This is a genomic window from Arcicella lustrica (genome assembly GCF_034930985.1).
Classification (GTDB): domain Bacteria; phylum Bacteroidota; class Bacteroidia; order Cytophagales; family Spirosomataceae; genus Arcicella; species Arcicella lustrica.
Genome location: NZ_JAYGIM010000003.1, coordinates 230,685 through 346,027 on the forward strand (window position 1 = coordinate 230,685; position 115,343 = coordinate 346,027).

Genomic DNA, 115,343 nt, shown 5'->3' on the forward strand with positions numbered 1-115,343 from the left:
TTCAGCAATTTCAAAAGCCAAATCACGGCTTTCAATGGCACAACTTCCTGCCATCAAGAAGAAATTATTCGTTTCGGTATGTTTTAATTTTGGGATGTTCATTCTTGAGATGTTTTATATATAATTTACTTCTGGACTCAATTTAATACCAAATTTATCCAGTACTGATTGCTGTACTTTTTCGGCTAGTTTCTTGATTTCGTTGCCATTTCCTCCACCGTAATTCACTAAAACTAAAGCCTGACGAGCGTGAACGCCAATTTGTCCATCTCTAAAACCTTTCCAACCTGCTTGCTCTATTAACCAACCTGCTGGCACTTTTACAGTATTTTCATTGATTGGGTAACTTGGTAACGTTGGATATTCTATCAAAATTTGCTTGTATTGTTCAATCGGAATTTCAGGATTTTTGAAAAAACTGCCAGAATTTCCAATTTCGGCTGGGTCTGGTAATTTACTCCTACGAATTGAAATAACTGCATCGCTTACGGCTTTGATTGAAAGATCTGTTACATTCATTTCCGCCAATGTTTTTTGAATATCACCATAAGCAGTTTTGAAAGTCGCTACTTTATTCAAATGAAAAGTAACCGAAGTAATCACATATTTTCCTTTCAAAGCATGTTTAAAAACGCTTTCACGGTAACCAAACTGACAAGCTGTTAAACTAAAAGTTTCTATTTCAAGCGTTTCCAGATTAAGGGCTTGTAATTCCTGAAAAACATCTTTGATTTCTACGCCATAAGCACCAATATTTTGCATGGGTGCAGCACCAACTGTACCCGGAATGAGTGAAAGATTTTCAATACCCGCATAATGATTCTCTACACAAAACATCACAAATTGATGCCAAATTTCACCCGCTCCCGCTTTAATATGAACAGTATTTTCGTCTTCAAAAACTTTTTCAACTCCTTTTAAAGCAATTTTTATGACTAATCCTTCGTAATTCTTGGTAAGTAGTAAATTACTTCCGCCTCCTAAAAACAATTTATCAAGGTTCTTGAAATCAGGATTTTGGAGAATATCTTTCAGTTCTTCAACAGTATTTACTTCAACAAAATATTGTGCAGAAGCTTCCAGACCAAAAGTATTGAAGGGTTTTAAAGAAATATTTTGTTGAATATTCATGGGGTTTTTAGAAATCAAAAATCAGAATTAAGGATGCTCAATAGCGGAAACAAAGTTACAATGAAAAAGGATATTTCAAGTTTTTGTCAAAAATTGTATCTTTGATGAATACTTCTTTTCAAGCCACCAAAAGTCTATCTGAAAAACTCAATTTTATATGCAACGCTTTCTTTTTATTTGTCTATCCATATTTTTAGTAATTCTAAGTGCTTGTTCCCCCAAGGTTGTTTCTAGCAAAGGTTCTTCTACTTCTGCCAGTACAAAATCATCTCATAAAAAAACAGATAAAATTTATGAAGAAGATTTATCGCAATATTTGCCCAAGTACAAACAACTAAACGAGGCAAGTGATACGCTGAATTATTCGAAAAAAAATACAAAAAAGGCTTATTTAACCGAAGAGCCTATGCACATCAACAAAAAACTGGATGCTATTTTAGATACGATTTCGCTTAAAAATAAAAGTATTCGCTACGCAAATGGTTTCAGAATCCAGATTTATGTAGGAAATGACAGAAAAGCCGCTGATGATGCCAAGATTTATACTTACCAAACTTATCCAGAAATTTACCCTTATCTTAGCTATCAACAACCAATTTATAAAGTAAAAATTGGTGATTTCCTAAACAGAATGGATGCTGAAAGATACTTTGTTACGATTAAAGAAAATTTCCCTTCGGCAATGATACTGCCCGACAGAGTAGAAATAAAAAGAGGAATACTAGTTAAATAAAGTAAGAACTTGGGTTTTAGCTTTTTGGTTTAGTATTTTTGTATTGAATAAAATCACATTTAATTTTTAATTGCCCCCAAAATTAAAATCCCTCTTGGGCAGGGGTTGGACTACATGAAAAAAGCTCTTATTACAGGTATCACCGGGCAAGACGGTGCATATTTAGCAGAATTACTCCTCTCTAAAGGCTATGAAGTACATGGTATCAAGCGAAGAAGTTCATTAATTAATACACAAAGGATTGATCATCTTTATGAAGATTTACATGAAGATGGTGTGAAATTTATACTCCATTATGGTGATTTGAGTGATTCAACCAATATTATCAGAATTATTCAAGAAGTTCAACCAGATGAGATTTATAATCTTGGGGCGATGTCACACGTGAAGGTTTCTTTTGATGAACCCGAATATACTGCTCAAGTTGATGGTATCGGTACATTGAGAATTCTTGAGGCGGTTCGTTTATTAGGTTTGAATAAAAAAACTAAAATATATCAAGCTTCTACTTCTGAACTGTATGGTTTGGTTCAAGAAGTTCCACAATCGGAAACTACTCCATTTTATCCACGTTCTCCTTACGCAGTTGCCAAATTATACGCTTACTGGATTACTGTAAACTATCGTGAAGCATACAATATGTTTGCCGTAAACGGTATTCTATTTAATCATGAATCGCCTTTACGTGGAGAAACTTTTGTGACCCGTAAAATTACTCGTGCTGTTTCTCAAATCGCTTTGGGGCAACAAGAACAATTATACTTAGGGAATTTGGATGCACAACGTGACTGGGGACACGCCAAAGATTACGTAGAAGCCATGTGGTTAATTTTACAACAAGAAGTACCTGAAGATTTTGTTATTGCTACTGGAGTAACCACTCGTGTTCGTGAATTTGTAAGAATGGCATTTGCTTATTTGGGCATAGAAATTGGATTTGAAGGAGAAGGAGTCAATGAAATTGGTAAAGTAGTAGCTTGCCACAATCCTGAATATCAAGTAGAAATTGGGAAAGTGGTAGTTTCTGTAGATGAAAGATATTTCCGTCCAACAGAGGTAGAATTACTCATTGGAGATCCAGCAAAATGCCAAGCAAAATTGGGTTGGTCGCCAAAATATGATTTAAAAGGACTGGTTGATGATATGATGCAGTCGGATATTGCTTTGTTTAAAAATAAGCAATAAGACGAAATTCTATCTAAACAGTACAAAACCTCCATTTTCCTGATAAATGTTAATTATATTTGAAGGAATTGAATGTTATAAAGTATTATTATCCTATATATTTTCAATCAAAAAAGAATACTTATCCAAATAACAATTATTTAACCATGGAAAAAATCAAAGTCGGCGTAGTCGGAACTGGGTTTATCGGGCCTGCTCATATTGAGGCATTAAGAAGACTTCCAAATGTAGAAGTAACAGCACTTTGTGAAGTAAATATTGAATTAGCGACTGCCAAGGCTGCACAATTAGGTATCGAGCGTCCATGTACGTTTGAACAATTATTGGCAATGGAAGATATTGCTTGTGTGCATATTTGTACTCCCAACTTTTTACATTATTCACAATCAAAAGCAGCTTTATTGGCTGGTAAACACGTTGTTTGTGAAAAACCATTGGCTAAAGATTTACACGAAGCTGAAGAATTAGTAGCCTTAGCTGCTGAAACTGGTTTGGTAAATGCCGTTCACTTCAATTTACGTTATTATCCTTTGGTTCGCCAAATGAAAACAATGCGTGAAAAAGGTGATTTAGGTGAAGTGTATTCAGTAATTGGTTCTTATTTACAAGACTGGTTATTCTATGAAACTGATTATAACTGGCGTTTAGAACCAGATAAATCTGGAGATTCTCGTGCAATTGCTGATATTGGTTCACACTTGATGGACATTATCGAGTATATCACTGGCTTAAAAACGGTTGAAGTAATGGCCGATTTCAATACGATTCACAAAACTCGTAAAAAGCCTTTGAAACCAGTAGAAACATATTCTGGCAAAATGCTTCAACCAGAAGACTATGCAGATGTAACAATTACAACGGAAGACCATGCTAACGTTTTATTACGTTTCGATAATGGAAATCGTGGTTCGGTAACAGTTTCTCAAGTTTCGGCTGGACGTAAAAATCAATTGAAATTAGAGATTTCTGGTGGAAAGAAAACATTTGCTTTCAACTCAGAAGCACCAAACGAAATCTGGATTGGTAATCGTGATGGCTACAACCAATCTTTAATGCGTGACCCTTCTTTAGCATATCCAGAAGCAAGTGCATTGATGACTTTCCCAGGTGGACACAACGAAGGTTTCCCAGATACTTCTAAGCAATTATTCAAAGAAGTATATGCAGCCGTTGCTGCTGGTAAACAACCAGAAAAACCAAATTATCCTACTTTTGCTGATGGATATAGAGAATTATTAATCTGCGAAAGAATTCTCGACAGCCACAGAAGCCAAAGCTGGGTGAAGGTTTAGATGTTTAGTAAATGAATGATTGGTGATTTAGTGATTAACTGAATCACCAATCTTATTTTACACCTTCAAGAAATGGACACAAATAATTATCTTCCTAAAGATGAATTTGCTGAACTCATCTTTGGACGCATAAAAGCATTTGGTTTACGCATTAATGAAGGAAATGAAATTTTAAAAATTCTATCAAAATCCAGAAAAACAACAGGAGAATTATTGAAAAAAAAGGGTATTGACTCTTAACTCACTCATTCACAACTCACAATTTTTCATGAAAACAATCAAAGGTCCTGCTATATTTTTAGCACAATTTTTAGATAACGTTGCTCCTTTCAATACCCTTGATTCAATTACTTCTTGGGTAGCTGACTTAGGATATAAAGGAGTACAAATTCCTACTTGGGATGCTCGTGCAATTGATTTACAATTAGCAGCCGAATCAAAAACTTATTGCGACGAATTGAAAGGTAAATTGGCGGATAAAGGTATCCAAATCACTGAACTTTCAACGCACTTGCAAGGACAGTTGGTAGCAGTAAACCCTGCTTACGACGTGATGTTCGACGGCTTTGCACCAGATTCAGTAAAAGGAAATCCAAAAGCTCGTACAGAATGGGCTGTGCAACAATTGAAGTATGCAGCAAAAGCTTCTCAGAACTTAGGGTTAAAAGCTCATGCTACTTTCTCTGGTGCTTTGATGTGGCATACAGTTTATCCTTGGCCTCAACGCCCTGCGGGTTTGGTAGAGCAAGGTTTTACAGAATTGGCTAATCGTTGGTTGCCTATTTTGGATGCTTTTGAAGATTCAGGAGTTGACCTTTGCTACGAAATTCACCCAGGAGAAGATTTACACGATGGCGTTACTTTTGAAATGTTCCTTGAAAAAGTAGGTAATCACAAACGTGCCAACTTACTTTATGACCCATCTCACTTTGTGTTACAATGTTTGGATTACTTACAATACATTGATTTCTATCACGAAAGAATCAAGATGTTCCACGTAAAGGATGCAGAGTTTAATCCAACTGGAAAACAAGGCGTTTATGGCGGTTATCAGTCATGGGTAAATCGTGCTGGTCGTTTCCGTTCTTTAGGCGATGGACAAGTTGACTTTGGTTCTATTTTCTCGAAATTAACACAATACGGCTACGATGGTTGGGCGGTGTTAGAATGGGAATGTGCTATCAAAGATCCTGTTCAAGGCGCAACAGAAGGCGCTCCATTTATTGACTCAAACATCATCCAAGCGACATCTAAAGTATTTGATGACTTCGCTGGCGGTGGTGCTGATATAGAATTGAATAAGAAGATTTTGGGAATTTAAGAGGCTATCAGTAGTCGGATTTCAGATATCAGCTTTCTGTTTACAAAACCCTTGCAAGCCTGCAAGGGTTTTTATTTTTAAAATTTAGGGTATTTAATTTTTGATTTATCAAAATAATAGTATTTTTATTGTCAATATCATACCATATCAGTAATTATATTAAAAAATTCTATGTAAAGTAAGTTTTGAAAGCTGATGACCGAAACCTGATAGCCATACAACTATGCGCCTTTTCCAATCCGAATCTGAAATAGAATCCTTAATAGAAAAATTCAATACTTGTAATTTGCCTGCTGAAGATTGGACGCATGAAGCACATTTAGCGATGGGCGTTTGGTATTTGCGTCAGTATAATCTTACGCAGTCGATGCACTTGGTACGACAAAGAATTATTTTATTCAATAGTTCTGTTGGAGGACCAATCAATTTTGAAAGAGGTTATCACGAAACCCTTACATGGTTTTGGTTGAAAACCGTTGAGGCTTTTTTAGACAGATTTGGGAGAGAAAAAACATTACTGGAAGCGTGCAATGCTTTTTTAAGTAGCGAATACGCTTTGCGAGATAGAGCCTTATTATTTTACGAAAAAGAAGAAGTCATGTCGCTGGAAGCACGGGCATTTTTGGTATTGCCTACCAATACTTCCCGCCCTTTTTAAGTATCAACTTTACTCCTCGAATAGTAATTTGTATATGAGCCATGATTACTCCGAAAAAGCCAAAATGCTTTTTCAATACTTCGTAGCGATCAAGTAAGGAGCGTTTTAGTTGTTTATTTGAAATACCACCAACCAAGTATTTTGCCACTACTGTATCTAAAAACTGTACTTTTTTCGCTCTTTTTAAGCATTCAATTTCCCAATCAATATCAGCACTAAGGTTATTTTCAAGATAAAAAGGAGCGATAGATTTACGAGCGATAAAGGCTTGATGACAAACCAACATCCCTAAATTCATATCTTGCCATTTAAGGTTTTTGGGCAAACGATGCGGTGTAATTTCTGAACGTAAGCCTTGAATTGTACTGTTTTCTTCTACAAAATAAGTATCTCCATAAAACACATCAGCTTGGGTTTCTGCTAAAGCTTTCATGAAAGTTGCCACTACTTCACTATCATTAATTTCATCGCCAGCGTTCATAAACCAGACAAAATCACCCGAAGCCAAGCGTAAGCCTTTGTTCATGGCATCGTACAAACCTTTGTCGGATTCAGACACCAAAAGGTTTACTCTTTCGCCATAAGTTTTCGCAATTTCCAAGGTTGAATCTTTCGATTTTCCATCAATAATAATGTACTCAAAATCTTGGTTTGATTGAGCCAAAATACTCTCGATGGTTCTTTTTAGGAATTTTTCAGCATTATAAGTAATGGTAATGATACTTAATTTCATAATAATGATTCATATAAAGCTTGGTACTGTTTTGCTACTACTTCTTCGGCATAATTTTCAATCACTTTTTGTCTGGAATTTCGACAAAGTACTTCATAATCAGCTTCAAACAAAGTCCAATAAATACCTTTTGCCAACTCTTCAGCAGATTTAAAAGTAGCTAAATATCCATTTTTTTGATGTTCAATCATTTCAGGAATGCCACCTGTTTCAAAACCAACAACTGGTGTTGCGCAAGCCAAAGATTCCATAATGGTATTCGGCAAATTATCTTCCAAAGAAGAAACTACAAAAACAGAAGCGGAGGAATACGCCAAAGCGATTTCAGATAAATCTGAAAGTTTGCCTAAAACATTTACTTTAAAAGGAAGATTTTCAAAATCATTGGCATTCGCTTGTCCGAAAATAATTAGCTCAACCTCTTTATTATCAACCGAATACTCCTTTTTTAAAATCTCTAAAGCTTTTTTAAAATAGATAAATCCTTTCCGAACATCGCTAATCTTAGCAGCCGCAAAAAGTATATAACGTTTGTTGGTATCTAATTGAAAGTGCTGTTGAGCAATTGATTTTTCGGTCGGTTTGAACAATGAAGTATCAATTGGATTTGGAATCGAAACAATTTTATTGCCTTCTAATAAAGTACTCGCCTTCGCTTTTTCTGCTAACCAATTGCTACAAGCAACGATGGTAATGTTGGCATTTTGAAAAATTTCTTGTTTAGCTTTCCAGACTTGATTTGACAAATCTGTCGGAGAAGGATTTTTAAGAAATTCTGTACAATTTCCACAGTTTTGTTGATAATGAGTACAGTCTCTTGAATAATGACAACCACCCGTAAAAACCCACATATCGTGCAAAGTCCAAACAATTGGCTTTTGGGTTTCAATAAGTTTTTTAAGAGAATCAAGTGAAAGAAAACCGAAATTTATCCAATGTAAATGAATAATATCAGTCTTTTTAATCAATGAATGTTGACTAATATCAATACCTATTTTTGCTTGTGAAAAGATAAATCTTACTGCCTTGGATTTTTCATAAAAAGCAAATTGATAACGATCGAAAGCGAATCTGGCAAGAGCTACTTTTTTCAAGAACCAATTGGGAGCAATTGTTTCGACATTGGGAGCTTTCCCCTTTTGATCTTGCACAAGCATTTTTGATTCTAAACCATTGTCATTTAAGGCTTTATTGAGCCTAGAAGCAGCGATAGACGCTCCGCCATAAGTATCAAATGTGCTTAAAATCGTAATTTTCATATTATGGACGATAGCCAAAAATGTTTAATTGCAAATCCATCAAATCATTACCTTTATAGCGATGATTAACGAGCGGTTTTGTGCGGTCTTGTGCAGAATTAATGAAGTAACGGAAACCGTTTTTAGCCAAAATATTCAGAATTTCACCTAATTCCTGTGCTTGTTCTGGAAAAGCGTGATATTCGATAAAGATGTTTTTTACTTGCTTTAATGAGTCGGCACAGTCTTTCAACACTGCCGTTTCAGCTCCTTCGATATCCATTTTTAGCATATCTACCGAAGGCGTTTTGTCAAGTACATCTTTTAAACGAAAAGAAGCAACTTTTACTTTATCGCCTTCGCCATAAATTGATGCTCCGTCAGAGCCTTCAGAGGCAAATTCAATGCCTTCGTCATCAATCCAAACGGCTTTGTTGATTACTTCTACGTCCGAAAATCCATTTTTACTGAGATTTGATTGGAGTATTGTTGCAATTTTAGCATCTGCTTCAAAAGCTGTGATTTGGGAATTTGGATATTCTCTTTTGAAAAATGCACAACTTGAACCAATATTTGCTCCGCAATCTAAAATCACAGGCTTTGCCGAATTGGTATTGAATTTATAAAACTGTTCAACGAAAATTTCTTGAAACTGAAAAAGAAAAGACATACAATCAGGTACTTGGAATGTCATTCCTTGAAATGTTACTTCACGAGCTTCGTAGCGTTTTACATCTCCGTACTTTCTGAAAAGCTTTAGTAACTCACGACTTTCAGGAGTTCTGAAAGCATGATATGGTCCTTTTAATATGTATTTTAAAACAAACATTTTAAGATGGTCATCAGCTGTCAGCTTACGGCTTTCAGCTTTTTTTGATATTTTACCTATACTTTTTTACCCGCTGATTTTCAGAGATTTAAAACCGCAGATTTACGCAGATTCGTCAAAACGATTTAAACCTGATTGCTGACAGCCGATGACCGACAGCTTTCAAAAGCTCTTTGATAATTTTTAATTACCACATGAATATTTACTTCATCACGGATGATTTGTCCAGAATTTAGTCCCATTTGGCGAGTTTTTACTGGGTCAGACAAAAGTACGGCTAATTTTTTAAATAAGTCATCAGCATTACCATCCTCAAAAATAAAGCCGTTGTAGCCATCTCTTACCAATTTTTTCTCTGTTCCATCTGCTACTGCACAAACAATGGGTTTATCAAAACACATCGCATCATTGATTGACAAACCGCCCATTCCTGCCAAAACATACACTAGCGAAGCATTGAAGTATTGTCCGAGTTCGGTCATTTTATAAACTCCGCCCGTAAAAATTACTTGTTTTTCAATGCCCAAAGCGATAGCTTGTTCTTTGAGGTTTTGCTCTTCTGGACCAGTTCCAACAATTACTAATTCCGCCGTTGGAAATTGCACCAAAAGTTTACTAAAAACATCAATCAGCATATCTACTCTTTTCCATTTCACCAATCTGCCAACGTGTAAAAGTCGCAATGGATTTTCTGGCAAAACCGTATTAACTCCTTCGATTTTGGCTTTATCTGCCAAAATCAAATCAGTGTCTGGCGAGTTGTAAATGATAAAAATCTTCTCTTTGGGTACGCCATAACTACCAAATACTTCGTAAGCTTCTTCGGTATAGTCCACGTGGGCATCTACCAAATTGAAAGCTCTTTTATAAGTATATTTCAGTAAAGTATATTTCAATTTAAAAGCCAAACTATCGGGTTTTAAATTGGTTTGCATCGTTTCTGAAGCAACACCGCCGTTGGCATAATAATCAAGTGCCTCTTTGAATTTTGGAATATTGAATGGAATTTCCTTGAGTATCAATTTAATTCCCATGCTTCTTATTTTCCAAAGCAAGAATGGATTATACACAAAAGCCAAGATATAAGGCCAAATCGTAACAATTACGTCTGGACGTTCAGCTTCGATGGTTTCAATAAAGTTTTTGAAGAAAGGCTTCCCCCAAAGCGTTTTGTATTCTTCTAAGAAATGTACTTTGAATTCTATACCATCTAAAGTTTGATGTACGCCAGAACCAACCGTTTTTCCACCACTTTTAGGAGCAATCACAACGATTTCTTGTCCTTCAATACGATTCAACCGATTGAGAACCAAGTTATAATAATGTGGCAAGCCACCAAAAGTAAATAATATTTTCATAGTTTTGATTCGTATGTAGTGATTAGGTCTTTTATTTAAACGGTTTAATTATTCTAATAACTACCTTCTCGTTATTTTACTAAACAAAGACTCTACTGTTCTACTTAAATCTTCTGAAATTCTAAAAAACAAGACTCCTCCGCCAAAGAGTATCGTAATGCAAATGGATTTAATGGCGATATTCACAAAACTCATCCAAATGTTACCTTCAAAACTTGGAATAAAAAGTGTGATTCCATAAGTGAAAAAGCCTAATAAAAGCGTTTTTACAGTGGCTAAATTGAATGGTTGAAGATTAAGTTTATACTTGATAAAAAAGAATTTTACCAAATTATACACTACAACCGAAACCAACATTGCCAAAGCCGCACCATTGTAGCCATAAATTGGAATAAAAATTAAATTCACCAACAAGAGTACCACAAAACGGATGATGTAAAATCCAAAATCATATTTATAATAAGGCGAATTCTTTAGGATTTCAGAATTTAAACCTGTAGCCATGTCGAAAACGCTGTAAAGACCAACCATCAAAACCACAAATTTCCCTTGACTATACACAGCCGCATTTGGAATAATTTGAAAAACAGCATCAATATTTGTCCAAATTCCTAAAAACAGAAAACCACCGACAATCAATAAATTCAGGGCTGATTTTTGGTAAATTTCTTCGATGTGTTCAAGATTATTGTTCTTCCACGATTCTGCTAAAAGTGGCTCAGTGATTGAAGCAATGGCATTTCGAGGAATGGCAATCACCATCCCGATACTTGAAGCAATGAAGAAAATAGCCGTACTGTCTAAACCTCCTTTGTAGGCAGGAAGCATCAATTTTTCAATATTCGGCAAAAGCGTAGCCGTTGCTCCACCAAGAATAGTCCAAAATCCGTACATATACATTTCTTTGAAAATCGGTTGTTTCAAGAAACTAAAATCAAAACGAAGGTAAAGCTTGCCTAAGATTTTGATGTAGATTAACAAGAAACAGATATTCAAGAAATAAACCAGAATAATGCCATTGAGCAATTGGTCGAAAGTAATGAACTTAAAGCCAAACAATAACGCTAAAATGGAATTAGATGATTTTAGAAAAATTTCCCTGAGAATTGTTGGTACAACAATCCGAAGATGAACTTTGCTATAAGTTTCTAAAGTAGTAGCATAAAGTAGGAAAAAAGTAATTAAAGGCAAGTACCAATAATATTGAATCAGTAATGGAGAATTATCCATATAAACCGACTGAAAAACACCTTTTAAACCTACGTAAGCAAGTAAAAACAGCAAAAAACCGACGAATGGAGCTAACAATAAATAGCCGAAAAAACCATTGTGGTGGCGTTCAGGATCAGCAAATCGACTAAAAAATCTTACACCAACATGAGGCGTTCCTAAATTTGAAAATGCTGCAAATACTTGAGGAAAACTAATTAAAGCCGTATATAAACCTAATTGCTGAGGTGAAAGAAATTTACTATAAAGAAACAAAACATTGACCGTTCCGATGATTACTCCGACGTAGGTAACAATGGAACTTTTGATGCTTTGACGTATGACGATGCCCATTAAATAAAGATTAAACAACAAAATTACTTAGAGAAACCTCGTTTATATTTTTGTCTTGATAAATAGAGTTGAATCAATCTACCCATCATTCTGAATCCGATGAATAGTATTTGCCAGCTTCTTTTCCAAGATTGCTGAGCAATTTGCTCAATAATATGAGTTAACCAAAGTGCTTGAAATTTCACAAAAGCTTTTCCTAAACCCCAACGAACATTCTTGAGCAAAGCCAAGTATTGTCCGTAGAATTGCATTTTTTCTGAATAGGAAAGACTGGCTTTATTGATACTTTTCGGGCGATTTTCTCGTGCATGAACAATACTTGCGTTCGGAACGAAACCGATTTTGAAACGATGAAAAAGTGTACGATTCACAAGGTCAACGTCTTCGCCATACATAAAAAAAGCTGGGTCGAAGTAACCGATTTTATGAAATGCTTTCAAATTCAGCAACCAAGCGGCAGCATTCACAAAAGGCAACTCGTAAATTTCTTTCTTACTTTCAAAAAAAGTATCCGATGCCCATTGCCAGTTTTTTGAAGTTGACAAGTAAATGCCGAAACCTTCGTCTAAAGCGGTTTGTGCAGAATTAAAATGCACAGGACTAATTATTCCAAAATCTTGATTGCGTTCTGCTACTTCCACCAAACGTTCTACACAATCATTTTCAATCAGCCAAGCATCTTGATTTAATAGAAAAACATACTCCGCATTCCGTTCAATTGCATATTCAATGCCCAAATTGTTAGCTCTTCCAAAACCGATGTTTTCGTTTAGCTCAATGTGTTTTACTGCTGGAAATTGCTCTTTAATCAATTCTATCCCTATTTTTTCAGGCGAATGATTATCAACAACAATAATTTGGTCTTTGAAAAAACTGTTTTCAAAACTTTTCAAACAGCGTTCAATCCATTCCAAACCATTATAATACACAATGATTACCCAAGTATTTTTATGAACGATACTTTCCATCTTCATAAAATTACACTTTCAGCAAGCCCAAACCTCTAGCAATTTCTGGGCGACAAATCAAATAGTTTGATTCGTCTGTAGCAATAATATCTTTTTGTAAAGTTGTTGTACCATCTTCGTCAATACTGTAAAAAAGATAGTTACAACCTTTCAGAATTTCTTGTACTTGTTTGCCTAATTCATCCGTAAAAATTTCGATTAATAAAGTTGGCTGGAATTTCTGCAAATACTCTCCCATTCCACGCAAAGCTTCTGGTTCGTGCATTTCCACATCCACTTTCATTAAATCAATGTTCGTAATGTTATTGGCTTCTATATAATCTTTTAGCGTAGTTGCTGGTACTTTTGTTTCAAAACGAGTGTCTTTATGAGAAACGTGGCGAACATCCGAAAACTCTTTGTTCAAAGTAGCACTATAGTTATTGGCTTCTGGAATATCATACAAAGTAAGTTCGCCCGTGAAATCCGAAACCGCCATCCATTCTGCTCTTACCTCATAATTGTTCAATTTACAGTTTGCAGCATACTTATCGTGTGTTCTTTTTACAGGTTCAAAACCATAAACGGCTGCGGAAGGATTTACACTTTTGGTCAGCAAAGAGTACATTCCTGTATTTGCACCCACATCAAAAACTACTTTTGATGATTTAGAAAGTTGCGTCCATAATCTTAAAGAGTAACCTTCACGGCCAACGCCTAAACCAACCCAGAAAAGACCGTCTTCAATAATAAAACCGTGTGTATTGTAATGATTGATGTAGAAAGATTTATCACCTTCAACTTTTACTTTAAATTTTCCATCAAAAAAAAGATGACGATAAACAGATTTTGAAGGAACATAGACGCTTCTGATGAGCTCAAATAACTGTCTTTTAAAAGGGATATTCTGATAAATTGTTTTCAGTACACTATTTTTGTTAATTTGTGTCATCTTTTACTAATGGTTATTTTGAAGTATTTGCAAAGTTACAGATTTTAAGATAGCTCAAAAAATTTGATTTTGCTTGTGCCTAAATATTGTCTTATTTTGCAAAGCTAACGAATGAAAAATTTGAAGTTTAAATTCCCTTTGTTCAGGACGAGTATCTCGTCGCAATCACCATCTTTCATTATTTTTTTACTATTTATTACATTCGTTTTTGCTACTTATTACTGCTTAATCACTCTTTGGAATTATACTCAGATTTCAGATTTTAAAAACTATTATGAAGAAAGTATTTTGTTTTTAGAAACTGGAAAAATGTCTCCACAATTTCTTTTCTTTCAAGCGCCTGGACATCCATTTTTAATCAGTAAAATTTTTAACATCTTTGATTCTATTAATCCAGCAATCATACAATTCCTTAATATTTGTCAATATCTCACAGCAATTATTCTAACGCATTTTAGTTTCAAAACGCAATTTTCTTGGATAAAATATGTAGGAACGTTTAGCCTTTCCATCTGTGTGTCCTATTTAAGCTTAATGGGTTTTCTGGCGGCTGAGTTTAATTTTCTGTTCTTTTTTGTAATCGGTAATTTTCTATTAATCAGGTATTTGCAAAATGAAAATACTTTTGGTATTTTACCAAGAACTTTACTGATTTTAGCCATTGCATTTACTTTTGGCTTGGCACAGTTTGTTCGTCCTTTGAGTTTCTATTATTTATTATTTTTTGGTTTTGGTCTTTTTTACCTGAAAGTAATTAGTAAAAAAACATTAATTCATAGCAGTAAAGCAACACTTATGCAGTATGGACTTGTCTTTAGTTTATTCTTGTTTGTTGCCATGAATTTATACAGAAACATTTCTGGAAAATGGGCTTATCAGCCTCCACAAAACGGAATATGGAGTATTTATGTAGGATTCAATGCTAAAGCGAAAGGAAGTTATAATGCCGAAGACATTACACAATTTAAAAAAATTGCCGAACCACTTCATTGGAATGGGGAAGCTTTGCGAGCAATATTAAAACCAATAACGATTGAAAGAGTAAAAGCTAATTGGCAAGCAAACATTCGTCAATCGCTACAGCGAGCTATTCGTTTGTTAGTGCCTTATTTTACTTCCTATTGGTTTTTTGCAAAAGGAATTCCACCAAGTAAAAACCCAATTTGGATTTTATGGATGAAAGCAGTTTTCCTTTTATCCACTTTTACAGTTTTAATAAGTTATCTAAGTAATGGTATTTATCTTTTTAAGTTATTCCGAAAAAAGCATTTGAATACCATTGAAACCTTTGCCTTTTGTTCCTTAATCAGTACTTTTTTATATATTTTAATTCATGTATTTTGTTTAGAAATCCAGCCGAGATATGCTGCTCATTTGGTGTTTATTAATCTTTGGATTTTGCCTTTAAGCCTAGAAAATTTCATACAACCAAACCCGAAATTTCAATGAATCGTCTTAGCTCGTTCTTATTTTTTTTGGCATTGTGCCTTTACAATACTTCAGTGAATTTTGCCCAAGTACGCCGTTCATTAGGCCCGCCAGTCAATCACCCAACATTTAATGAATACGCTCCTTCTATCAGCGCCAACAACAAAACGATGATTTTTGAAACCGATCGTGCCGGCGAAGGAAAATGGGAATTGTATTACACCACAAAAAATGAAAAAAACAGATGGACTCCTCCAAAACCCATCGTGAATATCAATAAAATCGGGAAAGACAATGATTTAATCGGTGGACCATCTATTAGCTACGACGGAAAAACCCTTTTCTTTTTTGCTTCTTTTGAAGGTGGACAAGGCGATATGGATATTTATCACTCTACTTGGAACGGCACAGATTGGTCAGAACCAAAAACGTTTGGTAATAATATCAATACCAAAGCTTACGAAGGCTTCCCTTCGGTTTCTGCTGATGGGAAATCTATGTATTTTATCCGTGATAATTTCTCTAAAAGGAAAGATAAAGCTTTATGTTACACCATTTGGGTTTCTAAAAAACAAGATGATGAAACTTGGGGAGTTGCCGAAAAACTACCAGCACCCATCAATATGGATTGCGAGAAAGCACCTCGAATCATGGCTGATAACCGTACTTTGATTTTTAGTTCTGTCAGAAAAGATGGCGTAGGTGGTTTTGATTTGTATCAATCTTTTCAAGAAGATGATGGCTCTTGGAGTACTCCTATTAATTTAGAATACATCAATACTGAAGAAGATGACCAATTTGCTTCTGTGTCGGCCGCAGGAGATTTAATGTATTATCACACTGCAGGCGATATTTATACCGTAACGATTCCTGATAAATACCGAAAATATAAATTAGTAACCGTTGACGGAAAAGTAATTGATGCCATTACAAAACAACCAATTGCTACGAAGTTGACTTCAAAAAGTACTAATCCAAAAGAAAGAGCGATTAATACAGTTGTAGATGCCAACGGTTTGTTTTCAATGATTTATAGAGTTGGAAGTAAGTATGATGTAACGACTTCGCCATTGGCGGATTATTTGCCCTATCGTGGTAAAATGGACATGAGTACAGCCAAAGAAACCGATAATATCGAGAAAAACATTGAGCTGATTCCAAAGAAATTAGTTTTCCAATTTCAGTTGCTTGATAAAGATACCAAAGCAATTTTGAAAGACCCAAAAGTAAAAGTAATGGATGCTGAAACAAAACAATTGTTAGAAGTAAAAGTGGATAAAGACATTGCCAATGTTACGCTTGAAATTGGCAAACTTTACAAATTTGCAGCCAATACTTTGGGTTATTCATTTTTCTCACGCTCATTCAAGCCCGATACTGTTGATGCTTTTAAAGATAGATTGAAAAAAATACCTTTAGCAGTGTTAAAAAAAGATGTAGTGGTACAATTACAAGATATTACTTTTGAAACTGGCAAAGCTGAATTAAAGCCTGAATCAGGAGAAGAATTAGATCGTTTGGTGGCTTTGTTGGATGGTAATAAAACCATTAAAGTAGAAATATCAGCTCATACGGATGATGTTGGAAATGATGATGCCAACTTGAAACTTTCAGAAAAAAGAGCAAAAGCGGTGGTAGATTACTTAACGACCAAAGGCATCAAAGCCGACAGGATGATTGCAAAAGGCTATGGCGAAACGCAACCACTTGTCCCTAATGATACTGATGAAAATAAAGCAAAAAATCGTAGAGTGCAGTTTAAAATCAATTAGGTTAAAAACAGAAAAGACTTCGCTGCAAACGAAGTCTTTTCTGTTTTTAAAACTCTACAAATTATTTCTTTCCCCCAAAATGATAACCAACACCTAGCCAAGCTCTGAAAACACCACTTGTCCCATCATAATTTACATAAGGACTGAGTTCAAAATTGACACTCACTTTGGGTGCTTTCTCAAACGGATAAGCACGCATCCCAACACTTCCGAAATAACCTTTTACGACGTCTTGATTATCAACAATAGAAGCTACAATTCCAAAGTTTACTCCACCGCCCGCATAAATAAAGGCATTTTTAGTGTAACCAAGGTTAACCATCAATGCGGGTTCTGTATTCAATGAAGAAGTAAAAGAATTCATCTGAAAACGAAAATCCATCCAAACTACTTTGGTTGGATTGGTAGCAATCGACAATTGACTATTGAAAGGGTAATAACTAATGGCTTGAGCTTTAGCAGCGTAATTAATAAACTGAAAAGTAAGGATTAATAAAAATAGCTTAAGTAGTTTCATGAATTTGATTGTTAGGTTTTATAGCTTGTGGCTTATTATTTTGTTATAATATTTTATTTTTTTTACTTCTGAGAACAACACATCTTAAACGATACCATTTCATTACCTCACAGATTTTAATCTGTAATATCAGCGGGGATAGTCTTCTCAACTAATCTAATTTTTGTAGTTTGAAGCTCCGCATTCCAAACTCAAAACTCTACACTCCTCAGTATCCTAATTCATTCAAAGCCGCTTTTGCTTTGTTGTCGATAGAATTTTTGTACTCGTGTTTTTTGTAAGAAATAGCTTTTTCAAAATAGCTTTTTGCTTTTAGTTTTTCGCCTTTTGCTTGGTAAATATAGCCCAATTGTAAAGCCGAACTGGCACCAAAAGAAACAATTTGCTGTGCTGATAAAACAATTGCACGTTCATAAAAAGGAATTGCTTGTAGAATATTGTTTGACAGTTGAAAAATTCTTCCTTTTCGGTAGTTAAATTCCATTCGGTCTTGAATTTGTTCAAAATTACTTTCGGAGTACTTCTCCAAAATCATCAAAGCTTTGTCATAAAAACCGCCATCACATGCCAAACGAGCTTTCATCAGTACTTTCTGACTAATCGGTTTTTTAGGATTTAATGCTAAAAAGTTTTCTGCAAATTTGGTCGCAGCTTTGTCGGCTTCAACAATATTTTCGCCTACTAATTTTACTTTTTCTAAAAATACTCTTCCTTTAGCATCTTCATTATTCAACCAATAACTTAAAAAGATTTTGTAATAAGTATCTTTCACAAAGTTAAAACCTTTATAATGAGCTAAAAAACTTTGAAAACCTTTTGATGCCAATTGATATTGCCCTTTCTGCAATAAAATATCTGCTTTAAGATATTCAAGGAATGGGAAAGACAAGTACTCATTACTTTCTGGTCTATTTTCAAGAATGTTAAAAGCGATTTCACTTTTTCCTTCTTTCATAAAAGTAGTTACGCCAAAAAACTGAAAGAGTAAATTATCTTGATGTTGGCTAATAAATTGCTGAAACTCATTTAATTTTTTAGGATTGAATTTCAGGATATAAGCGTGAACGACATAATCTAAAAATTGTGCTTCTTCTTTAAAAACACTGTCTTTATGAATCACATTTTGTAATTCACTCAATCCGAGTTTAATATTTCCTTTTAGCCCAATCAGTTTAATTACCCATTGGTAGTTTTCGGGAGTAGAGCCAATTAAGATATGCAATAAACCGAGAGATTTTTGATTGGGTAAAAAATTAGGAAATTCTTTGGCATTGGCATCCAGTAATTTGTAGGCTTTAATAATTTCCCAACTTCCTTTGGTTTCATGTCCGAATTTTAGTTTTACAAAAGCTGAATGCAAATGAAGTTCTGCCAATAAAAAACGAAAGTAAGGCGATTTTTTGTCAAGATTTTCAATCAAATCAATCCGTTCATCTTGATGATTGATAAATTTTTCATAGAGAAATTTATCTTCCGTAATCATCAATTCTATTAAATCGGCATAACTGTTTAGATAAATATTTACGCCATTTACTGATTTATCATGTGCTAAAATACTTCTTCCATTGGCAATTTTCATTTTCAATATTTCAGAATAGGCTTTTTGCATGGCGCTATTCATTTCGAAATCTGAAGCTTTTCCCGAAGTAGTTATCAACAAAAAAGTCATCCAAAAAGTAAGATGAATTTTCTTTGAAGAGTATTTTCTCAACCAAAGCTGAATCTTATCAATATGGTTTGGAGGAATTTGTGTCATTGAATGCGTTGATTATTGTATAAACGGAATTTATGCAATAATATTTAAGGCAAATTGTTGGCAATCAGACTAAATCATCCTGATTAACCAACATGAAAAAAGCCCATAACGTTGAGGTTACGGGCTTTTTGTCTTGCAAACCAAAAGGGCTTATTTCTTAGAGATGAAAACGATGTCTTCAACGTCTGCCAAAATACGTCCACAGTGTTCGCAAACAATAATTCTTTTCTTGTCTTTGATGTCAGCCTGACGCTGTGGTGGAACTGCACTAAAACAACCTCCACAAGCACCACGTTTTACTAAAACAACTGCTAAACCATTTGGATAATTTCCACGCAATTTATCGTAAGGGCGTAATAAACGTTCTTCAACAAATTTCACAGCCTTGTCACGGTTGTTCATTAATTTTTGTTCGTCTTCTTCGCTTTCAGCAATCAAAACATTTAATTCTTTCTTTTTTGCATCAAGGTCTTTTTTACGAGTATTCAAACGAGTTTCTGTTTCAGAAACATCGTCTTTTTTATTCAAAATCTTGAATTCAAATTCACGAGTACGTTTGTCAGCCAATTCCATTTCAAGTTGTTGCAATTCAATTTCTTTCGAGATTGCATCATACTCACGGTTATTGCGCACATTCATTTGTTGGTCTTTGTACTTATTTACCAACTTTTCAGCTTCTTTTTTAGCATTACGGTTTTTTGTAATGTCTTCTTCCAAAATAGCGATTTCTTTGTTGAATTTGCTAATACGGGTTTCGATACCAGCAACTTCATCTTCCAAATCACGTACTTCTTCGGGTAAATCGCCTCGCATCTTTTTGATGCCATCCAAGGCTGAATCTATGTTTTGAAGCTTCAAAAGAGCTTCTAATTTCTGAGCAATGGTTGTTTCGGTTGCTACTGCTGCCATTGGTTTTATTCGGTTTTATCTGTGTAACCGCTATCGGTATTAAGTTATTAGTTGAGATGGACTAATTATCCTGCATTTTCAAGGAAAGATAATTAATCAATTTGAACCAATCACGAATCACTGATAACAAAATCAAAAATACTGTACAGGGTTTGTATTGACCTGACTTTTGAGAACCGCAAAATTACTAAATTTTTCAGACAAATACCTAACAATTAACTCCTTTGTATAAACTTCTGACTCATAATGTCCTATATCACAGATAATAATTTGATTTTCGGCATCAAAAAACTCGTGATACTTGTAATCTGCGGTAATAAAAACCTCTGCTCCTTGATTAATTGCGTCTTTCAATAAGAATCCGCCAGCTCCTCCACAAAGAGCAACTTTCTTAATTTCTTTGCCTAACAATGGCGTGTGACGAATCACTTTTAATGCCATTTTACTTTTCAGCATTGTTAAGAAGTCAATTTCAGATAAAGATTCTGCTAATGTTGCCACTACACCAGAACCAACTTCTTGATTTTCGTTTTCAAGGACACTGACATAATAGGCTACTTCTTCATAAGGATGAGCAGATTTTAGTGCTTTGATAATTTTAAATTCTTGATGAGCATCAAAAATTACTTCTATCCTATTTTCTATTACTTCTTCGGCTTCGTTCAAAGTACCAATTACTGGATTCGCATTACCCGAAGGCGTAAATCTTCCCGTGCCTTCTACCGAAAAACTGCAATTTTTATACTCACCGATTTGTCCAGCACCAGCTTCATGAAGTGCTTCTAGCAATTTTGAAGCATTTTCAGTTGGCACAAAAGTGACTAATTTCTTTAAGATTTGCTTTTTAGGTGAAAGGATTCTTACATTTTCCAAGCCTAATTTTTCAGCAATCATAAAATTTACACCACCTTTTACGCTGTCCAAATTTGTATGTGTAGCATAAATAGCAATATCATTTTTGATGGCGAGCATTACCGCACGTTCTACATAATTTTTTCCATTGAAGCGTTTTAAACCTTTGAAAACAATTGGATGATGTGCCACAATCAAATTACAATCTCTTTTTATGGCTTCATGAATAATTTCTTCGGTACAATCAAGCGTAACAAGTACACCAGAAACTGTAGTTTGTGGAGAACCAACAATTAATCCTGCATTATCATAACTTTCTTGATAAGCCAGTGGGGCGAGTTGCTCTAAATAATTGGTAATATCTTTGATGCTTGGCATGAGTACGAACGATTGAAAATTGGATACAGCCCCAAAAATAGAAAAGGAGCAACAATATATTGCCCCTTTTTACGATTTGGTTTAGAAATTAAATTTAATCTCGTTCAATTACGCTGCCTCCAGAAGTACTTCTTTCAAGTGTAGGATTTCCTCGGTAGCGCACATTGCTTTCCCCAGAAGCAGATACTCTTAGGAATCTTATCGTATTTACTCTTACTCTGCTCGCTCCTGAAACATCTAAATTTTGTTCGTCTGTAATAAAATTGAAATTATTTACTTGAGATGCGCCAGAAACTGTACCGATAATTTTTTCTCCGTCGCCATACATTGATAATTGCGAAGCCCCTGAAACATCAAAAAACAGATTCTGAGCATCTAATTCTGTTTTTAATTGCGAAGATCCCGACAAATAAATGTTCAAATTTTTTGAAGAAAAACCTTCGATGTATGAATTATTTGCCCCAGAAAAATCAACCATTCTTAAACTTGGCATTGTAATATTTATCACAGCGTTATATCTACGATTTCTGTAATTTACATATTCGGCAAACAAAGTACCGTTACGAACATATACATTTAATTCATCAAGGTCGGTTTCATCGCCGATGACTTCAATGCGATAAGAATTTCCTTGAATTACATTTACGTGAAAGCCATTTCCCATTTTTATTTGGTCGAAGTTTTTCAAATAATAATAATCATGCTGTTCGTAATAAGCAGGAAGAGGGTCTTCTATATGAACAAAACAAGAAGAAAGTGCCGAAAGCATAAATAATGAAATAGCGATTATTAAAGATTTTTGCGAGGTTTTCATATAAATTGAAAGTTTAAGTTTTATGTTTGTGAAGTATAGACAATGAGATATTCTTTAACCCCCATAATCACTTTTGGATATTAAGACTTTAAATGAATGACATCTAAAAATCTATATATCATTGCGGGATGTAACGGAGCAGGAAAAACAACTGCATCATTTTATATTTTACCTAATGTTCTTGATTGTAAAGAATTTATTAACGCTGATGAAATAGCCAAAGGATTATCTCCATTTCAACCAGAAAAAGTAAGCCTTGAAGCTGGGAAAATAATGCTAAATAGAATTGATGAATTGTTAGCAAAGGATGTTGATTTCGCACTAGAAACTACACTTTCATCAAAGGCTTATGCTAAAACAATTAAAAAGGCACAAGAGAAAGGATACTTTGTTACACTGCTATTTTTTTGGTTGGAAAGCCCAGAACTTGCTAAACAAAGAGTGAAAATTAGAGTAAGTGAAGGAGGACATAATATTCCAGAAGATGTTATTGAAAGACGCTATGAACGTGGTCTTAAAAATCTTTTTGAAATTTACTTGCCTTTGTGCGACAATACAATGCTTTTTGATAACTCAGATAGAATGCCTATTTTAGTTATGAAAAAAGTAAAAGATGAAGAAGCTGAAATAATAGACTTTCAAAAATTTAAAAGTATTCAAAATGGAAAAGAATGAAATTTTAGCGTTACAAGATAAAATCGTTGAGGGTTTGAAAATCTCATCGAAAAAAATGATTGAAAATAAAAAAAAGAACAACGGCAAATTGGTTATTTTCAACAATAACCAAATCAAAACCATTAATGCGAAGAAAATTTAAACACCAATTTTAAATTCACAACTCATCATTCACAATTCAGAACTATTACTTATATACTCCTATGAAAGTACGTCCAAGTGTAGCCATTATAGAAAATGAAAAGGTATTATTAATGCGTTATCGTTACGGCGATACCGATGTTTTTAATCTGCCCGGTGGAAATGTAGATGCTGGCGAAACGCTTACAGATACGCTTATCAGAGAATTACAAGAAGAATTAGGCATACAAATTGCCATTGGAGAAATGCTGGTGGCTGGCGAAGTAATTTTGCCACAACAAAAAACAGATGTATTACACTGTGTTTTTAAAGCTAGCATTATTGAGGGAACTCCGATACTGAATGCCAAAGAAACCTCTGCTTTAGAAGTTCTTTGGCAACCAATTACTTCATTAAATCAATTGGCGATGTACCCGAATGTAGGAGATGATTTACAAGTAATTTTAGTAGAAAATAAAGGTTTTGAATATCTGGGAAGACTAGACCAAGTTTGGTATTGATACTTCGGATAAATCAAGATTACATACAAGTTAATCTTCCTCCATCCACAGGTAAATTCACGCCATTGATATAAGCAGCGGCGGGACTGCACAAAAAGGCTACCGCTGCTCCAAATTCTTCTGCTTCGCCGAATCTTCCTGCTGGAATATCCGATTGAAATACTTTTTCCATCTCTTCTTTTTCCAAACCAGCCGCATTGGCTCTGGCATTTACGACAAAGTCTAATCTTGCAGTTTTGGTATAACCCGGCAAGACATTATTCACCGTAATACTGAATTGTCCTAATTCATTTGCCAAAGTTTTTGACCAAGAAGCCACCGCTCCACGAGTAGTGTTTGATACACCCAAGCCATTGATGGGTTGTTTTACCGAAGTAGAAATCACATTGATGATTCTGCCAAAGCCTGCTGATTTCATGCTAGGCACACAAGCTTGCACCAAAATATGATTACAGATTAAATGATTAGAAAAAGCTTGTGTAAATTCTTCAATCTTAGCCTCTAAAATCGCTCCTCCTGCTGGTCCGCCCGTATTATTGACTAAAATATGAACATTTGGATTTGCCGCAAGATGTTTTTCAATCCCAGCTTTTACTTCTTCTGGTTTAGAAAAATCAGCGACAAAATAAGTATGTTGCTGTCCTTTTGAACTATCCAAGCTTTTAAGAGTTTCTTTGAGTGTGCTTTCATTGCGAGCGACCAAGGTTACGTTTGCTCCAAGTAAAGCTAACTCAATAGCCGAAGCTCGCCCAAGCCCTTGCGTACTGCCACATACGATGGCGTTCTTATCAGTTAAATCTAAATTCATGTTTTAAGGAAATTAAATATATTACACTACTTTTACTTTAGCTCATGGATATGATTATCTCATAAACCTCAAACTTTAATCTCATAAACTTTAAACGAGTATTCACCAACAAAGATATGCCAGATTTATCATTTAGAAGTACCGAAAAAGAACTGATTGACGACTTAGATTTAGATAACGATGCCCTCCGTCAGAATTTGGAAGAATTGGCAATCATCAATCAATACTTGGGCGGAAACCAAGTAACGATTAGCGGATTGGAAACTGTTCTAAAGGCTTCAAAGCCAACACAAAGTACTTATAAAATAGCAGATTTAGGCTGTGGCGGAGGTGATATGCTGATGGTAATTGCTAAATGGGCAAGAAAAAAGCAATTAAAAACAACACTGATTGGCTTTGATGCCAACGATTTCATGATTGAATTTGCCCAAAAAAGAACCGCTCAATTCCCAGAAATAACGTATTTACATCAAAATATTTTTGCGAGAGAATTTCAAGAACATTCTTTTGATATTGTTACGATGACGCTCTTTTGCCATCATTTTGATGACGAAAGTTTAGTAAAATTACTCCAACAACTCAAACAGCAAAGTCGTGTGGCGATTGTGATTAACGACATTCACCGACATTGGTTTGCCTATCATTCCATCGCTTGGATTACCAAATTATTCTTAAAATCGTACTTAGTAAAAAACGACGCCAAGCTTTCAGTATGGCGAGCCTTCCGAAAATCAGATTTAGAAAACATCATTCAGCAAGCAGGTTTCACTCGTTTTTCTATCAAATGGAAATGGGCTTTTCGTTGGGAAGTGGTTTTGTTTTGTGAGGGATAATTACAAGGGAGTGTCCACTCATAGCATGACTGACTGAATGATTTGATGCTCAGAATAATGTAATTAGTCATGCCATGAGTATTATGAATAAGCCAATTTTATTACATTTGTTTTACTCTTTATCATGAAAGAGTATTTTAACAATCCCAAAAAAACTATGAAATTACTCATTATTCTTGCTACAATTTTTACTATTTCTGCGAGTTGTTTTAATTCAAATGTTCCAAATTCGGATGCAAAGCCTGTGAGTCATGATGCTTGGACGACTTTGCTTAAAAAGTATGTAAATACCAACGGCATGGTGAATTATAAGGCTTTTCAAAAAGATTCTGTTGCTCTGAATAAGTATTTGGAAATGCTATCAAAAAACACACCCAACGAAAAAACGTGGACGAAAGATGAGCAATTGGCTTATTGGATTAATGCCTACAATGCTTTTACGGTACAACTGATTCTAAGAAATTATCCTCTGAAAAGTATCAAGGACATTGTTAAAGTAAACATTACTTATATCAATTCTCCTTGGGATATAAAATTCATCAATTTGATGGGGAAGAAATTTGATTTGAATGATATTGAAAATGGTATTATCCGTAAAAAATTTGATGAACCACGCATTCATTTTGCTTTAGTTTGTGCAGCGATTTCTTGTCCAAAACTAAGAAATGAAGCCTTTACCGCCACCGCACTCGACGAACAATTAACCGACCAAGCCATAGATTTCTTGAATGACAACAAGAAAAATGTAGTCTCGGCCAAAGGAGCAAATCTGTCAAGTATTTTTGATTGGTACAAAGGCGATTTCACCAAGAAAATGTCCTTACAAGCTTTTGTTAATCAATACGCCAAAGTAAAAATGCCCGCAGATGGCAAAATTCAATTTGTTAATTATAACTGGGGATTGAATGGGCTTTGATTGAGGGAAAAACTAGTCGTAGAAAGGATTTCCCCTACGGACTAAATTGTAAAGAGTGTCACGCTTGCTGTTTGATTCAGGAATATTAAAGCTTTTCAATCTTCTCATTAGGCAATTTCGAGCGTAACGCTCTTCTCTGTTTTAGGTCTTAGGAGAGCCTAAGACCAGTAGGAGTCTTAACAAAAACTACTTACTAAAACAAAAATCTACAATCCTCTGATACTCCTGCTCAACCCTACCTTTGTCATCATAAATAAAATATTCCTTTTCTGAACTATTTAAAATCTCACCAATTTTAACACATTGTTCTTCAGGTAATTTACTTAGACTTTCTATAAAAAAATTATAAGGGCTTTCTTTGTAATGATATAGAAGTAAATTCACAATTGAACAGTACCATTCATTAGCATGTGGAATAAATATATCAATATTATTTACTAATGTTTCTAGAAATAATTTTTCTTTAATATTAAATGGCTCTTCTTGTAAGCCGAAAAAAATCCACTCATAATAATTAAATATAAAAGAATCGCCTAATACACTGTCATCAAAACCATAAAGATAGACTTCTAATGGATATATTTTTCTTTCAACATGGATTTGGTCATTAATTTCTAAATACAAATCATAATCTGATTCTTCCTCTAACTTTCTTGCTACAATAAGTTCTTCAATAATTTTTCTTTCCATTTCTGTTTAAATCAAATAAGGGTTTGAATTTATTTTGCATTACTTTTTTAAATTTGGAACTGGTCTTAGGTTTTTCCTACATCCTAAATTGAAAAGAGCGTCTAACTCGTCCTATGTTTCAGGAATCACAAACTATGCCTTCGATGACACAAAATATCTCTCAGGAATCACAAAATAAGTCTTCGATGACACAAAATATCTCTCAGGAATCACAAAATAGGTCTTCGATGACATAAAACATCTCTCAGGAATCACAAAATAGGTCTTCGATGACATAAAACATCTCACAGGAATCACAAAATAGGTCTTCGATGACATAAAATATCTCTCAGGAATCACAAAATAGGTCTTCGATGACATAAAACATCTATCGGGAATCACAAAATAGGTCTTCGATGACACAAAATATCTCTCGGGAATCACATTACATCTCTTCGATGACACAAAATATCTCTCAGGAATCACAAAATAGGTCTTCAATGACATAAAACATCTCTCGGGAATCATCAAATAGGTCACCAAACGAGTCTGTTCACGAGTCTATTCACCGAACTGTGTCAGTTTAAATTTAAGTAGATTTTTTATTTTTATCAGACACAATTTATTATAAAGACTGCTTACAATTTTAATTTTGAGTTTTATTAATCCAAATACAACACTTGGTATTCAATTTTGTTTAAATATTCATTCTTGAAGGATAATATTATTTGACCAGACCCTTCAATATCAGAAATTATTACTAAATCTGATAATGTTGAGACTTTTAATTTTTGTGCTATAATTGATTTTAAGTTGCCTACAGATATTTTTTCACCAATTAAAAAATTAGGAGATTTAATCAAAGCATATAATAATATTTTATTCCCTGATGCACTTAAGTATTTAACTTTATCGATGTTATTTGAAAATGTCCATTCATAATTCTTGATTTTTATATCATAAATGTTGTTTTTAAACCTCCTTTTTTTTGAGAAAGAAGATTTCATCAAGTACTCAAATGAAAGGTTTTCTTTTAATAAATTTATTAAAAGAAAATCATTCTCAATTTTTGTAGTATCAATACTACTTTTATAGTAATGATGGAGGTCTTGAGACTGAAAAGAAAAGGAAGTGTTTTTTATTGTTAAAAATAAAAATAGTAGGATAAAGAGCTTTTTTTTCATTAAATCAAATATTTGTTATTTAATAGCATTTTCAATTCACCAAAGCATAACTCTAATTGACAGTAGGTTTTCTCTACTTACTAAAACCTTTCTCTTTCCCCCCTCTTCAAAAACTTTCAGCCCAATTATTAGTTGATACAATTTAGCTATTAATATACAATTCCCTGATACTGTTTTCGAGTTTTGCTCAATCATTCTCAAAACTATTGCCGATTTTCGCAATTTTAAATTTCATGAAAATACTCCTTTGGTTTCGCAACGATTTACGTGTTCACGACCATGAAGCTTTGTTCAAGGCATCACAAAAAACGGCTCAAGTATTTCCGCTTTATGTTCTTGACCCAAGAATGTTCCAAGAAATGCCAATGGGCTTTCCAAAAACTGGCAATTTGCGTACTCAATTCCTTGTTGAATCACTTGAAAATCTTCGTAAAAACCTCCAAAGTATTGGCTCAAACTTAATTATCAGGATTGGGCATCCCGAAGAAATCATTCCACAATTAGCGAAAGAGTTGTTGATTGATGAAGTATTTGTTTCGGAAGAAGTAACTTCAGAAGAAACGGATACAGATACTTCGGTAGAAGTTACTTTGAAAAAAGAAGGCATCAAAATGAAGTTTTTCTGGCAAGCTACGCTCTATCATTTGGATGTTTTGCCCATGGAGATTGAAAATTTGCCTAATATTTTCACCCAGTTTAGAAACCAAGTAGAAAAAGCGACCAAAGTAAGAAGTACTTTCCCGATTCCTAAAAATCTTAATTTCTCTAACACGATTAACATTGGTGAATTACCAAAGCTTGATTTTCTCAAAACAAATCAACAATTGTACAAAGGTGGCGAAGACGAAGCCCTAAAAAGATTGGAGGAATATTTTTGGCAAAAAGACTTGCTAAAAGTATATAAAGAAACTCGCAATGGAATGTTGGGTTTGGATTACTCTTCTAAATTCTCGCTTTGGCTGGCAAATGGCTGTATTTCGCCAAAATATATTTACGAACAAGTAAAAAAATATGAAGCCGAACGCACACAAAATGATTCTACTTATTGGTTGATTTTTGAATTACTTTGGCGAGATTATTTCCGTTTTGTGGCTTTGAAGTATGGCAACAAAATCTTTTTTGAAAAGGGTATTCAAGGCAAAGAGGTTGTTTGGAAACAGCATACAAGTATTTTTGAAAAATGGCGATTGGGCGAAACGGGCGTTCCTTTGATTGATGCCAATATGAAAGAATTGTTGGCAACGGGTTTTATGTCGAACCGTGGACGACAAAATGTAGCGAGTTTTTTGGTAAAAGATTTACAAATAGATTGGCGTTGGGGAGCGGCTTGGTTTGAAAGCCAACTGATAGATTACGACGTTTGCTCTAACTGGGGAAATTGGCTTTACGTGGCTGGCATTGGCAATGACCCACGTGAAAACCGTTATTTTAATATTCTGAAACAAGCCCATAACTACGACCCCAAAGGCGAGTATGTAAAATTTTGGTTGCCAGTCTTAGCCGATGTTCCTGCCGAAAAAGTACATGCAGTGGCATTATTGACCGCCGAAGAACAAAGGAAATACCAAGTAACGATTGGAGTAGATTACCCAAAAGCGATAGTTGATGTAAGGAAATGGAATATCAAAAAATAAATGAAAAGGGTTTTTGACCGTTCAAAATCAAAAAACAAATATTCAGCATAGAAGTAATGCAGGCGCTGAAAAAATATCTACATTTGAAACAGTTTTACAGAGTGGTATAATTATTTTACCTTTGTAATACATCACATATTCACATTAAATAATTAAAACTATGTCAAAAGGACTTCTTATTGGATTAGGTGTTGCCGCATTATTGTTATTCTGGGGTATTGGTGTCAGAAACGGCATGGCGACAGAAAATCAGGAGGTTGAAGCATCTTGGGCGAAAGTACAAACTGCTTATCAACGTCGTGCAGATTTGATTCCAACTTTGGTAAATACAGTAAAAGGAGTAGCAAACTTTGAAAAACAAACACTTACCGATGTTATCAACGCTCGTTCAGGTGCTACACAAATTAAATTAGACGCAAAGGATTTAACCCCTGAAAATATGAAGAAATATCAAGAGGCTCAAAGCCAATTGTCAGGTTCGTTATCTCGTTTAATGGTCGTAGCAGAGAAATATCCTGAATTGAAAGCCACTGAAAATTTCTCTGAACTACAGTCACAATTAGAAGGTACAGAGAATCGTATCAAAGAAGAACGTGACCGTTTCAATGATACTGTAAAAGGTTATAACAACAAAATTGTTACTTTCCCGAACAGCTTAATTGCAAGTTTTTCAGGATTCACAACCAAAGGCTATTTTGAAGCTGACGCTGGTGCATCAAAAGCTCCAACTGTTGATTTTGGAAAATAGTTTTTCGATGAAATAGCACAAGGCGAAAAGCAGAAAACAAGATAAATTTTCGCTTTTCGCCTTTTTTATTGAGTGAATTAGTGATTGAGTGAGTTAGTGATTTTTTTGAGTTGTGAGTTATCAATTAGTGAATTGTGAATTAGTGAAAATATGTTTTATAATAATCACTAATTCAGTGACCCACTCAATCACTCATTAAAAAAATCACTAACTCACAATTCACTCAATCACTCAATAAAAAAATCACTAATTCACAACTCACTAATTCACTAAATAGACATGCCTCAGAACTTTTTTAATGAAGTACAGAAAGCACAGATTGTCAAGGCAATTCAGGCAGCAGAATTGAATAGTTCTGGAGAAATCCGATTGCATATCGAGAAGAATTGTCCCAAGCCAAACGTGTTAGATAGAGCCAAAGAAGTATTTAAAGAAATTGGAATGACCAACACTGCACAACAAAATGGTGTACTTTTTTACTTGGCAGTTGAAGACCGAAAATTTGCAGTAATTGGCGATAAAGGAATTGACAAAGTAGTGCCTGATGACTTCTGGGAATCGACCAAAGAATTATTGAAAAGTCATTTTTCTCAAGGACTTTTTACCGAGGGATTCATCAAAGCAATTCATTTAGCTGGCGAACAGCTAAAACATTACTTCCCTTATCAAAAAGACGATACAAACGAATTGCCAGACGAAATTTCGTTTGGCTAAATAAGCCCAAACCTTTTCTGTGAAGGAAGGGATTTCTTTATGAAGATGTTTAAGAAATTTTCAATTTATATACTTTGGACGCTCTTTAGTTTTTCACTATTGTCGGTTCATTCGCTTGTAATTGCACAAAATATTCCAGCCAAACCTAGTCCACAAAGATTAGTGAACGATTACGTGAATATTTTGACCAGTCCAGAACGAGAATCATTAGAACAAAAACTCAGAGGTTATGCCGATTCGACCTCAACACAATTAACCATTGTAATTGTAAAAAACACAGGAGAATCTGACCCTTATGATTTTGCCATGAAAATTGCGAAAGATTGGGGCGTTGGTCAGAAAGACAAAAACAATGGTTTGGTACTTCTATGGGCAACAGAAACTCGTAAAATCAGAATCGTAACAGGGCGTGGCATGGAAGCAACCATTACGGATGCCATTGCTAAAAGAATCATCAATCGAACACTTTCACCCAATTTCAAAGCAGGTTTATGGTACCAAGGTTTGGATGAAGCCACAACAGAAATGATGAGAAGAGCTTCTGGTGAATTTAAAGCAGATGAGAAAGATGATGGTGGAGGTTTTGGTTTCTTGTTCATTGTATTTATCATCGTAATTATCGTTTTAATCATTGCTTCACGCAACAGACGTGGTGGCGGTGGCGGCGGTTTTAACAGTGGCGGTTGGGGCGGACCAATCATTTTCACTGGTGGAGGTTTTGGTGGTGGACACTCTGGCGGAGAAAGTAGTGGTGGTGGAGGTTTCGACTTCGGCGGTTTTGGTGGTGGTGACTTCGGCGGCGGTGGAGCTGGCGGAGATTACTAAGCATAATAAACAATATAATAAGGCTTCGTTTCGGCGAAGCCTTTTCTATTTCAGCCCTTGCTACAAGATTTATAATAATGTTTCGTAATTTTGATTGATATTAAAATAAACATAGAAAAATTCGTGATTGATATTATTGCACAAGAACTCAACGAAGCACAATTAGTACTTCAAAACTTTATTGCTAATCCAAAAAATCTTGCTGATATTCAAGCTGCTGCCCAAATAATGGCGGATGCCATTCGTTCTGGAAACAAAATAATTTCTTGCGGAAATGGTGGCTCACATTGTGATGCCATGCACTTTGCAGAAGAGTTATCTGGTCGCTATCGTGACGACCGTCATTCTTTAGCTGCTATTGCGATTTCAGATGTTTCTCATATTTCTTGTGTAAGTAACGATTATGGTTTTGACCATATTTTTTCTCGTTTTGTAGAAGGTTTAGGAAATAAAGGGGATGTTTTGTTGGGTATTTCTACAAGTGGGAATTCTGCCAATATTATCAAGGCGGTTGAAGCGGCTAAAGTCAAAGGCATGAAAATTGTATTACTTACTGGGAAAGACGGTGGGAAATTAGATGGACAAGCTGATGTAGAAATCAGAGTTCCACATTTCGGCTATGCCGACCGTATTCAAGAAGTACATATTAAAGTAATTCATATTTTGATTTTATTGATTGAAAAGTTGGTGATTTAATGATAAGACTTGAGGACTGTAAGACTTTAAGATTTAAGGACTAAACCTAAGGACAAATGATTAAAAGGACTAAGGATTTGTCTGTGGATTTGGAAACTTAATATTAAAGTCTTCAAATCTATAATCTAATGTTTCTAGTCCCTAAGTCCTCTAGTCTTTAAGTCTTCAAGTCATTCCTAAAGTCTTTTAGTCTTAAAATCCTAAAGTCTCCCCAAACCATGAAAAAAGCCTTAATCATTCTAGTTTCGATTATTACTTTATTTGCTGTCGTGCTTTTTGCAGTGCCTTTCTTTTTTAAGGATACAATTCAAGCAAAAGTCAACGAAGAAATTCAGAAAAAAGTAAAGGCAAAAGTTTATTATAATGATTTTGATTTATCTTTTTTCAAGCATTTTCCTTCATTAACCATTTCTTTAACAGACTTTGGTGTGGTTGGATATTCCCCATTTGCAAGTGATACGTTGATACAAGCGAAGGAATTTTCTTTAGCAGCCGATTTAAAATCAATTATTTCTGGCGATAAAGTTGCCATTAACTCAATCGCAATTGACAGCCCTAAAATCTTGGTTAAAGTATTGCCTGATGGCTCTGCCAATTATGATATTTATAGAACAGATTCGCTACAAGTTCAGCAAGAAGAGACAAAAACCAAAAGTAATTTTAATGTCGGAATTGAATCATGGAAGTTGACCAACGGACAAATTACTTATGATGATAGACTGAAGAACACTTTTGTATTACTTCAAAACATTACACATGAAGGTTCTGGAAATATTGGTGCTGAAATCTATGATTTGACGACCAATACTCAGGTTGAAAAAGCATCTATCAGTTACGGAGGAACAGAATATTTGCACGACAAAACATTGTCGGCTGATATGAAAATCAATATTGACCAAGCAAAAAGCAAGTATTCTTTTACTAAAAATTCATGGAAAATCAATGATTTCACCTTGAATTTTGATGGCTCAGTAGCCATGCCCGATACTTCAAATATTGTTTTAGACATTACCTATTCTTCGCCAGAAAACACTTTCAAAAACTTACTTTCATTAGTCCCAAATATCTACACAGATAAATTCAAAGATGTTGATGCTGATGGAAATGTACAATTTAATGGTTTTGTAAAAGGAACGATGAATCCTACTTCATTTCCTACTTATGCCTTCAATTTATTGGTAGAAAATGCCATGTTCCAATATCCCAATTTACCAACGGCAGTTACTGGAATTAACCTTGATTTTAAAGCAAGTAATAGCACAAACGACCTGAATAATTCGGTATTGAACATCAAGAAATTCAATATGAATTTGGGCAAAAACCCTATCAATGCACGTGCTTTGATAGAAGGTTTGGGAAAATCAAAAGTAGATGCGGATGTGGTTGCGAAAATTGATTTACAACAAATTGGGCAAATTTTCCCGATGAAAGGCTTAGAAATGCGTGGACTTTACAGCATGGATTTAAAAGCAAAAGGTACTTATGATTCACTGACAAAAGCATTTCCACAAGTAAATGCAGTAATGAGTTTAGCGAACGGATACATTAAGTCGGACCAATTTCCACAACCCATTCAAGACCTTAATGTTAAAGCCAATTTAGTGAATACCAACGCTGCTTTAGCTTCTACTCGTTTGGCCATTACGGAGATGAGAATGGTTTTAGATGGCGAACCTTTTACGGCTAATGGAGTAATTGAAAACTTTGAAAATTACAATTGGGATATTAAAGCAAAGGGAAAAATAGATTTAACCAAAATGACCAAAATCTATCCTTTGACTGACATGACTTTGAAAGGAAAAATTGATGCAGATATAGAAACCAAAGGAAAAATGTCGGACGTGAAAGCAAAACGTTATGCTAGTTTGCCTACTTCTGGAAAAGCAACCATGCAAAATTTTGAATTTGTATCAAAGGAATACCCACAAGGAGTAAAAGTTACTTCTGCGGACATGACTTTCACACCAACAGCCATCAAAGTAACAAATGCAAAGGGTTTCTTAGGAACAAGTGATTTTGTGGCAGATGGAACATTTACCAATTACATGGATTATGCCTTGAACAACGGAACTGTAAAAGGTAAAATGAACGTAAAATCGAATAAATTCAATGTGAATGAATGGATGACGGATAGTCCAAAAACTACTACTGCTGGAGGAACTACACAGCCGTTACAAGTAGTTGAAATTCCTAAAAATATTGAGTTGGTGATGGATTCGGATATTGGAGAAGCACTGTATAGTCAGATGAAAATGCAAAATATCAAAGGTGCTTTAGTCGTAGGAAATGGCGCAGTAAAAATGCAAAACGTGGCTTTTCAATCTTTGGGAGGGAAATTCACGACGAGCGGAACTTACAATACTTCCAATTTAGCACATCCTTTATTTGACTTCGCCTTGAATCTTGAAAACATTGAAATTGCTCAGGCTTATCAACATCTAAATATCGTAAAATCCTTGATGCCAGTAGCGCAATATTTAATTGGCAATGTAACTTCTAAATTACAAATCGGTGGAGAATTAGGACAAGATATGATGCCAAAAATCAATTCTTTGACTGGCGATGGCTTGATGAAAATTTTACAAGCTACTATTTCAGAAAGTAATCCTTTGGTTCAGAAATTGGTAGAAACTACGAAAATTGCTAAATTAAAAGATACCAAATTGAGTAATTTATTAATGCAATTTGAAATAAAAGATGGAACATTTGGCGTAAAACCATTTGATATTAAATTTGAAGATTATAAAATCACCGCCAGCGGTCGCCATGGTTTAACGGGTTCAATGGATTATAATTTACTTTTAGATGTACCTTCTGGCAAAATTGGCGAAGCTTTTGGCAATGTATTTCAAAAATGGACAGGTAAAAATCTTCAAGGAACAGATAGAGTAAAATTTGATTTACAGTTAGGTGGAACACTCAAAAACCCAGCTTTTGGTTTTAAAGGAAGTAGTACTGCCAATTCTTTAAAAGATGTTGCCAAAGCTACTTTGCAAGCACAAATTGATGAAGGCAAAAACAAAGTATTAGACCAACTTAATATCAAAAAAGATGCCTTGCCTGCGCAAATTTTAGACAAAGATGCAATGGAAGCAAAGGCAAAAGCTACAGCGGATAGTATCAAGAAAGCAGCGGCAGACAAAGCAAAAAAACTATTAGAAAGTCAGAAGAAAAGCGTTATCAATGGACTTTTCAATAAATTTGGAAAACCTGCTAAAAAAGATACAGTTTAGTTTAAGTGGTTGGTGATTAAAATTTTCAGGAAGCATTGCATATAATTTAAAGACAATTCTAATCACTAAGAACTAAAAAAATCACTAAGTAAAATGGTTACTTTCACAGCGATACTTCAAAAGTTTGATAAGAAAGGAGAAAAAACTGGTTGGACTTATTTTGAAGTACCAGCGGATATTGCACAGCAAATCAAAGCGGATACTCGTGTAAGTTTTAGAGTAAAAGGTCAAATAGATGAATTTTCGATAAAATTAGTCGCTCTTATTCCAATGGGTGAGGGCGATTTTATTTTGCCCATTAATGCACAAATAAGGAAAGGGATTCGAAAAACTGAAGGTGCAAGCGTACAAGTAAGTTTGGAAGAAGATAAAAGTGAGTTAACCATTTCTCCTGAACTATTAATATGCCTAGAAGATGATGTCGTTGCCTCAAAAGCTTTTCATGCAATGCCCAAAAGTCACCAATTTTATTACAGTAAATGGATTGAATCAGCAAAAACTATTGAAACTAAAACCAAACGCATCGCTATGACTGTCCAAAGCCTAGCAATGGGTATGGATTACGGGCAAATGTTGAGGTATTTTAGAGATTTAGGAAAGTAAAGTTTTGATAGATATTCCAACAAAAAACCCACAAGAACTTGAATCCTTGTGGGTTTAATATTTTATCATGACTAATATTAACTACACATCAATTTTAGCATATTTGGCATTTTTCTCAATAAATTCTCTACGTGGTGGTACTTCATCACCCATCAACATTGAGAACAAATGGTCAGCTTCAACAGCAGATTCAATGGTTACTTGTTTCAAAGTACGAGTCTCTGGATTCATCGTAGTTTCCCACAATTGTTCAGCGTTCATCTCTCCAAGACCTTTGTAACGTTGTACGCCAACAGAGTCCTCTTTACCATTACCAGCAATACGTTTGATAGCTTGCTCACGTTGGGTTTCAGTCCAACAATATTCCATTTGTTGTCCTTTTTTCACTTGGTACAATGGCGGTTGAGCAATGTAGATATATCCTTTATCCAATAAATCTTTCATATAACGGAAGAAGAAAGTCAAAATCAACGTTCTAATGTGAGAACCATCGACATCGGCATCCGTCATGATGATTACTTTATGGTAGCGTAGTTTTTCAGTATTCAAGGCTCTTTCATCGCCATCTCTACCAAAACTTACTCCTAAAGCAGTAATCATATTCTTGATTTCTTCACTTTCGTAAATCTTATATTCTTGCGCTTTTTCAACGTTCAAGATTTTACCTCTTAATGGCAAAATTGCTTGGAATGCACGGTTACGACCTTGTTTGGCTGTTCCACCTGCCGAGTCCCCTTCTACTAAGTACAATTCGCAAACGTGTGGATCATTATCAGAACAGTCAGCTAGTTTTCCCGGTAAAGAGTTTCCACCTAAAACGGTTTTACGCTGAACCATTTCTCGAGCTTTACGAGCAGCATGACGAGCCTGAGCCGCCAATACAACTTTCGCAACAATCTGACGAGCTTCTTTTGGATGTTCTTCCAACCAAGATTCTAGCATATCAGACATCGCTGCAGAAACCGCACCTGAAACTTCACCGTTACCTAATTTAGTTTTGGTTTGTCCTTCAAATTGTGGTTCTGCTACTTTTACAGAGATTACCGCCGTTAAACCTTCACGGAAGTCATCTCCAACAATATCAATTTTTAATTTATCTAAAGCACCTGATTTATCCGCATAGTTTTTCAAAGTACGAGTCAAAGCACCACGGAAACCTGCTACGTGTGTACCGCCTTCAATAGTATTGATGTTGTTTACATACGACACTACATTTTCTGTGTATGAAGTATTGTACATCATCGCTACTTGTACTGGAACACCGTTTTTATCACCTTCCATGTAGATTGGTGCTTCAATGATTTTATCACGACTAGCATCCAAATACAATACAAATTCACTTAAACCACCTTCTGAGTAGAATAAATCAGTTTTAGGTTCGCCATTTTCATCTAAATCACGAAGGTCGGTCAAACTAATTTTGATACCAGCATTCAAGAATGAAAGTTCACGTAAACGACCTGCAACGGTTTCGTACTTATATTCTGTTACTGTAAAAATTGTTTCATCCGGCTTGAAAGTAACGGTTGTTCCGTGATTTTCAGTTGTTCCAATTTCTCTTACAGCATATTGTGGAATACCTATTTTATATTCTTGTTCAAATACTTTTCCTTCACGGTAAACAGTAACTTTCAAATCTGTAGAAAGCGCATTCACACAAGAAACCCCCACACCGTGCAAACCACCAGATACTTTATAAGTGTCTTTATCGAATTTACCACCAGCGTGTAGTACAGTCATTACAACTTCTAAAGCCGATTTTTTCTCTTTTGTGTGCATTCCCGTTGGAATACCACGACCGTTATCTTCAACAGTAATTGAATTATTGGTATTGATGGTTACTTTAATCGTATCACAATGACCCGCAAGCGCCTCATCAATTGAGTTATCAACAACTTCCCAAATTAAGTGATGAAGCCCTTTAAAGCCCGTATCACCAATATACATGGATGGACGTTTTCTTACTGCCTCTAGGCCCTCAAGGACCTGTATGTTATCGGCATCATAATTTGCTCTACTGTTTTCTTCTGGTTCTTGAAATTCTGACATATTTTATTTGATTTTGGAAGGTTGACCTTAGAGGTCGTTCATATTTTCTATATAAACGACAAAATCACCTCTTCCATTTTCATTTATATTTTTTGAAGATTTTTGTAACGTGGTCTTTTAATTACGCAATTTGCTTTATTTCCAATTAAAAAGTAAAAATACAAAAAACCTATCAAATCATCTAACGTTTGTGGTTTTTTGCGTAGAATTCGGGCTAAAAATGGGGCTTTTTTCTAGAATTGATGAAATGAAAATTTAGCTTGCATTTTACTCGTTAAAATAAGGCAAAAAACCTCGCTCAAATCATGAGCGAGGTTCTATAAAAATCATTTTAAATTCCTGATTTTTAGTGCTTAAAGTGTCTTACACCAGTCATTACCATTGCTAAATCATTAGCATCGCAATAAGCTACAGAATCTTTGTCTTTAATTGAACCTCCTGGCTGAACTACCGCAGTAATTCCAGCTTTGTGTGCAATCTCAACACAGTCAGGGAATGGGAAGAAAGCATCAGAAGCCATTACTGAACCTTGTAAATCAAAACCAAATTCAGCTGCTTTGTCAATCGCTTGTTTCAAAGCATCTACTCTTGAAGTTTGACCAACACCAGAAGCTAAAAGTTGACCTTCTTTTGCTAAAATGATAGTATTTGATTTTGTATGTTTACAGATTTTCAACGCAAATTCTAAAGCACGTAATTCTGAATCAGTGGGTGCTTTTGTCGTTACAGTTTTGAAATCAGCAACAGTTTCAGTAGCTAAATCTTTATCTTGTTCCAATACACCATTCAACAATGTTTTGAACATCATTTTTGAATTTTGCACAGGTTTACGTTTCAATAAAATACGGTTTTTCTTCGATTTTAATACTTCTAAAGCTTCTTCAGTAAAATCTGGAGCAATTAAAATTTCGAAGAATAAAGTATTCATTTCTTCTGCCGCAGCTTTATCAACTGTCCCATTAGTTGCTAAAACGCCACCAAAAGCAGAAATAGTATCACAAGCAAAAGCATTCAAATACGCTTGGTGAACAGTTTCAGCAGAAGCTACACCGCAAGCATTCGTATGTTTAATGATAACAAAAGAAGTTTCTTTGAATTCATCCAACAAAGTAATACAAGCATCAACGTCCACAAGGTTGTTGTACGACAACTCTTTTCCGTGCAATTTATCAAACAAAGCCGCTAAATCACCGTAAAAAGTAGCAGATTGATGTGGGTTTTCGCCATAACGAAGGGTACTTTGTGGCAACGATTTAAAATCGTAAATATCAGTTTTATTGCCATTAAAATATGCATGAATAGCAGTATCGTAATGAGAAGAAGTACCAAAAGCCAACATCGCAAAACGCTTACGGTCTGATAAATCAGTTCCGCAGTTTTTAGCTTGTAAAATAGAAAGTACTTCAGCATATTGTGTACGTGACGAAACTATCAATACGTCGTTGAAGTTTTTCGCTGCACCACGAATTAAAGAAATACCACCGATGTCAATTTTCTCAATAATATCATCTTCAGATGCTCCACTCGCAACAGTTTCCTCGAAAGGATATAAATCAACAATCACTAAATCAATTGAAGGAATTTCATATTGAGCAGCCGTAGCTACATCGCCTTCATGATCACGACGATAAAGAATACCACCGAAAACTTTTGGATGAAGTGTTTTTACTCTTCCTCCGAAAATAGAAGGATAACTTGTTAGGTCTTCAACTGCCGTAACAGGAATACCTAATTCTTCAATAAAAGTTTGCGTACCACCCGTCGAGTATAATTTTACTCCATTTTGATGAAGTAATTCGACAATCGGAGCAAGTCCGTCTTTGTAATAAACCGAAATAAGAGCTGATTGTATTTTTTTGGAAGACATGATTTTGGGATTCTGAGCAACAAGTAATTTACCTATAACTCAAAGATTGTTCAAACGAAGATGCAAAATTAATAGATTTTGTATTTTTCATAGTATTTTCAACGAAAATTATCCGAATACAGTGATTATTTTTAGATTAATTTCTTTCAAAAAGCACAAAAGCCAGTGAAAATCATTTTCACTGGCTTTTGAAGTAATCAATAAAACTATTTTTTATAGATATACAGGCAAATCAATGCTGAAATCAATCGTACAAATTGACGTTAAATCTACGATTTCAGTCAATTTTTCACGAGAAATTTGTTCTACTACTCCTACTTTTTTACCAGTATAATGTAAAGTGATTTTTTCGGCTTTAATTCTGGTTTCTGCAATTAAAGGATGAATTGAACCATCCAATACTTTAGCAATATCTTCGGCAAATTCCTTGAACATCAAATTGGTTGGCAATAAGTACAATTCTTCATTCAAATGACTTTCACCTGTTACAAAAACTGGAACTGGATAAAATTCTGTAGAAGCCGCTAACGTTGAATATACTTTTCTAGCTTTTACAAAACTTTCTTCTTGGGCTTCTGGTGAAAATCCTCCGAAAATAATTGCTACTTTTTGTCTATCATCAATGTCTTCAATTCTTTTGGCAATTGCCCCATCAAGTTTCGTTAATAATTGCTGAAACTTGAAAGTACTTTTGCCAGTACGCATTCTTTCACGAATCGACTGACGAATAAAGTACGTTATAGAATCCGTCACATTCAAACCAATTTCTGCCATTTGTTTAAAAATGATAGAAGTTGGCGACATTCCCGGAATGGTGTTTGGGTCGTGCAAAAGTACTTTACCTTCTGGCGTAACAAAACCGTCGATACGAGTACAAACGCCAAATTTCAAGGAATCGAAAGCTTTTTTCACATCCGCTTGTACTTGTTGATTGTTTTCTAAAGAGGTAGTAATCGGGATTTTCTTACGAGTAGCCGACGATTGATATTTTGCTTTAAAATCAAATACTTCAACATTTGCCACGATTTCGGTCGGAGGCAAAGCCACAGATTCGCAATCTGGATTTTGAATCACACCGCAACTAAATTCTTGTCCTTTTACAAAACCTTCAATCAAAACAGTATCTTCCGAATTCATTGAAATCAAGGCTACGTTTTCTTGAGATTGCTCGAAATGAGTTGAAATTTTTGTTAACAATTCAGCAGGATGATACACTACTTCACCATTCATCGAAACTGGCAAACCAATTCCTTCATCCAAATTTGCCATTCTTTGTACAAATTCCTGATGCTCAACGCTATTCCATTCTTCTAAAGATACTTCTCTGATAAACAAACATTGTTTTACTGCTTTCACGAAATCTTCGACCTCATCTTTTTTCACAAAAGCCACGCCAATTGATGAACCTTGATGCGGAGCTTTTACCACGAAAGGCAAACCTACTTGGACTTTTATTTCTTCAAAAAGTTCGGTAGCATCTTTACTTTCAAAATATTCACGGCTAATACTGGTTGTTTTTTTATCCAAACCAACAGCCAAACGTATTAAATCATTTTGAGCAATTTTATCAATTCCGATAGATGAACCCATTAAGCTTGGTCCAGAATATGGTACTCCATACCATTCTAACAAACCTTGAATACTTCCGTCTTCACAAGCTGGGCCGTGCATGGCGATAAATACAAAATCAAATTTCTTTGAAAATTGCTCTGGAGAAATGTGTTCGCCAACTTCTGCAATAATTTTATTTAATTCCTCTTCAGACAATTCCCCTAAAGATTCAACATAAATACTGTAATCACCTTGATAAGATTTCGGAGGATAAAAATCACGAATCGAAGCAGAATATACTAATTCAGGTTTTAAAACAATAAAATTCCCAAGACCATCCACAAAAACAGGAATTGGTTCAAAAAGAGTTTTATCAATATTTTCCATTGCGGTTTTACCTCCAGCAAAACTGATTTCACGCTCACGAGCAGGCCCGCCAAAGAAGATGCCTATTTTCATAAAAGGAATTGATTTTTCGATGTTGAATGGATGAAAGAAAAATGGGTAACAGTTTGTTAAGCGTAATTGGCAAATAGTGATTAGTACAGAATCCTAATTATCAGTCATTTATAATAAATAAAAATGTCTCTATTAAAAAGACTGTAAGCCGAAAGCCGACGACCGAATTCCGAAAGCCTCTCCCACTAGCAAAGTTAAGAAAAAACCCTTGTAGAATTGTGCTACAAGGGTTTTTGATTTATGACTAATTCATACAGAATTACATATTTACTGCTTCTACTTTAATAATTTCTGGTACTTCACGAAGAATGGTTTCTTCAATACCTCCACGGAAAGTCATTGCAGACATCGAACATGCACTACAAGCACCAACCAATTCGAGGCGAAGGATGTTACCATCTACAATCTCAAGTACTCTTACATTTCCTCCGTCGGCTACTAAGTAAGGACGAATTTTATCTAAGGCTTTTTCTATTTTTTCCTGTAAAGGATATTCAACGGTTGTTTCCATAAAATGCATCACGCAGAAAAAGAACTCTTTATTGCGTTTTAATGGTAATATTTCTCTCAAATATACTAGAAAAAACTACACTTTTACTTGTACAGGCTTGGTCTTTTCTTTTGTTGCATTTCTAATAGCAACTTGTTGAGCTAACAATTCAGCCGATTTTTTGAAAGCAGTAGCAATAATACTATCGCTCATTACGGCAGGTTTTCCATCGTCACCAGCTTCTCTGATACTTTGTACTAAAGGAATTTCACCTAATAAATCTGTTTCGTATTTTGTTGCTAAATTCTTTCCGCCGTCTTTTCCAAAAATATAATACTTGTTGTCAGGTAATTCTTCTGGCGTAAAATATGCCATGTTTTCAATAACGCCTAAAACTGGCACATTGATTTGTGGCTGACGGAAAAACATTAATCCTTTGGTAGCATCTGCCAAAGCTACTTTTTGTGGAGTCGTTACAATTACTGCACCTGTAACTGGTACTAATTGCACCAAAGAAAGGTGAATATCAGAAGTACCTGGAGGTAAGTCAATCAATAAATAATCTAATTCTCCCCAATGAGTATCACTAAAAAACTGACGTAAAGCTTGCGTCGCCATTGGACCTCTCCATGGTACTGGATTGTCTTGTGGAGCAAGAAAACCCATTGAAATCATTTTGATGCCGTATTGCATGATAGGTTGAATCATGTTTTTACCATCAATTTGGCTTACTAAAGGTTGCATATCCTCAGCACCAAACATTACTGGAATAGAAGGTCCAGAAATATCCGCATCAATAATACCAACTTTAGCGCCAGAAAGCTTCAGTGCCATCGCTAAATTGGCGGTTACAGTAGATTTCCCTACTCCACCTTTTCCTGAAGCAATCGCAATAATATTTTTTACATTAGGCAAAAGCGTTGTTCCCATTCTTGACGAAGTAACATCTGCCGTCATATCAATTACAACACTTAGGTTTTCGTCAACATGAGTATGAATCGCTTCTTCGCATTCTTTACGAATTCTTTCTTTTAATGGACAAGCCGGAGTAGTAAGTACTACCGTAAAACGAACTTCACCTACGCCTAATTCAATGTCTTTAATCATATTGAGCGTCACCAAATCTTTCTTCAAATCTGGTTCTTGTACTGTTGACAAGGCTCTGATGATGTCTTCTTTTTTTATTTTTAAATCGCCCATTTTTATGTTTTAAAGGTTGTGCTTTTTCAAAAAATCGAATAATTTCTACTTGAAAAAACCTTTATTAATCATACAAAACACTTCTAATAAAATTGAACGACAAAGATAGCGCAGAAGTTTCGATTTGGAAGTCGAGAAATTAAAAAAGGTGATTTTAAGATATTTCATGGTGGCATATTCAAGTCAATTCACTATTCAAAATAGCGCTAAAGAATTAGCATTTGTTAATCAAAAGCATGTATTTAAAGCGTATTTATACACAATCATTCAAGTAGCAAATCAGCCAAAATAGCAGTTTAAGCCTTACAAAGTGATGTTTTAAACCAACAATCAAGCGATTCAGCTCAAAACCCACTTATCAACAGGCCTTACTTGGTAAATTTGAAAAGGAAAGGATAAGTAAGAAATGAGAAAAACGAGTAACCATATATTTTTTTGGATAGCCTATACTTTGTACTTTTTTTTATCCGGATTCATCACTACTCCTGAAAAGTTTACTCAAATCCATCACATTTTTCAAAATGTGATTATTTCTGTATTAGAAATTATCGCATGTTTCTACCTACTCTTACATCGAATTTTCCCTGAAACACTACCCACCAAAAAATACCAATTATTATTCTTTTCATTAATTACCTTGGCGGTGGTTTGTTCCGTTGGTAATGCCTTGATTATTTATCTTTACAGGGCTATTATTAACGAAACATTCAATTTTTATAGATCCTGTACAGTTGGTTTAAACAATCTATATCTATCAATACATTTTGCTTTGGCATATTGGTTTGCTACCAATTTTATCCAAAATGTAAGAGAACAAAGTAAGGCTGAATTACAAAAAAACATGTTAGAAAAATCAATTTTAGAAGCAGAATTATCCTCGCTCAAAAATCAGATTAATCCACATTTTTTTTATAATTCTTTGAATTTCCTATATGCTCAAGCATTGCCAATGTCAAAAAAATTATCAGATTCTGTGATGTTACTGGCAGAAATGATGCGCTATACCATCAAAGAAAATGATAATGAAGGCAAAGTTTCTTTGATGAAAGAAATACAATACATTAAAAACTATGTAGCAATCCAGCAAATTCAGTTTGATGGAAAATTAAATATTGAACTGGAAATCATTGGAAACATTAATTACAGACGCATTCATCCATTAACAATAAGTCCACTCATCGAAAATACTTTTAAAAATGGCGTTTTAAATGATGTTCAATTCCCTGTAAGTATTTGGATTGAAACACAAGCAGACAATTTATTCTTAACTATTACCTATAAAAGAAAAATAGGCATCTGTGAAAAAAATATTTTTGATGATTTGATGGATGTCCGTAGGCGATTGTACATCGGATATTTTAATAAGCATTTTATCAAATTCGAACACTTTGATTGTAGCCAAAAAATCTTCCTGAAATTAAGCTTATGAATTCTATCAACATCAAATACCATTATTATTATTGGATACTGGATTTTTCATTTCATGCTTTTATACATTATTCAAATTTCGACACCAAAATCAATTTTATCAGCATAGGTATTATTTTCTACAACATTCTCTTGAAAATGTTGGTATTCTATTTATCCTTAAAGGTAATTTTCCCTTTACTACTTGATAGAAAAAAACCTATTATGCTGAGTCTAGTAACGATTTTAGTCATTTTTCTGATCGCAAATCTGGGCGTTCTGATTGATAGAACCTTGATGCCCAAAACAGCAGAAAACATTAATAATACGCCTTTTTGGAGTATTAATGTAATGCTAAGATTTTGGTATTTACTGATGATGATTCCGACGGCTTTTGTGTATTGGTATGCTGAAAAAATTCTGAATCAAGAAAAAAGACAGCAGGAAATAGCATGGCAAACAAATGAGCTTGAAAAAGTAATTGTAAGGTCTGAACTTTCAAGTATCAAAAATCAGATTAATCCCGACTTTTTATTTAAAACCTTACATTTTTTCAATGTGCAAGCTAAAGTATATTCTACCAATTTATCAAGAGCCATCACGCTCCTTTCGGACATCATGAGTTATGCTTTGCATGATAATTATCAAGTAGAAAAAGTGCCTTTGGCTTCTGAATTAAAGCATATTCAAAACTATATAGAAATTCAACAATTGCGTTTTGACAATCGTTTACAAATTATTCTGAGCGTTTTCGGTGATTTATCTGAGAAGCAAATCATGCCTTTAATCCTGATTACTTTCGTAGAAAATGCCTTTAAACATGGAGAATTGAACAATTGTGATAGACCCCTCAGAATTATGGTTGAAGTTCAAGAAAATGAATTACGATTTATGACTCATAATTATAAACGACAAGGACCAAGGGAAATTTCTGGAAAGATTGGATTAGAAAACACTAAAAAACGTCTATTGCTAGGTTATGCTGGCTCACATTGTTTAGAGATTACCGACGAAGCTGGTTTTTATGAAGTAAACCTTTCTTTGAAAGTTTAATAGCCTTATCAGATAGTCGGAAATAAAAAAGGCTACATCTTTTCGACGAGCCTTCTATTACCTTAATTAGATGAAAACTAGTTGAAAATAATAGGTGCTCTATCTACTGAGAATGACTTTTATGTATAAAACTTTAGTCCTCAAAATTTGCCGTAAAGAATTGTTAACAAAAATTATTTACACCAAACCCTTATAAAAAATGACGAACTAGAGCTTTTCAAGGGTAAACACATTTATCGGCATTTCGTAGTGTTTACTTGTCAATTTCAAACATTATAATCTAACATACAATCTGTAATTTTGTAAAATAAACGTTAAGAAATTGCTTTGAAATATTTGTAAAATAGTACCTAAAAACTGCTATTTAAATGGTTTGCTGAAAAATATTATCCAAAAAATCAGCATCAAAAAACCTTTTGCAATAAATAAAAAAACAGAATTCATCCTTTGAAAAGAAAGCTTGAATTTTTACACCCGAAATACCACTATGAGTATAAATTGTTTAATCATTGACGACGAGCAAGCTGCGATTGATATTCTAAGGAGTTATATCAAAAGCATTCCCTCATTAAATCTTGTGGCAACCAGTATTGACCCACTAGAAGCACTGGATATTGTAAATACTCAGAAGATTGATTTAGTTTTTATTGATATTCAAATGCCAGAACTTTCGGGTATCAGCTTTATAAAGCTTGTAAAAGGAAGATGCAAGTTTATTCTCACGACTGCTTACAAGCAATACGCCATTGAGGGTTTTGATAACAATGCCATTGATTATTTGATAAAACCTATAGCTTTCGAGCGCTTTTTACAAGCCTTACAAAAAGTACAAATTCCACATTCTGCTAGTAATATTATTCAAGAAAGTAATACTGGCAACCAAGTAAATACTGATAATTTTATCTTCGTAAAAACCGATAACCGCATCCAAAGAATTAATCTTTCAGAAATCCTCTTTATTGAAGGTTTGGGAAATTATGTAACGATTCATACCGAAAAAGGAAAATTTGTAACCCTCTTGAATGTAAAAGATTTAGAAGAATCTTTGCCTTCGGAAGGTTTTGCCAGAGTACATCGTTCTTATATAATTTCTTTAAGCAAGATAGAATTCATTGAAGGAAATCAGGTTTATTTAGACAAAGACCTGAATATTCCATTGGGCGATACCTATAAAAATCAACTTTGGGCGATTCTCGACGGCAAAACAATTACGGGAAAAAAGCCACCTTTCTGAGATGAAACAAGAAAAGAGTCAGTATTAAAATACAAGTTGTAATAATCTTTTCCGACCTTTGTGAAAATTTTTTCAACGACTATAATCATTTTATGAGACCAGACCAACGACCATTTATCGTAGGCATCACCGGAGGCAGTGCTTCGGGCAAAACATTATTTCTCAATCAATTACTTCGTTCTTTTTCAAAAGATGAAATTTGTTTGATTTCACAAGATAATTATTACAAAAATCGACACGAGCAAGTTATCGACAAACATGGTTATATTAATTTTGATGAACCTGAATCGTTAGATTTGCATCAATACGCTATTGATATTGAAACGATTCGTTCAGGACAAGCTTTCCAACGAAAAGAATATACTTTTAATAATCCTGATATTATTCCAGAAATAATTACTTTTCAGCCTAAGCCTATCATTGTTGTAGAAGGATTATTCGTTTTTTACTTTAAAGAAATTGCTGATTTATTAGATTTGAAAATCTTTGTGGATGCTAAAAGTAAAATCAGACTCGACAGACGTATCAGAAGAGATGCACAAGAAAGAGGTTATGGCGAAAAAGAAGAAGTAATGTATCGTTGGGATAACCACGTTGAACCTGCTTTCAAAAAATATGTAAAACCTTATCGTAAAACGTCGGACATTGTGATTCCAAACAATATTCACTTCGAAAAAGGACTTGAAATTTTGGTAGGATATTTAAGAAGTAAAATATAGAATTTCCTTAAGAGGTTAAAATGGCTAATGACGTAAAAAATCATTAGCCATTTTTTTGTATCTGGTGAATGTGATATTTTCTGATTCACGAGACACATTTTAGGTCTTCGATGACTGATTTTGTGACTCTCGAGACACATTTTAAGTCTTCGATGACTGGTTTTGTGACTCTTGAGACATGTTTTAGGTCTTCGATGACTGATTTTGTGACTCTCGAGACATGTTTTAAGTCTTCGATGACTGGTTTTGTGACTCTTGAGACATGTTTTAAGTCTTCAATGACTGGTTTTGTGACTCTTGAATCATTAAATAAGGAGGTTCTTTACCATTTTAGGTCGTAAGGAAGAGTCTATTAGCAGTTGGGCAAACATCCCTGAATTTTAGTCCACAATTTCAGTTTTTATCCTTAATTTAGTTTTAGGTTCAAGTTACTTTCATCAAATAAGTAATTGCGAACGGTGAAACTCATTATAACTTTTCAAAACTATCCAGAATCACTCATTATGAAGTACTTATCTCTCTCACTCTTTGGAGCTATTTTGATGCTATCGTCCATCAAGACATTTGCCCAACTTCCTGTAAAGCCTCTTGCTCCGCAAGAACAACTCCTTAAAAGTGACAACCCAACGCTTGAACGCAACAAAAAACTCGTGTACGATATGTGGCGAGAATTCTTGGAAGGTGGACACCTTGAAGTAGCAGAAAAATACTTTGATGAAAATTATATGCAACACAACCCAAATGCTGCTATTGGCAGAAAAGCTGTTGTAGATTTCTTTGCAAAATTCACGAAACCACAGCCTATTGCAAACAATATCAAATCGTCGGTGGTAGCAATTATCGCCGAAGGAGACCTTGTAATGCTAAGTTTTGTAAGAGAAATGCCAGACCCTGTAGATAAATCTAAAAAATATACGACTACTTGGTTTGATTTATTTAGAATTGAAAATGGCAAAATTGCAGAACATTGGGATTGTGCAGAAAAAATGAAACCAAACTAAGCTTGTCGAAATTGCTAATGATGCTATGAGATATTTCAACCTATCTTTAATCATTAGGACTGGGCTTAAGTCCAACCCTAATGATTAAGAGAGAGTTTTCTGATAATACTAAACCAAAGGAAACTCTCCAGCCTGATGCCTTTTCGCCATTTCTACATAATGTAAGGCACTCAACGTAAGTTTTTCAGCTTGTTCTGGTGAAATTTGTCGGATGATTTTAGCAGGAACACCCACCACCAAAGAATAATCTGGAATTTGCATTCCTTCTGGCACTAAAGCATTTGCGCCAATGATACAATACTTCCCAATTTGGGCTTTATTCAAAACAGTCGCCCGCATACCAATCAGTGAAGAATCCCCAATTGTAGCACCGTGAACAATTGCCCCATGCCCTACCGTTACATCGTTTCCAATAATCGTTGGGTCACTAGGGTCAGCATGCAAAACAGCAGTATCTTGGATGTTACTACGGTCGCCAATGCTAATTTTCTCTACATCAGCTCTGATAACAGCTCCGTACCATACAGACACATCTTTGCCAAAGCTTACCTGTCCCATTACCGAAGCATTTGGGGCTATAAATGGTTTATTTTCCATGAAAAATTCAATTAATATCGTTGAAACAAAGTTACACAAATGGGATACAATGAGTACAAGTATATGGAAAATCTCTTCAATAAAGGATAATAGTATAGTTTTTGAGTGCTATATTTAAGCTCGTTTTTAAAAAATATTATCCAAATAAAAATGTCCCATTTACAAATTATGAAGAAAGCTTGGCTTGTTTCTGCATTGTGTTTACCAATGCTTGCAAATGCCCAGCAAAGTGTTTCCTTAGACGATATGTCTTTTTGGAAAACATCTGACAAAACAAACTGGCAAATCGCTAGTGACGTAACAGCAGACATCACTAAACCTGAAACAATGGCTTTGGCAACAGGAAAAGGTGTCCTTGCCAATTTACCAAACCCTCAAAATCGTGCTAATTTACAGTCAGTTGCAGAATTTGCAGATGTAGATGTCTCTTTCGATTTTATGATGGCAGTACATTCTAATTCAGGTTTTTACTTGATGGGAAGATACGAAGTTCAGTTATTGGATAGCTGGGGCGTAAAAAATCCTGCAACGGGCGACTGCGGCGGTATTTACAAACGTCGTCGTTATGAAAATGGAAAAGAAATTCTTTTTGAAGGACATGCTCCAAGATTAAATGCTTGCCTTGCTCCTGGTCTTTGGCAACACATGGATATTTCATTCCAAGCGCCACGTTTCGATGCTTCTGGCAAAAAAATCGCTAATGCTAAAGTACTTTCTATTAAATTGAATGGATATACCATTCAAGAAAATGTTGAATTGACAGGTCCAACGGGCGGTCCAATTTCTGAAACAGAAGCACCAACTGGTCCATTCATGATTCAGGGTGACCACGGCGCAGTGGCTTTCCGCAATTTTAAGCTTTCAAATTTAGGGGGGAAACCTGCTGAACTATCAGACATTTCTTACAAAGTGTTTTATGGTAATTTCAGAGAGCCTAAAGATTTCTTGAGCAAAAAACCCGATGCTACAGGTAAATTAGATAAACTTACTTGGGAGGTTGGTACTAAAACTAACGATTTCGCTCAAATCTTCAATGCTACCTTAAAAGTACCTGAAGCAGGTAAACATACTTTTACTTTCCAAGCGGGCGGTAAATATTATGTGAACGTAAATGGTAAAGAATTACTTGCAGACGAGTGGACAACTTCACGTGACAAACGTACTGCATCAATGGATTTGCCAGCAGGAAATGTTCCGGTTGAAATCACGATTTATAAAACTGATGGTTGGGTTTCTCCAATTCTTGGTATGGAAGTTCAAGGCCCTAATTTCAGAGCCGTTCCTTTCCATTCTTTAGGTTCAGTATTAGCGGGTACTCCTTCAGACCCTATTTTATTGGATGCACCAGAATCTACTTTACTTCGTTCGTTCTCGGATATTTACAAAGATGGTAAAAAGCAAAAACGCATCGTTCATGCTATCAATGTGGGTAATCCTGCCAAATTACATTATACTTATGATTTAGATAATGGTTCAATCGCTCAGATTTGGAAAGGAGAATTCTTGAATACTTCACCAATGTGGGATGACCGTGGCGATGGTTCTTCTCGTCCAAGAGGTCCAATTTTGAATCTTGGTGATGTTCCTTTGATTGTTTCAGGAGAAACTAAAACTTCATTGACCGATGCAGTAGCAAGCAATGCTAACTTCCGTACTTTAGGTTACGATGTTGATGCTGACAATTTACCAACTTTCCGTTATCAGATGTATGGTACAGAAGTAGAAGACCAAGTGAGAGTTATCGACGGAAAATACCTTTCTCGTACTTTAACGCTTAAAAATCCAGAAGCAAATACAGCTTTACTTTGTCGTTTGGCAGTTGGAAAAAGCATTACAAAATTGACTGACGATTTGTATGAAGTAGATGGAAAAAGCTATTTCATCAAAGTATCAAGTGCTGCTACAATTGAAAAATCTGGAGACAACACCATCTTACTTGTTCCAGTAAAAGACAAAGTACAATATTCTGTAATGTGGTAAAAATCCCTCAAAAGAATGAGGTTTTAAATCTGAAAAATCAAATGAATATCAAAAATATAAGCCAGTCATTTAGCCATTCAATTACCAAAATCGGTTTGGCATTGGCAATGACTACTGGAGCTTTCGCACAGGATGCTCCTACCGAAAACGATTATTATAAAATTGCCAAACTTCCAATTCCAGAAGGAATCGTTTTAGAAGTTGGTGGTTTAGTTACTTTGCCAAATGGTGATTTAGCAGCTTCTACTCGTCGTGGAGATGTTTATATCATCGAAAACCCAAATTCTAGCACACCTGTATTTCGCAAATTTGCGAGCGGTTTGCACGAAATTTTAGGACTTGCTTACAAAAACGGTAATCTATATTGTGCACAAAGAGGTGAATTAACCAAATTGGTTGATAAAAATGGCGACGGCAAAGCTGACCGCTACGAAACAGTTTATTCTTGGCCAATTTCTGGACATTACCATGAGTACTCTTTTGGTCCTAAAATCGGCCCAGATGGTTCATTTTATGTAACAGGAAACGTAGGTTTTGGAAATTCTGATTGGTGGGCTGGAAAATCATTTGTGCCGTGGAGAGGTTGGACAATGAAAATTACCGAAGATGGTAAAATGACTCCATTCGCTGCGGGGATGCGTTCTCCTTGCGGAATCGGTATGATTGACGGAGAATTCTTCTACGGAGATAACCAAGGTGACTGGATGGGTTCTGGTTTTATTTCACAAGTAGAAAAAGGAGATTTCATGGGTCATCCAGCTTCTTTGGCTTGGGCTGACCGTCCAGATTCTCCTGTGAAAATGCGTGCTGATATGATTTATTCAAAGGTTGATCCAAGAGACAATCCAAGAGTAAAACCTGAATACGTAAAAAATGAGCCAATGACTACGATTTACGAAATGGGCAAAACTACGTATCCAAACATGGGTATTAAATCACCCGCTGTATGGTTGCCTCACGGAGTATTGGGCGTTTCTACTTCAGAAATCATTCAAGATGAAACACAAGGTGGTTTTGGTCCTTTTGCAGGTCAAATTTTCGTTGGAGACGAAGGGATGTCTAAAATTGCTAGAGTATTCTTAGAAAAAGTAAATGGTAAATTCCAAGGTGCTTCTTTTGATTTTAGAAGCGGCTTCCGTTCAGGCGTATTAAGAATGGCTTGGGGAACAGACAAAGCAATGTTTGTAGGTGGAACAAACCGTGGTTGGGGTTCTACAGGGAAAGAAGCTTTCGGTTTAGAAAGACTAGTATTTTCTGGAAAAATGCCTTTCGAAATGAAAGCCGTTAGAGCAATGCCTGATGGTTTTGAAATTGAATTTACCTTGCCAGTTGATAAAAAGACGGCTGAAGATGTAAACAATTATGATGTTTCTAGCTACACATACAAGTATCATCCAGTATATGGTAGCCCAATTGTAGATAGAAAAGATAATGCTGTAAGAGGTGCAAAAGCTAGTGAAGACGGTTTAAAAGTTCGTATCGTTGTTGATAATTTGCGTGAAGGTTATATTCATGACATTAAACCAGAAGGCGTACTTTCGGCAAATTCTCGTTTGAATGTATTGCACGGTTCGGCATATTATACTTTAAATAGTATTCCACAAGGAGCTAAAGCAAATATCACTTTAGTAACACCAAAAACTCGTGCACAACGTGAACGCATTGATGCTGGTGCAAAAGTAAATACGCCAGACAACCAAATGAAAGAAGCGATGCCAACAGCTGCTGGTGAAAAAGCAAAAGCTAAAATGACATCAAGTGTAATTTCAGATGCTGAGGCGATGAAATTATTAAGCAAAAGTACTTGTTTGGCTTGTCATAAAGTAAACGAACGTGCAGTTGGACCTTCGTATCAAGAAATTGCTAAACGCAAATATACAGTGGCTCAAATTGAAGCCTTGATTTATGAGCCAAAGCCTTCTAACTGGCCAGAATTCGCTACTCCGATGCCACCGATGGCACATTTACCAAAAGGTGATGTGAAGAAAATCGCAACTTGGATTAGTTCTTTGAGTAAGAAATAAGCTTTAGATTAAACGTAAAAAGGCGATTCTGTTAAACGGAATCGCCTTTTTTTATCATGATTTTTTATCAATCTTCTGGTTTACTCGGAAAAAGATATTTAGTAACTGCTAAGAAAAATGCTGTAACATTGATAGTTGTCGAACCAATTAATCCTAAAATGATGGAATCAGATAGCAGTAAAAGTTTCAAGCCTACAAAAACAATAATAGCAACAATTGAGATTAGCCAACCTACTACCATAAAAAATATCCACTTAGCAAACTTCTTTCTCTCAGAAATATCCTGTTGTTTTCCTTGAATTTGCGTGGCTTTAGCTAAATCATCTAAATTAGATAAAGTGTATTGATCAGGTTTAGTTTCAACTCGTCCAAAAGCTAATTTCGCTTTTTCTTCAAGCTGTTGCAAAGGTGTCATGTGCGTCAACTTTTATATCAAAGGTTTCTTTAAAATAATCTGCAATTAGGTCATTCTCAATTTTGGCATTACTGAAATTTTCTATGCCTTCGTTTTTAAATACTTTAAACCAAGGTGAATTTTCAATATGTGTCCAATTTGATAATTGTACAGCATCTACATCTTTAGTAATATTCCATGTTAAATCAATCGCTTGTTCGGCTGAATCACAAAGTACATCTAATTTTAACACAATTGCTTGATTAGATAAAGCGCCAATTAAAGTTGGTTCTACAATCGGTTGATTACCCCAGTTTTTATAATAATTATAAACTTGAGGAATAACTGGCCCGTATTTCCAAGCTTCAATATTTTCATTGATTAATGGCTTTCCAGAATATACTAAATGCAAACCATGCGCTATATAAAGCATTTTTTGTAACTTCATTTGCGTTACAGGTTTGCCATTATCAATAGCCCTATTCACAAATTTGCTTGCTATCACTAATGCTGAATACATAGTTTTACGATTTTTATAACATTTAACGTAAATTTAGTTTTTTTAGTTTTATCCACAAGATACAGAGGAAAATAGTCACTTATATAAAACAAAAAATCTTCACCGCATTTCCCTTATCAACAATTCTTTGAAGAACAAAACCACAGTTTTCCACAAAAGCTATCAATTCATTTTCTAAGTAAAGTGGTTTTAAACATCCTTCATGAATTTCGCCTTCGTATTGAGCTAATTGTTCTTCGATAAAAAGCATCCCTCCTTTTTTCAGTATTGATTTACAATCATCCAAGATTTCTTTGGGAAATAAGAACTCATGAAAACTATTAATAATCAATACTTTATCAAAAGTACTTTCAGGTAGATTGATTTGTGTTTCAGAACCAATAACAGGAATAAATTTCCCTTGAATTGATTTGTTTAAGAATTTTTCATAAAATAAAATACCTTCCTTAATTTCTTCATCATTACATAATTTTTCATCAATATCTTGTAAATAAAAAGTCAATCCATCCACTTGTGAAGCAAAGTAAATTTCCCAAACTCCTCCAGATGCACCGATGGATGCAATGGTTTCATTACTCTTAAAATCGTATGTTTTGAATGATTTTTCCATAAAAAAAACCCTTTCAAAAGAAAGGGCTATGTTGTTTTATTAAGTTTTTATCTGATTATTTAACATCGAAACTACCTGAACCTATCTTATATCCTTCGCAAAATATCTCTACTGTATAATGACCAATTCTATATTTTGTCGCTCCGCCTCTTGCATAAATCATTTCAACAGCTTGTCCATTATTTTGATACAGAATATCTTTTTTAACAGTATAAGTAGTTTCTTTTCCTGCTAATTCAAAATTTCCAGAGCCTGCATTTGTATCGAACATTACTGCACCGTCTGGGTCTAATACTCTTACAAAAACCGATTTTACATTTTGTTTAGCAATCAAATTTGGCTGTAATTGAAAAGCAATTTTAATCCTCTCAATTTTTGATACTCTATAAACGCCATTACTTCGTTCTTTATTTCTCCTTGAAATAGCATTTACTTTCACTAATTGTGCTTGTAAAGAAGATGCTAAATTTACTGTTGCTGTGAGTGCCTGATTTCTTTTTGCATAAACTTCAAGAGAATCACTCAATCCTTGTTTTACCATTTTAAGCAGAATGTTCTCACTGCTTAACGACACATTTTCAGAGACAAGACTTTTGTTCTTTTCAAGTAATTTTGTGTTCTCTTTCTTGAATTTGGCAATTTCTGTATCTTTTTTAACTAAAATACTTACATATTCTTTGATTCTCTCCTCATACTGAGCCACTGAAAATGTATTAGCCCTTCTCAAAAGCATTCTATCGTTTTCCAATTGCTTTTTTGTAGCTTCCAAATCCTCAACTTTTCCTCCTAATGACTTTATTTGAGCAATTTTAGCATCTAATTGAATCCCTATTGAGTCTAAACGAATACTTGTTGAAGATAAAGCTTGAACTTTTTGACGAATTACATCTTCTTGAGATTTCTTAAAACTGTTGGCATCAAATAACAAATAAGCAAGAATTGCAACTATAATAGCTAAAAAACCAGTTAATACTTTCCAAAAACCACTGCTTTGCGATGTCTCTTCCATAAATAAGTTAAATTTTGGCAAGCACTAGTCAATGGCTAACCTAATAATTTCATTGAGTTTCCGAATTTAGTAATTCCGACTGGATTAGAGAAATTTTTAGCTGTAAAGTTCAATTCGAAAAAGCCCTAAATTTCAACCATTTAAGGATTTTATCATTAAAAATACACTCAAATCTCTCTTATTATTTCGAGTTTTTTATCCTGATTTACCGAATAAAAAATTAATTTATTTTAATAGATTCTCTCTTTTATGGTGAAGTAAAAGAGAAGCAAAAGGCTTTTCAAAACATTCCCAACTGCTCGTTACTTCCTAATTTTTCTGTATAATAATCATTCACATCTTTGTAGTTGTCTGGAAGATTTTTCCGAGTACTTGAGATATTGAAATGAGTGAATATTTTTTCTAATTCTTCCGCTGCTTTGTGTCCAGCCTTATCGTTATCTAAATAAAAAATTACATTTACTCTTTTAAAGAGTTTTGCCCATTCTTTTTTAAAAATATTGGCCGTTCCTAAACTTACGGCTGTTTTCCCTTCTTGTGCCAAACGCATACAATCAAAAGCTCCTTCCGTTACGTAAACGGTTTCGTCTGTTTTGGTTTTCTTCAAAGCATCAACGTTAAAAAGTGTCAGCGGTTGATTATTCAAAAAGCAATAACGATTTGTACCTTCGCTGGGTTTTCCAATGACACGCCCTTGTAAATACACAATTCTACCTTCTCGATAATACGGAATAATTAATGAATGTGAATAAAAAATAAGGTTATTACGCTGATTGTATAAGCCAGATTCCTGTAAATCTAAAGTAGAAAAATGTTGTTTTAAATACCATGTTACTTCAGTATAATCTTTTATGACAAACAGGTTAAACGCTTTAATAGTTTTATCTGTAAAACCCCGTTGCTTTAAATAAGCAAGCGCAGATTGTGATAATTCGTTGGATTGTTGTTGCAAACAAAAATTCCGAAAGGCTTCATAAATCTGCGAGTGAATTTCTTCAGTAGGTTTTTCTTTCTCTTGTACTCGTCTGATGGCGGCAACATCAAATAAATTACTTGTTGGTAGTTTTTTCTTAGCAAATTTTTTAGATTGTTGAAAACCTGGAATATATTCTACTGCCATTTCTTGAATGGTAGATTTTATATCCATTTTTTTAATTTCTGAATACAAACTGATAGCATTACCCGTTTTAGCACAGCCAAAGCAATAAAAGCTATTGGTATGTGGATAAAGTACAAGCGAAGGAGTATCGTCTTCATGAAATGGACAAATCATTCGTTGTCGTTTCACATCCAATCCCAAATCTTCTGCCACTTGAAGAATAGATACTTGGTTGAGTTCGTCTAAAATATTCATATCATAATGATTTAAATTTATCCGATATATCCTTAAAACTAACTGAACTTAAACACAAAAACCCGCAAGAATGATTGATTCTAACGGGTTTTATTAGATGATTTTCAATGAAACTTAGTTATTAAATTTCATTTTCAATTCATTAAGTCTTGCTTTTACAGAAGTATCAATCTGACGATCGTTAACTTGAAGGATATATCCACCGATTAAATCAGCATCAATTTTCTCAATTACTTCTACAGTTTTACCTGTATTTCCTGCAACAATTTGCTGAAATTCAGCTTTTTGTGAGGCAGTCAAAGGAGTAGCTGTAGTAACATAAGCTTTTTGAATACCTTTATGCAATTCGTATTGCACTAAATAGTCTTCAGCAATAAGTGGCAATACAGCTTCACGGTTTTTTTGAGTAATAATTTCAAAAATAGCCATCGTTGAATCATCTACTTTACCTTTGAAGATTTGTCTAAGAATCGTCAATTTATGGTAATGAGAAACGATAGGGTTTTTCAACAGTAAATAAAACTGATGATTTTCGTCGCAAACTTGGTTGAAGAGTTTCATATCTTCATATACCTGAGCTTCAACGCCTTTTTCTATTGCCAAACCAAGTAAAGATTTGGCATATCTGAACGCAACGGTTTGCTGGGACATTTCGATTTTGGATTTTTGATGTTGAATTTAGATACCGAAGTATCGTCATTCTTTATTCAAATCTTAATATCAATAATGATATTAGTTTAATTTAGCATCAGCCAATAAGCTTGTTACTAACGCTTCTTGCGCAGCACGGTCAGCTAATTGATTACGTAATACTTTCTCTGCAATTTCTAAAGATAAAGAAGCAGCTTCTTTTCTTAATGAAGCAACAGCAGCTACTTTTTCTTGGTTGAATGCAGCACGAGCTTTTTCAATTTCTTCAGCACCAGCTTTTTGAGCTTCTGCTTTCGCTTGAGCAATCATTGCTTCGCTAGCTTCTTTTGCTTCTTTTAACACTCTGTCACGTTCAGCACGTGCCTCAGCGATTAATTTCTCGTTACCAGCTTTCAATTCTGCCATTTCTTGGCGAGTTTTTGCTGCTAAAGAAAGAGCATCTTCAATTGATTGTTCTCTTTCTTGTAAAGATGCCATGATTGGTTTCCAAGCAAATTTTGATAACAAGAAAAACAAAAGACCAAAAATTACTAATTGCCAAACTATTAGACCAAGACCAGGGGTAATTAAATCCATCGTTGTCTGTGATTTTGTATGTGAAAATTTCTATGAATGCTTTCTGAAAATGTAGGCTTAAATACTGTTGTAAGTGATTTAGCTACATTTGAGTTTTTTGAGATGAAAATCAGCAAAAGCCTAATGCTTGATTTGCTGATTTTCAAATTTTGCTTTGATTCAGTTTTGACAACCGAGAAACTAGCTTTTTCGGAGATAAAATCGAATCAGTTGGTTTTGAATTACTTCAACGTTACCAACAAACAGATTACCGCTGCGAAAAGAGCTACGGCTTCAACGAATGCTGCAACGATCAACATAGCACCTTGGATTTTTCCAGAAGCTTCAGGTTGACGAGCGATAGCTTCCATTGCAGAACCACCGATACGACCAATACCTAAACCAGCACCGATAGCTGCAACACCAGCACCTAAACCAGCAAGACCTAAACCTAAAGAAACTTCTCCTAAGATTGACAAAAGTGACATAATTGTAATTGTTTATTTGTTAAATTAATTTGAAAAACGTTTGAAAAAATATTAATGATGATGCTCTTCAACGGCTGAACCAATATAAGTTGATGTCAACATTGTGAAGATATATGCTTGCAATAAAGCTACCAATAATTCGATAAGGTTCATGAAAATTGAGAAACCAACGATGATTGGACTAATTGCGATACTTTCAAAGATAAAGATTAATGAAATTAAGCTCAATAAGATGATGTGTCCTGCACTAATGTTAGCAAAAAGACGAACCATTAATGAGAAAGGTTTCATAAATAAACCGATAACCTCTACTGGTGTTAATAAAATTAATAACCATTTCGGTACGCCCGGCATTGCAAAGATGTGTCCCCAATAAGTGCTTTTACCGTTAAGGTTAGTTACAAAGAAAGCAATTACGGCTAATACTAATGTTACTGCGATGTTACCTGTTAAGTTAGCCCCACCCGGTAATAAGCCTAAAAGGTTATTAATCCAGATAAAGAAAAACAATGTTAACAAATAAGGAGTGAAACGTCTGTAATGTTTTTCCCCAATGTTATTTTTTGCAATTTCATCACGAACAAAAATAATGATTGGTTCTAATAAAGACTGTAATCCTTTTGGAGCTTTTCCTTCACGTTCTTTATAACCTTTTGCTACAGATAAGAAAATGGTTAATAAAAGAACTGCACTAAGTAATAATGAAGCTACGTTTTTTGTGATTGAAAAATCATAAACCGCAGAACCATCTTCAGCAACAATATGGTGATGTTCTAATTTTAAACCTTCATAAGAAGCTGGCTCATGGTGTTCGTTTTTGAACTTACTTGAAGAGAATACTTTTAATCCATCTTTAGTATAAACGATACAAGGCAAAGAAATTGAAACATGTGAATGTCCAATCGTAGCAAAGTGCCATTCATGCTCATCACCGATGTGTTCAAGGATAAGTTTACCCGGCTCAAATTTTGCTTCGCCATGAGTTTCTTCATGCTTGCCTTCTACGGCTTCTGTGCTAGTTTCGATTGCTGGCGTAGCTGTTGTATCAGAACCATGCTCGTGCTGAGCAAAAGTTACCGAAGAGAACAAAAATAAAAAAGCTAAAATATTTGAAAAATACACTTTCTTCATCACGGCTTCTTGGAAGTATATGGTTGTTTTTTGAATATGCTTGTAATAAAAACTTTATCGTTTCGAGTGATAATCAACGCTTTACAAATAAAAGCATTGAAAACTCCTCTAAAAGTGTCGCAAGTTACGATACAATCCGTAAATTTCAAACCCTGTGTAACATAAATAGAGTACAAAAAAATTGGTAATAAAGATATAGATGTCTTTTGTACCCATGTAAGCAATTACTCCTACGAAAATCAGACTAAGAATTAATCGGGTTACAATCCCTCCTAAATAGAACTGAACAAAGTTTTCACGATTGTTAGCAAAACCTAATTGGGCAAGTAAATGATTAAGGTAAGAAACCGCAAAAAAGAAAGCCAAAATAATCCATTTATACTCATGGAGATATTGGGAAAGTCCTATTTGAGGGGAAAAATAAAATATCAAACCCAAGCCAATTGTCAGGATAATAATTCTGAGCATAATCAATAATTTTTGCAAAGGTAGGGAAAGACTAACTTTCAGAAAAGGAGAATCATAAAAAAAGCTAATCAACAAATACGTTGACTAGCTTTTTCTATCCAAAAAGTGAAAAATATATTACTTTACTTGGTAAGTATGTTTAGCAATTCCGATTCCTCCATTATATGCAGTACCTTCTGCTACAATATTGATATTAGCTTTTGCATCTGTATTCCAATAAGTTACTGTTGCTTTCCCTGTAGAATCCGTTTGTACATTAGGTGCCCAATGAAGCGTAGAACGAAAATCTGGACGAACATGTTCGGGTTTATCTACATCGTATTTAGGTGCATAAAACTCTCTTGGAACATTGTAACCCAAACGTTTTTGTATCGATACGCCCATCGCTGGGTCTTTTGAGTAATCATAGTTTGGTCCGCCTCTTTTAGTAAGTACTGAAATTACGCCATTCGATGCTCTTGAGCCAAAAATAGTAGCATCAGCACCTTTCAGTACATCTATTTGTTCTACATCACAAGGATTAATTCCTGTTAAAATATCTATAGAAGCAGGCATTCCGTCTAAAACAACTAATGGATCACTACTTAAACTAATAGAACTTATTCCTCTGATTACTACTTTATACCCACCGCTTCCATCAGACGACACTTGTACTCCAGGCACTCTACCTTGCAACATTTGTAAAACATTGGTAGCTCCAGCACATAATCTATCATCAACTTTTAAAGTGTTACTAGCCCGACCATAAATTTTACGAGAATCCTGTGTTTCTTTTTTAGCTTTTACCACTACTTCATCAAGCATCTGAACTTTATTGAGCTTTAATTTCTTTTCAAGTTCAACAGCATCTTTGGCTTTTTTCAGGAAATCAGCTAACTCTCTAGCATCAAACTCCATTGGATTAAAAGGTGTTTTAACGATTTGTACTTTAGGCGCATTTTTCTGAGCATCAATAGATACTTGCAGATTTTTACTTCCCTTTTCTTTCATTCCTTGAATAAAAACTTCAGTACTATCGTTAAAATCTATTCCATAAAAGCCATAATTTCCTAAAGAATCAGCATTACTCATCAGAATTTGTGGTGAACCTTTTTCACTTTTAAGCATTAAAGTAAGGCTTACATTATTGGCTGGTTTGCCATTCGGACGTAAAGCTTTTCCTGTAACATTTAAGCCAGTTTCTAAAATATGTTGAAAATTTGGTTTTCTATCTTCGATAATGTCTTTCCAAACAAATCTTCTCCAGCCTTGTGTCAACATCAAAATATCTAAATGGCGTGTTGCATTTTCATTATTTGATTCAAAATAGTAAGCTGGTTGTTCAATTGTGCCTCTAATACTTGAATAATATTCATTAGATTTTTTCTCAGCAATGTCTGAACTCAAGAGTAAATAAGTCAATAAATTTTCTTGAAAAGCATTAGGAATTACTTGATTACCATCGGTAACAGCTACCGAAAAATCTCCTTTAACAGGTTTCCCTTCCTTATCGGTCGCTTCTATATTGAGCGTTACTTTTTCTCTACTTTTATAGATTGCTTTGTCCGAACTGATTTTCAGATTTATCTGCTTATTTTTATTCACAAAAGCGATGCGTTCGCATACAGGTTCGCCTTTTGAATCGAACAGTGTAATTTGTACAATTCCATCGTCTGGAATTCTATCTTTGGGAATTGTGATTCCGAATGATTTCAGTTTTTCAGAACCTTTTGCTACAAAACAAATTTGTCCTTTTTGCTGAGCAACAATCACTACTTCCTTAGCTTTTTCAGCTGAAATTGGCGAACTATTTGAAATGAAAACTTTGATTTTTTCTTTATTAGAAAGGTTATCAATTGCCATTGTATAGCCTTGTTCATATACTTTTGGCAAAGGGAAAGGCTTTAATGTACCGTCTTTTTGTTTGATATATGCGGTATAAGTATCTAAATTTTCAGGAATAAAGCTAAAATATCCCATTCCCAAATGTTCTGAACTAAATGCCGTGACGGTGTCTTTGGAACTGCTTAATACAAAACCTTCGCTTTCAACGCCTTTTCCTGCAATATTAACGGCTTTAAAACCTACTCTTGAAGAAATTCCCATGACTAAGTTTCCTCCTTCTGGAAAAAACTGAAAATCTGCTACTTCTGATAATTTGTTGGCATTACTTTCTGTAAGGCGATTTTGGGTAGTTCCTTGCCAAATTTTCACTTCTTGTCTGAAAAAGAATTCTTCAGAGAAGTTTCGCATATAACTGGTATAAGCTCTGATTTGATAACTCCCTTCTTCTAAAGAATCAGGAAGTGCAATGTCCCCAAAAGTTGAACCATCGCATTTTAAAGTACGCTGGATAATTATTTTCCCTTTCGATTCGTCAATCAAATCAACATAAAGTACTCTACTTACTGAATCAATCCTATGATAAGTAGCATCAAATAAATATCCTTTAAACCAAATGGTTTCACCAGCCATATAGTAAGGCTTGTCGAGATGTAAATAGACTTTTTCTTGTGGATTTTCGTGATGGTATTTTTCAAATTTTGCGACTAATTTTTCAATGAAGTCGTTACCATCTTCGGTAAAGGTAAAAGCAGAAGTTGTAATTAGGATTAAAGATAATAAGGTAAACAGTTTTCGATTCATACGTTTAGGTGGTTTAATTTTATCGTTAAAACGTTCCAAATATGCAATTTGGTGTTTACAAACGCAATTATTTTATGATAGATGGAGTGATTTAATAGTTAAATAAAGTACATAAAAAAAGATGACTCCAATTGTTTACAATTGAAGCCATCTTTTTGTTTATTAATATTGAATAATTTTACAAATTACTCAAGTCGAAACCATCCATAAAGGCAGTGGTAAAGTTACCAGATTTAAAACGTTCGTCATCCATCAATTTAATGTGAAATGGAATAGTTGTTTTAATTCCTTCGATAACAAATTCTTGCAAAGCACGCTTCATACGAAGTAATACTTCTTCACGAGTTTGTCCAGATACGATTACTTTCGCAATCATCGAGTCGTAGTTTGGTGGAATAGTATAGCCAGAATACACATGACTATCAATTCTTACCCCACGACCGCCCGGAAGGTGCAAGTTGGTGATTTTTCCTGGAGATGGACGGAAACCATTTTTAGGATCTTCAGCATTGATACGACATTCTAAAGCAAATAATTTAGGAAAATAATTTTGTCCCGAAATAGCTTCACCTGCCGCTACTTTGATTTGTTCCTTGATTAAGTCAAAATCCGTAACTTCTTCAGTAATTGGATGTTCTACTTGGATACGAGTATTCATTTCCATAAAGTAGAAATCTCCGTTTTTGTCAACCAAAAACTCAATTGTACCAGCTCCTTCGTAACCGATAGCTGCAGCACCTTTGATAGCGGCTTCACCCATTCTAGCTCTTAACTCTGGAGTAAGTGCTGGAGAAGGAGTTTCTTCACATAATTTTTGGTGACGACGTTGAATAGAACAATCACGTTCAGATAAGTGACACACTGTACCGAATTGGTCTCCAACAATTTGAATTTCAATATGGCGAGGTTCTTCAACATATTTTTCCATGTAAAGACCATCATTTCCAAATGCTGCTGCTGATTCAGTTTTAGCATCTGTCCATAACTTATCAAATTCTTCTTCTTGACGAATGATTCTCATACCACGTCCACCACCACCAGCAGTTGCTTTGATGATAACAGGATATTTAATGTCTTTCGCTAGTTTTTTTGCTTCTTCAACAGTATCAATCAAACCATCAGAACCAGGAATTACTGGAACGCCTGATTTTTTCATAGTTTCTTTAGCTGTTGCTTTATCACCCATCGAATTGATTTGATCGGCAGTAGCTCCAATAAATTTGATACCATATTCAGCACAAATTCTTGAAAATTCAGCATTTTCAGATAAGAAACCATATCCTGGATGAATCGCATCAGCACCAGTAACTTCAGCAGCTGAAATGATGGCAGGAATATTTAAGTAAGATTGACGACTTGGCGGTGGACCAATGCAAACAGCTTCATCAGCAAATTTTACATGAAGGCTTTCACGATCGGCAGTTGAATAAACAGCCACCGTTTTGATGCCCATTTCTTTACAAGTCCTGATGATGCGAAGAGCAATCTCACCTCGGTTGGCAATTAATATTTTTTTAAACATGATTCAATTTGAGCATTTGAAAACTTGAGAATCTATAACTTGAAATCAACATTTAGAAATGTTTTCAACCTATTCAATTTTCAAATTAAGCCAGTTCTACAACAAATAATGGTTGGTCAAATTCAACTGGCGTTGCATTTTCAACCAATATTTCAACAATTTTACCTGAAATTTCAGACTCAATTTCATTGAATAATTTCATCGCTTCAATGATACAAACGGTTTTACCTTTTGCGATTTCTTTTCCTATTTCAACAAAAGAAGGTGAATCAGGACCAGCAGAACGATAGAACGTTCCAATCATTGGTGATTTGATAGTTACTCTATTAGCAGCAACTACAGGAGCGGCAGCTGGAGCAGCTGGTGCCGCAGGAGCAGCCGAAGACGCAGCAGGAGCTGCTACTGGAGCAGGAGCCGCAGCCACAACTTGTGGAGCCGCAACTTGCTGTATTACTGGCGCTGCACCATAACGTTTCACAGATAATTTTAACTCCGACGTTTCGATGTTTACTTCATCAAGCGTTGATTGTGCAATAAAATCAAGGAGCTTCTGAATTTCTTTATTTTCCATGTTTGGACTGTTATAGGGATTACTTTACTCTTTCAGCGTACTCATAAGTACGAGTATCAACTTTAATTTTTTCGTCTGTTTGAATGAATAATGGTACGATAATCGTTGCACCGGTTTCCACTGTAGCTGGTTTTTTAGGAGAATTGGCTGTATCACCTTTAATACCTGGTTCAGTATAAGTTACTACTAATTCTACAAATGGAGGCATCTCGCAAGAGATTGGCAATTCAGTTTCAGCATTAATTAGGATTTCAACTTCTTGTCCTTCTTTCATCAAATCAGCTGCTTCAACCATTTCTTTATTAAGCGTGATTTGCTCGAAAGTGATATTGTCCATAAAAGTAAAACCAAATTCTTCAGCATAAAGGTATTGGAATACTCTACGCTCAACACGTACAGGGAAAATATTTACCCCTGAGTTGAAAGTATTATCAATAACTTTTCCAGAAGTCAATGACTTTAATTTTGTTCTTACAAAAGCAGGTCCTTTACCTGGTTTCACGTGCAAGAATTCAATAATTGAAAATAAATCATTATTGAATTTAATTACTAAACCGTTTTTGATGTCTGCAGTAGTTGCCATTTTTATTATTGATATTGAAAAGTAAATGTCGTAAAAACGAAATCATTCAATCAATATCGCTATTATTTTTTAAATAAATTTTGTTTACTAAGAATAAAGTATCCGCAAAATTAGTCTTTTATTGATAAATAGTAAAATAAATAAATATCAGAAATTTTGCGAGTAACATTGTTGGTCTAATTAGCTTAATAAGCCCATTTTAGATAGATACTACCCCAAGTAAACCCACCACCAAATGCTGCTAAAACAAGGTTATCCCCTTTTTTTAGTTGTGATTCATACTCCCATAAACATAGTGGAATAGTTGCGGCAGTGGTATTGCCATACTTTTGGATAGTTAACATTACTTTGTCGGGACCAATACCCATACGGTTTGCCGTAGCGTCAATAATTCTTTTATTAGCTTGATGTGGTACAAGAAAAGCAACATCTTCACCTGTTAAATTATTACGTTCCATTATTTCAGCAGAAACGTCAGCCATTCTAGTTACAGCAAATTTAAAAACAGCCTGTCCTTCTTGATGAATATAATGTTGACGTTGGTCAATTGTTTCGTGGGTTGGTGGATAAGCACTTCCTCCAGCTTTCTGTATTAAATGATTAGCCCCAGAACCATCTGATTTCAAAATAAAATCTTGAACGCCTAAGCCTTCTGTATTAGCTTCCAACAGCACAGCACCTGCACCATCGCCAAATAATACACAAGTAGTTCTGTCTGTATAATCAACAATAGAAGACATTTTATCAGCACCAACAACAACAACTTTCTTGTATCGTCCAGCTTCAATAAACATTGCTCCTGTTACAAGTGCATTTAAAAAACCTGAACAAGCAGCAGCTAAGTCGTAAGAACCAACATGAGGGATACCCACTGCTTCACAAATAATGTTGGCAGTTGCTGGGAAAAAATGGTCTGGAGATATGGTAGCACAAATTAATAAATCAATTTCCTCTGGCTTAGTATTTGTTTTGGCTAACAAACCTTTAACTGCTTCTATTGCCATGACAGATGTCCCTTTACCTTCGCCACGTAGAATATGACGGGTTTTAATACCCGTTCGGCTCATTATCCATTCATCTGTGGTGTCAACAAATTTTGCAAGGTCATCGTTGGTCAATATATCTTCGGGTACATAACCTTGTACTCCGGTAATTGCTGCAGTGATTTTGGTCATGGTTATATGGGAAATGATCGAATGACAAAATGTTTGAAAAATCAAATCATGAAATTAGATTTTTGCAAATAGATTATTCAAAACCTTAAATTCGCTCATTCTGTATTACTTTAAGCAAACGCTTTTTTAATTTTTTCAGTAAGCTTAGATTCAACAATGCGGTGGCATAGATGAACCATGTTTTTGGTAGCAAGTGCCGACGAAGAACCATGGGCGATAACAACGTTTCCGTTTACGCCAATAATCGGACTGCCTCCTACGGCTTCATAATTTGTTTGGTCTATGAAGTCGTCTTTAACGCCTCTTTCAGACAAGATTCCGTACAAAGATTCTCCCATTTTCAAGAGAATATTACCCGTAAAGCCATCCGTTACAATAACATCTGCTTTGGCTTTGAAGAAATCTTTCCCTTCGATGTTCCCAACGAAATTGATTTTTCTTTCTTCTTGGAGTAATTTATAGGCTTGCTGAACGATGACTGAACCTTTTTCTGGTTCTTCTCCAATATTCATTAAAGCAACTCTTGGAGATTCAATACCCATTGTAGCTTTTGCATAGATTGAACCTAAAATACCAAATTGTGCTAACATTTCAGGTTTTACATCGGCATTCGCACCAATGTCAAGAATCACCGCAAGGCTACCATCAATTTGAGGAGCAAAACCAGCAATCGGAGGACGTTGGATACCTTCTATCGTTTTGATAGAAAATAAAGAGCCAACCATCATTGCTCCTGTGTTGCCAGCAGAAGCAAAGACATCAATTACTCCTGTCTTTAAAAGTTTAAACCCAACTCCGATACTGGAATTGGGTTTAGACTGTAATGCTCTTACAGGATGTTCACCCATTTCTATTGTTTCATTAGCTTCCACAATTTCAATGTTAGAACCCTTAAAATTTTGGTTATCAATAATCTGCTGAATTACTGCCGTTTGCCCAATCAAAATGATGGTTACGTCAGCAGGTAATTCTTGAGCTGCCAATACTATTCCTTCAACGATAGCTTTTGGGGCGAAATCTCCACCCATTGCATCAATCCCTATCTTCATTCAATTATTATTTTGTTATTCATTAACAGAATGACAAAAATAACATTTTATGAAGTGTGAAACAGCGTTTTTGTTTGAAAATAGTTTTGAAAACTGATAGTTTTTTATCAAATCTTAGCTTGAATATTGATATTCAGCACATTATGTGATAGACATTTGCCAAAATCAACTAATTATGCTTGAACAGCATAACCTTCTACAACCATTTTACCTTTGTAAAACAAGTTTCCTTCAAATACGTGAGCACGGTGACGTAAGTGAATTTCACCAGTTGTTGGATCTGTAGTGATTGTTTTTGGAGTTCCAAAATCGTGTGAACGTCTTTTATCTCTACGAGTTGTCGAGTGTCTGCGTTTAGGATGTGCCATTTGCTTATTTCTTTATTTTATGATTCTTTATTTATTTAAAAATGTGATTTGCATGTATGGAAGCAAATCATTAATTATTGTTCAATTTCTTTAAAATTGCCCAACGTGGGTCAATTTCTGGTTCATCTTCGTTTGCCTGCTCTTCATCGTCATCATCTTCTGAATCTGCGGTTGAAGTAGAATAAACAATTTCACCTTCGTCATCATCTTCCCAAACTAAATCTTCAAAGTCTTCGTCTGAATCATCATCTTCATCAAAATCTGATAAAAATGTTTGTTCTTCAACTTGAAAACGGGGATGAAGCTTTTTCATTGGTATTTGTAAGCCAATGAATTCATAAATATCTTGGGCTACATTGATATACTGTGTGTTTCTATCAATAAGCATCAATTCATCTGAAATCTCTTCTGTATGGTCAGAAAACTTTAATATCATTTTCTGAGTAATATCTACAGGAAAATCAAAAGTATCTAAACTACGATCACAAGTTAGTTCTACAGAACCTACAATATGATACAATAATTGTATCATTACTTCCGATTTATCTAAGGTAACAGTTGCTTTGAAATGCCCTTTTTCGATTAAATCTTGCTCTAATGCCGCAAAGAAATCATCTCCTCCTTCAAATTCATGCACATAATGCTTGTTTTCAAGGCGGAAGATGTCAATCTTAAATGTATTTAATATGCTCTTTTTCACTTGGTTTCATCGAAAAGACTGCAAAATTAGGGACTATTTTTTACAATGACAAGTATTGAACAAAATATTACAAGTACTTATTGGCAAATATCTTTTCGCTAGCGACCTTTGTTCTATGAAACAAATTATTAAAAACAACCTTTTTTACTTTAGCTTGTATGCAATTGTTTGGCTTTTGGTGCTGATTTGGGTATTAATGCACAGCAAATTCGAGCAAATGGTATTTATTAATCAACGCAATAGTTTGTGGGCAGATTACTTTTTTCAAGGGGCAACACAATTAGGAGAAGGTTGGTTTTTTGTTACTATTATTTTAGTTTACTTATTTATTAGTTATGATAAAGCTTTAATGTTAACCGCATCGCTGGCATTAAGTTCATTACTTTCATCATCATTAAAGCTGAGTTTTGATACACTTCGTCCGCTTAGTTTTTTTGCAGATAAGCATGTCAACTGGCATTTTGTAGAAGGTTTGCAAATTAATATTCATTTGAGTTTCCCATCAGGGCATACCACTACAGCCTTTGCGATTTTTACTTTGCTGACAATCTTCCTTTACAACAAAAAATGGTCTTTACTCTTCCTATTGCTGGCTTGTTTGGCTGGTTATTCAAGATGTTATTTATTTCAGCATTTTCCTGAAGATGTTTTGGCGGGCTCGGTAATTGGTACTTTCAGTAGCCTTGTGGTTTATATCTTAATCAACAGGATGTTAGAAAATAATCCGAAAGAGTGGCATAAACGGAAATTACTCAGTCAAAAAAAAATCCTGAACCAGTAATGATTCAGGATTTTCGATTAATGAATTGCTAAGTTTTTATTTTCCAATTTCTTGAAAAAATCATACATTGGATTGACATCCAACTTCACAAATTTTTGCCAAAGTTTAATGGCTTTAGTAATTAATTGGCTTTCTATCAAAAAGCCATCGTGACCATATAAAGAATCTAAGGCTTGAAAAGTAGCCCCAGGGATGTGTTTCGCTAGAAATGCTTGTTCATTAATTGGGAAAAGTGCATCCGACTTAATTCCCATTACCAAAGTTTTTGCTTTAATCTGCGAAAGTGCCTGAATTGCACCACCTCTGCCACGCCCCACATCTTGCGAATCCATCACTTGTGAAAGTACAAAATAAGAATAAGCATTAAAACGCTGCGCTAACTTTTCACCTTGATAACGCTGATAACTCGTTGCACGATGTACTTTGCCCAAAGGCTCGTCGTTTCTTGCTTGCGTTACGCCATAGGTTTCATAGTTTCTGTATGAAATCAAAGCAGTAGCACGAGCAGCTTTCATGCCTTCAATTCCAGCTTGTGGATTACTTTCTTTCCAAGTAGGGTCAACTTCAATCGACATCCTTTGTGATTCATTAAAAGCAATTCCCCAAGGTGAATGTTGAGCATTAGTCGCAATTAAAATCAGGTTTTCAATCAAATCAGGTTGAGAAATTGCCCATTCTACACATTGTTGTCCACCTAAAGAACCACCTATACAAGTTCTAATTCGATTAATTCCGAGATGTTCACGAAGTAAATCGAATGAATTCACAATGTCTCTAATGGTAATAAATGGAAAAGTATGATAATAAGGTTCGCCAGTATTTGGATTGATAGAAAGCGGACCAGTACTTCCATAATGCGAACCCAAAACATTCACACAAATGATAAATTGCTTATCAGGGTCGAAAAGTTTACCTCTTCCTACCAAACCTTGCCACCAATCTTCCACATCTTGGCTACCCGTAAAGGCATGACAAACCCAAACTACATTAGAGCAGTCTTCGTTCATCTTACCCAAAGATTGATACGCTAGTTCAATTTCTGGTAAAACTCCTCCCGCTTCTAATGCGAAGGCTTTGTTATATTTAAAAAGATTATTCAATGGATAAAAAATGAGCACCAATACTCTTTTTGGGTGAAACCTTTATTTTAAGCAATCAAAAGCTCGTTATTTAATAATTGCTTTTGCAAGTCCTCGAAATTCTCTTCATATTCCCAATACATCAATCTACCATGCGAGCCTGTAACCAAAATATATTTCTCAGAAATAGATTGAATACGTTCGATAGCGACAATTTTCACCATTTTCTGTGGCACAGTTACTTCTTCAACAATTTCCTTATTGCTGGCGTCGAAACCATGAACAATTAGATAATTGCCCGTTGTAAGTTTAATAAATTTTGACATAAAGCTGACAAATTTGGTCATGAAAAAATCATGACGATAAACGAAAATAAATCGTAAACCTGACGAATACTTTACAGCATGAAAAATGACTGGGAGAGTAATCGTAATTGGTTTATATTTCCTAAAAAAGCCCAATAATCAGCTATCTATTTTAGGTAGGAATTAGCACCTTGCCTTTACGAGCGGTAGGTTGCCAGAAGTTCATAGAGCCTATTCTCTCCCTTCTTCTTTATAAATCAATTACTCCGATGAGGCTGAAAACCTCGGAAGAAAATTGACTTGATGATGCAAAGTAAAACCTCAATGCTGGGAAATGCAAATTTTTTGATGATTCTCGTTGAAGAATCTTCTTTCAAAAGCCAAATTCAAAGTATTCATTAAGCTTTGATAGTTTGATTTATACAGATAATTTCCAAGCCAAAGTATAAATAAAGGAGTTTTTAAAATAACTTTGCTTATTCGTGACATTAAAATTGTACATTAACTTATAAAATGCGGGCGGCAAGCCGTTTTTCATCATTATGCCCCAATACGACTTTTTAGTTATCGGCTCAGGCATTGCAGGGCTTTCTTATACAGCAAAAATTGCTTCTTATTTTGAAGAAAAAGGTCAAGATGTTAAAATAGCGATTCTTACCAAAACTGTTGAAGAAGAAAGTAATACAAAATATGCCCAAGGGGGTATTGCTACTGTTTGGAAAGATGATGATTCGTTTGAAAAACATATCAATGATACGATGGTGGCAGGTGATTTTATGTCTGATAAAAGAGCCGTTGAAATTGTTGTAACCGAAGCTCCTGAACGCTTAAAAGAACTGATTTCTTATGGCACTAATTTCGATAAAAAGAATGATGGCACTTATGATTTAGTGAAAGAAGGCGGACATTCTGACCAAAGAATTTTACATCATAAAGATTCAACAGGAAATGAAATTGAAAGAGCACTTTTAGAAAAAGTAAAGTCTTTCAAAAGTGTTGATTTCTTCACGCATTACTTTGCTATCGACTTAATTACGCAACACCATTTAGGCGAAAAAGTAACGAAAGATACGCCTGATAAAAAATGCTTTGGCGCTTATATCCTAAATACTTTTACCGGAAAAACTGAAACTTTTTTAGCCAAAACAACCCTTTTGGCAACAGGAGGAATTGGTCAGGTTTATCAAAGCACGACGAATCCTACGATTGCAACGGGCGATGGTATCGCTATGGCATATCGTGCCAAGGGTTTAGTTGAAGGAATGGAATTCATTCAGTTTCATCCTACTTCTTTGTATCAACCTGGCAAAAAACCTTCTTTTTTAATTTCTGAAGCTTTACGTGGGCATGGTGGTATTCTGAAAAATATTGATGAAACTACTTTCATGGAAAAATATGACGAACGTCTTTCGCTTGCACCTAGAGATATTGTTGCCAGAGCGATTGACTCTGAAATGAAAAAGAATGGAGTTGACCATGTTTACTTGGATACTCGTCATTTAGACAGTGAGGATTTCAAACATCATTTCCCTATGATTTATGAGTATTGCAAAGAAAATCTTGGTTTGGAAATTACTGAAAAAGATATGATTCCAGTAGTTCCTGCACAACATTATTTGTGCGGTGGAATCAAAGTAAATGAGTATTCGCAGACGAATATTAATTTCTTGTTTGCCGCTGGAGAATGTTCTTCAACAGGATTGCACGGCGCTAATCGTTTGGCATCAAATTCTTTACTTGAAGCCATTGTTTATGCGCATAGAGCTTTTTTGAAATCTATTGAAACCTTTGAAGAAAACATCATTCCAAACAATATTCCAGATTGGAACGATGAAGGAACGACGCATCCAGAAGAACTAGTTTTGGTAACAGAAATGGCTAGGGAATTAGAATCTATCATGAGTAATTATGTGGGTATCGTAAGAACTGACCGACGATTAAAAAGAGCTTACGACCGCTTGGAATTGATTTATATAGAGCACGAAGAACTTTATAGACAATCAAAAATTTCTGTTCAAATCAATGAGCTTAGAAATATGATTAATGTAGCTTATTTGGTTATTAAAGATGCTAGAGCTCGTAAAGAAAACCGAGGCTTACATTATAATCTTGATAACATTAAAAATTAATCATACTTATACAAAAAAGCCTGACGCTGTAACTTCGTCAGGCTTTTTTTATGTAATAATCATATTCTTAGAGAAGTAATCCCGCTAAAGTTGCAGACAAATAACTTGCTAAAGTACCACAAATCAAAGCTTTGAAACCTAATTTTGCTAAATCTGTTCTGCGTTCAGGAGCTAACTCACCAATACCACCAATTTGAATTGCTACCGAACTAAAGTTAGCAAATCCGCACAAAGCAAAACTTGTAATAGCCAATGTTTTAGCATCAAGTGTTTCTTTTACTTTCACTAAGTCTAAATAAGCAACAAATTCGTTTACAACCATTTTAGTCCCCATCAAAGCACCCGCAACTTGAGTATCTTTAGCAGGTACACCCATTGCCCATGCAAAAACAGAGAAAACATTTCCTAAAAGGAAGTTCATACTAAGGTTTGGCATTCCGAAAACGTAGAACCCAATATGCCATAAAATTGAATCAATTAAAGCAATCAGAGCGATGAAACCAATCAACATTGCAATTACATTAAAACCAACTTTTAATCCTTCAGAAGCACCAGAAGCAATAGCATCTACTAAATTAGAATGTACTTTTTTGATTTCAAGCTGAACAAACCCCTGTGTTTCAGACCTTTCCGTTTCTGGGTAAACGATTTTAGAAATAACCAAAGCACCCGGAGCAGCCATAATACTTGCCGCCAAAAGGTACGAAGCAGGTACTCCTAATTTGATATAAGTAGCCATTACGCCCCCAGCAATACAGGCAAAACTTCCCGTCATCGAAGCCAATAATTCAGACTTTGTCATTCCTTTTAAATAAGGTTTAATCATAATCTGAGCCTCTACTTGTCCAACAAAAGCCGAAGCCGCATTTGAAAGCGCCTCTGCCCCACTTACTCCCATTAGCCAGTGCATACCTTTTGCCAAAACGGCAATGATTCTTTGCATAATACCAAGATGGTAAAGAATATTTACCAACACAGCTACAAATACAATAGTAGGAATTACTTTGAAAAAGAACACAAAATCATGTCCTGGACCAAACGCTTTTGTCATCAATTCTGGTTGAACCAAAGAACTAAAAACAAATTCTGCACCTTTATCAGCTTTTTCAAGTAACTGATTTACCATCTCTCCTAACTTTGTAAAGAGTGTTTTTCCTATATCAGTTCGTAAAATAAAAACTGCCAAACCAAACTGTAAAGCCAAACCAACACCGACGGTGCGGTAATTGATTGCTTTTCTATTATTCGACATCAAATAGGCAATTCCTAAAATTAATACAATTCCAATAAGTCCTGTGAAACGTTCCATGTACAAAGTGTTAATACCAAATCTTTTATGTGATTGTTGAATGAAAAGTTAAAGATAAGGGAAAAAAGACGAAAGGCGATACTTGCAAAAAACTAAAAGATACTTAACATTTGATTTTGTATTTTTACAAGATTGAAATATGTGTCTTCATCCATATAAAACCTACAATTAAATTCCTAAACGCTTTCTTAATTCAGTAATATGTGCGGTGTGATGTCTGCCATGCCAAGAATACATCCCGGTAACTATTCGAAGTGAATTGGCTTGTTGCGTAGCAGGATGAACAAATGTTCTTTCAAATTGTTCTTCTGTCATCGACTTTAATAATACAATCCATCGCTTATGAAGTACTTCTAATAAAGTCAACGACCATTCGATAGGTCCATTTTTTCCATCTTCTAATTCTGCCCAAAATTGTTCTTCATAAGGTCTAATGGTTGGAGTATCCTCTGTCAATGCTAATTTAAAACGACAATAGGCATTTATATGTGAATCTGCTACATGATTTACAGTTTGTCTCAGTGTCCAACCTTCAGGGCGATAAGGCAATTCCAATTGTTCTTCGCTCAAACCATCAACCGCTTTTTTTAATAAAGTAGGTAACGCTTCAATATCCTCAATCCAAGATTTCAATAAATCATCCGTGATTTCATTGGGTTTCTTAAATACTCCGATAGGATAACGCATTTGTTCTAAGGATAGATTTTCCATCATATTATTTTGTTATTGTTTTCGAATACAAGATAATCTAAAATTTGATTGATAAAATCATGAAGTGCTATCTTCCAAAGAATTAAGTAGTTTAACTTATAAGTACTTATATAAAAAAACCTAGATTAAAGAGCTTGATTAAAAGGAAAACTTTTATCACTTTTCAGCATGACTTTTTACTACTCTTGGAAGAATTATATTTATTATAAAATTTTAACTAAATATAGTTTCTTCCTTCTAATTAATTAATAATTTTTAAAAATTATGTTTGGTGTTTTAAATAAATTCATTATAATCGTACTTAGAAATCAACGAAAAGCAAAATAAAAAACTGTATTTGGGCATTTCTTAAAAACTCTTTAAATTTTGCATTAAGTATAATTTCTTATATCAAAAAACACAGCAAACTAAAACAACAATTACTTGACTTCCGAAAGTCGGACAAAGCATTACTAATTCCTTTATTTGATTACTTCCAAAAACAACACTTCAATTTATACCATATTTCATTAAATCACATTTCCACTTTTAATCAAAAAGTGTAGTGATAGTTCCTATTGTTTTGATACAGATTTAAAATTTTATTCCTGAGAAATCATTTTAGCCTTTGACCCAAAATCACTGGCCTGATAAACTATTTCCTTTATCAAAAGCAATTGAATTAAATAGAATTACCAACCATATAACAACAAACATTTATGAACAAAATTTTACTATTCTTGTGGGGAATACTGTTGGTTTCATCAACAGCTTTCTCTCAAAAACAAACTGTTACGGGAACAGTCACTTCCGCTGAAGATGGTACAGCAATGCCCGGTGTAACTATATTAATCAAAGGAACTACAAGTGGTACAAATACAAGTAGTGAAGGGAAGTTTAGCATTGCATGTCAGCCCAAAGATATACTAGTATTTACTTTCGTTGGGATGACTCCTTATGAAGTTCCAGTGGGTTCGCAAAGCTCAATCTCAGTAAAAATGAAACCTGATGTCATGCAACTCAGTGAAGTAGTTGTTACAGCATTAGGCGTACAAAGAGATAAAAAAGCATTGGGTTTCTCTCAGCAACAACTTAAGGGTGAGAGTGTTGTAGAAGCAAGATCAACCAACTTAGCGAATGGGCTTTCTGGTAAAATTGCTGGTTTCAGAGTAAATACTAGTTCTGGACCGGGTGCAGCTGCTACCATTCAAATCCGTGGTTCATCTTCAGTTTCGGGTAATAACCAGCCTTTAGTGGTAATTGATGGTGTACCTATTCAACAATCATTTGATAAGCAATTCGGTTCGGGTTTATCGGAAGTAAACCCAGATAACATCAAAGATATTGCTGTTTTAAAAGGGCCAAACGCTGCGGCCTTGTATGGTTCAAGAGCGGCCAATGGTGTTATTTTGATTACTACCAAAAACGGTGCAGGAACTAAAGGCATTGGTGTAGAAGTAAATTCAAACTTTGTTGCTGATAGACCATTCATTTCTCCTAACTTCCAAAATACTTATGGTGGTGGTAACGGATACCGTACTTGGTACAGTGATGGTTGGAGTGGTTCTATTACAGATGCCAATCAAATTGCACAATACAGAGCGGCTTATGGGCCAAATGCGCCTTTGAGTGGTACGGATGGAACTGACGAAAGTTGGGGAGCGCCAATGGATGGAAGATTGGTTCGTCAATGGTGGACTGGTACTGATGTTGCGCCACTTACGCCACAGCCAAATAACTACCAAGAATTCTGGCAAACAGGAACAGCCTTTACTAACAACGTAGCTATTTCTGGCGCAAACGATAAAGGAAATTTCCGTTTATCAGTTGGGCATCTCGACCAAAAAGGAATTATGTATTACAATGATTTTCACCGTAATAACTTCAAATTTAACTCTGGGTACAACTTTACAAACAAATTCAACATTACTTTATCAGCGGAGTACGTAAAATCTTGGGCAGATAACCGCAGTTATGCTTCTGGACAAGAATTTATCTGGTCTCATCGTAGTGTATCGTGGGCGCAATTACGTGACTGGGAATCATATACTTCAACACATATTCAAAGAGCAGTTGCGGGCAGATTACCAGACAACGACCCACCAAACTGGCAACATACTTTCTTTACGAATCCTTACTATATTCAACAAAAATTACCTTCGTCAAATGATAAAGATCGCTTAGTTGGAAACATTGCTTTGAACTATAAAATCTTGCCTTCATTAAGTGTAATGTTGAGAACAGGAACAGACGTTTGGTCGGATACTCGTATCAATATTGTCAACTTTGAAAGAGTAAGAAATGGAAACCGTACTCCGGGTCGTTTCTCAGAAGAAGTACTTCGTCGCCAAGAAACAAACACCGATGCGATATTAACGTATAACGGAAACGTTAATAAAGACATTTCAATTACTGCACAAGCTGGTGGAATTGTAAGAAGCAATTATTACAAAAGAAATTATATCTACGTTGGTGAATTAGTAATCGACGGATTATACAATGCAGGGAATGCAGTACCAAGCCAAAACACAATTGCTTCAACCATTACGAAGAGTGAAGTACAAAGTGCTTTTGGTTCTGTAAACTTAGGTTTCAAAAATGCCATTTTCTTAGATTTAACTGCTCGTAACGACTGGTCATCTACTTTACCTGCTGGCAACAGATCATACTTTTATCCATCAGCATCTTTGAGTGCAGTTTTCACTGATTTAATTGATGGTATCAAAGGAGATGTTTTATCATTCGGAAAAGCACGTTTCAGTTTGGCACAAGTAGGTAACGATGCCGACCCATATCAATTGGCACAAACTTATCGTGCTGGTACTTCATGGAATGGGGCAACTCCAGAATTTGCAGAAAATACTACGATTTCAAACTCAACGCTTAAACCAGAAATTACAACGGGTTTAGAAGCAGGTTTAGATCTTCGCTTATTTAAAGGAAAGGTAAATTTAGACCTTACATACTATGAGCAAAAAACCAAAAACCAAATCTTAGGTGTTGAGATTTCAAAAGCTACAGGTTATAATACTCGTATTCTAAATGCTGGTCAAATCTCTAACTCAGGTATTGAAGTAACGCTTTCAGGTACTCCATTAAAGCTTTCAAACGGTTTTTCTTGGGATGTTAGCTTCAACTTCTCTCGTAACAGAAACAAAGTGGTTGAATTGGCTGAAGGCTTAACTACTTATGTGTTGAACGAACGTAGAGGTTTAACTTCGGAAGCAAGAGTTGGTCAGCCTTACGGAACACTTTATGGTTATGGATTTGAAAGAGCTCCAGACGGACAATTAATCATGGTGAATGGTTTACCTCAACTTTCAACCACCCAAAAAATCTTAGGTAATATTCAACCAGATTGGATTGGTGGTTTCACGAACTCATTTTCTTACAAAAACTTCTCTTTATCTACTTTGATTGATGTACGTATGGGTGGTTCTATTTTTGACGAAGGAACAGCCAATGCTCGTTGGACAGGACAATATGCAGAAACAGCTGTTGGTCGTGAGGAAGGTGTAATTGGTTCAGGAGTGAAGGTGGTATCTACAAACTCTGATGGAACAAAAGTATATGCTCCAAACGATGTTATTGTAAGTGCCAACCAATACTATGGCTATAACAACCCACGCCGTTATCATGAAGCAGCCATTTTTGATGGTAGCTTTGTAAAATTGCGTGAAGTATCATTCGGTTATAAGTTACCAACAGCTTTAGTGAAAAAATTAGGTTTCCAATCAGCAAAAATTTCAGCAGTAGGGCGTAACGTCTTGATGATATTCAAAAATCATCCTCACCAAGACCCAGAAATTGATGCAAATGGTGGTAACAGACAAGGCTTTGGTTACGGAGAGTTACCTTCAACTAGAAGTATTGGAGCCAACTTATCATTCAGCTTCTAAACAACAAAGTAGATTAACTCAATCATTGTGAGGACTAGTAAAGCAAAACGAAAACTCACATTCATTTAAAAAGATTTTTATAACATGAGAAAATATAGCAAAATATACCTTCTGGCTACCAGCATTATTTTAGCGGCAGGGTCTTGTACTAGTACTTTCGATAAAATGAATGTTGACCCGAACAATCCGTCGTCGATTACGCCACAATTCCTTTTACCAACTGGTATTGAAAGTTCCATCGACCGCTACTGGGGACATCGTACCCGTTTTGAAAGAATCAATCTTGACGGTGCAGCACTTTGGATTCAACATTTAACCAGAAATATTTACTCAAACGAAGGGGATAACTACGGTATCTCACAAGCACTGCCACTAAATAACTGGAAAGGTTTTTTCAACGATGCACAATCGAACTTCAATAGAATCATCGCTATTTCTGGAGAAAAAGGAACTACTCCTAACGCAAACTACGAAGGCATTGCCTTAGTAATGCGTACTTGGAACTTCTCTTTATTAACAGATATGTGGGGAGCAATTCCATATTCTGAAGCCTTAAAAGGAACAGCAGAAGCCCCAATCTATACGCCTGCTTATGATTCAATGGAGAAAGTATATGCAGGAATGCTTGAAGACTTGAAAGTAGCCAATGAAAAGTTGAGCGTTGCTGGTCCTGCGGTTTCTGGAGACATTCTTTACAGCGGCAATATTTTAAAATGGAAAAAATTTGCCAACTCTTTGCGTTTGCGTCTTGCTAACCGTCAAGCTGCTAAAAAACCAGCTGAGTCAAGAGCAATTATGCGTGAAATTCTAGCTGACCCAGTAAAGTACCCAATCTTCACCAGTAATGATGATAATGCTTCGCTAAAATGTACTACGATTTTACCAAGTAATAACGAGTGGAATCAAGTATTGATTCAAGACGGTAGAACCGACTGGAATTTAAGTAAAACATTGGTTGATAAAATGAACGGAGTAAGCGATGCCAGAATCAAAATTTTTGGAAATCCAAACAAAGTAGGTAAATATGAAGGTCATGCCAACGGTTTACCAGATGCTATCGCTACAACTTACTTAGAAAGCAGTTCAACAATTGGTAGTTTCTTTACTGCCGCAGCGGCACCAGAAGTAGTGATGACTTATGCAGAACTCCAATTTATTTTAGCTGAAGCAAGTATTGATGGAGACATCACTGGTGATGCGCAAGCTTATTTCGAAAAAGGTATCACGGCTTCATTTGCTCAATATGCAGCTACTGGAGCAAGCGATTTAATTGCACAATTAGGAACAGTTACTCGTGAAAAAATTCTTGACCAAAAATGGATTGCTTTATTTGGACAAGGCATTGAGGCTTGGACAGAGTATCGTAGAACAGGTTATCCTGTGATGCCAGCAGCCGACCCAAGAGCAGTTTTCGAAAATGGAGCAATTATTCCGACACGATTACCTTATCCGGGCTCAGAATATTCATTGAATGCTAAAAATGTGGCTGAAGGAGAAAAACTAAATGGTGGTCCGAACGACATGAAAACCAAACTTTGGTGGGCAGAAAAATAAACCAAAGGCAGAAGTACTTAACATTAAATTAGAACAATCATGAAACACATAGATAAATTACCCCCAATTATTCTTATTGCTCTTTTCGCATTATTAACGATGGCTTCTTGTAAAAATGTTGATGACCCATTCGTTCCGAGAGTAGTTTCTCCAGTTTTAGTAGCCATTGATGGCACAGCTCCTGGTGATTTTGCAACTGAACCAACCATTAGTTATACCAAAACAGGCAATGTGGTTTTATCGGCTAGAATACTTGAACTAGACAAAACCAACCTTTTAGATTACACTAAAGGGATTGATTCTCTCCCAGTAGCAAATACAAAAATCACGATTACCTTGCGTAATAGTGGTGCAGTTGTAGCAGAGCTAACAACTGATGCAAAAGGTAAAATCAGTGTAGAAAAAACGTGGCAATCTTTAGGACTTACAAGCCCAGCTTCAGGAAATAGCATTCCTCTTAATTGGAGTGGTACATATAAAAGTCAAGCCTTTACTCGTCTGTCTAGGGTTTCCGTAAAATAGCTTAGATTCAATCAATAAAGTCTATAGATTCGATTCCTGAATATTATTTTTGTACAACATTTTTTACATAAATGAGTGTTTTCCTCTATTTAAAAAAAAACTTATTTTATGTACTTTTGCAAAGTAATTTAAATAATAGATAATTTTACAACAGAAAAAACGTGCATTTTTAAATATATTATCATTTATCAATGCATTTTTAAACGAAAAAATTATCAAAATCAATTTTGATTTTAAAAACTTTAAATTACCTTTAAATAAAAATAGTACAACAATCATACTTCATCAATCTATAAAATCAATTTCCGAATTCTACGGGGTTCAAACCCCGTAGGAGTTCAGAGAATTTACTTAGCAGACTTTCATTGAAATATATAAAAGCTTTATTATCTTCATCATAAATTTAATTCATTCACTCTTAAACGTTGTGTGAAATGTCATCAAATCTGAATCGCCGTAATTGGCTCAAAAAAAGTCTTTTTGCAACCGCTGGTTTAACTACAGCGTCTGCTTTCATTCAAAAAGCTGCTGCAAATCCTGTCCTTAGACAAGAATTACAATATAGCCTTCTTCCAGAATTTCTACTTGAAAAAGAATACTCAAATATCCCTGTTGCAGCCAAAACTCTTGTTAGATTAAGTGCTAACGAAAATCCTTGGGGACCATCAGAAAAAACAAAGCAAGCTTTAATTGGTGCAATTGGCGATGCTAACCGTTATGCCTTCAAACTTCGTGGCGAATTGGTAAAAGCTATCGCTGAAAAAGAAGGAGTACCTGAAAACTATATTTTATTAGGTGCTGGTTCTTCTGAGTTATTAACAGCTTCTTTAGTAGCTTACGGACAAAAAGGCAAAATCATCGTTGGTGACCCTTGTTACATTTCTGGTAATGAAGAAAGAGTACCAATGGAAAAAGTTGCCTTAACAAAAGATTACCAATATGATTTAGACGCCATTGCTGGAAAAATCAACGGTTCGCAAAGTTTGGTATATGTTACCAATCCAAACAACCCAATTGGTGCAGTATTACCTTCAGAATCATTCAGTGCTTTTATTGATAAAGTTTCAGACAAAATCACTGTTCTTTCTGATGAAGCTTATATCGACTATGCAAAAGACCCTAAAACTGCTTCTATGATTCCAGCCGTTAAAGCTGGGAAAAATGTTTTGGTTCTTCGTACAATGTCTAAATTATATGCTTTTGCAGGTTTACGTTGTGGATATGCAATTGCTAAGCCAGAGATTTTAAAAATGATTCAACCATATTGTTCAGGTGGTTTTGATATGTCTGTTCCATCTTTTGCTGCTGCTATCGCTGCATTTAAAGATGTTGAATTCCAACAATTGACATTGAAAAACACTGAGGAATCAAAACAATACTTGTATTCATTCTTAACCAAAGCTGGATATACATACATTCCATCATCTGCCAACTTCGTTATTTTCCCTCTAAAAATGAAAGGTTCTGATATGTTAGCCAAAATGGCTGCTGAAGGCGTCATGCTTAGAAAATGGGAATTTGATCGTCAACATTGGTGCCGAGTTTCAATCGGAACAATGGACGAAATGAAGGCATTCGCCGAAGCCTTTACAAAGGTTATTTCTTAGTTCTGTAATTCCTTGTGAAAACGTTTCATCCTTTATATTTCACAAGGAATTACTAATTTGCGACAGATGACAAGAAGAGATTTTATCGAAAAAACTGGTTCTGCCAGTTACCTGACCATGCTAGGTTTCGGTTTAATACCTGAAGCTAAAGCCGAGCCACTTAACTTACAACGAAACAAAGCCAATAAAAAGATTATCATTTTAGGAGCAGGTTTAGCTGGAATGTCAAGTGCTTATGAATTAATAAAATTAGGATATGAAGTAACCATTTTAGAAGCAAGAAGTCGCCCAGGCGGTAGAGTTTGGACAGTTAGAGGCGGAACTACAGAAACTGAAATTGGTGGTATTACACAAACTTGTAAGTTCGATAAAGGTCTTTATTATAACGGTGGAGCAGCCAGAATCCCACACAATCACAAGCTTTCTTTACACTATTGCCGTGAATTCAATATCCCTTTAGAGATATTCATGAATGTAAACGAAGGAGCTTACTATTATTCAGAAGGAACTGGTAAATTATCGAACAAACCTGTTAAAATTAGAGAGATTCATGCAGATGTGCGTGGATACACAAATGAGCTTTTAACAAAAGCGATTGACAAAAAAGCATTAGACGAAGAAGTTACCAAAGAAGACCTTGAAAAATTAAGTGCTTACTTAAAAGAAGAGGGCGATTTGGACATCATGAAAAAGTACAAAGGTTCTGAACGTCATGGTTATAAACGTCAAGGTGGATACGGAGAGCAATCTCCAGAATTAGCTTCACCACATTTATTACATGATATTGTTGAATCTGGGCTTTTTCATCCAGCTTTTTCAAATGTTGGTGAATATACTTTTAATCAACAACCTGTAATGTTACAACCTGTTGGTGGAATGGACGCACTTCCTTATGCTTTTGCACAGAGATTAGAAGGTAAAATTCAATTTCAAGCAGAAGTACAAGAAATCAGAAAAACTTCGCCGGGCGTAAAAATTGTTTATAAAGACAAAACAGGTACAGTTAAAGAAATTCTAGGTGATTATTGTATTTGCACAATTCCATTACCAGTTTTAAAAGGTATTACTTCTGATTTATCCTCAGATATTCGTAGAGCAGCAGATTTTGTGCCTTATATGAATACTGGAAAGATTGGTTTGCAATTTAAAAGAAGGTTCTGGGAAGAAGATGACAACATATTTGGTGGAATTTCTAAAACCAATATGGACATTACACAAATTTTTTATCCTTCTTACAATTTTATGGGTAAAAAAGGCGTGTTGAAAGGCTATTACAATTTTCACGATAGAGCTTTAAGGTTGGGAAATCTTAGTTTAGCAGAACGAGAAAAAGTAGCCTTAGAACAAGGTGGAAAAATTCATCCACAGTATAAAACTGAATTTGAAAGTTCTTTTTCATTAGCTTGGCAAAAAATTAATTATTCAAAAGGCGGTTGGGCAGAATACAGCGAATCAGCAAGAAAACGCTTCTATCATGCTTTGATTAAACCTGATGATGAAATTTATTTAGCTGGAGAACATACTTCTCATTTAACAGCTTGGATGGCTGGAGCATTGGAATCTGCCAATTCAGTAGTTACACAAATTCACAAACGAGTAAATGCGGCTTAGCTTTCGACTCGTAAAACAAGATTTTAGCATGAAGAAATTTATATACTTTATTACCTTACTTTTTTTATCAACTAGTGTTTTCGCCCAAGAAGGTGAAAAAATGGGTATCAAACTAAGTGAATTTGAAGCTGTAAAGAAAATCGCTATCAAAAACTTAGATAAAGATACTTATGTGAAAGATGGAAACTTTGTATTAGATAACAGTACTTCTCCTTATGTTTTTAAGTTTTCAGACGGTTTAGAGCGAAGAATTTACTTGTATAAAGTACTTGAATCGGCTGGAATGAAAGAAATTGCTAACTTAATGATTTTTACCACACCAAAAGATGGAAAAAGAATCAGTTTAGTCGTTCCAAATCCATTAGCTGAAAAAGAAACTTGGGGTAAATATATTGATGATTTGAAAGATGGCGAAAAAGCTGTCTCTGGGTTTTCATCTTGTGTAGCTTTCGTTTTGGCAAAAGAATTCTCTGGTGTCGCTGGCGATAAAGGCAAAGAAGAAGACAAGTATGAATATTGTTTTCCAGCCGAAGCTAAAATCACAATGGCTAATGGTGAAACAAAAAACATTAGTGATGTAAAAGTCGGCGAGTATGTAGTTTCTTATAATGTTATCAAGAAAACTGCTGAGTCAACAATTGTAGAGAAAATTGATATTCATGAAAATAGTGAATTCGATATTGTAAAAGTATTTTTAGTAGATCCAAGTGAAATGATTACGGCTTCTGTATCTGTCAAATACAAATTAAAAGAGCTTGAAGCAACTGCTAATCACCCGATTTATACTGAAAATGGTAAAACAACGATGGGAGATTTAAAAGTTGGACAAAATGTGTTTGTTTACGATAGCGAAACAAATAAATTTAAAAAGTTCAATGTATTTCTTACAAAAGCTGGCGCTAGAAAAGTAAACAAAGTTTATAATTTGATTACAGAAAAAAATAGTTATCTGGTAAACTCAGTTGTAGTTTTAAAGAAATAAAAATATTTAATTTTTTGAGATTGTTTTTGGATATTTCCGTAAATCCTTTCTCCTTTGGGGAAGGGATTTATTTTTTTATAAGCAATTCAAAATGAAATACTTACGATAAACTTTCTAATAAAAGATAGAATTATTAAAATTAAAACTTGTTATAAAAATACATTAAGTGAAAAAAAAAGTCAATAAAGTTATATTTTATATAAAATTTTATTCTACCTTTGTAAAGGCTTAAACGCCAATATCCAAAAACAATCTTAAAAATAAATGAAACGCATAGTGGTTGCAACATTCATTGTTGGACTTCTTGCTACTTCATGCACTCGGGAAACAATATTTGTGAAAGCCAACAATGACTTTCATGCTATAAATACCGAAAATCGTTCTTTCACGATAGTTCAGGAAGTGAGTCGCCCACAAGAACCAATATCATCGTTAAACGAAATGGTGATTAAAGAGGAAATTGAGAAACAAATGGAAATAAGAGGATACACTGAAAGTAGAGAAAATGCAGATGTGTTGATTTCTTATGCTATTTATGATAAGAACCTCAATTTACAACAAGTAAAAAAAGTGTACGGAAACACACAGACACAAAATGATGAGTTTGAGGTGTATCGAAAAAACTTAAAGAATGGTACTTTAATCATTTCGATGATTGACAAAAATTCTAACAAAGTATTTTGGACTGGTTACGCTTCTAAAATTTTGAAATTCAACAAATCTCTAGCGAATAGAGATTTAAAAAATATTACCAGAGCAATTTTTGATAATTATAGAGTAACCGCCAATAGTTATTTGGCAAAAAACAATTAACAATCCTCTTATACAATACCATTTAACAATGAAGCTCTGAAAACCTCGATTACATCGAGGTTTTTTATTTTATAGGAGTTTGCTCATTACTTCTTTTATCTCCTCAGAAACGTCAACTCTAGCACTAATTTTCTCCAAATCAGTTAAAAGAGTGGATAAAAATTGTTGATGAGCTTCTGACTGTTCATTAAAAGGACGATGAGCCAATCTTTTCTTAATTTGATTCCAATCTACAATAAAAGATTTTAATTCATCGTCGAAATAAGCATCCGCAAATTTTTCATAAATATAGTTTTCGGCTACTTCATTTGGATGAATTAAATCAGCTTTATAAAAGCGATAATCACGCAAATCATCCATCATTAATTCATAAGCAGGAAAGTATGCTACATCGCTATAATCTGCCGTTAAATAATGACAAGCCGCACGAAGTATTGATTTAGAAATCTGATTCTCTGGAATGCCATCTTTGGTATGTCTTACTGGCGAAAGTGTAAGAATTATTCTTAAATCAGGATTTACGGCTTTCAACTGCTTATGCAGCATCGCAAAGCTTTTACAAATGTCTTTTACACTCAATAAGTCTTTTTCAAAAAGCTTATTCGGCATTTTATGGCAATTTGCCACATAAACTGGAGTCGATAAAAGTTTGTAAATAAAAGCTGTTCCGAAAGTAATTAAAACGAAATTGGCTGATTGAAGTTTGCTTGATAAGTCGTTGATGCTCTCATTGATTGTTTTAGCTAATTCTTCTTTTGTATTAGCAAAAAACTGTGAATGAAAATCATAATGAAACCAAGTACTTTGGTTTTCGATGAAGAGGCGTTCATCCGCCAATTGATAGTCAGGAGATAAAACCTTAAAAATTGAAATTGGATTAAATAAAGTTCCTAAAGGGTTTACTTCAATTTTTAACTTATTATTTTTCAATTGATTCCCAACTACATCTGCAAAGCAAGAGCCTAACGTAATGAGTTGAGAATCAAGAGAAATCTTATTTTGAGCTTTTGGAATCGTAAACGTTGTCCTAAATTCAGCCATGAAGAGCTTATTTTTGTTTAACCGTAAACGCTAAAGTATCTGCATTTACACCTGTAAAGATACCTAATCCGTTAGTAATTGTACTAGGTGGCGTACTGATGTTTTGCGAAGTACTTCCTGTGCTGTTATACAAAGCTGCATAATCTGGGTTTACTTTTAACAACACAATATTATGTTTTCCAAAATATTGAAATTGCTGAGAACGTAATATCGTAGTAGTTCCTTGTACTGGTTGACTTCTAAAACGTCTTGTTAAATCGCTAAAATTAGTCGTTGTTGGCAAAGTAATAATTAATACTGGGCTTACTTCAAGGTTATCAACAACTACAAAATGATAATCGCTGGTTGGATTACTCCATGTTAAATTAACATTTACATTTTCATCGACACCACCACCAAAACCACCACCAGAAGAAAGATTCAATTTAGTACGTGCAATCGAAGTAATATCGGTAGTAAAACCAACTGGCTTTGTTGGAATAATGGTACTTGCCGTTACAGGGTTACCATTGTAAACAAATGACAAATTATAAGTAACACCAACCTTCAGCTTTACATTTGTATCTGATTTATACAAGCCCTCTCCTACCGAAGTTAACGCATAACTATTAGTACCATCCGAAACTTTGATGTCTAATCCATTGATAGGCGTTTGCGTATTTGAAGTATCTTCATTGTAGGCAATTTCTTTTTTTACAATCAAAGAAATTGGTTTTCCCGCCACTAAATATGCTTCTACAATCGGTTTAGCTCCTCCCTGAATAAAATTAGAATCCTCTTCACAAGAAATTAAAAAACCAAGTAATGAAACACTCAATACAAAAGTAAAGAGATTCTTTTTTGATGATATATAACTGATATATGATTTCATTTTTTCTTCTTTAATTTGATTTTTTGCTTGACTAGATAACCCAAAACAAAAAACATTTCAACTTACTTGAACTTATAACTAAATGTGATGTTAGGCGTGAAACCTAAATAATTTACATCCGTGATTGAAAGATACTTATCTCCTGTAGTTGCATCAGTAATGGTTTGATATTTTTTGTACCAAACATTTGTTCTTCCGTAAGCATTAAATACAGAGAATCCGATACTTCCACGTGAGAAATTGTAAGTAGCTGAAACATCTAAACGATGCGAAGCTGGCAAACGATTTCCATTTGTAATTGATGGATCGGTAAAGTCAATTTCTGTTCCGTCTAATAGTTTTACGGTATAACCACCCACAATTGAAGTATAAGGTTTTCCTGAAGCGTAAATCCAAGTAGCTGCTAAATCCCAACGACCTAATTTATAGATGTTCACCGATTTGAATTCGTGTCTTACATCAAAGTTTGAAGGGAAAGAATTGGCTGAGAATTGAGCGATATATTTATCAGAATGAGCAAAAGTATAACCAACCCAACCAGTATAATCACCAAATTTCTTCTGAACCAAAAAGTCAATTCCTTTTACTTTACCTGTACCGTTGAAGAAAGTTTCATTCGCAATTAAACCACGTCCAATTTGCGGTGCAAAACGTAATGTATAACGAGTATCGTTTTGAATATCCTTATAATATCCTTCCACATCAAACAGGTAATCATTCAATTCATAACTCAATCCAAAAATATAGTGAGTTGAAGAAGTAACTGGCAAGTAAGAATTATTAGCCAAAACCCAGAAATTACGACTTCCGTTTGAAATATCTTCTCTTTCAACCTGTTTAGCAAACTGATAATAAATACCCCAAGCTCCTTTGAACTTCAAACGGTCGTTTACTGAATAAGTACCTGAAAGTCTTGGTTCAAAATAATTTTTACTTGTTACATCAAAATAATTGGCTCTGATACCAGCCTTCAACACCAATTTACTATCAAATAATTTTATTTGATCTTGTAAATAAGCGGTCAACAAACTTCCTTTATCGTTTTTAGCGATAATGACCGTTGTATCATTTTGGCTGTTAGAATATTGAATATTAAGTCTTGTCGCTTGAATACCAAAAGCTAACTGATTACTTTTTGAAGTATTGTATTCAATGTCAGTTTTAGCAGAAAAGTCTTTTAAATCGTTACTTTCAATTGAACCAAACTTAACGGTAGTCGTTTCATTATTTCTTACAAATGAGTTTTCACTTGTATTATCTCTTCCACTAAAGAAGTTTGAATAACTAATCAAGGTATTTGTATAGAATTTATCACTCCATTTTTTCGACCATTTCAAACTCGTACCAGTATTTCCCCATTTAGAAAGGTCGGTATTGTTGAAACCTCCTCCACCACCAAATGGCAAACCTAAACTTTGCGAATTATCAAGGTAATCTTCTCCGTTGTAAATACTCAAACTTACGTTTTCATTTTCAGAAGGTTTGAAAGTAATTTTTCCATTCAAATCATAAAAATATGAAGTTGCTGTTTGTGCACTCTGAGTCCTTCTGAAACCTCCACCAAAGCCTCCGCCTTGTGTACTAGTAGTACTTGAATTAAAAGTATTAAAAATCTTATTATATAACGGACCAGCCCATGAACGACGACCCGCTACCGAGAATGTCACTTTTTTGTCTTTAGTAACAGGACCTTCCGCCCAAACATTGGCACTGATTAAGCTTAAATCTCCACCAAAATTAAATTCTCTTTTATTACCATCTTTACTTGTAATTTCAACTACAGATGAAATTCTTCCTCCAAATTTAGCATCAAAACCACCTTTATAAAGCTGAACATCTTTGATTGGATTTGAGTTGAAAGCCGAGAAGAAACCATAAAGGTGATCAACATAATAAACCGTAAAACCATCGTAAAGTACAAGGTTTTGGTCTGGCGTACCACCACGAACATACAAACCAGAAGAAGATTGGTTGGCAGCACTAATACCTGGCATTAACTGAAAAGAACGGAAAATATCTTTTTCACCAACGTTAGGTAATTTTGCAATATTCCGAGGAGTCATTTTAAACATACCAATTGTTTCGGCAGCTTTCAATACTTCTGTTTTCTCGCCTTTTACTACTACTTCATCCAATTCTGTATTATCTGGTTCCATTTCGATAGTAATGCCGGAAATGGGTGCATCAGGTACCAATTTTATCGTCGTAGTTACATAACCAATGTAGCTTAAAATTAAGGTTGTTGTATCTGTAGGTACTTTCAAGAGCGTAAAATAACCGTCCACATTGGTTTGTGTACCTGTTTTTTTACTCTTAATCATGATATTAACGAATGGAAGTGGCTCTGATGAACGAGCATCAAGAATTTTTCCGGTAAAAGTAAAATCGAATTTCGTAGCAGGTTTTAAAGCAGCTTGGCGACGAGTATTTTGTGGAATTGCTTCCATCGCTGGACGATTAACAGCAATCTGCGGTGTTGTTCCTTGTGATGTTGGAGCAGTAATTCCAGCATCTGCAATTGCTGGCGCAGGTACGGCAGAGTTTCCTCCATAATAAGTACCACTATTGTAACTACTTTTCACATAGACTTTTTGTGATTTAGGAACAATATGAACTAATTGATTATCATCTACATAAAACTTCAGCCCAGAACCTTTCAAAAGTCCTCTCATACCTGTTTCTAATGACATATTATCAAACCAGTAACTTGCATATAAGCCTTTAATTTTAGTAGGATCATAAATAAATTTAGCACCTACTTTTGTTTCTAAATCAGCTAAAATTTCGGCTAGAGGGCGATTATTATAGAATTCATCTTTGATAGTAATCCCAGTAGTTGTTGTAACCTGCGAAAATACCTTCACTGAGAATAGTACTAAAGTGGTTAAGAGAAAAAGTTTTTTCATGAAATACAGTTGGTTAATCCGAGTACAAAGTTAGGGCAATCTTCTCATAAATTGCCACTTACTTTAGAATACATCAAATAGACCGCTATTATTGTGCGATAGTTGCGTTAAAAAATGTTAAATGCTTTGATATGATATGAAAACGAGCAATATGCTTACTTATTGACCGATGCTTTTAAAAAAGCCTTCTGAATAACTTTCGCTGATGGGAATTTGTGCATTACCAATTTTAATCTTTAAGTTTCTGATAGATTCGATTTTATCTAAGGAAACAATAAAAGACTTGTGTACTCTGTAGCAATCGGGTGTTGGGAGTTTCTCTTCAATAGCTTTCATCGTCATTCTGGTAACAATAGGCTTTGAAGAAGTAGAAGTGTAGATTTTGATATAGTCTTTCAAACCTTCAATATAAGTAATTTCTGAAACCTTAATTTTCACTAATGAATAATCAGCATTTACAAAAATGGCTGATATTTTATCTACTACAGGCTCTTCGCTTACTTGTGGTTTATTTCGTAAAGTATATAATTCAGACGCTTTGTTGACCGCTTTTAAAAATCTTTCAAAATCAATAGGCTTCAAAAGATAATCTACTACATCTAATTCAAAACCTTCAAGTGCATATTGTTTATAAGCCGTAACAAAAATTACCATTGGTTTCGTTTTCAAGCTATGCAAAAACTGAACGCCAGTAATACCGGGCATTTGTATGTCCAGAAATATCAAATCTATCTGTTCATTTTGTAAAACTTCAATCGCATCAAAAGCATTTTTACAGCGTTTTACAAGTTTCAAAAATGGTATTTTATTAATATTGTCCTCAAGTAAATCAAGGGCTAGACTTTCATCATCTACGGCAATACAATTCAGCATAAGCAATCTTATTTATCACATTTCAACACTTTGAAAGAGTAAAATATGTTTTATCTATCTTCAAAGATACTCTTTTTGTGCTATTGGAAAATTACAAAATCAAATTAAGCCAATTCATCTTTACGAATGATGACAAGCTTTATTTTGTAATAATCATCTTGATCTTTAATGATTAACTGATGATTCTCTGGATAAAGTAATTCAAGCCTACGTTTTACATTGGCAAGACCAATACCAGAAGCTTCATCTTTTTTCTCTATAAACTGTCTATTTACTTTATTACTTACTTCAAATGTCAAACTGTTTTTTTGGGTTGTCAAAGTAATTTCAATGGTTGGGTTCGAAATCATGCCGACGCCATGTTTAAAAGAATTTTCCACAAAAGGAATCAATAACATGGGTTCAATCGTTTGATTTTTATCTAAATTTCCAACTTCAAAATTGATTGCAATATCATCGCCAAAACGTAATTGTTGAAGCTCAATATAAGCTCTGAGGTACTGAGCTTCTCGCCCTAAAGTTACCATTGCATCATCAGATTCATAAAGCATGTAACGCATTAAATCAGAAAGTTTTACGACTACGGGTTCTACTTTTTCTGGTTTTCTTCTTGAGAGTGAAACGATACTATTTAATACGTTAAATATAAAATGTGGACTAATCTGCGAGCGTAAAAAGGATAATTCAGATTTTAGCCTTTCGTTTTCCTGTTCTTTTTTCGATTTTTCATATTCCAGAGTATCAGACACAATGCGATAAGAAGTACTAATTGCTAGAAAGAAAAGTATCTGAAAAGTAAAACCTGTTTTGGGGATAAATTTTGCATGTAAAAAAACACTTTTCACAATTGTTGTCAGCAAAAACACTGAAGCAATGAGTATAACAATTGAAAGCAAATACCACCAAATACCTTTTGTCTTTAAAATCTTAGGAATTAGGAAATTACTATTCAAGTAAAAAAACGGTATATTCAATAAAGTAAAAATGGCGAAAAAAGTAGTAATTGATACTTTGGGTGTCGGCGGAGGACGACGAATAATTGATTTAACAGGTTCTGCATTTTGAGATTGTAACAAAAAAGGTAAAGCCAACATAAAAGCCCAAAATGCAATATGGAGAAACACAACTTGATATTTTGTTAAATTAGTTTTAGTCATTTGAGACATCTCATTTTAAAGCAGTTATTCATCGAATAGCCTATTGATAAAAAGGCAGTCAGACAAATTTAATTAAAGATAAGCTGTTAAAAAACATAATAGTATATTCCGTAAATTTGTGCAGACCATTAAGCTTATAAAAGCGACCATTGAATATCAAATCTAATTTTTTCAATTCAATCAAAAAATGAAAGAGATAATCTTAATCTTCGCTGTACTTACAGCCATCGGAAACGTAGCGTATTCGCAAGAAAAACCCAATAAAGTGGCAAAAGCCACCATTAGTAAAGTAAAGAAAGAAGTAATTCTGGAAGAAGGGAAAGACCCAATTTGCAAAATGCACGTAGAAAAAGACGCTAAAAACACTTCTACTTATCAGGGCAAAAAAGTACATTTTTGTAGTATTGTTTGCAAAGAAATGTTTGATAAAAATCCAGAAAAATATGCTTTAAAAGCGGCTGTGAAGCGTTAAAATTAGTAATATTCGTTTTATTTAAAATAAATGTATTAGTAGAACTCAAAAAGAATATTCGTGATGAAAACTCTTGAAAAACTAAAAGCTATTTTCCTGAGAATAGATGATGCTAAAAGTAATTCAGAAATCGAAGCTTTGAGTTTAGAAGTAGATAAGTTATTAAATGAAACTCATGAAAGACCAATTGAAGGAATTGCTGGTTTTTTACTAGAACGGGCTAATTTATTGAATCAAAAAATAAAATCAATAAGTACTGAATTTGAGGTAAATGTGGTTCAATGAATCTATTTTGCAATTCATAAAAAAACACCCTCCAAAGCAAACAAAAAGTTATCAGGAGGGTGTTTCTATTTCAGGTAAAACTATACTTCCATTTTAGTCCAAACTGCACCTGCTGCATTTGATTTTAAAACGGTATCAATAAACACCATTCCACGTAAACCTTCTTCGATTCCCATGAAATCATGGATTTCTGGATCGTAGCCCGATGTATTTTCACCTTCTCCATTCAAACCACCAGTAGCATTTTTCTGTGCTTCCTCTCCCCATCTTGCACGAAGTGCATAAGTGAAATTACGATAAATATTGGCAAATGTTTCAATATATCCTTCTGGATGACCTGCTGGCTGACGAGTATGCGCTTGAGCAGCTTTAGATAAATTACCCACACCAGTACGGATAATTCTTGAACCATTTTCTTGATTTGTCAAAATCAAGGTATTTGGCTCCATTTGTTTCCATTTCAAACCACCAAATTCACCATATACTCTGATATTCAAATCATTTTCTTCTCCATTACAAATTTGTGAATTGTGCAAAATCCCTTTTGCTCCATTATCAAAACGTAAAAGCATATTGGCATCATCATCCAATTGACGACCTTCTACGAAAATCGTTAAGTCAGCACAAATCTCAGTAATTTTTAAACCTGTAATATATTCAGCCAAGTTTTCGGCATGTGTACCAATATCTCCTACTCCACCAGCTGCTCCACTTCTTGCTGGGTCGGTTCTCCAAGCGGCTTGTTTTTGTCCAGTTGCCTCCACCAATTGTGCCAACCAACCTTGTGGATATTCAACAATTACTTTACGGATTTTACCAATTGCACCAGCTTTAATCAAAGCTCTTGCTTCTTTCACCATCGGATACCCAGAGTAATTATGCGTTAAAGCATAAATCAATCCTGATTCCTCAATAATATCTTTTAATAAATAAGCTTCTTTAGAATTTAAGGTAGCAGGCTTATCAGATACCACATGAAACCCATTTTCTAAAGCCATTTTTGCCGCAGGAAAATGAACATGGTTTGGAGTAACAATAGAAACAAAATCCATTCTTTCTCCTTCTGGTAATGCTTTTTCTGCCAAAATCATTTCCTCAAATGAACCATAAACACGGTCGGGAGAAAGATATAATGCTTCACCCGTAGCTTTTGACTTTGCAGGGTCAGAACTAAACGCTCCGCAAACTAATTCAATTTCGCCATCCAATGCCGCTCCACGACGGTGAACAGCTCCGATGAAAGCTTCCAAGCTTCCACCAATCATACCCATTCTAATTTTTCTTGCCATTTTTCGTATCAATCAGTCGGTAAGTAATTGTTTTATGTATTTTATTACCACAAATTTACCGCATAGTATTTTAATAAATTCCTTTCTTGTGATAAACTAAGTACAAAATTTCATAAAAATACTGATAAGAACTTACAGACAATCTGAAAAAAAATTCGTTTTTTTGATAGATTTTTCTTTGATGATTTTTCACATATCTAAGATTCCTAATTATTCAAACACATTTTAAATCCCTAATCAACTATGTCTCAAATCGTTAACCGTGACAAACTTTTCTTAGGAAGTTGTTTTGCCTTAATTACTACGGCAATGGCTTTCGGTATCCGTGCAGGTGTCCTTACTCAACTCGGTGTAGAATTCAACCTTTCGTCACAAGAACTTGGTTACGTAAATCAAATGGCTTTCTTGGGCTTTCCTATCGCAATGATTATCGGTGGCCCTCTTTATAATGCACTTGGTCCTAAAAAAATTATCTGGGTTGCTTTTGTAACACACGTTTTAGGTTTAATAATGACTATCTTTTCTGGTGGATTTTGGACTTTACTAATCTCAACTTTCTTCGTTGGTTTCGGGAATGGTACTGTTGAAGCTGCTTGTAATCCGATGATTTCGGATATGTACGAAGGAAACGAGAAAACCAAAATGTTAAACCGTTTCCACATGTGGTTTCCAGGTGGTATTGTAATCGGTAGTTTGCTTTCTCAATTCATGACTTCTGCAAACATGGGCTGGCAATTACAAATCGGTGCAATTTTAGTTCCTGCTGTTATTTATGCCTTTTTATTCTTCGGTCAAGCATTTCCAGCTAGTCAAGACGAAGGTGCAGTTTCTACTGGCGAGAACTTCAAAGCAATGCTATCACCATTATATATTTTCATGTTAGCTTGTATGGCTTTAACAGCGATTTCAGAATTCGGTCCAGAACAATGGATTGGTCCAATTCTTGGTAAAGCTGGTGCAAGTCCAATGATTATTTTGGCTTTGGTAACTGGTTTAATGGCAGTAGGTCGCTACTTTGCTGGGCCTATCGTTCACTCTATCAACCCAACAGGCGTATTATTGGCATCAGCCATTTTTGCTACAATAGGTGTTGTATTAATGAGCCAAGCAACTGGTCCTATGGTTTATGTTTCAGCAGTAATTTTCGCAATTGGCGTATGTTACTTCTGGCCAACGATGATTGGCTTCGTTGCTGAAAACCTACCTCGTACTGGTGCTTTTGGTCTTTCTATCATGGGTGGTATGGGTATGTTCTCTACTTCTATCTTCCAACCAATCATTGGTGCATGGTTAGATGGCGAAACGGCTAAAGCTGCCGAAGCTGGATTGACAGGTGATGCTGCTGAATTAGCTGCAGGACAAGCAACTTTGCAAAATATGGCGATTTTCCCAATTATCTTAATTGCTGCTTTCATTGGCTTATACTTATATAAGCGTAAAAATGCTACTGCTCACGCATAAGATATTCAACCATATTCCTTAAAACGAAACCCCACAAATACTTGTTATTCTGTGGGGTTTCTTGATTTTAAAGCATATTTTTTTTACTTTTATTTAATAAAAATCAAATGTTATGCTGACCGTTTCTGAAAAAATATATACTGTAACAGAATACTTCGAGCTGGAAAAAACCTCAGAAGTAAAGCATGAATTTGTAGAAGGACACCTTATTGAAATGCCTGGAGAAAAGAAAATTGCAAATCGTATCGCTGGAAGTCTTTACGCTTTACTGTTACAACTACTGAACCAAGAAATTTTTGATGTTTACTTTCAAGATGTACGCTTAAGTACCGTAAAAGGTAAACGCTATCGCTATCCCGATGTAATGGTTGTACCAACGATTGATGATGAAGATGAATATACTGTTCATCAAGCAGTATTAGTAGCAGAAATACTTTCTCCAACAACTGAAAAAACTGATAGAAACGAAAAGCTGAAAGAATATTCCAAAATACCAACGCTACAATATTATTTATTGATTTCACAAGAAGAACCAATCATCGAATTGTATAGAAGAAACGGAGCTATTTTCGAATACCTTTTCTTTACTGACAAGACTGAACGTATTGATTTACCTTTCTTTGATGTATCATTTACATTAAATGACATATACAAAAAAATACTTTGAAATGTCATTAATCATACTTTCACCAAACAAAGCCTTGTAGATATTTGTAGTATCTGCAAGGCTTTTTGTTTAAGTAAAATACTTTGTTTGTTATCAGTATTTTTGAGGAATCAATTGGTTATTCAGTTTAAAATGAATCAGACAAAAATGTTAAAAATCGGGAAAAGGCTACTCATTGCATATATCATTCTCTTTATCTTCTCACAAATCTTGTCTTCTTGTTTCAGTTTCAGAATGAGTCAGCAGGAAATTGATAAAGCTTTTATTGGCTTCAAGCAAAAGCCAATCCAACGTCAAATAGAAGTACAAGGAAGAAAAATGAACTTTGCCGAAATCGGGAATGATTCTTTGCCTGTCGCTTTCTTTGTGCATGGTTCGCCCGGTTCTTGGACGGCTTTTATTGATTTTATGAAAGATACTGTTCTGTTGAAAAAAGTAAAAATGGTTTCGGTTGATAGAATCGGTTTTGGAGCATCTGAGCTTGGCGAGGGTGAAAAGTCTTTACAAACACAAGTAGAGTTGCTGAAACCCATCGTTGCTTATGAAAAACGTTTTGGTAAAAAAATCATCCTCATCGGACATTCTTTGGGTGGCCCAGTCATTGCGAAAATGGCGATGGAGTATCCTGAATTGATAGATAAACTCATCATCGTAGCAGGTTCTATCGCTCCAGATTTAGAACCCAACGAAAAATGGTTTAGAATTCCGATGGCATTTACGCCCATTAGAGTATTAATTCCTGCCTCTTTTCGGGCTTCTAATGACGAAATCTTATTTTTGAAACCAGAATTAGAAAAGATGTTACCTTTGTGGAAAAATATTCGGCAACCCGTTATCGTGATTCAAGGAGGAAAAGATATGTTGGTGAATCCGAAAAATGCAGATTTTGCCAAAAAAATGTTGGTCAATTCAGCTAAAGTAGAAATCGTACGGGTAGATACCATGAATCATTTCGTGCCATGGTCGCATCCGTTTTTAATAAAGAAGGTAATAAGCGATGAGCTTTGAGCAGTGAGCAATGAGATATGAGCTTTGAGATTTTGGAAAACAAAAAACTCACAGCTCACAGCTCACAACTCAAAGCTTACAGCTCACAACTCAAAGCTAAAACATGAAACTAAGAGTAGGACAAGGCTACGACGTACATCGTCTGGAAGAAGGAAGAGATTTTTGGTTGGGTGGAATTATCGTTCCCCACACACATGGAGCTGTTGGGCATTCAGATGCCGACATCGTTTGTCACGTAATTTGTGATGCCCTTTTGGGAGCTGCCAATATGCGCAATATCGGTTACCATTTCTCGGACAAAGACCCAAAATACAAAGGCGTCGATTCTAAGATTTTGGTAAAAAGAGTATTAGAAATGATTCGTGAAGCAGGTTGGGAAGTGAATAATCTCGACGTAACGGTGATTTTACAAGAACCCAAACTCAATCCGCATATTCCAGCTATGAAAACCTGTTTGGCAGCAGTAATGAACATTCCCGAAGAAGATATTGCTATCAAAGCTACTACTTCCGAACACATTGGTTTTGTAGGTCGTGGCGAAGGCATAGCTGCCCAATGTGTGGCTTTGATTTGTAAAGAGTAAGAATATTGCACAAACCCCGAAGAGCTAAAAGAATTATCACTTACTGAATAATTCTTTTAGCCCTTCGGGGTTTTTATGCTTAATACTTCTAAACCTTAATTTGCTTAAACACTCTGCCCAAAAGTTAGCAGATTATTGTCAGGGTCTAGGATTGAGAACTCTTTTTGTCCCCACGGTTTTAGCTGTAAATGTCCTGCTGGATGGATACTTGTTTTGTTAGCTAAAAACGTTTGGTACAATTGGTCAATATCATCTGTTCGGATATATACCTGACCATAGTTTTCGTTGGGGTCTAGTGCTGTAAACTCAAAGAAGTGAATTTGAATATTATCTTTTTGTACCATCAAATAACCTTCAAAATCAGCGCTCCCAAATTCTTGAAAGCCCAATTGATTAATATAAAAATCCCTTGTAATAGCCTTATTACGCATGGGAAGTTTAGGATTGATGTCGGTAAGCATATTTTAATTGTTTAATGCTAAAAGAAATATTGTTTGTAAAAGTATTTGCAGACAGCTCCTGCATTTTATTTATCGTTTCAAGGCGAAATCACTAATGCTGTTTGGTGTCTTTATACTGCCAAAGAACATTAATGATTTTCCAAGTACCATTAAGTTTCACAATGTGCATATAGTCAATCCATTCGTCTGCAATTAATTTTACAGAGGCTGTACGCTCTGAAACGTCAAGCAGTATAACTTCTTTTTTAGGTGACGAAGGAAATTTGTCGCCATTCTTATTATAACTTTCTGCCAGCAAAACCATCGATTCAGTTGTCGTTTCTCGTACATAATCTTTTCCTGTTGCTTTGTCTTTCCAAAAAGTACGTTTAACCATTCTAGGGTGTAATGCCCCATCCATTTGTTTAGGATTTGGCTTGTGTTGAGATTCTATATAGTCAAGAGCGGCTTGTTTGATTGCTAAACTATCTTGTTTAGTTTGTCCAAAAACCATATTACTCGTCAGAAATAATACAAGGCATAAAAGAACATGTTTTGTCTTCATTTTAGCTGTTTTGTTGATGAATAAAGTTTAGTAAAATTTTGTATTGTTGGGTGTGATGATAATTTACGTTGTCTCCGCTATTCAAAGTTTAAAACGTTGAATTACAAATACGCTTGCAGTCTCAGACTGTATTTTATTTATCGTTCCAAGTCAAAAAAGACATGGAACAGCAAGGGACGCTCTTCCATGTTTTAAGTCTTAGGAGAGCCTAAGACTAATTGGAGACCAATTAGATTCTATTCAGATTTATTTGTCGGTAAATTGTCTCTTGTATTTTTTTGAACTGCAATCGCTCCAAATATACCTAATAAGAATGCAAAAGCATAAAATCCCTTCTCGCTCGGTAATAATGTAGCGTTCCAAAGCCCTATGATTAGTAAAGCAATAGATAAAATTGTTGCAAACCAGCAAATGTTGTAATAAATGTCTGTTACTGGATAACCGTCAAGCCTATCTCTAACGCTTTTTTGTAGCGAAACCACAGCTAATAATCCAAACATTAAAACTGTGAAATAATAGCCTTTTTCGTTCAAGAGCATTTCCGAACCAAAGAGTCCAGCTAAATAACCAATAATTCCTGTACCTAATGCTACCCAAGATGCTGCTACGAATGCCGTTGATGTTTTTTGTTTATTTATAAGTTAAGAATAATGTTTTTTCATGTGTAATTATAAACGTGATAATTTTACTTCTCAGCCATTGACTGTGTCTCCAAACACAATTTAAACACCCCAACAACAAATTTCAAGCGAGACGCTCTTCCATATTTTACGTCTTAAGAGGACGACTTGAAATAATGAAAAGACACTCTTATTGGTCTTCGTTTTTAATATTTTTTTCTACGCTTCTTGATTTTCTCTTTTACCTATGCTGAGCGTTTTTCTTTGAATCTACAATTGTCGTAATAGTATCATTCTCAATAATGGCATGAAGCGTTCCATCTGGATTTACAATTGCCTTTGTATTACCGTTACCAACTATTATGGTCTGTGTTCCATCAGCATTCACGACAGTTTTAGTACTACCCTTGCCAATAACTTTGGTAATTTTTCCATTCGGATTCACAATTGTGTTAGTGTTACCGTTGTCAATAAGTGTAGAGTGCGTTCCATCAGGATTCACGATTGTCTTGATATTACCTTCGCCAACAACTGTAGAGTGTGTTCCATTAGGGTTCACAATTATTTTGGTACTACCATTATCAACAAGGATGGAATGTGTTCCGTCTGAATTTACGATAACCTTGTGAGTTTGGGCATATCCTTCCAAGGCAAATAACCCCAATAAAATGATTAATATTATTTTCATAGTCGTGTTTATTGTAAAATATAAATTCCTTTAACAAATTTCAAGCGGGACGCTCTTCTATGTTTTAAGTCTTAGGAGAGCCTAAGACTAGTTGGAGAAAAAAGATTTGAAACAGCCAGTGATAGTCTATTTTAAATAATAATAACCCGTTACGATAGCATTTTCTAGTTTTTCTCCTCGTAAACTTCTAGGCTTATTGATATCCATCGTAAAGTTAATATCATATTTAAATCTAATTCTTACTTCTCTTCCATCTTTGATGAGTGATTCTACAAAGCCTGCTGTTATCATTTTTACTACCCTCTCTTGCTTAGGAATAACTAATTGAAAATTGATGATGTCGTCTAGGTCTTGTTTTTCGTAGTTCCCCTCTTTATCCATAGTTCCCATTTCAATTCCACTTATTGCTTGTTCTGATTCCATCCACATTTCATTATGATACCATGGCTCATATTTTGACTTCCTATTTTCTATTTCAACACAAGAGTAAAGCCATTCTTGAATCATATAATCTGTATCCGTTTTATTTACAAACGTTAGTATTAATCTGGGTTTTGAATCTTTATATACATAGTTCATAGAAACATCAACCGAATGATTGATAACTTGCTCTTTATCTTCTTGATTATAATTTACACAACCAGTGATTATCAAAATCACCATTAAAAAAAATGAAAGCCTTTGTTGAAGTTTTTGCATGGACTCCTTAATGTTAAATACTCCTCTTCATAAATTTAGAGTGGGACGCTCTATTTTAGGTCTTAGGAAAACCTAAGACCAGTTGGAGAAATACCTTGTCAACGACTGTTATTTCTTGTCATGTCAACAACATTCTTTGCACTTAAATTAGGAAATGAATACCTATTTTTATCTCCTTTATAGCTTGCTTCAATTCTATCCCAAGTCTGTTTATTAATTTTATTTATCCCAGGACTTATTTGAAAAAACTCTTCATGCTTTTCATCAAATATGTCTTTATAGTAAATAGCGACATAAGTATCAATATCATAATAACCAAATTTTGAAAGACTGTCTCTCAGAACTATTTCTTTAGCACCATGGTGATTATTGTCTATTTGATAAACCAATCCCTCACTTTCCCCTGTTATAATACCTCTCATGTTTAAATAACTATCAAGAGGAATGTTCAATGTATCATAGTCTGGACGGTAAGTAAATCTATAAAACGAATATTCCTTTGTGTCAAAGTCGGATAATTTGCCTCCTCTATTAAAGAATAACCAAACATCATTGTCATATATTTTAAGTTGAGTATTATACTCTTGCGTCATTCTAATTTCCAGTTGCGGTAAATTTTCCTCATACATAATCTTTGTTTGATTATCAGCTATTCGATTTGCCTCAATTGAAACTTTTATTGCCATAAAAGATAGTAAGGTAGCAACTATTACTTCAAAAAAAATCTTATTGTCACTTAATACTTTCCGTATTTTTTCAATTTTTAATTTCATATTTAATAGTCTTTATAATAACTGCAAACTTCCTAAAATAGGAGAAGACTCGTCATATAATTAAAATACGATTAACTTTCCATTCACCTAAAGTATCACATTAATTTTTAATATAAAACTCCGTAAATAGCTTTATCCTAAGTATTTATTATTCGGTATTTATCGCTTTAATTTTATTCTGATAGATGCACCACTCATGGCATGAATGACAGAGGTTTGTCACTTCTCCAAATGAAATATAATTCATACCATGAGTATTTATGAGCAAAACATCAGACGATGAAACCTTCCCGCAACGTGCAGGAGCAAAACATCATGCGATGAAACCTCCCTGCAATGTGCAGGAGCAAAACATCATGCGATGAAACCTTCCTGCAACGTGCAGGAACAAAACATCAGGTGATGAAACCTTCCTGCAATGTGCAGGAGCAAAACATCATGCGATGAAACCTTCCTGCAACGTGCAGGAGCAAAACATCATGCGATGAAACCTTCCTGCACGTTGCAGGAGCAAAACATCAAGCGATGATACCCTCCTGCAACGTGCAGGAAAAAATATTTTGTTAATTCATTATCAATCAGCACTTAGCATTCTATTATTTATTATATTCAAATATTATTTACAGGATTACTCTATTATTTTGAAAGATACACTTTAAATTAAACATACACACATGATTACTTCTCCAAAACTCTCCAATTACCGTAATGCTTCCTTGCTTACGTTTCTAAGTACAGTAGTCACTATCTGCAACAAGTTTGATGTAGAAGCATTAAAAATTAACACCGAAGTAGCCAAGATTGCTACCGATGTAGAGTCGCTTGAGGCATTGTTTTCTTTAGCCAAAAAGAATGACAATACCGAATCCTTAGAAAATTTGGATACTCGTCGTGATGCCGCAACCTTATCTATACAGGGAATTGTGGAATGTTATGCCAGACATTTTGACAAAAGCTATGAGGATGCCGCTAAAGCTATTCTAAAAACTTTTGCTAGACATGGAAAAGGAATTACCAGACAGGTATATAGAGACCAAACCGCTACTACCAGAAGCTTGATAAATGATTTTGAAAGTGATGCTATTGTAAGTACAGCCTTGAACAAACTGCATTTAACAGAATGGGTACAGGAATTGAAATTAGCGAATGAAGCCTTTGATGCAGTGTATGTGGCTCGTAACATGGAACTATCTGTACAACCAGACCAGAATTTTAAAGACAAAAAAACAATGGCTATCGAGGATTATAGAAGATTGATTGATGTATTGAAAGCCTTTAACATCATTAATCCTAATGGCGATTATGATAAAATTTTAAAGGCTCTTAATGAATTGGTTTTGAAGTATAATGTTTAAACCTCTCATCACTTTATATTCAATAGGGGTGGGCTTAAGTCCACCCCTATTGAAATAAAGTCAATTTTAAACCTATGAGGTTTTAAAAACCTCATAGGTTTGTTATACTTACTTAATAAAGATATGCAATGGCTGTATGTCTTTTCCATTCATGTTAAGCTTTGCGTAGGTTGATGCGTTTTTCCAGCATGTTGAAGCTCCGTTTTCATAACCAACTCCATACACATCATTTCCATGCTTAACAAGGCTATTGGCTATTGAGCCATTTACATTACTAAAATACTGAAGTCCTTCAGCATTATTTTTCCAGTAGCAAGCCTTCCCATTATTCATACCTGATAGGTAAAAATCATCTCCTTCAAAAATCATTGGCGATTGGCTACCGTAATTGCTTTGTGCATTTGCTTTTGCAAGCTTAATAATTTCTTTACCCGACCCATCTGGGTTTAGCTTTAATACCGCTATGTATAATTTGCTATTCGCTTCAAAGTAAGCACCAACAATATACAACTTTGTTTTGTTGGCATAAATATATCTTGGACTAAAACTATCATCCTCTGAAAGACTAATAGATTGTTGTGTACCACCTGCTATTCTAAGCATGACCGATTTCACAACACCATTGATACCTTGTGTGCCAACGGCAAAATACTCATTATCAAGTTTAGTAATATCAGCAAGGTTATGCACAGCGCCTTGGTTGTTTGAAGCAATTAAAACAGTATTATTGCCTTCTTGTAGGTAAAAATTAGGTCTGGTAAAACCCCCAGGCGTAGAACGATAAAAATAACTTAACTGATTCTGAAAAACCTTATAAGCTATCACCATTGCATTGGACTCTGTACTGTTGATGGCAGTAATTAACTGCTGGTTTTTTCGGTATTTATAAGAACCGCCGATATAAATATCTTGATTATGATAATAGCCAAATTTTATATCTAAACCTGTAGCAGTGGCACTCATATCTACCGTTTTTTCAGCATTCCACAATACGACACCGTCGCTATTGGTGTTACCGACAGTATGACCTAAAACATGTAATTGTGGATTTGTTTGATTAATAATTTCTTCACTATTGCAGGCAAAGAGGCTGATAATACTTACAAAAAGTATTAGCCATGAGTTTAAAGTTTTCATTTAAAAAGGTTGTGATTATGAGGTTATATTGGCTTTTTTAGCGCAACAAACTAAAGATGCACTTTTCCCTTAATTGGTTGGAAACGTTTTTACAATTTTCAAAAAATGATACGAAAAATGTTTATCCACTCATGGCATGAATGACAGAGGTTTGTCGATGCCCCAAACTAAATAAAGTCAATTTTAAACCTATGAGGTTTTAAAAACCTCATAGATTTGCTAAAAATGTAATCTCAACTGTACTTTCACTTCTGAACGATGCGGAGCAGAGATTTCATCTAAACCTGAGCCAAAAGTAAGGGCATCGCCCAATAAATCCGTCCTTGCCCAACGAATCCAAGCATCCACATTCCGATTGATTTTGTATTTCGCCAAGAGATAATGCCGAAAACCATGTTCGTAATAAGCAGGAAAGGAAAAGGCATAGAGGACATCTTGTTCATAGAAATATTGTCGATTATCATAATCATCCGTCTTGAAAAAAGCGATTCTGCTCGATAAAGCAATCCGACCAAAATCTGCATTGACATCTTGGACAATGGCAAAACCTTTGGTAAGGGCTTGTCCATCAAACTGAAAAGTACTTGCCGAAGCCCTTGTTTGAAACTCCCAAGTTTTAGAGAGTTTGTAATTTACATTCACCAACAAAGCCCTTTTAGTTCTTTCCCTTACCACGGTGATTTCTCTGGTTTTCTCCTTCCCTTTATCCAAATACGTTTCCGAGATTTTGGTATTCTCTTCCTTATTCTCCTGCCTGATTTGCAGATAAGCCTGTAGCTTTTTAGACGGTTGGAAAGTCAATCGTCCCAAATAATCAAAACCTTTGGTTGGTTGTTTATCTACCAAATAACGATACCAAGGAAAGTAAAAATAATCGAAATAAGCCGAAGCAGACCATTTTCTATTGATAGCGTGTTTGATGCCCGTATAAACTCCCCGTTCGTTGATATTTCGGGAGTTTTCAGAAAAACCATTGGCGTAAAAACTATGGAAATTTTTATCATAATTCCGAAACAGTACCGAAATATCTGTTTGTTTACTCAGGCTGGCTAACATACCCGTTACTGCCCCTACTCCACCACTTTCTGAACGAGCGATTTCACCAAAGAGATTATAATTCTGGAAATGATAACTCCAATGCAAGCCTGCTAAGAAGTTCTCTTTCCCAGAAAACTCAAATTGATTATAAACCTTATCCGCTTTAATCAAGGGCAAACTAAAATTGGTTTGCAACAAAGTAATTCCCGTTTGCAAAGTATTGCTTTTGTTATGATAACTAATATTTACACCGATGTTCTCTTCCCTTAAAGAAGCTTTGTCAGCAATTTCAGAAGGCGTGCGATGTAAACCAGAAGTTTGAAGCGAAGTAACAAAAGCGACGTCGGTATTGGGATACGTTTCCAAATTTGCGTCACGTTTGATACGAGAATAAAAAGCGGTAAAATCAAAAGAATGAATTTGATAAGTAGCAGTTCCGCCACGAAAGAAATTACTTTCCATCACCGAAGAATATGGACGAGCGCCAAGATGGTTTCGGCGAGTCGTTAAAACAGTTTCGGCACCTTTGCCCAAATAGAATCCAGCAGCAGAAACCAATCCTTGTCCGAATTGTAATTGATAATCGCCCAAAGTGATGTTTTTCCAATGTCCTTTGTTTTGCACTTGGAAATGAAAAGAAGTAAAATCTGTAATTTGGCTTTCGCCTTCATCTTTTTCGATGGTGAAACCTGCTCTAAAATCTTTGGGTAAAGCAATTTTATAACGTGCATATAATTTCATCGGCGAACCTTCATAACGCACTTTACTGCGTGCATCTGGTTCGGTAAATCCTTTCTTGGTTTCCAAATATTGCGTGTATCTCAACAAGAAGTACTGATTGGCTTTTTGTAAGCTATTTTGAAAAGTTTTGATAGAAAATCCATCAGCATTTACCCGCACGAAGGGAATGAATTTATAAATAGTCGGCAAATCAAAATCGGGAATGGGTTGCAATTCATAGATTGACAATAGTTTTCCAACATTTTCACGATAAGTAAAAAAGGCATTCAATTGTTTTTCGGAAAGTAAGTAAAGGGAAGCTAATTCTTGTCGAGAGACTGTATTCAAATCTAAAGGATTCAAATAATTTTGATAGAGCGATTCGAATAATTCTTCGGAAACACCATCAACAGGATTTCCTAAGATTTCCTGAATGAGATTACGAATATTACTTTCTTGTGTAGAAAGTTCTTGAGCATTGATTTGCGTATAAACTACAATGCTCAATGTGAGGAGTAGGATTTTTTTCATGGTAGAAATATTTAATGTGCAGTACAAAAAAAGAGATGCTTTGAGTATTTAAACCAAAAGCATCTCTTAAATCGCTTTGTACTAACAAGTTAAATATTTTTACTGAAATTTTCTAGCGACAACTTCTAAAAAATCGTTAGCTTCTTCTGCTACTGAAATCCAATTATATTTTGGTGCTAAAAACTTATTCATATAACTTTTAGCATCCGATAAATTTCCACAAGCATCAATTTTATCAATGGCATTGCTGTATGCGTTGATGTCTCCGTCAAATAATTTACCGATGAATACAAACTTCTGATTTAAACTTACGCCATCGGCAATACTCTTGATGGGGCGATTGAAAGCTAAATCTGCTAATGGAGTACCTCCAACAATGGCATCTCTTTTCAGCAAATCATTCACCGTTGGTAAATCGCCAATGAAAGTATCATTGAGGCGGTCAATTCCGGGTAATTTGATTTCTGCTGGCGTTCCTTTTCTATCTATCTCCGCTTGAATTTTATCAACCGTTGGCAAAGGCACATCTTCATCGTCTAAATCTTCTTCTGGTTCAATGTCAAAAAAAGATTGAGTGGCTTTCTTCACAGGAATTTCTTCTACTACTTTTACAGTAGTTTTGATAAAATCTTCTTTTCTGAAAGGCACTTTTGCTGATAATATTTCAAAAAACTTATCTGCATTTTCAAATTCTACTTTATCGCTGATTTCCTTTAGCCAATTCAAGGCAACTGTTACATATACTTTATCATCGCTTCCCATTTTCTCCGCCATCGACTTCGCAATATGGTTGTTGATTTTCGTATATTTTACAAGTTGCGCCAAACGCTCTTTGGTGAGTGTAAACTCTGGAGAATCTCTGACAAAATCATCGAAATATTTACTTGGGTCAAGTAAAAGAATGATAGTTCTAACAACTGCTTTCGATAGCATTGGTTCAAAATGCTCTCGTTTTACCATAATATGTTGTGAAGCCGTATTCATAAAAGCTTTCAGAGCAGCTTTTACGTCGTCATTATCAAAATTAAAGTAAGGGCTTTTAAACGCTTCTGTATCTGCTTTCCATTTCTCGAACAAATCGCTCACCACAAACATATTTACTTGTGCAACGTTACTCAGCTTCAAGATTTGTTGACCATTAATGGTAGCAGTTCTATTAAAAAAATCATCACAAACTCGTGCGGCGTATTGCTGTCCGTAATTTTCGATTGCCGAAAAATCTAACTTCATGATTTCTTAGAGGGTCTTTTTAACTATTTGAAATATCGTAATAAATAATACTTATTAACAAAGTTAATATTTTAATAAGTCAGAAAGAAGGGTGATTTCTCCAATCAAGCCTATATTACATAACAGAGCAACAAGTATTAGAGTAAACGCAAAAATTGAACCAAAGATTATTAAATAAAAGAAACTAATCTATAAATCCTTCAAAAGACGTTTTCTTTGAACGTTTTGAAGTAATTATTAAGCTACACAACAAAGTCCACAAAAAAACCTGTGAAGTTCACAGGTTCTTTTATTAACTAATTTCTAGCTTTTCGCAGGCTTTCATGGCCGCTGTTTGTTCAGCTTTCTTCTTGGAATAACCTTGTCCTATCGAAAAGGCTTCTTCATTCACAAAAATGGTAGCAGTAAATTCTTTATTATGTTTTGAGCCTTCTTCGATAATTTCAAACCTAATTGGTTTGCCTTCTCTTTGTGCCCATTCAATGACAATTGATTTAAAATTAGGATTGTTTTGTACAACCGTTTCAATATCAAAATGCTGAGTAAGTATTTTCTTGATGATAAACGACCTTGTAAATCGAAAGCCTTTGTCTAAGTAAATCGCACCGATTAAAGCTTCGAGTGCATCGCCGTACATAGAAGTTCTGGTCAATACTGTTTTACGATTTCCATCATATTCTACAAGCCTGTCCAAACCAATTTTTCTAGCCACAACATTCAAAGACTCTCGGCTAACCATTCTTGAGCGAATTTCAGTTAGGAAACCTTCATCTTTAAAAGGAAATTTCTTAAACAAATATTCCGCTGTAATCATCCCTAATACTGAGTCTCCTAAAAATTCAAGACGTTCATTAGAATCCTTGTAACCTTTAGCTATTGTTTCTTTTGATACTGAAGAGTGCATAAAAGCTAATCGATACAACATTAAATTCGAGGGATTCTCTCCGATAATATGTTCTACTGCATTTTTTAGCTTTTTGTCTTTAGGATCACTTGAAAAAAAATCAATAATTGGTGATAGCATATTTTTAAAATGATAATTGATAGTTAAACCCTGATAGCCAAAGCTGATTAAAGGAGATTACAACATTAATAAAAAAATTTGACTTCGCCTTAACTACTATCAATTATCCTCTAATGCACTATCAACGATAAAGCTATATTTTTTTGAAAATAACTGTAGCATTATGACCTCCGAAGCCAAAACCATTACTTAAAACGACATCAATTTTTCTTTCTTGTGCTTTATTTAAAGTCAAGTTCAAGCGATTATCAACTTCTGGATCTTCCGTGAAGTGGTTAATCGTTGGTGGAACAATTTGATGTTGCATTGCTAAAATTGAAGCAACAGCTTCGATAGCTCCAGCCCCACCTAATAAGTGCCCAGTCATAGACTTTGTCGAGCTAATGTTCATTTTGTAAGCATGCTCACCAAATAAATCTACAATAGCTTTTAATTCTTGAGGGTCACCAAGTGGTGTTGAAGTACCATGAGTATTGATATAATCTACTTCTTCTGGTTGGATTCCAGCATCATCAAGGGCATCTTTCATTGAAAGTAATGCGCCATAACCTTCTGGATGTGGTGCTGTGATGTGATAAGCATCTGAAGAAAAACCTCCACCGATTAATTCTGCGTAGATTTTTGCGCCACGAGCAATCGCATGGTCATAATCTTCAAGGATTAATGCACCAGCACCTTCGCCTACAACAAAACCATCACGGTCTTTGTCATAAGGACGAGAAGCCGTTTTAGGGTCATCATTACGTTCCGACATTGCACGCATAGCAGTAAAACCACCCACACTGGCAATCGTTACAGCCGCTTCCGAGCCACCCGTTACACAAATATTGATACGCCCTAATCTGATATAATTAAAAGCATCAATAATAGCGTTGTTAGCAGAAGAACAAGCCGAAACTGTTACGTAGTTTGGTCCACGGAAACCATGACGAATTGAAATGTTACCAGATGCTGAATCGGCAATCATTTTCGGGATAAAGAAAGGATTGATTTTAGGAGTACCATCGCCTTTTCCGAAGTAAATCATTTCTTCTTCAAAAGTTTTTAAGCCCCCGATACCAGAACCCCAAATTACACCTACTTTATTTTTATCTATATTTTCAAGATCAAGACCTGAATCCACAATGGCTTCATCAGCAGCAACAACAGCGTATTGCGTAAATTGATCCATCCGACGAGCATCTTGGCGGGGAATAAATTTTGTAACGTCAAAATTCTTCAATTCGCAAGCAAAGCGAGTACGGAATTTTGAAGCATCAAATTTTGTGATATTATCACAACCACTGACACCGTTTTTTAATCCATCCCAAAATTCTGGCACAGTATTTCCGATAGGAGTCAACGCACCTATTCCCGTTACAACTACTCTTTTAAAACTCTTCATGAGAAAAATAAAATTTAACTAATTTTATATTAGATAAAAGACGAAAGACAAAAGATGATATTTGAATAATTTGTCAGCAAACTCATCTTATTATTTAAAATTTCTTGGTTTTACCTTCTTGGGCTTTTATCTAAGCATATAATTAATACTCAAATTTGAGCATAATTAACCTGAAAATCAATAAAAATGTGCTAATCTGTCTATAAAACTATGGTTCAGGAAGAATCAATAATTTTACTTTCAAATTAGCACATAAAGAAGTTCAGATTACTTGGCGTTTTCTTCAAGATATGTGATTGCCTGACCAACTGTTTGGATATTTTCAGCTTGATCATCTGGAATAGAAACGTTGAATTCCTTTTCAAATTCCATGATTAATTCTACTGTATCCAATGAGTCTGCACCCAAATCATTTGTGAATGAAGCCTCTGGAGTAACTTCTGCTGCGTCAACGCCCAACTTCTCGACGATAATGCCTTTTACTTTTTCTGCAATGTCTGCCATTTTTAGAACGAATTTTGGTTAGAAAAACGGTGCAAAGATGATGATAAAAATTAGATTATCAAACATTTTTTTAATACCGCATTACTATGAAAAGATTTACTATAATTATTTAAAGAATATTATTAAAAACATAATGAAGCAGCCCCTAAAAGACCTGCATCGTTGCCTAAAGTAGCACGTTTGATGGTCAAACCATCAGCATGATATTTCGTTAACCAGTGCTCCATCTTAGCTGTCATTGATGGTAAAATGTAATCAAAAGAAGCAGATAAACCTCCGCCAATTAGGATTAAATTAATATCAAGGATAGCCACTAAGTGACATAAATTCTCGCCTAGCAACTCTCCTACTTTAGCAAATACTTGTAATGCCAACACATCACCTTCAGAAGCAGAGGCTACTAAGCCAGTCGTAGAAATTGTACCATCATCTGGCAATTGAGTAATTCCTCTAAACTCTTTTCTCATCGAATTTGCAAGGTCTAACAACTCATTTTTGCCAATATTTCTTTCTAATACTTTACCATTCACTGAAGGAGTATGTCCTGGTTCCATTGCATTTCCTCTACCTCCAGAAAATACTTTTTTACCAATAATTGCTGCACCGCCAACACCAGTACCTAAAGTAATGAAAATATAGCTTTCGTCGATACGTTCTTCACCAAAATAAAACTCTCCTAACGCTGCTGCATTAGCATCATTTTCAAGGAAAAAGTCAACTGCTGGAAAACGCTTTTTAAGTATTTCAACTAAAGGTACGTTATTTAACTCTGGAATTGCTGTAATTTCAAGTGGCGTTACTCTTGCCGAATTAATCATTCCCGGTAAGCCGATTCCTACTTTTGTAATATTTTTATTGTCGATTAATTGTAAACCGATTGCTTCTCCAAGACGATCCTCAAAATGCCCTGATTTTCTCCAGCTCACAGTATCGTGACTATAAAAATTAGAAATCTGACCCGTTTCTGAATTTACGATGCCCATTTTGACATTCGTTCCGCCAATGTCTATGCCTAAGTACTCGACTGCCGCCATTATTTTGTATTGTATAGTGATAGTAAAAGTTTTGTGGTGTCAAAAATACGGAATTTTTATCAGTGGATAATACAAACTAAAAACGAATTACGTCTTTTTATGTACTATCCTGTATTATTGAGGGGAACTATTTGTACTTTTTTATCATTATTTGTTGTCAAAGTTATTCTACAATTCCTCCTTTATTACCTAAACCCGCTTTTTTGAGCTGTTCTACAATTTCAAAAACGGCTGGACAAACTTTAGTATTCTCTAAAGTAAGTGGTAAAATTCCTGCAATATTTTTACGATCAGTATGTGGATACTCCCGGCAAGCCTTTGGTCTGACATCATAAATAGAACAATAATTATCCGAACCCAAGAAAGTGCAAGGCGTAACATTCAGTACATAATCATGGTCGCTATCTAAATGTAAATGTTCTTTTACCAATTGTGCAGGACGAATACGCAAATGTTTTGCAATGCGGTCAATATCAATATCTGTAAAAATTGGACTCGTTGTTTTACAACAATTTCCGCATTTCAAACAATCTACTTCATCAAACACTTCATCATGAACAGGATGAAAAGCTTCGTCCAATTTCTTGATTTTTTTATTTTTAAGTCTATCGAAAAACTTTTTATTTTCAGGAAACTTCAAGCGAGCTTGTTCGTTGAAAGCTTCTATATTTTCTTCTGTGTATATCATGGGATAAGTAAAATGTAAATCGATTACTTCTGATTTACTAAATCGCAAATAAAAAGGTTCGACAATTTACAAAAAACTGTCGAACCTTTTGGAAATATTATATTGCTTATTAAGCCAATGCACCTTTCAATACACATTCGTCACGGTCTGGACCGGTTGAAATGAAATTGATTGGTAAGCCTAATTTTTCTTCTAAGAAATTAATATAGCCCGTTAATTCAGCTGGAAGGCTTTCAAAAGTTCTTAAGCCTTCTAATGAACAATTCCAACCTTTCAAGGTTTCATATACTGGTTCTACAATCGTATCAGTCATGTCGTAAGGCAATTGCTCAGTAATTGTTCCATCTGGTAATTTATAAGCTACACATACTTCAATTTCTTCAAAAATATTCAATACGTCTGCCTTCATCATTACCAATTGCGTAACGCCATTAATCATCATGGCATATTTCAATGCTGGTAAATCAATCCAACCACAACGACGAGGGCGACCAGTAGTTGAACCAAATTCACGACCTTCTTGACGCATTCTTTCACCTACTTCATCCATTAATTCTGTTGGGAATGGACCAGAACCTACACGTGTAGCATAAGCTTTGAAGATACCGTAAACTTCGCCAATATTTTTTGGAGCAACGCCCAAACCTGTACAAGCACCAGCAGAAATTGTATTTGAAGAAGTAACAAATGGATATGAACCAAAATCAACGTCTAATAAACTTCCTTGAGCACCTTCTGCCAAGATTGTTTTTCCAGCCGTAAGTGCATGATTTACTGAATACTCAGAATCTACCAAACGGAATTGTTTCATAAATTCTACTGCTTCAAAGAAATCAGCTTCAGCAGCAGTAAGATCGTATTCAAAATGATAAACATCTAAAACCGCTTTGTGACGAGCCACCAAAGCATCGTATTTTGCTTTGAAGTTTGGTGAAATCATATCACCAACTCTTAAACCTTGACGAGAAATTTTGTCGGTATAAGTTGGTCCAATTCCTTTCAAAGTTGAACCAATTTTGGCATCACCTTTCGCTTTTTCGTAAGCAGCATCTAACAAACGGTGTGTTGGA

General features: G+C 34.9%; 109 protein-coding genes and 1 riboswitch (2 of these 110 cut by a window edge). Of the genes, 43 read left to right on the forward strand and 66 right to left on the reverse strand.

Translation table 11 applies throughout. The features are described from left to right. On the reverse strand, positions 1-102 hold the start of the coding sequence (gene kdsA, locus VB798_RS04315) for a 3-deoxy-8-phosphooctulonate synthase (RefSeq protein ID WP_323256336.1). 708 nt of this gene lie to the left of the window's left edge; the window shows 102 of its 810 coding nt (coding positions 1-102); its start codon is at positions 100-102; its stop codon lies beyond the left edge, outside the window. 12 nt (positions 103-114) lie between these two features. Further along, positions 115-1,131: a UDP-N-acetylmuramate dehydrogenase gene (murB, locus tag VB798_RS04320; RefSeq protein WP_323256338.1), complete on the reverse strand. Its 1,017-nt coding sequence runs from the start codon at positions 1,129-1,131 to the stop codon at positions 115-117. A 157-nt stretch (positions 1,132-1,288) separates the two neighbouring features. Here murB and VB798_RS04325 point away from each other — a divergent pair, with 157 nt between their 5' ends. The 6 genes from VB798_RS04325 (at position 1,289) to VB798_RS04350 (ending at position 6,320) form a co-directional block, all read left to right on the forward strand. Next, complete coding sequence (locus VB798_RS04325) at positions 1,289-1,864, forward strand: SPOR domain-containing protein (protein WP_323256340.1); 576 nt, start codon at positions 1,289-1,291, stop codon at positions 1,862-1,864. 114 nt (positions 1,865-1,978) lie between these two features. After that, on the forward strand, positions 1,979-3,049 hold the full coding sequence (gene gmd, locus VB798_RS04330; RefSeq protein WP_323256342.1) for a GDP-mannose 4,6-dehydratase: 1,071 nt from the start codon (positions 1,979-1,981) through the stop codon (positions 3,047-3,049). Between the two features lie 146 nt (positions 3,050-3,195). Beyond that, complete coding sequence (locus tag VB798_RS04335; protein ID WP_323256344.1) at positions 3,196-4,341, forward strand: Gfo/Idh/MocA family protein; 1,146 nt, start codon at positions 3,196-3,198, stop codon at positions 4,339-4,341. Between the two features lie 72 nt (positions 4,342-4,413). Then, entirely contained in the window at positions 4,414-4,581 is a 168-nt protein-coding gene (locus VB798_RS04340; protein ID WP_323256346.1) for a hypothetical protein, read from the forward strand. A 28-nt stretch (positions 4,582-4,609) separates the two neighbouring features. Beyond that, positions 4,610-5,662 carry a sugar phosphate isomerase/epimerase family protein gene (locus VB798_RS04345; protein ID WP_323256348.1) on the forward strand — a complete coding sequence of 351 codons (1,053 nt, stop codon included), beginning with the start codon at positions 4,610-4,612 and terminating at the stop codon, positions 5,660-5,662. Positions 5,663-5,885: 223 nt separating this feature from the next. Continuing rightward, on the forward strand, positions 5,886-6,320 hold the full coding sequence (locus VB798_RS04350) for a hypothetical protein (protein ID WP_323256350.1): 435 nt from the start codon (positions 5,886-5,888) through the stop codon (positions 6,318-6,320). On the opposite strand, the gene VB798_RS04355 is transcribed toward VB798_RS04350, so the two are convergent. The 7 genes from VB798_RS04355 to VB798_RS04385 form a co-directional block, all read right to left on the reverse strand. Then, on the reverse strand, positions 6,295-7,053 hold the full coding sequence (locus tag VB798_RS04355; protein ID WP_323256352.1) for a glycosyltransferase family 2 protein: 759 nt from the start codon (positions 7,051-7,053) through the stop codon (positions 6,295-6,297). The genes VB798_RS04350 and VB798_RS04355 overlap by 26 nt on opposite strands. Then, positions 7,050-8,312 (reverse strand): glycosyltransferase, encoded by a 1,263-nt coding sequence (locus tag VB798_RS04360; RefSeq protein WP_323256354.1) that lies wholly within the window; start codon positions 8,310-8,312, stop codon positions 7,050-7,052. The genes VB798_RS04355 and VB798_RS04360 overlap by 4 nt, the downstream gene beginning before the upstream one ends. Position 8,313: 1 nt before the next feature. After that, a complete protein-coding gene (locus tag VB798_RS04365) occupies positions 8,314-9,120 on the reverse strand; it encodes an FkbM family methyltransferase (protein ID WP_323256356.1) in 807 nt (268 codons plus the stop codon). A 125-nt stretch (positions 9,121-9,245) separates the two neighbouring features. Further along, entirely contained in the window at positions 9,246-10,478 is a 1,233-nt protein-coding gene (locus VB798_RS04370) for a glycosyltransferase (RefSeq protein ID WP_323256358.1), read from the reverse strand. A gap of 60 nt (positions 10,479-10,538) precedes the next feature. Then, a complete protein-coding gene (locus tag VB798_RS04375; protein ID WP_323256360.1) occupies positions 10,539-12,041 on the reverse strand; it encodes an oligosaccharide flippase family protein in 1,503 nt (500 codons plus the stop codon). Positions 12,042-12,064: 23 nt separating this feature from the next. Beyond that, positions 12,065-13,015 (reverse strand): glycosyltransferase family 2 protein, encoded by a 951-nt coding sequence (locus tag VB798_RS04380; RefSeq protein WP_323256362.1) that lies wholly within the window; start codon positions 13,013-13,015, stop codon positions 12,065-12,067. 4 nt (positions 13,016-13,019) lie between these two features. Next, a complete protein-coding gene (locus VB798_RS04385; protein ID WP_323256364.1) occupies positions 13,020-13,940 on the reverse strand; it encodes an FkbM family methyltransferase in 921 nt (306 codons plus the stop codon). Between the two features lie 111 nt (positions 13,941-14,051). On the opposite strand from VB798_RS04385, the gene VB798_RS04390 reads away from it, so the two are divergent. Together VB798_RS04390 and VB798_RS04395 are read left to right on the forward strand one after the other, a co-directional pair. Further along, positions 14,052-15,389 carry a hypothetical protein gene (locus VB798_RS04390; RefSeq protein WP_323256366.1) on the forward strand — a complete coding sequence of 446 codons (1,338 nt, stop codon included), beginning with the start codon at positions 14,052-14,054 and terminating at the stop codon, positions 15,387-15,389. Further along, a complete protein-coding gene (locus tag VB798_RS04395; protein WP_323256368.1) occupies positions 15,386-17,140 on the forward strand; it encodes an OmpA family protein in 1,755 nt (584 codons plus the stop codon). The genes VB798_RS04390 and VB798_RS04395 overlap by 4 nt, the downstream gene beginning before the upstream one ends. Positions 17,141-17,201: 61 nt before the next feature. On the opposite strand, the gene VB798_RS04400 is transcribed toward VB798_RS04395, so the two are convergent. From VB798_RS04400 to VB798_RS04420, 5 genes are all read right to left on the reverse strand, one after another. Continuing rightward, positions 17,202-17,657 (reverse strand): hypothetical protein, encoded by a 456-nt coding sequence (locus tag VB798_RS04400; protein WP_323256370.1) that lies wholly within the window; start codon positions 17,655-17,657, stop codon positions 17,202-17,204. 208 nt (positions 17,658-17,865) lie between these two features. After that, positions 17,866-19,413, reverse strand: a complete 1,548-nt coding sequence (locus VB798_RS04405) for a tetratricopeptide repeat protein (RefSeq protein WP_323256372.1) — start codon at positions 19,411-19,413, stop codon at positions 17,866-17,868. A 150-nt stretch (positions 19,414-19,563) separates the two neighbouring features. Next, positions 19,564-20,322 carry a zinc ribbon domain-containing protein gene (locus tag VB798_RS04410; RefSeq protein ID WP_184130078.1) on the reverse strand — a complete coding sequence of 253 codons (759 nt, stop codon included), beginning with the start codon at positions 20,320-20,322 and terminating at the stop codon, positions 19,564-19,566. A gap of 132 nt (positions 20,323-20,454) precedes the next feature. Then, the gene (locus VB798_RS04415) at positions 20,455-21,552 is read right to left on the reverse strand and encodes a Nif3-like dinuclear metal center hexameric protein (protein WP_323256374.1); all 1,098 of its coding nucleotides are present in this window, start codon (positions 21,550-21,552) and stop codon (positions 20,455-20,457) included. Between the two features lie 94 nt (positions 21,553-21,646). Then, a complete protein-coding gene (locus VB798_RS04420) occupies positions 21,647-22,366 on the reverse strand; it encodes a head GIN domain-containing protein (RefSeq protein ID WP_323256376.1) in 720 nt (239 codons plus the stop codon). Between the two features lie 96 nt (positions 22,367-22,462). On the opposite strand from VB798_RS04420, the gene VB798_RS04425 reads away from it, so the two are divergent. The 3 genes from VB798_RS04425 to VB798_RS04435 all read left to right on the forward strand — a co-directional run bounded on the left by VB798_RS04425 (position 22,463) and on the right by VB798_RS04435 (position 23,682). After that, positions 22,463-23,041 (forward strand): zeta toxin family protein, encoded by a 579-nt coding sequence (locus VB798_RS04425; protein WP_323256378.1) that lies wholly within the window; start codon positions 22,463-22,465, stop codon positions 23,039-23,041. Continuing rightward, positions 23,028-23,183 (forward strand): hypothetical protein, encoded by a 156-nt coding sequence (locus VB798_RS04430; protein WP_323256380.1) that lies wholly within the window; start codon positions 23,028-23,030, stop codon positions 23,181-23,183. Before VB798_RS04425 ends, VB798_RS04430 begins: the two co-directional genes overlap by 14 nt. A 61-nt stretch (positions 23,184-23,244) precedes the next feature. Further along, on the forward strand, positions 23,245-23,682 hold the full coding sequence (locus VB798_RS04435) for an NUDIX hydrolase (protein WP_323256382.1): 438 nt from the start codon (positions 23,245-23,247) through the stop codon (positions 23,680-23,682). 19 nt (positions 23,683-23,701) lie between these two features. On the opposite strand, the gene VB798_RS04440 is transcribed toward VB798_RS04435, so the two are convergent. After that, the gene (locus tag VB798_RS04440) at positions 23,702-24,490 is read right to left on the reverse strand and encodes an SDR family oxidoreductase (RefSeq protein ID WP_323256384.1); all 789 of its coding nucleotides are present in this window, start codon (positions 24,488-24,490) and stop codon (positions 23,702-23,704) included. Between the two features lie 116 nt (positions 24,491-24,606). Between VB798_RS04440 and VB798_RS04445 the strand changes: the two genes are divergently transcribed. Both VB798_RS04445 and VB798_RS04450 read left to right on the forward strand, forming a co-directional pair. Continuing rightward, the gene (locus tag VB798_RS04445; RefSeq protein WP_323256386.1) at positions 24,607-25,323 is read left to right on the forward strand and encodes a methyltransferase domain-containing protein; all 717 of its coding nucleotides are present in this window, start codon (positions 24,607-24,609) and stop codon (positions 25,321-25,323) included. A gap of 157 nt (positions 25,324-25,480) precedes the next feature. Further along, positions 25,481-26,239 (forward strand): DUF547 domain-containing protein, encoded by a 759-nt coding sequence (locus VB798_RS04450; RefSeq protein WP_323256388.1) that lies wholly within the window; start codon positions 25,481-25,483, stop codon positions 26,237-26,239. Between the two features lie 186 nt (positions 26,240-26,425). Here VB798_RS04450 and VB798_RS04455 read toward each other — a convergent pair whose 3' ends face one another. Beyond that, positions 26,426-26,929, reverse strand: coding sequence for a hypothetical protein (locus tag VB798_RS04455; RefSeq protein ID WP_323256390.1), 504 nt, complete (start codon positions 26,927-26,929; stop codon positions 26,426-26,428). A gap of 641 nt (positions 26,930-27,570) precedes the next feature. Beyond that, positions 27,571-28,092: a hypothetical protein gene (locus tag VB798_RS04460; RefSeq protein WP_323256392.1), complete on the reverse strand. Its 522-nt coding sequence runs from the start codon at positions 28,090-28,092 to the stop codon at positions 27,571-27,573. A 233-nt stretch (positions 28,093-28,325) separates the two neighbouring features. On the opposite strand from VB798_RS04460, the gene VB798_RS04465 reads away from it, so the two are divergent. From VB798_RS04465 to VB798_RS04495, 7 genes are all read left to right on the forward strand, one after another. Further along, positions 28,326-29,726: a DASH family cryptochrome gene (locus tag VB798_RS04465; protein ID WP_323256394.1), complete on the forward strand. Its 1,401-nt coding sequence runs from the start codon at positions 28,326-28,328 to the stop codon at positions 29,724-29,726. Between the two features lie 160 nt (positions 29,727-29,886). Then, the gene (locus VB798_RS04470; RefSeq protein WP_323256396.1) at positions 29,887-30,474 is read left to right on the forward strand and encodes a LemA family protein; all 588 of its coding nucleotides are present in this window, start codon (positions 29,887-29,889) and stop codon (positions 30,472-30,474) included. Positions 30,475-30,753: 279 nt separating this feature from the next. Further along, positions 30,754-31,188, forward strand: a complete 435-nt coding sequence (locus VB798_RS04475) for a TPM domain-containing protein (RefSeq protein WP_323256398.1) — start codon at positions 30,754-30,756, stop codon at positions 31,186-31,188. 45 nt (positions 31,189-31,233) lie between these two features. After that, positions 31,234-32,013: a TPM domain-containing protein gene (locus VB798_RS04480; protein WP_323256400.1), complete on the forward strand. Its 780-nt coding sequence runs from the start codon at positions 31,234-31,236 to the stop codon at positions 32,011-32,013. Between the two features lie 123 nt (positions 32,014-32,136). Beyond that, positions 32,137-32,709 carry a D-sedoheptulose 7-phosphate isomerase gene (gene lpcA / locus VB798_RS04485; RefSeq protein WP_323256402.1) on the forward strand — a complete coding sequence of 191 codons (573 nt, stop codon included), beginning with the start codon at positions 32,137-32,139 and terminating at the stop codon, positions 32,707-32,709. 218 nt (positions 32,710-32,927) lie between these two features. Next, the gene (locus VB798_RS04490) at positions 32,928-35,942 is read left to right on the forward strand and encodes an AsmA-like C-terminal region-containing protein (protein ID WP_323256404.1); all 3,015 of its coding nucleotides are present in this window, start codon (positions 32,928-32,930) and stop codon (positions 35,940-35,942) included. A gap of 93 nt (positions 35,943-36,035) precedes the next feature. Continuing rightward, positions 36,036-36,545, forward strand: coding sequence for a YdeI/OmpD-associated family protein (locus VB798_RS04495; protein WP_323256406.1), 510 nt, complete (start codon positions 36,036-36,038; stop codon positions 36,543-36,545). Between the two features lie 81 nt (positions 36,546-36,626). Here the strand turns inward: VB798_RS04495 and gyrB are convergent, their stop codons facing one another. The 5 genes from gyrB to VB798_RS04520 form a co-directional block, all read right to left on the reverse strand. Next, entirely contained in the window at positions 36,627-38,594 is a 1,968-nt protein-coding gene (gyrB, locus tag VB798_RS04500; protein ID WP_323256407.1) for a DNA topoisomerase (ATP-hydrolyzing) subunit B, read from the reverse strand. A 346-nt stretch (positions 38,595-38,940) separates the two neighbouring features. Continuing rightward, positions 38,941-40,461: a bifunctional phosphoribosylaminoimidazolecarboxamide formyltransferase/IMP cyclohydrolase gene (gene purH / locus VB798_RS04505; protein WP_323256409.1), complete on the reverse strand. Its 1,521-nt coding sequence runs from the start codon at positions 40,459-40,461 to the stop codon at positions 38,941-38,943. A gap of 213 nt (positions 40,462-40,674) precedes the next feature. After that, entirely contained in the window at positions 40,675-42,471 is a 1,797-nt protein-coding gene (locus tag VB798_RS04510) for a D-alanine--D-alanine ligase family protein (protein ID WP_323256411.1), read from the reverse strand. A gap of 259 nt (positions 42,472-42,730) precedes the next feature. After that, positions 42,731-42,982 carry a NifU family protein gene (locus VB798_RS04515; protein ID WP_184129078.1) on the reverse strand — a complete coding sequence of 84 codons (252 nt, stop codon included), beginning with the start codon at positions 42,980-42,982 and terminating at the stop codon, positions 42,731-42,733. Between the two features lie 75 nt (positions 42,983-43,057). Beyond that, the gene (locus tag VB798_RS04520) at positions 43,058-44,161 is read right to left on the reverse strand and encodes an Mrp/NBP35 family ATP-binding protein (RefSeq protein ID WP_323256413.1); all 1,104 of its coding nucleotides are present in this window, start codon (positions 44,159-44,161) and stop codon (positions 43,058-43,060) included. Positions 44,162-44,684: 523 nt separating this feature from the next. Here VB798_RS04520 and VB798_RS04525 point away from each other — a divergent pair. From VB798_RS04525 to VB798_RS04545, 5 genes are all read left to right on the forward strand, one after another. Beyond that, positions 44,685-45,590, forward strand: a complete 906-nt coding sequence (locus tag VB798_RS04525; protein ID WP_323256414.1) for a sensor histidine kinase — start codon at positions 44,685-44,687, stop codon at positions 45,588-45,590. Continuing rightward, positions 45,587-46,621 (forward strand): sensor histidine kinase, encoded by a 1,035-nt coding sequence (locus tag VB798_RS04530; RefSeq protein WP_323256416.1) that lies wholly within the window; start codon positions 45,587-45,589, stop codon positions 46,619-46,621. Before VB798_RS04525 ends, VB798_RS04530 begins: the two co-directional genes overlap by 4 nt. A gap of 487 nt (positions 46,622-47,108) precedes the next feature. Further along, the gene (locus VB798_RS04535; RefSeq protein WP_323256417.1) at positions 47,109-47,855 is read left to right on the forward strand and encodes a LytR/AlgR family response regulator transcription factor; all 747 of its coding nucleotides are present in this window, start codon (positions 47,109-47,111) and stop codon (positions 47,853-47,855) included. A 92-nt stretch (positions 47,856-47,947) separates the two neighbouring features. Continuing rightward, positions 47,948-48,574: a uridine kinase family protein gene (locus VB798_RS04540; protein ID WP_323256419.1), complete on the forward strand. Its 627-nt coding sequence runs from the start codon at positions 47,948-47,950 to the stop codon at positions 48,572-48,574. Positions 48,575-49,077: 503 nt separating this feature from the next. Next, on the forward strand, positions 49,078-49,575 hold the full coding sequence (locus tag VB798_RS04545; protein WP_323256420.1) for a nuclear transport factor 2 family protein: 498 nt from the start codon (positions 49,078-49,080) through the stop codon (positions 49,573-49,575). Positions 49,576-49,683: 108 nt separating this feature from the next. Here VB798_RS04545 and VB798_RS04550 read toward each other — a convergent pair whose 3' ends face one another. Continuing rightward, entirely contained in the window at positions 49,684-50,172 is a 489-nt protein-coding gene (locus tag VB798_RS04550) for a gamma carbonic anhydrase family protein (protein ID WP_323256421.1), read from the reverse strand. A 150-nt stretch (positions 50,173-50,322) separates the two neighbouring features. Here VB798_RS04550 and VB798_RS04555 point away from each other — a divergent pair, with 150 nt between their 5' ends. Then, positions 50,323-52,152: a family 16 glycoside hydrolase gene (locus VB798_RS04555; protein ID WP_323256423.1), complete on the forward strand. Its 1,830-nt coding sequence runs from the start codon at positions 50,323-50,325 to the stop codon at positions 52,150-52,152. 41 nt (positions 52,153-52,193) lie between these two features. Beyond that, positions 52,194-54,176 carry a c-type cytochrome gene (locus VB798_RS04560; protein WP_323256425.1) on the forward strand — a complete coding sequence of 661 codons (1,983 nt, stop codon included), beginning with the start codon at positions 52,194-52,196 and terminating at the stop codon, positions 54,174-54,176. A gap of 67 nt (positions 54,177-54,243) precedes the next feature. Here VB798_RS04560 and VB798_RS04565 read toward each other — a convergent pair whose 3' ends face one another. The 18 genes from VB798_RS04565 to VB798_RS04650 form a co-directional block, all read right to left on the reverse strand. Continuing rightward, positions 54,244-54,591 carry a hypothetical protein gene (locus tag VB798_RS04565; RefSeq protein WP_323256427.1) on the reverse strand — a complete coding sequence of 116 codons (348 nt, stop codon included), beginning with the start codon at positions 54,589-54,591 and terminating at the stop codon, positions 54,244-54,246. After that, a complete protein-coding gene (locus VB798_RS04570) occupies positions 54,569-55,090 on the reverse strand; it encodes a Panacea domain-containing protein (RefSeq protein WP_323256429.1) in 522 nt (173 codons plus the stop codon). The genes VB798_RS04565 and VB798_RS04570 overlap by 23 nt, the downstream gene beginning before the upstream one ends. 79 nt (positions 55,091-55,169) lie before the next feature. Continuing rightward, positions 55,170-55,700, reverse strand: coding sequence for a methyltransferase domain-containing protein (locus tag VB798_RS04575; protein WP_323256431.1), 531 nt, complete (start codon positions 55,698-55,700; stop codon positions 55,170-55,172). A gap of 55 nt (positions 55,701-55,755) precedes the next feature. After that, positions 55,756-56,709, reverse strand: a complete 954-nt coding sequence (locus VB798_RS04580; RefSeq protein ID WP_323256433.1) for a hypothetical protein — start codon at positions 56,707-56,709, stop codon at positions 55,756-55,758. A 280-nt stretch (positions 56,710-56,989) separates the two neighbouring features. Beyond that, a complete protein-coding gene (locus VB798_RS04585; protein ID WP_323256435.1) occupies positions 56,990-58,063 on the reverse strand; it encodes a CHC2 zinc finger domain-containing protein in 1,074 nt (357 codons plus the stop codon). A 114-nt stretch (positions 58,064-58,177) separates the two neighbouring features. After that, entirely contained in the window at positions 58,178-58,714 is a 537-nt protein-coding gene (atpH, locus tag VB798_RS04590; RefSeq protein ID WP_323256437.1) for an ATP synthase F1 subunit delta, read from the reverse strand. An 81-nt stretch (positions 58,715-58,795) separates the two neighbouring features. After that, a complete protein-coding gene (gene atpF / locus VB798_RS04595; protein ID WP_323256439.1) occupies positions 58,796-59,290 on the reverse strand; it encodes a F0F1 ATP synthase subunit B in 495 nt (164 codons plus the stop codon). A 221-nt stretch (positions 59,291-59,511) separates the two neighbouring features. Next, a complete protein-coding gene (gene atpE, locus VB798_RS04600) occupies positions 59,512-59,757 on the reverse strand; it encodes an ATP synthase F0 subunit C (RefSeq protein ID WP_184129022.1) in 246 nt (81 codons plus the stop codon). Positions 59,758-59,808: 51 nt separating this feature from the next. Next, the gene (gene atpB / locus VB798_RS04605) at positions 59,809-60,888 is read right to left on the reverse strand and encodes a F0F1 ATP synthase subunit A (RefSeq protein ID WP_323256441.1); all 1,080 of its coding nucleotides are present in this window, start codon (positions 60,886-60,888) and stop codon (positions 59,809-59,811) included. Positions 60,889-60,996: 108 nt separating this feature from the next. Beyond that, positions 60,997-61,356, reverse strand: coding sequence for a hypothetical protein (locus tag VB798_RS04610; protein ID WP_184129016.1), 360 nt, complete (start codon positions 61,354-61,356; stop codon positions 60,997-60,999). A gap of 117 nt (positions 61,357-61,473) precedes the next feature. After that, positions 61,474-63,981 carry a TonB-dependent receptor plug domain-containing protein gene (locus tag VB798_RS04615; protein WP_323256444.1) on the reverse strand — a complete coding sequence of 836 codons (2,508 nt, stop codon included), beginning with the start codon at positions 63,979-63,981 and terminating at the stop codon, positions 61,474-61,476. Between the two features lie 178 nt (positions 63,982-64,159). Further along, a complete protein-coding gene (gene accC / locus VB798_RS04620) occupies positions 64,160-65,503 on the reverse strand; it encodes an acetyl-CoA carboxylase biotin carboxylase subunit (protein WP_323256446.1) in 1,344 nt (447 codons plus the stop codon). Positions 65,504-65,588: 85 nt separating this feature from the next. Next, positions 65,589-66,074: an acetyl-CoA carboxylase biotin carboxyl carrier protein gene (accB, locus tag VB798_RS04625; RefSeq protein WP_323256448.1), complete on the reverse strand. Its 486-nt coding sequence runs from the start codon at positions 66,072-66,074 to the stop codon at positions 65,589-65,591. A 19-nt stretch (positions 66,075-66,093) separates the two neighbouring features. Next, positions 66,094-66,657, reverse strand: coding sequence for an elongation factor P (gene efp / locus VB798_RS04630; RefSeq protein ID WP_323256450.1), 564 nt, complete (start codon positions 66,655-66,657; stop codon positions 66,094-66,096). Positions 66,658-66,842: 185 nt separating this feature from the next. Next, complete coding sequence (locus tag VB798_RS04635) at positions 66,843-67,832, reverse strand: beta-ketoacyl-ACP synthase III (protein ID WP_323256452.1); 990 nt, start codon at positions 67,830-67,832, stop codon at positions 66,843-66,845. Positions 67,833-67,942: 110 nt separating this feature from the next. Continuing rightward, entirely contained in the window at positions 67,943-68,881 is a 939-nt protein-coding gene (gene plsX, locus VB798_RS04640; RefSeq protein WP_323256454.1) for a phosphate acyltransferase PlsX, read from the reverse strand. Positions 68,882-69,054: 173 nt separating this feature from the next. Then, positions 69,055-69,249 carry a 50S ribosomal protein L32 gene (rpmF, locus tag VB798_RS04645; protein WP_184129002.1) on the reverse strand — a complete coding sequence of 65 codons (195 nt, stop codon included), beginning with the start codon at positions 69,247-69,249 and terminating at the stop codon, positions 69,055-69,057. Between the two features lie 70 nt (positions 69,250-69,319). Then, positions 69,320-69,949 (reverse strand): YceD family protein, encoded by a 630-nt coding sequence (locus tag VB798_RS04650; RefSeq protein ID WP_323256456.1) that lies wholly within the window; start codon positions 69,947-69,949, stop codon positions 69,320-69,322. Positions 69,950-70,064: 115 nt separating this feature from the next. Here VB798_RS04650 and VB798_RS04655 point away from each other — a divergent pair, with 115 nt between their 5' ends. Continuing rightward, positions 70,065-70,730: a phosphatase PAP2 family protein gene (locus VB798_RS04655; RefSeq protein WP_323256458.1), complete on the forward strand. Its 666-nt coding sequence runs from the start codon at positions 70,065-70,067 to the stop codon at positions 70,728-70,730. A gap of 17 nt (positions 70,731-70,747) precedes the next feature. On the opposite strand, the gene VB798_RS04660 is transcribed toward VB798_RS04655, so the two are convergent. Both VB798_RS04660 and VB798_RS04665 read right to left on the reverse strand, forming a co-directional pair. Beyond that, complete coding sequence (locus VB798_RS04660; RefSeq protein ID WP_323256460.1) at positions 70,748-71,848, reverse strand: homoserine O-acetyltransferase family protein; 1,101 nt, start codon at positions 71,846-71,848, stop codon at positions 70,748-70,750. Between the two features lie 29 nt (positions 71,849-71,877). After that, entirely contained in the window at positions 71,878-72,135 is a 258-nt protein-coding gene (locus VB798_RS04665) for a hypothetical protein (protein WP_323256463.1), read from the reverse strand. Positions 72,136-72,244: 109 nt separating this feature from the next. Beyond that, positions 72,245-72,373, reverse strand: a riboswitch (SAM riboswitch). 283 nt (positions 72,374-72,656) lie between these two features. On the opposite strand from VB798_RS04665, the gene nadB reads away from it, so the two are divergent. After that, positions 72,657-74,243 (forward strand): L-aspartate oxidase, encoded by a 1,587-nt coding sequence (gene nadB / locus VB798_RS04670; protein ID WP_323256465.1) that lies wholly within the window; start codon positions 72,657-72,659, stop codon positions 74,241-74,243. A 67-nt stretch (positions 74,244-74,310) separates the two neighbouring features. Here nadB and VB798_RS04675 read toward each other — a convergent pair whose 3' ends face one another. Both VB798_RS04675 and VB798_RS04680 read right to left on the reverse strand, forming a co-directional pair. Beyond that, positions 74,311-75,552 carry a NupC/NupG family nucleoside CNT transporter gene (locus tag VB798_RS04675; protein ID WP_323256467.1) on the reverse strand — a complete coding sequence of 414 codons (1,242 nt, stop codon included), beginning with the start codon at positions 75,550-75,552 and terminating at the stop codon, positions 74,311-74,313. 168 nt (positions 75,553-75,720) lie between these two features. Further along, positions 75,721-76,263 (reverse strand): YfiT family bacillithiol transferase, encoded by a 543-nt coding sequence (locus VB798_RS04680; RefSeq protein ID WP_323256469.1) that lies wholly within the window; start codon positions 76,261-76,263, stop codon positions 75,721-75,723. A gap of 698 nt (positions 76,264-76,961) precedes the next feature. Here VB798_RS04680 and VB798_RS04685 point away from each other — a divergent pair. The 7 genes from VB798_RS04685 to VB798_RS04715 all read left to right on the forward strand — a co-directional run bounded on the left by VB798_RS04685 (position 76,962) and on the right by VB798_RS04715 (position 87,230). After that, positions 76,962-80,141 carry a SusC/RagA family TonB-linked outer membrane protein gene (locus VB798_RS04685; RefSeq protein WP_323256471.1) on the forward strand — a complete coding sequence of 1,060 codons (3,180 nt, stop codon included), beginning with the start codon at positions 76,962-76,964 and terminating at the stop codon, positions 80,139-80,141. A gap of 84 nt (positions 80,142-80,225) precedes the next feature. After that, complete coding sequence (locus VB798_RS04690; RefSeq protein ID WP_323256473.1) at positions 80,226-81,695, forward strand: SusD/RagB family nutrient-binding outer membrane lipoprotein; 1,470 nt, start codon at positions 80,226-80,228, stop codon at positions 81,693-81,695. Between the two features lie 39 nt (positions 81,696-81,734). After that, a complete protein-coding gene (locus VB798_RS04695) occupies positions 81,735-82,217 on the forward strand; it encodes a hypothetical protein (RefSeq protein ID WP_323256476.1) in 483 nt (160 codons plus the stop codon). A gap of 434 nt (positions 82,218-82,651) precedes the next feature. Then, positions 82,652-83,824, forward strand: a complete 1,173-nt coding sequence (locus VB798_RS04700; RefSeq protein ID WP_323256478.1) for a pyridoxal phosphate-dependent aminotransferase — start codon at positions 82,652-82,654, stop codon at positions 83,822-83,824. 66 nt (positions 83,825-83,890) lie between these two features. After that, positions 83,891-85,435, forward strand: coding sequence for a flavin monoamine oxidase family protein (locus VB798_RS04705; RefSeq protein ID WP_323256480.1), 1,545 nt, complete (start codon positions 83,891-83,893; stop codon positions 85,433-85,435). Positions 85,436-85,463: 28 nt separating this feature from the next. Next, entirely contained in the window at positions 85,464-86,417 is a 954-nt protein-coding gene (locus tag VB798_RS04710) for a Hint domain-containing protein (protein WP_323256482.1), read from the forward strand. 264 nt (positions 86,418-86,681) lie between these two features. After that, positions 86,682-87,230, forward strand: a complete 549-nt coding sequence (locus tag VB798_RS04715; protein ID WP_323256484.1) for a DUF4136 domain-containing protein — start codon at positions 86,682-86,684, stop codon at positions 87,228-87,230. 69 nt (positions 87,231-87,299) lie between these two features. Here VB798_RS04715 and VB798_RS04720 read toward each other — a convergent pair whose 3' ends face one another. The 5 genes from VB798_RS04720 to VB798_RS04740 all read right to left on the reverse strand — a co-directional run bounded on the left by VB798_RS04720 (position 87,300) and on the right by VB798_RS04740 (position 94,078). Then, a complete protein-coding gene (locus tag VB798_RS04720) occupies positions 87,300-88,271 on the reverse strand; it encodes a GSCFA domain-containing protein (protein WP_323256485.1) in 972 nt (323 codons plus the stop codon). Positions 88,272-88,278: 7 nt separating this feature from the next. After that, entirely contained in the window at positions 88,279-89,142 is an 864-nt protein-coding gene (locus VB798_RS04725; protein WP_323256487.1) for a DUF4249 family protein, read from the reverse strand. Positions 89,143-89,204: 62 nt separating this feature from the next. Further along, positions 89,205-92,048, reverse strand: a complete 2,844-nt coding sequence (locus tag VB798_RS04730; protein WP_323256489.1) for a TonB-dependent receptor — start codon at positions 92,046-92,048, stop codon at positions 89,205-89,207. A gap of 159 nt (positions 92,049-92,207) precedes the next feature. Next, positions 92,208-92,921 (reverse strand): LytR/AlgR family response regulator transcription factor, encoded by a 714-nt coding sequence (locus VB798_RS04735; RefSeq protein ID WP_323256491.1) that lies wholly within the window; start codon positions 92,919-92,921, stop codon positions 92,208-92,210. A gap of 104 nt (positions 92,922-93,025) precedes the next feature. Beyond that, a complete protein-coding gene (locus tag VB798_RS04740) occupies positions 93,026-94,078 on the reverse strand; it encodes a sensor histidine kinase (protein ID WP_323256493.1) in 1,053 nt (350 codons plus the stop codon). A gap of 187 nt (positions 94,079-94,265) precedes the next feature. Between VB798_RS04740 and VB798_RS04745 the strand changes: the two genes are divergently transcribed. Together VB798_RS04745 and VB798_RS04750 are read left to right on the forward strand one after the other, a co-directional pair. Then, entirely contained in the window at positions 94,266-94,550 is a 285-nt protein-coding gene (locus tag VB798_RS04745; RefSeq protein WP_323256495.1) for a YHS domain-containing protein, read from the forward strand. A 63-nt stretch (positions 94,551-94,613) separates the two neighbouring features. Then, entirely contained in the window at positions 94,614-94,835 is a 222-nt protein-coding gene (locus VB798_RS04750) for a hypothetical protein (protein WP_323256497.1), read from the forward strand. A gap of 80 nt (positions 94,836-94,915) precedes the next feature. Here the strand turns inward: VB798_RS04750 and VB798_RS04755 are convergent, their stop codons facing one another. Next, positions 94,916-96,106, reverse strand: a complete 1,191-nt coding sequence (locus tag VB798_RS04755; protein WP_323256773.1) for a Gfo/Idh/MocA family protein — start codon at positions 96,104-96,106, stop codon at positions 94,916-94,918. Between the two features lie 261 nt (positions 96,107-96,367). Here VB798_RS04755 and VB798_RS04760 point away from each other — a divergent pair, with 261 nt between their 5' ends. The 4 genes from VB798_RS04760 to ispF all read left to right on the forward strand — a co-directional run bounded on the left by VB798_RS04760 (position 96,368) and on the right by ispF (position 99,843). After that, positions 96,368-97,585, forward strand: a complete 1,218-nt coding sequence (locus tag VB798_RS04760) for an MFS transporter (protein WP_323256499.1) — start codon at positions 96,368-96,370, stop codon at positions 97,583-97,585. Between the two features lie 112 nt (positions 97,586-97,697). Then, complete coding sequence (locus VB798_RS04765) at positions 97,698-98,252, forward strand: Uma2 family endonuclease (RefSeq protein WP_323256502.1); 555 nt, start codon at positions 97,698-97,700, stop codon at positions 98,250-98,252. Between the two features lie 132 nt (positions 98,253-98,384). Next, positions 98,385-99,260 carry an alpha/beta fold hydrolase gene (locus VB798_RS04770; protein ID WP_323256504.1) on the forward strand — a complete coding sequence of 292 codons (876 nt, stop codon included), beginning with the start codon at positions 98,385-98,387 and terminating at the stop codon, positions 99,258-99,260. Between the two features lie 103 nt (positions 99,261-99,363). After that, on the forward strand, positions 99,364-99,843 hold the full coding sequence (gene ispF, locus VB798_RS04775; protein WP_323256506.1) for a 2-C-methyl-D-erythritol 2,4-cyclodiphosphate synthase: 480 nt from the start codon (positions 99,364-99,366) through the stop codon (positions 99,841-99,843). Between the two features lie 104 nt (positions 99,844-99,947). Here the strand turns inward: ispF and VB798_RS04780 are convergent, their stop codons facing one another. The 6 genes from VB798_RS04780 to VB798_RS04805 form a co-directional block, all read right to left on the reverse strand. Next, the gene (locus VB798_RS04780; RefSeq protein ID WP_323256508.1) at positions 99,948-100,304 is read right to left on the reverse strand and encodes a bleomycin resistance protein; all 357 of its coding nucleotides are present in this window, start codon (positions 100,302-100,304) and stop codon (positions 99,948-99,950) included. A 91-nt stretch (positions 100,305-100,395) separates the two neighbouring features. After that, positions 100,396-100,848, reverse strand: a complete 453-nt coding sequence (locus tag VB798_RS04785; RefSeq protein ID WP_323256511.1) for a nuclear transport factor 2 family protein — start codon at positions 100,846-100,848, stop codon at positions 100,396-100,398. 236 nt (positions 100,849-101,084) lie between these two features. Next, positions 101,085-101,486, reverse strand: a complete 402-nt coding sequence (gene yiaA, locus VB798_RS04790) for an inner membrane protein YiaA (protein WP_323256775.1) — start codon at positions 101,484-101,486, stop codon at positions 101,085-101,087. A 223-nt stretch (positions 101,487-101,709) separates the two neighbouring features. Next, positions 101,710-102,156 carry a hypothetical protein gene (locus VB798_RS04795; protein WP_323256512.1) on the reverse strand — a complete coding sequence of 149 codons (447 nt, stop codon included), beginning with the start codon at positions 102,154-102,156 and terminating at the stop codon, positions 101,710-101,712. Positions 102,157-102,282: 126 nt separating this feature from the next. Further along, a complete protein-coding gene (locus VB798_RS04800; protein ID WP_323256514.1) occupies positions 102,283-102,855 on the reverse strand; it encodes a hypothetical protein in 573 nt (190 codons plus the stop codon). Positions 102,856-102,953: 98 nt separating this feature from the next. Beyond that, positions 102,954-103,628, reverse strand: a complete 675-nt coding sequence (locus VB798_RS04805; RefSeq protein ID WP_323256516.1) for a hypothetical protein — start codon at positions 103,626-103,628, stop codon at positions 102,954-102,956. A 674-nt stretch (positions 103,629-104,302) separates the two neighbouring features. Between VB798_RS04805 and VB798_RS04810 the strand changes: the two genes are divergently transcribed. Then, positions 104,303-104,983, forward strand: coding sequence for a DUF6261 family protein (locus VB798_RS04810; protein WP_323256518.1), 681 nt, complete (start codon positions 104,303-104,305; stop codon positions 104,981-104,983). Positions 104,984-105,091: 108 nt separating this feature from the next. On the opposite strand, the gene VB798_RS04815 is transcribed toward VB798_RS04810, so the two are convergent. From VB798_RS04815 to VB798_RS04855, 9 genes are all read right to left on the reverse strand, one after another. After that, complete coding sequence (locus VB798_RS04815; protein WP_323256520.1) at positions 105,092-106,120, reverse strand: hypothetical protein; 1,029 nt, start codon at positions 106,118-106,120, stop codon at positions 105,092-105,094. Positions 106,121-106,339: 219 nt separating this feature from the next. Beyond that, complete coding sequence (locus VB798_RS04820) at positions 106,340-108,409, reverse strand: helix-hairpin-helix domain-containing protein (protein ID WP_323256522.1); 2,070 nt, start codon at positions 108,407-108,409, stop codon at positions 106,340-106,342. Between the two features lie 99 nt (positions 108,410-108,508). Next, positions 108,509-109,639, reverse strand: a complete 1,131-nt coding sequence (locus VB798_RS04825; protein WP_323256524.1) for a hypothetical protein — start codon at positions 109,637-109,639, stop codon at positions 108,509-108,511. Positions 109,640-109,931: 292 nt separating this feature from the next. Then, a complete protein-coding gene (gene rnc, locus VB798_RS04830) occupies positions 109,932-110,663 on the reverse strand; it encodes a ribonuclease III (RefSeq protein ID WP_184128894.1) in 732 nt (243 codons plus the stop codon). A gap of 133 nt (positions 110,664-110,796) precedes the next feature. Continuing rightward, entirely contained in the window at positions 110,797-112,047 is a 1,251-nt protein-coding gene (gene fabF / locus VB798_RS04835; RefSeq protein WP_323256526.1) for a beta-ketoacyl-ACP synthase II, read from the reverse strand. A 267-nt stretch (positions 112,048-112,314) separates the two neighbouring features. Next, positions 112,315-112,551: an acyl carrier protein gene (locus VB798_RS04840; protein ID WP_184128888.1), complete on the reverse strand. Its 237-nt coding sequence runs from the start codon at positions 112,549-112,551 to the stop codon at positions 112,315-112,317. A 122-nt stretch (positions 112,552-112,673) separates the two neighbouring features. Further along, the gene (locus tag VB798_RS04845) at positions 112,674-113,585 is read right to left on the reverse strand and encodes an ROK family protein (RefSeq protein WP_323256528.1); all 912 of its coding nucleotides are present in this window, start codon (positions 113,583-113,585) and stop codon (positions 112,674-112,676) included. Between the two features lie 163 nt (positions 113,586-113,748). Further along, positions 113,749-114,273, reverse strand: a complete 525-nt coding sequence (locus VB798_RS04850) for a YkgJ family cysteine cluster protein (RefSeq protein ID WP_323256530.1) — start codon at positions 114,271-114,273, stop codon at positions 113,749-113,751. 109 nt (positions 114,274-114,382) lie between these two features. Next, positions 114,383-115,343 carry the 3' portion of an adenylosuccinate synthase gene (locus tag VB798_RS04855; RefSeq protein ID WP_323256532.1) on the reverse strand. Its footprint extends 320 nt past the window's final position, so the window shows 961 of its 1,281 coding nt (coding positions 321-1,281); the start codon falls outside the window, past its right edge — the gene reads right to left on this strand; its stop codon occupies positions 114,383-114,385.

Bases quoted from the DNA above. Each gene is read 5' to 3' on its own strand.
- VB798_RS04575 (WP_323256431.1), bottom strand. From the start codon at position 55,700: ATGGAAAAATCATTCAAAACATACGATTTTAAGAGTAATGAAACCATT.
- VB798_RS04705 (WP_323256480.1), top strand. From the start codon at position 83,891: ATGACAAGAAGAGATTTTATCGAAAAAACTGGTTCTGCCAGTTACCTG.
- VB798_RS04520 (WP_323256413.1), bottom strand. From the start codon at position 44,161: ATGGGCGATTTAAAAATAAAAAAAGAAGACATCATCAGAGCCTTGTCA.
- VB798_RS04715 (WP_323256484.1), top strand. From the start codon at position 86,682: ATGAAACGCATAGTGGTTGCAACATTCATTGTTGGACTTCTTGCTACT.
- VB798_RS04635 (WP_323256452.1), bottom strand. From the start codon at position 67,832: ATGACCAAAATCACTGCAGCAATTACCGGAGTACAAGGTTATGTACCC.
- VB798_RS04570 (WP_323256429.1), bottom strand. From the start codon at position 55,090: ATGTATTCAGCATTAGTGATAGCAAGCAAATTTGTGAATAGGGCTATT.
- gyrB (WP_323256407.1), bottom strand. From the start codon at position 38,594: ATGTCAGAATTTCAAGAACCAGAAGAAAACAGTAGAGCAAATTATGAT.
- VB798_RS04665 (WP_323256463.1), bottom strand. From the start codon at position 72,135: ATGTCAAAATTTATTAAACTTACAACGGGCAATTATCTAATTGTTCAT.
- VB798_RS04325 (WP_323256340.1), top strand. From the start codon at position 1,289: ATGCAACGCTTTCTTTTTATTTGTCTATCCATATTTTTAGTAATTCTA.
- VB798_RS04585 (WP_323256435.1), bottom strand. From the start codon at position 58,063: ATGAATATTTTAGACGAACTCAACCAAGTATCTATTCTTCAAGTGGCA.
- VB798_RS04410 (WP_184130078.1), bottom strand. From the start codon at position 20,322: ATGGCAGCAGTAGCAACCGAAACAACCATTGCTCAGAAATTAGAAGCT.
- atpH (WP_323256437.1), bottom strand. From the start codon at position 58,714: ATGTCCCAGCAAACCGTTGCGTTCAGATATGCCAAATCTTTACTTGGT.
- VB798_RS04750 (WP_323256497.1), top strand. From the start codon at position 94,614: ATGAAAACTCTTGAAAAACTAAAAGCTATTTTCCTGAGAATAGATGAT.
- murB (WP_323256338.1), bottom strand. From the start codon at position 1,131: ATGAATATTCAACAAAATATTTCTTTAAAACCCTTCAATACTTTTGGT.
- VB798_RS04360 (WP_323256354.1), bottom strand. From the start codon at position 8,312: ATGAAAATTACGATTTTAAGCACATTTGATACTTATGGCGGAGCGTCT.
- VB798_RS04470 (WP_323256396.1), top strand. From the start codon at position 29,887: ATGTCAAAAGGACTTCTTATTGGATTAGGTGTTGCCGCATTATTGTTA.
- VB798_RS04375 (WP_323256360.1), bottom strand. From the start codon at position 12,041: ATGGGCATCGTCATACGTCAAAGCATCAAAAGTTCCATTGTTACCTAC.
- VB798_RS04395 (WP_323256368.1), top strand. From the start codon at position 15,386: ATGAATCGTCTTAGCTCGTTCTTATTTTTTTTGGCATTGTGCCTTTAC.
- VB798_RS04390 (WP_323256366.1), top strand. From the start codon at position 14,052: ATGAAAAATTTGAAGTTTAAATTCCCTTTGTTCAGGACGAGTATCTCG.
- VB798_RS04685 (WP_323256471.1), top strand. From the start codon at position 76,962: ATGAACAAAATTTTACTATTCTTGTGGGGAATACTGTTGGTTTCATCA.
- VB798_RS04765 (WP_323256502.1), top strand. From the start codon at position 97,698: ATGCTGACCGTTTCTGAAAAAATATATACTGTAACAGAATACTTCGAG.
- accB (WP_323256448.1), bottom strand. From the start codon at position 66,074: ATGGAAAATAAAGAAATTCAGAAGCTCCTTGATTTTATTGCACAATCA.
- VB798_RS04745 (WP_323256495.1), top strand. From the start codon at position 94,266: ATGAAAGAGATAATCTTAATCTTCGCTGTACTTACAGCCATCGGAAAC.
- VB798_RS04445 (WP_323256386.1), top strand. From the start codon at position 24,607: ATGCCAGATTTATCATTTAGAAGTACCGAAAAAGAACTGATTGACGAC.
- VB798_RS04845 (WP_323256528.1), bottom strand. From the start codon at position 113,585: ATGGCGGCAGTCGAGTACTTAGGCATAGACATTGGCGGAACGAATGTC.
- VB798_RS04530 (WP_323256416.1), top strand. From the start codon at position 45,587: ATGAATTCTATCAACATCAAATACCATTATTATTATTGGATACTGGAT.
- VB798_RS04795 (WP_323256512.1), bottom strand. From the start codon at position 102,156: ATGAAAATAATATTAATCATTTTATTGGGGTTATTTGCCTTGGAAGGA.
- gmd (WP_323256342.1), top strand. From the start codon at position 1,979: ATGAAAAAAGCTCTTATTACAGGTATCACCGGGCAAGACGGTGCATAT.
- VB798_RS04550 (WP_323256421.1), bottom strand. From the start codon at position 50,172: ATGGAAAATAAACCATTTATAGCCCCAAATGCTTCGGTAATGGGACAG.
- VB798_RS04510 (WP_323256411.1), bottom strand. From the start codon at position 42,471: ATGAAAATAGGCATCTTCTTTGGCGGGCCTGCTCGTGAGCGTGAAATC.
- VB798_RS04680 (WP_323256469.1), bottom strand. From the start codon at position 76,263: ATGGAAAATCTATCCTTAGAACAAATGCGTTATCCTATCGGAGTATTT.
- VB798_RS04780 (WP_323256508.1), bottom strand. From the start codon at position 100,304: ATGCTTACCGACATCAATCCTAAACTTCCCATGCGTAATAAGGCTATT.
- VB798_RS04465 (WP_323256394.1), top strand. From the start codon at position 28,326: ATGAAAATACTCCTTTGGTTTCGCAACGATTTACGTGTTCACGACCAT.
- VB798_RS04400 (WP_323256370.1), bottom strand. From the start codon at position 17,657: ATGAAACTACTTAAGCTATTTTTATTAATCCTTACTTTTCAGTTTATT.
- VB798_RS04370 (WP_323256358.1), bottom strand. From the start codon at position 10,478: ATGAAAATATTATTTACTTTTGGTGGCTTGCCACATTATTATAACTTG.
- VB798_RS04560 (WP_323256425.1), top strand. From the start codon at position 52,194: ATGAATATCAAAAATATAAGCCAGTCATTTAGCCATTCAATTACCAAA.
- VB798_RS04365 (WP_323256356.1), bottom strand. From the start codon at position 9,120: ATGTTTGTTTTAAAATACATATTAAAAGGACCATATCATGCTTTCAGA.
- VB798_RS04385 (WP_323256364.1), bottom strand. From the start codon at position 13,940: ATGACACAAATTAACAAAAATAGTGTACTGAAAACAATTTATCAGAAT.
- VB798_RS04490 (WP_323256404.1), top strand. From the start codon at position 32,928: ATGAAAAAAGCCTTAATCATTCTAGTTTCGATTATTACTTTATTTGCT.
- VB798_RS04440 (WP_323256384.1), bottom strand. From the start codon at position 24,490: ATGAATTTAGATTTAACTGATAAGAACGCCATCGTATGTGGCAGTACG.
- VB798_RS04850 (WP_323256530.1), bottom strand. From the start codon at position 114,273: ATGATATACACAGAAGAAAATATAGAAGCTTTCAACGAACAAGCTCGC.
- rpmF (WP_184129002.1), bottom strand. From the start codon at position 69,249: ATGGCACATCCTAAACGCAGACACTCGACAACTCGTAGAGATAAAAGA.
- VB798_RS04565 (WP_323256427.1), bottom strand. From the start codon at position 54,591: ATGACACCTTTGCAACAGCTTGAAGAAAAAGCGAAATTAGCTTTTGGA.
- VB798_RS04610 (WP_184129016.1), bottom strand. From the start codon at position 61,356: ATGCTCAGAATTATTATCCTGACAATTGGCTTGGGTTTGATATTTTAT.
- rnc (WP_184128894.1), bottom strand. From the start codon at position 110,663: ATGCTATCACCAATTATTGATTTTTTTTCAAGTGATCCTAAAGACAAA.
- VB798_RS04740 (WP_323256493.1), bottom strand. From the start codon at position 94,078: ATGACTAAAACTAATTTAACAAAATATCAAGTTGTGTTTCTCCATATT.
- VB798_RS04700 (WP_323256478.1), top strand. From the start codon at position 82,652: ATGTCATCAAATCTGAATCGCCGTAATTGGCTCAAAAAAAGTCTTTTT.
- VB798_RS04720 (WP_323256485.1), bottom strand. From the start codon at position 88,271: ATGGCTGAATTTAGGACAACGTTTACGATTCCAAAAGCTCAAAATAAG.
- VB798_RS04730 (WP_323256489.1), bottom strand. From the start codon at position 92,048: ATGAAAAAACTTTTTCTCTTAACCACTTTAGTACTATTCTCAGTGAAG.
- VB798_RS04760 (WP_323256499.1), top strand. From the start codon at position 96,368: ATGTCTCAAATCGTTAACCGTGACAAACTTTTCTTAGGAAGTTGTTTT.
- VB798_RS04810 (WP_323256518.1), top strand. From the start codon at position 104,303: ATGATTACTTCTCCAAAACTCTCCAATTACCGTAATGCTTCCTTGCTT.
- VB798_RS04735 (WP_323256491.1), bottom strand. From the start codon at position 92,921: ATGCTGAATTGTATTGCCGTAGATGATGAAAGTCTAGCCCTTGATTTA.
- VB798_RS04545 (WP_323256420.1), top strand. From the start codon at position 49,078: ATGAAGTACTTATCTCTCTCACTCTTTGGAGCTATTTTGATGCTATCG.
- VB798_RS04480 (WP_323256400.1), top strand. From the start codon at position 31,234: ATGTTTAAGAAATTTTCAATTTATATACTTTGGACGCTCTTTAGTTTT.
- VB798_RS04430 (WP_323256380.1), top strand. From the start codon at position 23,028: ATGGAAAAGAATGAAATTTTAGCGTTACAAGATAAAATCGTTGAGGGT.
- VB798_RS04770 (WP_323256504.1), top strand. From the start codon at position 98,385: ATGAATCAGACAAAAATGTTAAAAATCGGGAAAAGGCTACTCATTGCA.
- VB798_RS04450 (WP_323256388.1), top strand. From the start codon at position 25,481: ATGAAATTACTCATTATTCTTGCTACAATTTTTACTATTTCTGCGAGT.
- VB798_RS04460 (WP_323256392.1), bottom strand. From the start codon at position 28,092: ATGAAAAAAAAGCTCTTTATCCTACTATTTTTATTTTTAACAATAAAA.
- purH (WP_323256409.1), bottom strand. From the start codon at position 40,461: ATGTCTTCCAAAAAAATACAATCAGCTCTTATTTCGGTTTATTACAAA.
- VB798_RS04580 (WP_323256433.1), bottom strand. From the start codon at position 56,709: ATGGAAGAGACATCGCAAAGCAGTGGTTTTTGGAAAGTATTAACTGGT.
- VB798_RS04555 (WP_323256423.1), top strand. From the start codon at position 50,323: ATGTCCCATTTACAAATTATGAAGAAAGCTTGGCTTGTTTCTGCATTG.
- VB798_RS04475 (WP_323256398.1), top strand. From the start codon at position 30,754: ATGCCTCAGAACTTTTTTAATGAAGTACAGAAAGCACAGATTGTCAAG.
- VB798_RS04820 (WP_323256522.1), bottom strand. From the start codon at position 108,409: ATGAAAAAAATCCTACTCCTCACATTGAGCATTGTAGTTTATACGCAA.
- VB798_RS04345 (WP_323256348.1), top strand. From the start codon at position 4,610: ATGAAAACAATCAAAGGTCCTGCTATATTTTTAGCACAATTTTTAGAT.
- nadB (WP_323256465.1), top strand. From the start codon at position 72,657: ATGCCCCAATACGACTTTTTAGTTATCGGCTCAGGCATTGCAGGGCTT.
- plsX (WP_323256454.1), bottom strand. From the start codon at position 68,881: ATGAAGATAGGGATTGATGCAATGGGTGGAGATTTCGCCCCAAAAGCT.
- VB798_RS04340 (WP_323256346.1), top strand. From the start codon at position 4,414: ATGGACACAAATAATTATCTTCCTAAAGATGAATTTGCTGAACTCATC.
- VB798_RS04725 (WP_323256487.1), bottom strand. From the start codon at position 89,142: ATGAAATCATATATCAGTTATATATCATCAAAAAAGAATCTCTTTACT.
- VB798_RS04540 (WP_323256419.1), top strand. From the start codon at position 47,948: ATGAGACCAGACCAACGACCATTTATCGTAGGCATCACCGGAGGCAGT.
- VB798_RS04675 (WP_323256467.1), bottom strand. From the start codon at position 75,552: ATGGAACGTTTCACAGGACTTATTGGAATTGTATTAATTTTAGGAATT.
- accC (WP_323256446.1), bottom strand. From the start codon at position 65,503: ATGTTTAAAAAAATATTAATTGCCAACCGAGGTGAGATTGCTCTTCGC.
- atpB (WP_323256441.1), bottom strand. From the start codon at position 60,888: ATGAAGAAAGTGTATTTTTCAAATATTTTAGCTTTTTTATTTTTGTTC.
- atpE (WP_184129022.1), bottom strand. From the start codon at position 59,757: ATGTCACTTTTGTCAATCTTAGGAGAAGTTTCTTTAGGTTTAGGTCTT.
- VB798_RS04405 (WP_323256372.1), bottom strand. From the start codon at position 19,413: ATGACACAAATTCCTCCAAACCATATTGATAAGATTCAGCTTTGGTTG.
- ispF (WP_323256506.1), top strand. From the start codon at position 99,364: ATGAAACTAAGAGTAGGACAAGGCTACGACGTACATCGTCTGGAAGAA.
- VB798_RS04335 (WP_323256344.1), top strand. From the start codon at position 3,196: ATGGAAAAAATCAAAGTCGGCGTAGTCGGAACTGGGTTTATCGGGCCT.
- VB798_RS04840 (WP_184128888.1), bottom strand. From the start codon at position 112,551: ATGGCAGACATTGCAGAAAAAGTAAAAGGCATTATCGTCGAGAAGTTG.
- VB798_RS04690 (WP_323256473.1), top strand. From the start codon at position 80,226: ATGAGAAAATATAGCAAAATATACCTTCTGGCTACCAGCATTATTTTA.
- efp (WP_323256450.1), bottom strand. From the start codon at position 66,657: ATGGCAACTACTGCAGACATCAAAAACGGTTTAGTAATTAAATTCAAT.
- VB798_RS04535 (WP_323256417.1), top strand. From the start codon at position 47,109: ATGAGTATAAATTGTTTAATCATTGACGACGAGCAAGCTGCGATTGAT.
- VB798_RS04495 (WP_323256406.1), top strand. From the start codon at position 36,036: ATGGTTACTTTCACAGCGATACTTCAAAAGTTTGATAAGAAAGGAGAA.
- VB798_RS04420 (WP_323256376.1), bottom strand. From the start codon at position 22,366: ATGAAAACCTCGCAAAAATCTTTAATAATCGCTATTTCATTATTTATG.
- fabF (WP_323256526.1), bottom strand. From the start codon at position 112,047: ATGAAGAGTTTTAAAAGAGTAGTTGTAACGGGAATAGGTGCGTTGACT.
- VB798_RS04815 (WP_323256520.1), bottom strand. From the start codon at position 106,120: ATGAAAACTTTAAACTCATGGCTAATACTTTTTGTAAGTATTATCAGC.
- VB798_RS04710 (WP_323256482.1), top strand. From the start codon at position 85,464: ATGAAGAAATTTATATACTTTATTACCTTACTTTTTTTATCAACTAGT.
- VB798_RS04515 (WP_184129078.1), bottom strand. From the start codon at position 42,982: ATGGAAACAACCGTTGAATATCCTTTACAGGAAAAAATAGAAAAAGCC.
- VB798_RS04825 (WP_323256524.1), bottom strand. From the start codon at position 109,639: ATGAAGTTAGATTTTTCGGCAATCGAAAATTACGGACAGCAATACGCC.
- VB798_RS04800 (WP_323256514.1), bottom strand. From the start codon at position 102,855: ATGCAAAAACTTCAACAAAGGCTTTCATTTTTTTTAATGGTGATTTTG.
- VB798_RS04695 (WP_323256476.1), top strand. From the start codon at position 81,735: ATGAAACACATAGATAAATTACCCCCAATTATTCTTATTGCTCTTTTC.
- atpF (WP_323256439.1), bottom strand. From the start codon at position 59,290: ATGGATTTAATTACCCCTGGTCTTGGTCTAATAGTTTGGCAATTAGTA.
- VB798_RS04655 (WP_323256458.1), top strand. From the start codon at position 70,065: ATGAAACAAATTATTAAAAACAACCTTTTTTACTTTAGCTTGTATGCA.
- VB798_RS04615 (WP_323256444.1), bottom strand. From the start codon at position 63,981: ATGAATCGAAAACTGTTTACCTTATTATCTTTAATCCTAATTACAACT.
- VB798_RS04355 (WP_323256352.1), bottom strand. From the start codon at position 7,053: ATGAAATTAAGTATCATTACCATTACTTATAATGCTGAAAAATTCCTA.
- VB798_RS04435 (WP_323256382.1), top strand. From the start codon at position 23,245: ATGAAAGTACGTCCAAGTGTAGCCATTATAGAAAATGAAAAGGTATTA.
- VB798_RS04350 (WP_323256350.1), top strand. From the start codon at position 5,886: ATGCGCCTTTTCCAATCCGAATCTGAAATAGAATCCTTAATAGAAAAA.
- VB798_RS04380 (WP_323256362.1), bottom strand. From the start codon at position 13,015: ATGAAGATGGAAAGTATCGTTCATAAAAATACTTGGGTAATCATTGTG.
- VB798_RS04755 (WP_323256773.1), bottom strand. From the start codon at position 96,106: ATGGGTATGATTGGTGGAAGCTTGGAAGCTTTCATCGGAGCTGTTCAC.
- VB798_RS04415 (WP_323256374.1), bottom strand. From the start codon at position 21,552: ATGCCAAGCATCAAAGATATTACCAATTATTTAGAGCAACTCGCCCCA.
- VB798_RS04805 (WP_323256516.1), bottom strand. From the start codon at position 103,628: ATGAAATTAAAAATTGAAAAAATACGGAAAGTATTAAGTGACAATAAG.
- VB798_RS04425 (WP_323256378.1), top strand. From the start codon at position 22,463: ATGACATCTAAAAATCTATATATCATTGCGGGATGTAACGGAGCAGGA.
- VB798_RS04785 (WP_323256511.1), bottom strand. From the start codon at position 100,848: ATGAAGACAAAACATGTTCTTTTATGCCTTGTATTATTTCTGACGAGT.
- VB798_RS04455 (WP_323256390.1), bottom strand. From the start codon at position 26,929: ATGGAAAGAAAAATTATTGAAGAACTTATTGTAGCAAGAAAGTTAGAG.